This is a genomic window from Nonomuraea sp. NPDC052116 (assembly GCF_040680035.1).
Classification (GTDB): Bacteria; Actinomycetota; Actinomycetes; order Streptosporangiales; family Streptosporangiaceae; genus Nonomuraea; species Nonomuraea angiospora_A.
Map to the genome: position 1 here is coordinate 1 of NZ_JBFAWA010000048.1, position 98380 is coordinate 98380.

80 protein-coding genes are annotated in these 98380 nt (G+C 70.8%); 43 read left to right on the top strand and 37 right to left on the bottom strand.

Going from position 1 to position 98380, the window contains the following annotated elements:
* Positions 1-530 precede the first annotated feature (530 nt).
* The 4 genes from AB0L65_RS55025 (at position 531) to AB0L65_RS55040 (ending at position 3833) form a co-directional block, all read left to right on the top strand.
* Entirely contained in the window at positions 531-1061 is a 531-nt protein-coding gene (locus tag AB0L65_RS55025; RefSeq protein WP_364264353.1) for a PadR family transcriptional regulator, read from the top strand.
* Positions 1062-1156: 95 nt separating this feature from the next.
* Positions 1157-2173 carry an alpha/beta hydrolase gene (locus AB0L65_RS55030; RefSeq protein WP_364264356.1) on the top strand — a complete coding sequence of 339 codons (1017 nt, stop codon included), beginning with the start codon at positions 1157-1159 and terminating at the stop codon, positions 2171-2173.
* Positions 2170-2679 (top strand): nitroreductase family deazaflavin-dependent oxidoreductase, encoded by a 510-nt coding sequence (locus AB0L65_RS55035; RefSeq protein ID WP_364264359.1) that lies wholly within the window; start codon positions 2170-2172, stop codon positions 2677-2679. Before AB0L65_RS55030 ends, AB0L65_RS55035 begins: the two co-directional genes overlap by 4 nt.
* Before the next feature lie 251 nt (positions 2680-2930).
* Entirely contained in the window at positions 2931-3833 is a 903-nt protein-coding gene (locus AB0L65_RS55040; RefSeq protein WP_364264362.1) for an aminoglycoside phosphotransferase family protein, read from the top strand.
* 339 nt (positions 3834-4172) lie between these two features.
* Here AB0L65_RS55040 and AB0L65_RS55045 read toward each other — a convergent pair whose 3' ends face one another.
* The 5 genes from AB0L65_RS55045 to AB0L65_RS55065 form a co-directional block, all read right to left on the bottom strand.
* Positions 4173-5531 carry a S8 family serine peptidase gene (locus AB0L65_RS55045; RefSeq protein WP_364264365.1) on the bottom strand — a complete coding sequence of 453 codons (1359 nt, stop codon included), beginning with the start codon at positions 5529-5531 and terminating at the stop codon, positions 4173-4175.
* A 205-nt stretch (positions 5532-5736) separates the two neighbouring features.
* Positions 5737-7101, bottom strand: a complete 1365-nt coding sequence (locus AB0L65_RS55050) for a S8 family serine peptidase (protein ID WP_364264368.1) — start codon at positions 7099-7101, stop codon at positions 5737-5739.
* Positions 7102-7241: 140 nt separating this feature from the next.
* Positions 7242-9041 carry a S8 family serine peptidase gene (locus AB0L65_RS55055; RefSeq protein ID WP_364264370.1) on the bottom strand — a complete coding sequence of 600 codons (1800 nt, stop codon included), beginning with the start codon at positions 9039-9041 and terminating at the stop codon, positions 7242-7244.
* A 199-nt stretch (positions 9042-9240) separates the two neighbouring features.
* Positions 9241-11403 carry a 1,4-alpha-glucan branching protein GlgB gene (gene glgB, locus AB0L65_RS55060; protein WP_364264491.1) on the bottom strand — a complete coding sequence of 721 codons (2163 nt, stop codon included), beginning with the start codon at positions 11401-11403 and terminating at the stop codon, positions 9241-9243.
* Between the two features lie 103 nt (positions 11404-11506).
* Positions 11507-14602 carry a BTAD domain-containing putative transcriptional regulator gene (locus AB0L65_RS55065; RefSeq protein WP_364264372.1) on the bottom strand — a complete coding sequence of 1032 codons (3096 nt, stop codon included), beginning with the start codon at positions 14600-14602 and terminating at the stop codon, positions 11507-11509.
* A 104-nt stretch (positions 14603-14706) separates the two neighbouring features.
* Between AB0L65_RS55065 and AB0L65_RS55070 the strand changes: the two genes are divergently transcribed.
* Positions 14707-15540 (top strand): NAD(P)-binding domain-containing protein, encoded by an 834-nt coding sequence (locus AB0L65_RS55070; protein ID WP_364264374.1) that lies wholly within the window; start codon positions 14707-14709, stop codon positions 15538-15540.
* A 44-nt stretch (positions 15541-15584) separates the two neighbouring features.
* Here AB0L65_RS55070 and AB0L65_RS55075 read toward each other — a convergent pair whose 3' ends face one another.
* From AB0L65_RS55075 to AB0L65_RS55085, 3 genes are all read right to left on the bottom strand, one after another.
* Positions 15585-16910 carry an aminoglycoside phosphotransferase gene (locus AB0L65_RS55075; RefSeq protein WP_364264375.1) on the bottom strand — a complete coding sequence of 442 codons (1326 nt, stop codon included), beginning with the start codon at positions 16908-16910 and terminating at the stop codon, positions 15585-15587.
* Positions 16911-16913: 3 nt separating this feature from the next.
* A complete protein-coding gene (gene treS / locus AB0L65_RS55080) occupies positions 16914-18617 on the bottom strand; it encodes a maltose alpha-D-glucosyltransferase (RefSeq protein WP_364264377.1) in 1704 nt (567 codons plus the stop codon).
* 72 nt (positions 18618-18689) lie between these two features.
* Positions 18690-20789, bottom strand: coding sequence for an alpha-1,4-glucan--maltose-1-phosphate maltosyltransferase (locus AB0L65_RS55085; protein ID WP_364264379.1), 2100 nt, complete (start codon positions 20787-20789; stop codon positions 18690-18692).
* Between the two features lie 293 nt (positions 20790-21082).
* On the opposite strand from AB0L65_RS55085, the gene glgP reads away from it, so the two are divergent.
* The gene (glgP, locus tag AB0L65_RS55090; RefSeq protein ID WP_364264380.1) at positions 21083-23665 is read left to right on the top strand and encodes an alpha-glucan family phosphorylase; all 2583 of its coding nucleotides are present in this window, start codon (positions 21083-21085) and stop codon (positions 23663-23665) included.
* Positions 23666-23718: 53 nt separating this feature from the next.
* Complete coding sequence (locus AB0L65_RS55095) at positions 23719-24615, top strand: MurR/RpiR family transcriptional regulator (protein WP_350729495.1); 897 nt, start codon at positions 23719-23721, stop codon at positions 24613-24615.
* Here the strand turns inward: AB0L65_RS55095 and AB0L65_RS55100 are convergent.
* Together AB0L65_RS55100 and AB0L65_RS55105 are read right to left on the bottom strand one after the other, a co-directional pair.
* Positions 24578-26497, bottom strand: coding sequence for an N-acetylmuramoyl-L-alanine amidase (locus AB0L65_RS55100; protein WP_364264382.1), 1920 nt, complete (start codon positions 26495-26497; stop codon positions 24578-24580). The two genes, AB0L65_RS55095 and AB0L65_RS55100, sit on opposite strands and share 38 nt — an antisense overlap.
* Positions 26498-26601: 104 nt before the next feature.
* On the bottom strand, positions 26602-27540 hold the full coding sequence (locus AB0L65_RS55105) for an LD-carboxypeptidase (RefSeq protein WP_364264384.1): 939 nt from the start codon (positions 27538-27540) through the stop codon (positions 26602-26604).
* Positions 27541-27608: 68 nt separating this feature from the next.
* Here AB0L65_RS55105 and AB0L65_RS55110 point away from each other — a divergent pair, with 68 nt between their 5' ends.
* Positions 27609-28376, top strand: coding sequence for a methyltransferase domain-containing protein (locus AB0L65_RS55110; RefSeq protein ID WP_364264386.1), 768 nt, complete (start codon positions 27609-27611; stop codon positions 28374-28376).
* On the opposite strand, the gene AB0L65_RS55115 is transcribed toward AB0L65_RS55110, so the two are convergent.
* The 4 genes from AB0L65_RS55115 to AB0L65_RS55130 form a co-directional block, all read right to left on the bottom strand.
* A complete protein-coding gene (locus tag AB0L65_RS55115) occupies positions 28366-29337 on the bottom strand; it encodes a zinc-binding dehydrogenase (RefSeq protein WP_364264387.1) in 972 nt (323 codons plus the stop codon). The two genes, AB0L65_RS55110 and AB0L65_RS55115, sit on opposite strands and share 11 nt — an antisense overlap.
* Before the next feature lie 72 nt (positions 29338-29409).
* Complete coding sequence (locus tag AB0L65_RS55120; protein ID WP_355205390.1) at positions 29410-30192, bottom strand: SDR family NAD(P)-dependent oxidoreductase; 783 nt, start codon at positions 30190-30192, stop codon at positions 29410-29412.
* Positions 30189-31463 (bottom strand): beta-ketoacyl-[acyl-carrier-protein] synthase family protein, encoded by a 1275-nt coding sequence (locus AB0L65_RS55125; RefSeq protein WP_364264389.1) that lies wholly within the window; start codon positions 31461-31463, stop codon positions 30189-30191. The genes AB0L65_RS55120 and AB0L65_RS55125 overlap by 4 nt, the downstream gene beginning before the upstream one ends.
* Before the next feature lie 289 nt (positions 31464-31752).
* Positions 31753-32781, bottom strand: coding sequence for a 3-oxoacyl-[acyl-carrier-protein] synthase III C-terminal domain-containing protein (locus AB0L65_RS55130; RefSeq protein ID WP_364264391.1), 1029 nt, complete (start codon positions 32779-32781; stop codon positions 31753-31755).
* A 177-nt stretch (positions 32782-32958) separates the two neighbouring features.
* Between AB0L65_RS55130 and AB0L65_RS55135 the strand changes: the two genes are divergently transcribed.
* On the top strand, positions 32959-33207 hold the full coding sequence (locus tag AB0L65_RS55135) for a phosphopantetheine-binding protein (RefSeq protein ID WP_364264393.1): 249 nt from the start codon (positions 32959-32961) through the stop codon (positions 33205-33207).
* 312 nt (positions 33208-33519) lie between these two features.
* Positions 33520-33780 carry a hypothetical protein gene (locus AB0L65_RS55140; protein WP_364264395.1) on the top strand — a complete coding sequence of 87 codons (261 nt, stop codon included), beginning with the start codon at positions 33520-33522 and terminating at the stop codon, positions 33778-33780.
* A 362-nt stretch (positions 33781-34142) separates the two neighbouring features.
* On the opposite strand, the gene AB0L65_RS55145 is transcribed toward AB0L65_RS55140, so the two are convergent.
* Positions 34143-34856 (bottom strand): helix-turn-helix domain-containing protein, encoded by a 714-nt coding sequence (locus tag AB0L65_RS55145; protein ID WP_364264397.1) that lies wholly within the window; start codon positions 34854-34856, stop codon positions 34143-34145.
* A gap of 499 nt (positions 34857-35355) precedes the next feature.
* Between AB0L65_RS55145 and AB0L65_RS55150 the strand changes: the two genes are divergently transcribed.
* Complete coding sequence (locus tag AB0L65_RS55150) at positions 35356-36486, top strand: DUF418 domain-containing protein (RefSeq protein ID WP_364264399.1); 1131 nt, start codon at positions 35356-35358, stop codon at positions 36484-36486.
* A 105-nt stretch (positions 36487-36591) separates the two neighbouring features.
* Positions 36592-37467, top strand: a complete 876-nt coding sequence (locus AB0L65_RS55155; protein ID WP_364264401.1) for an oxidoreductase — start codon at positions 36592-36594, stop codon at positions 37465-37467.
* Between the two features lie 23 nt (positions 37468-37490).
* On the opposite strand, the gene AB0L65_RS55160 is transcribed toward AB0L65_RS55155, so the two are convergent.
* Positions 37491-39521 carry a CehA/McbA family metallohydrolase gene (locus AB0L65_RS55160; protein ID WP_364264403.1) on the bottom strand — a complete coding sequence of 677 codons (2031 nt, stop codon included), beginning with the start codon at positions 39519-39521 and terminating at the stop codon, positions 37491-37493.
* A gap of 68 nt (positions 39522-39589) precedes the next feature.
* Here AB0L65_RS55160 and AB0L65_RS55165 point away from each other — a divergent pair, with 68 nt between their 5' ends.
* Positions 39590-40279, top strand: coding sequence for a rhodanese-like domain-containing protein (locus tag AB0L65_RS55165; protein ID WP_364264405.1), 690 nt, complete (start codon positions 39590-39592; stop codon positions 40277-40279).
* Between the two features lie 6 nt (positions 40280-40285).
* On the opposite strand, the gene AB0L65_RS55170 is transcribed toward AB0L65_RS55165, so the two are convergent.
* Entirely contained in the window at positions 40286-40570 is a 285-nt protein-coding gene (locus AB0L65_RS55170; RefSeq protein ID WP_357743722.1) for a Fe-S cluster assembly protein HesB, read from the bottom strand.
* Between the two features lie 94 nt (positions 40571-40664).
* Here AB0L65_RS55170 and AB0L65_RS55175 point away from each other — a divergent pair, with 94 nt between their 5' ends.
* The 12 genes from AB0L65_RS55175 (at position 40665) to AB0L65_RS55230 (ending at position 53939) form a co-directional block, all read left to right on the top strand.
* On the top strand, positions 40665-41318 hold the full coding sequence (locus tag AB0L65_RS55175; protein ID WP_364264407.1) for an endonuclease: 654 nt from the start codon (positions 40665-40667) through the stop codon (positions 41316-41318).
* Positions 41319-41364: 46 nt separating this feature from the next.
* A complete protein-coding gene (locus tag AB0L65_RS55180; protein WP_364264409.1) occupies positions 41365-42138 on the top strand; it encodes an enoyl-CoA hydratase-related protein in 774 nt (257 codons plus the stop codon).
* Positions 42139-42207: 69 nt separating this feature from the next.
* A complete protein-coding gene (locus tag AB0L65_RS55185; RefSeq protein ID WP_364264411.1) occupies positions 42208-42573 on the top strand; it encodes a hypothetical protein in 366 nt (121 codons plus the stop codon).
* A complete protein-coding gene (locus AB0L65_RS55190) occupies positions 42564-43769 on the top strand; it encodes a DUF6395 domain-containing protein (protein ID WP_350729532.1) in 1206 nt (401 codons plus the stop codon). Before AB0L65_RS55185 ends, AB0L65_RS55190 begins: the two co-directional genes overlap by 10 nt.
* Positions 43770-43785: 16 nt before the next feature.
* On the top strand, positions 43786-44628 hold the full coding sequence (locus AB0L65_RS55195; protein ID WP_364264413.1) for a M55 family metallopeptidase: 843 nt from the start codon (positions 43786-43788) through the stop codon (positions 44626-44628).
* A gap of 54 nt (positions 44629-44682) precedes the next feature.
* Positions 44683-46233 (top strand): FAD-dependent oxidoreductase, encoded by a 1551-nt coding sequence (locus AB0L65_RS55200; protein WP_364264415.1) that lies wholly within the window; start codon positions 44683-44685, stop codon positions 46231-46233.
* 70 nt (positions 46234-46303) lie between these two features.
* On the top strand, positions 46304-46822 hold the full coding sequence (locus AB0L65_RS55205; protein WP_364264417.1) for a YbaK/EbsC family protein: 519 nt from the start codon (positions 46304-46306) through the stop codon (positions 46820-46822).
* A gap of 132 nt (positions 46823-46954) precedes the next feature.
* Entirely contained in the window at positions 46955-48910 is a 1956-nt protein-coding gene (locus tag AB0L65_RS55210; protein ID WP_364264419.1) for a serine/threonine-protein kinase, read from the top strand.
* A gap of 16 nt (positions 48911-48926) precedes the next feature.
* Positions 48927-50750 (top strand): serine/threonine-protein kinase, encoded by a 1824-nt coding sequence (locus AB0L65_RS55215; RefSeq protein ID WP_364264420.1) that lies wholly within the window; start codon positions 48927-48929, stop codon positions 50748-50750.
* A gap of 35 nt (positions 50751-50785) precedes the next feature.
* Positions 50786-51991 (top strand): serine/threonine-protein kinase, encoded by a 1206-nt coding sequence (locus AB0L65_RS55220; RefSeq protein ID WP_364264422.1) that lies wholly within the window; start codon positions 50786-50788, stop codon positions 51989-51991.
* 195 nt (positions 51992-52186) lie between these two features.
* Positions 52187-52966: an electron transfer flavoprotein subunit beta/FixA family protein gene (locus AB0L65_RS55225; RefSeq protein ID WP_350729545.1), complete on the top strand. Its 780-nt coding sequence runs from the start codon at positions 52187-52189 to the stop codon at positions 52964-52966.
* Positions 52967-52985: 19 nt separating this feature from the next.
* A complete protein-coding gene (locus AB0L65_RS55230; RefSeq protein WP_364264424.1) occupies positions 52986-53939 on the top strand; it encodes an electron transfer flavoprotein subunit alpha/FixB family protein in 954 nt (317 codons plus the stop codon).
* Between the two features lie 299 nt (positions 53940-54238).
* Here AB0L65_RS55230 and AB0L65_RS55235 read toward each other — a convergent pair whose 3' ends face one another.
* On the bottom strand, positions 54239-54832 hold the full coding sequence (locus AB0L65_RS55235; protein ID WP_364264426.1) for a TetR family transcriptional regulator C-terminal domain-containing protein: 594 nt from the start codon (positions 54830-54832) through the stop codon (positions 54239-54241).
* Between the two features lie 116 nt (positions 54833-54948).
* Here AB0L65_RS55235 and AB0L65_RS55240 point away from each other — a divergent pair, with 116 nt between their 5' ends.
* On the top strand, positions 54949-55329 hold the full coding sequence (locus AB0L65_RS55240; protein ID WP_364264428.1) for a hypothetical protein: 381 nt from the start codon (positions 54949-54951) through the stop codon (positions 55327-55329).
* Positions 55330-55538: 209 nt separating this feature from the next.
* Here the strand turns inward: AB0L65_RS55240 and AB0L65_RS55245 are convergent, their stop codons facing one another.
* The 11 genes from AB0L65_RS55245 to AB0L65_RS55295 form a co-directional block, all read right to left on the bottom strand.
* The gene (locus tag AB0L65_RS55245; protein ID WP_364264430.1) at positions 55539-55961 is read right to left on the bottom strand and encodes a transposase; all 423 of its coding nucleotides are present in this window, start codon (positions 55959-55961) and stop codon (positions 55539-55541) included.
* Positions 55962-56456: 495 nt separating this feature from the next.
* Complete coding sequence (locus tag AB0L65_RS55250) at positions 56457-57026, bottom strand: S1 RNA-binding domain-containing protein (RefSeq protein ID WP_364264432.1); 570 nt, start codon at positions 57024-57026, stop codon at positions 56457-56459.
* Between the two features lie 37 nt (positions 57027-57063).
* Positions 57064-57378: a hypothetical protein gene (locus AB0L65_RS55255; RefSeq protein WP_364264434.1), complete on the bottom strand. Its 315-nt coding sequence runs from the start codon at positions 57376-57378 to the stop codon at positions 57064-57066.
* Between the two features lie 370 nt (positions 57379-57748).
* The gene (locus AB0L65_RS55260) at positions 57749-58108 is read right to left on the bottom strand and encodes a hypothetical protein (RefSeq protein ID WP_364264436.1); all 360 of its coding nucleotides are present in this window, start codon (positions 58106-58108) and stop codon (positions 57749-57751) included.
* 62 nt (positions 58109-58170) lie between these two features.
* The gene (locus AB0L65_RS55265) at positions 58171-58992 is read right to left on the bottom strand and encodes an AraC family transcriptional regulator (RefSeq protein ID WP_364264438.1); all 822 of its coding nucleotides are present in this window, start codon (positions 58990-58992) and stop codon (positions 58171-58173) included.
* 31 nt (positions 58993-59023) lie between these two features.
* On the bottom strand, positions 59024-60460 hold the full coding sequence (locus AB0L65_RS55270; RefSeq protein ID WP_364264440.1) for a HAMP domain-containing sensor histidine kinase: 1437 nt from the start codon (positions 60458-60460) through the stop codon (positions 59024-59026).
* Positions 60457-61158, bottom strand: coding sequence for a response regulator transcription factor (locus AB0L65_RS55275; RefSeq protein ID WP_364264442.1), 702 nt, complete (start codon positions 61156-61158; stop codon positions 60457-60459). The genes AB0L65_RS55270 and AB0L65_RS55275 overlap by 4 nt, the downstream gene beginning before the upstream one ends.
* Positions 61159-61185: 27 nt before the next feature.
* Positions 61186-61950, bottom strand: coding sequence for a hypothetical protein (locus AB0L65_RS55280; protein WP_364264444.1), 765 nt, complete (start codon positions 61948-61950; stop codon positions 61186-61188).
* The gene (locus tag AB0L65_RS55285; protein WP_364264446.1) at positions 61947-62846 is read right to left on the bottom strand and encodes an ATP-binding cassette domain-containing protein; all 900 of its coding nucleotides are present in this window, start codon (positions 62844-62846) and stop codon (positions 61947-61949) included. Before AB0L65_RS55285 ends, AB0L65_RS55280 begins: the two co-directional genes overlap by 4 nt.
* Before the next feature lie 189 nt (positions 62847-63035).
* A complete protein-coding gene (locus AB0L65_RS55290; protein ID WP_364264448.1) occupies positions 63036-64232 on the bottom strand; it encodes an MFS transporter in 1197 nt (398 codons plus the stop codon).
* A 385-nt stretch (positions 64233-64617) separates the two neighbouring features.
* Positions 64618-65130 carry a TetR/AcrR family transcriptional regulator gene (locus tag AB0L65_RS55295; protein ID WP_350729567.1) on the bottom strand — a complete coding sequence of 171 codons (513 nt, stop codon included), beginning with the start codon at positions 65128-65130 and terminating at the stop codon, positions 64618-64620.
* Positions 65131-65184: 54 nt separating this feature from the next.
* Here AB0L65_RS55295 and AB0L65_RS55300 point away from each other — a divergent pair, with 54 nt between their 5' ends.
* Complete coding sequence (locus AB0L65_RS55300; protein ID WP_364264450.1) at positions 65185-66348, top strand: cysteine desulfurase family protein; 1164 nt, start codon at positions 65185-65187, stop codon at positions 66346-66348.
* Between the two features lie 19 nt (positions 66349-66367).
* On the opposite strand, the gene AB0L65_RS55305 is transcribed toward AB0L65_RS55300, so the two are convergent.
* Positions 66368-67411: a DUF695 domain-containing protein gene (locus tag AB0L65_RS55305; RefSeq protein ID WP_364264452.1), complete on the bottom strand. Its 1044-nt coding sequence runs from the start codon at positions 67409-67411 to the stop codon at positions 66368-66370.
* A gap of 67 nt (positions 67412-67478) precedes the next feature.
* On the opposite strand from AB0L65_RS55305, the gene mnmA reads away from it, so the two are divergent.
* On the top strand, positions 67479-68537 hold the full coding sequence (gene mnmA, locus AB0L65_RS55310) for a tRNA 2-thiouridine(34) synthase MnmA (RefSeq protein WP_364264454.1): 1059 nt from the start codon (positions 67479-67481) through the stop codon (positions 68535-68537).
* Here mnmA and AB0L65_RS55315 read toward each other — a convergent pair.
* Entirely contained in the window at positions 68530-69162 is a 633-nt protein-coding gene (locus tag AB0L65_RS55315) for an MBL fold metallo-hydrolase (RefSeq protein ID WP_364264456.1), read from the bottom strand. The two genes, mnmA and AB0L65_RS55315, sit on opposite strands and share 8 nt — an antisense overlap.
* Before the next feature lie 24 nt (positions 69163-69186).
* On the opposite strand from AB0L65_RS55315, the gene AB0L65_RS55320 reads away from it, so the two are divergent.
* The 3 genes from AB0L65_RS55320 (at position 69187) to AB0L65_RS55330 (ending at position 74804) form a co-directional block, all read left to right on the top strand.
* On the top strand, positions 69187-70179 hold the full coding sequence (locus AB0L65_RS55320; RefSeq protein ID WP_364264458.1) for a methionine synthase: 993 nt from the start codon (positions 69187-69189) through the stop codon (positions 70177-70179).
* Positions 70180-70261: 82 nt separating this feature from the next.
* Positions 70262-72451: an NAD-dependent DNA ligase LigA gene (gene ligA, locus AB0L65_RS55325; protein WP_364264459.1), complete on the top strand. Its 2190-nt coding sequence runs from the start codon at positions 70262-70264 to the stop codon at positions 72449-72451.
* A 280-nt stretch (positions 72452-72731) separates the two neighbouring features.
* The gene (locus AB0L65_RS55330; protein ID WP_364264461.1) at positions 72732-74804 is read left to right on the top strand and encodes an EAL domain-containing protein; all 2073 of its coding nucleotides are present in this window, start codon (positions 72732-72734) and stop codon (positions 74802-74804) included.
* On the opposite strand, the gene AB0L65_RS55335 is transcribed toward AB0L65_RS55330, so the two are convergent.
* On the bottom strand, positions 74796-75296 hold the full coding sequence (locus tag AB0L65_RS55335; RefSeq protein ID WP_364264463.1) for a hypothetical protein: 501 nt from the start codon (positions 75294-75296) through the stop codon (positions 74796-74798). The genes AB0L65_RS55330 and AB0L65_RS55335 overlap by 9 nt on opposite strands.
* A 146-nt stretch (positions 75297-75442) precedes the next feature.
* On the opposite strand from AB0L65_RS55335, the gene gatC reads away from it, so the two are divergent.
* The 4 genes from gatC to AB0L65_RS55355 all read left to right on the top strand — a co-directional run bounded on the left by gatC (position 75443) and on the right by AB0L65_RS55355 (position 80220).
* Entirely contained in the window at positions 75443-75742 is a 300-nt protein-coding gene (gatC, locus tag AB0L65_RS55340) for an Asp-tRNA(Asn)/Glu-tRNA(Gln) amidotransferase subunit GatC (RefSeq protein ID WP_185068184.1), read from the top strand.
* On the top strand, positions 75739-77229 hold the full coding sequence (gene gatA, locus AB0L65_RS55345) for an Asp-tRNA(Asn)/Glu-tRNA(Gln) amidotransferase subunit GatA (RefSeq protein WP_364264465.1): 1491 nt from the start codon (positions 75739-75741) through the stop codon (positions 77227-77229). The genes gatC and gatA overlap by 4 nt, the downstream gene beginning before the upstream one ends.
* 2 nt (positions 77230-77231) lie before the next feature.
* Entirely contained in the window at positions 77232-78719 is a 1488-nt protein-coding gene (gatB, locus tag AB0L65_RS55350) for an Asp-tRNA(Asn)/Glu-tRNA(Gln) amidotransferase subunit GatB (RefSeq protein WP_364264493.1), read from the top strand.
* A gap of 139 nt (positions 78720-78858) precedes the next feature.
* Positions 78859-80220 (top strand): MFS transporter, encoded by a 1362-nt coding sequence (locus tag AB0L65_RS55355; RefSeq protein WP_364264467.1) that lies wholly within the window; start codon positions 78859-78861, stop codon positions 80218-80220.
* On the opposite strand, the gene AB0L65_RS55360 is transcribed toward AB0L65_RS55355, so the two are convergent.
* Genes AB0L65_RS55360 through AB0L65_RS55370 form a run of 3 tightly spaced genes read right to left on the bottom strand, consistent with a single transcriptional unit; the run spans position 80204 to position 83169 of the window.
* A complete protein-coding gene (locus AB0L65_RS55360) occupies positions 80204-81712 on the bottom strand; it encodes a tripartite tricarboxylate transporter permease (protein WP_364264469.1) in 1509 nt (502 codons plus the stop codon). The genes AB0L65_RS55355 and AB0L65_RS55360 overlap by 17 nt on opposite strands.
* Positions 81713-82198, bottom strand: coding sequence for a tripartite tricarboxylate transporter TctB family protein (locus tag AB0L65_RS55365; RefSeq protein WP_364264471.1), 486 nt, complete (start codon positions 82196-82198; stop codon positions 81713-81715).
* Positions 82198-83169 carry a tripartite tricarboxylate transporter substrate binding protein gene (locus AB0L65_RS55370; protein WP_364264473.1) on the bottom strand — a complete coding sequence of 324 codons (972 nt, stop codon included), beginning with the start codon at positions 83167-83169 and terminating at the stop codon, positions 82198-82200. The genes AB0L65_RS55365 and AB0L65_RS55370 overlap by 1 nt, the downstream gene beginning before the upstream one ends.
* A gap of 183 nt (positions 83170-83352) precedes the next feature.
* Between AB0L65_RS55370 and AB0L65_RS55375 the strand changes: the two genes are divergently transcribed.
* The 3 genes from AB0L65_RS55375 (at position 83353) to AB0L65_RS55385 (ending at position 87801) form a co-directional block, all read left to right on the top strand.
* The gene (locus AB0L65_RS55375; protein ID WP_364264475.1) at positions 83353-84945 is read left to right on the top strand and encodes a sensor histidine kinase; all 1593 of its coding nucleotides are present in this window, start codon (positions 83353-83355) and stop codon (positions 84943-84945) included.
* Positions 84946-85060: 115 nt separating this feature from the next.
* The gene (locus AB0L65_RS55380) at positions 85061-85723 is read left to right on the top strand and encodes a response regulator (protein WP_364264477.1); all 663 of its coding nucleotides are present in this window, start codon (positions 85061-85063) and stop codon (positions 85721-85723) included.
* A gap of 92 nt (positions 85724-85815) precedes the next feature.
* Positions 85816-87801 carry a VanW family protein gene (locus tag AB0L65_RS55385; RefSeq protein ID WP_364264479.1) on the top strand — a complete coding sequence of 662 codons (1986 nt, stop codon included), beginning with the start codon at positions 85816-85818 and terminating at the stop codon, positions 87799-87801.
* A 457-nt stretch (positions 87802-88258) separates the two neighbouring features.
* Here the strand turns inward: AB0L65_RS55385 and AB0L65_RS55390 are convergent, their stop codons facing one another.
* Positions 88259-89317 (bottom strand): PQQ-dependent sugar dehydrogenase, encoded by a 1059-nt coding sequence (locus AB0L65_RS55390; RefSeq protein ID WP_364264481.1) that lies wholly within the window; start codon positions 89315-89317, stop codon positions 88259-88261.
* A 128-nt stretch (positions 89318-89445) separates the two neighbouring features.
* Here AB0L65_RS55390 and AB0L65_RS55395 point away from each other — a divergent pair, with 128 nt between their 5' ends.
* The 5 genes from AB0L65_RS55395 to ilvC all read left to right on the top strand — a co-directional run bounded on the left by AB0L65_RS55395 (position 89446) and on the right by ilvC (position 96595).
* Entirely contained in the window at positions 89446-90264 is an 819-nt protein-coding gene (locus tag AB0L65_RS55395; RefSeq protein ID WP_364264483.1) for a 2-hydroxyacid dehydrogenase, read from the top strand.
* 260 nt (positions 90265-90524) lie between these two features.
* The gene (locus AB0L65_RS55400) at positions 90525-93128 is read left to right on the top strand and encodes a sensor domain-containing phosphodiesterase (RefSeq protein WP_364264485.1); all 2604 of its coding nucleotides are present in this window, start codon (positions 90525-90527) and stop codon (positions 93126-93128) included.
* Positions 93129-93332: 204 nt separating this feature from the next.
* Complete coding sequence (locus AB0L65_RS55405; RefSeq protein ID WP_364264487.1) at positions 93333-95072, top strand: acetolactate synthase large subunit; 1740 nt, start codon at positions 93333-93335, stop codon at positions 95070-95072.
* Positions 95065-95589 (top strand): acetolactate synthase small subunit, encoded by a 525-nt coding sequence (ilvN, locus tag AB0L65_RS55410; RefSeq protein WP_349450824.1) that lies wholly within the window; start codon positions 95065-95067, stop codon positions 95587-95589. Before AB0L65_RS55405 ends, ilvN begins: the two co-directional genes overlap by 8 nt.
* 22 nt (positions 95590-95611) lie before the next feature.
* Positions 95612-96595 (top strand): ketol-acid reductoisomerase, encoded by a 984-nt coding sequence (gene ilvC, locus AB0L65_RS55415; protein ID WP_350729809.1) that lies wholly within the window; start codon positions 95612-95614, stop codon positions 96593-96595.
* 102 nt (positions 96596-96697) lie between these two features.
* On the opposite strand, the gene AB0L65_RS55420 is transcribed toward ilvC, so the two are convergent.
* Positions 96698-98380: LamG domain-containing protein (locus tag AB0L65_RS55420; protein ID WP_364264489.1), on the bottom strand; the 1683-nt coding region annotated here is incomplete at its 5' end.

Genomic DNA, 98380 nt, shown 5'->3' on the forward strand with positions numbered 1-98380 from the left:
ACGCTGTCTCACCAGCCAGGTCATACCGCGATGACGATCACCACAGCAACCTGGCGATCTTCAAACAACCTCACGTGCGGAAAACGGGGCTAGCGTCTTCGGTTCTCTGTGTTTACCCAAGTAAAACGGACATCGGCGTAGCCTCGTCGCCTGCTGGCCGAGCCGGGCAGCGATTCGGTGGAAGCCGACGCCGCGTCTGTCCGGCAAGCCGGTCAGACCGTGGTGGAGAACCGCGTTATCGGGGCCTGACTTCGCATTCCCGGGTGGAGTGCGGCTCTTGGGCCACCGCCCCGCCGGACGCTGTCCTGTTGGTGCGGACACCAAGAGGGGCGGGGACCGGGCGCCAGTCGGGCGCCCGGCGGTTACTGAACATTACCGTTCGATTACCTTACGTCGCAACCCGATCGGGAGAGAATTCGGATCACAGTTCCACCGGTAACCACAGGCTCGCATAGCGAGCTCCGGCGACAGTCCATACCCTGTTCGGCAGGGCTTTGGCGGGTGCGGGGCCCCGGCGAGTGAGGGAGACGATGTCGGCGACGCGACTGCTGGTCCTTGGCGTGGTGCGGCTGCACGGTCAGGCACACGGCTATCTGGTGGGCTCCGAACTGGAGTCGTGGGAGGCCGGGCAATGGGCAGGGCTCAGGTCCGGCTCGATCTACCACGCGCTGCGTCAGCTGGCCAAGGAAGGTCTTCTGGACACCAGCGAGGTGCACGAATGGCCGGGCCGCGTCGATTACGCCATCAACGAGAAGGGCGAGGCGGAGTTCCTCGGGCTGCTCAGAAGCGCCCTCAGGGTTCCCGATCGGCGTCCGGAGCTGCTCAACGCAGCCCTTGTGCTGCTACCCGCGCTGCCCGAGGAGGAAGTGATCGCGCTGCTCAACGAGCGGGTGCACGCTCTGGAGGGCGATCGGGAGCAGATCGTGGCCTCGGCCCAGGAGGGAAAGCGCCCAAGGAACGTGAGAGAGCTGTTCACCCTGCGTGCGGCGCAGGCAGCGGGTGAGGCGGCGTGGATCCGTGACCTGATCGGGCGGCTGGAACGCGGTGAGGAGCCGGCCTGATCGGCCGGAGACCGGTTTGACGGCAGGAGGGTGGATCAGCCATAGTTCGATACCCAAATTTGGTTAACCAAATTTGGGTACCTCGAAGGAGTTTCATGCGCATCACGACAGCGGTACTTCTGGCGCTCGTCTCGATCCCCGCAACCGTGATCCCGGCAGCGGCGAACGCCGCCTCCGCCTGCCGGACGGTCAGCGCCGAGGTGGCGATGACCTCCAGCGGCCCCGCCGACCAGCGCGTCGCGGGCACCCTGTGCCTGCCGCGCGGCCGTGCCGCCACCGTTCAGCTGCTCATTCCCGGCGGCTTCTACGGCCAGGCCTACTGGCGGATGCGCGGCGACCGGCAGCGCCCCTCGTACGTGGAGACGATGACCGCCGCCGGGTACGCCACGCTGGCCATCGACCGTCTCGGCACCGGGGCGAGCTCCTACCCGCCGAGCGCCCGCTTCGGGCAGGACACCCACCAGATCGTCATCCGCCAGCTCATCCGGCAGTTGCGCGAGGGTCGTCTGGGCGGTGGCCGGTTCGCCAAGGTCGTTCTGGTCGGCCACTCGCTGGGCTCGACCCTCGCCCGCACCGTGGCCGCCGCACATCCGGCGGAGGTGGACGGCGTCATCCTGACCGGCGAATCGAGCGTGCCGAACGAGGCCGCGTTCGAGCAGATGGGCGCGGGAATCTATCGCGCCGCCGACGACCCCCGCTTCGCCGATCGCGGGCTCGACGACGGCTACCTCACCACCCGGCCCGGCCTGCGGGCCACCTGGTTCTACCACCGGCCCAACGCCGACCCCAAGGTCATCGCCGCCGACGAGGCCACCAAGACGACGGACGTCTTCCCTCCCGGCGACTCCTACACCCCGCCCTCGATCAACAAGCAGATCCAGGCCCCCGTACTGATCGTCAACGGCGAGCATGACAAGCTGCTGGCCGGAGCCCGCTCCTCCTCCGCCGCGCTGCACGCCCAGGAGGCCCCCTTCTACGGTCCCCGTGCCAAACTGGAGACCGTCCTGGTCCCCGGCACCGGGCACGTGCTCAATGGCCACCGCACCGCGCCCCACTGGTTCGCCCAGGCACGCGAGTGGGCCGACCGCCGCGTGGGCGGAGCGGCGCGATGAGCCAAGAGCCGATCGACAGCCCGACCGGGTGGGTGGCCAGGCACGTCAAGAGCTACGCCGAGTCCGGCGGCGCTCGCGGTCACCTCTTCCACGGCGCCCCCACGCTGCTGATCACGACGATCGGCCGCCGTTCAGGACTTCCCCGGCGCACCGCCCTCATCTACGGCCGCGACGGCGACCGCTACCTCGTGGTCGCCTCCAACGGCGGCGCCGCCGACCATCCGCTCTGGTTCCACAATCTGCTCGCTCAGCCGCAGGTCAAGGTGCAGGTCGGGGCCGAGGTGTTCGATGCGGTGGCCCGCCCGGCGGCCGAGGAAGAGCGGCTCCGCCTGTGGGAGACGATGACCGGGGTATGGCCGCGCTACATCGGCTACCAGCGAGAGACGCCAAGGCGGATCCCGATCGTGATCATCGAGCGGGCGGCGATGCCGGACCTCGGCAGCGATGCTCCTGCGCATCTCGTTGACCGCACGCACGACGTCGGACATGACCTTGGCCAGTTCTGAGATCGCTTTCTATGTCTCAAATCCCAACTTTCACGATCATCGGGCTGGACCCCCACCCGGCGTTTCACAAGTGGTCATCATCTTGAGCCGCTGATCGTTGCATGGCCTATGACCTGGGTGGCCTCGTTGGAGACAGTGTCCACAACGAGGCCGTGGTGGTCGGGGACCACCGATCAGCAGGGACCGATCGTTGCCGGAGAGCCCGGAGAGCGAGAGCCGCTCCGCCTGCCGCCTCAGTACTGTGACTTCGCATGACCGACACCGAGATCGAGATCACCGCAGACCTGGTCCGCGACCTGCTGCAGGAGCAACATCCAGACCTTGCAGGGCTGGCCATCCGCGAGGTGGTGGGCGGCTGGGGCAACCAAATGTGGCGCCTCGGGGACGAGTTGGCCGTGCGGATGCAGCGCATGGACCCTACGCCGGAGCTCCAGCTCAAGGAGCGGCGGTGGCTACCTGTGCTGGCCCCGCGCCTGCCGCTCCCGGTGCCGACCCCGGTGCGGTTCGGCGAACCGTCCGAGCGCTTTCCCAAGCACTGGACCGTGATGACGTGGGTTCCCGGCCAGCCGCTGGACCACGGTTCGATCAGCCGCGGCGCCCACGCGGCCGACACGCTGGCGGGCTTCCTCAGGGCGCTCCATGTGGAGGCGCCCGCCGAGGCCCCGGCCAGTTCGGACTTCGGCGCTCACCCCAAGAGGTGCACGGGCGGCTTCGAGCAGTTCTTGCAGGCCATTGACCCCGACGCCGTCGGCGATGTCCGTGCCGTCCGGGCCGTATGGGCCGATGCCGTCGCGGCCCCCGAGTGGGAGGGCCCGCCGATGTGGCTGCACGGTGACCTCCATCCCGCGAATGTCGTCGTCTCGGACGGGACGCTCTCGGGCGTGATCGATTTCGGTGCCTTGTTCGCCGGCGATCCGGCGTGGGACCTCGGCGCCGCGTGGGTGCTGCTCCCCGCGGGCGCGGCCGCACGGTTCTTCGACGCGTACGCGCACGCGGACGAGGCAACGATCAGGCGCGCCCGCGGGCTGGCCGCTATGAAGAGCCTCTTCCTGATGCTCATGGGGCAGAACGGAGATCGGGGCCTTCCCGGCGGCAAGCCGAACTGGGGACCTGCAGGCCGGGCGGCACTTGATCGTGTTCTGAAGGGCGTTTGATGCACGCTTCTTGAACTTGTTCTCGATCTTGGTTGAGGGCCGCGCGGCAGCCCACCTTGTCCGGTGAGGGTCGGCGCTCGTGCAGGTAGTCCACGATCAGATCGCGGACCGGTCGGCATTGAATCTGGTAGCGGTCCGCCAGTTCCTCGATGCTCAGCTGGCCCAGGGCGAGCCCGAACGGCCCCGCGGCCAACGGGGTCCGAAAGGCGTCCGGTCCGGGGTGGGCGTCGGTCGGCCCACCGCTTCGCCGGTCAACGGGTGGAGTGCATGGCGAGCGGGGGGTTCGGGGCGGGGTCCAGCAGGCTGACCACCCAGTAGGGCAGCGGGTGGGTGGGCCGTCTAGTAGTGGGTGCGCAGGGCTGCGTACACGTCGATGCGGGGTGTTGTGACCTCGGTCTCCGCGCTCGTGTACGTGATCGGCTTGCCCGTGCGCTTCAAAGCGTTCACCATGCTGTCCACCCCGGCGCGTGGCCGCTTCTGGTGGAGGAGGGCCAGGGAGCCGGCCACGTGTGGCGCGGCCATGGAGGTGCCGTTCAGCGTCGCGTACGTGTTCCCCGCGATCGCACCCTTGATCGACACTCCGGGCGCGAACACGTCCAGGAGCGTCCCACGGTTCGAGAAGGCGGCCACCGCGTCCTGCTTGTCCGTGGCGCCGACCGCGACCGTGTTGGAGACGCACGCGGGCCACGACACCGCGGACTCGAAGCCGTTGTTGCCTGAGGCGACCACCGTGGCGGTGCCCTTGGCGAGGAGCTTGTCGACCTCGGTCTTGAAGTCGGCCCCGTCGCCCGTGTCGCAGGCCTCGGTGTACTGGCCGCCGCCCAGGCTCAGGTTGACGGAGGCGATGTTGTACTGGTCCGCCAGCAGGTCCGCGTACGCCATGCCGGTCAGGACCGACGAGTCGTACGCCAGGATGCAGACGGGGCGGCCGGCGCAGTACGGGGAGTCGTCGAAGCGGCTGAACACCTGCACCGGCACGATCTGGGCCTTGGGTGCGACGCCGCTGGCCGGGAAGTCGGCGGTGGCCTGGCCGGCGGCGATGCCGGCGACGTGCGTGCCGTGGTAGCACAGGCCGTACTGCGGCTGCGGGGCGCCCGTCATGCAGGCGGCCGTCTCGGCGTTGGCGGCGCCGTCGCCGATCTGGAACTGGCTGCCGTTCGGGCACAGCGGCGTGGAGTTGTCGGCCGGGTCGGTGGCCGAGAAGCAGGCCTGGGCGACGATGCGATTGCCGAAGGCGGGGTGGTCGTTGTCGATGCCGCTGTCGATGATCGCGACGGCCGTGCCCTTGCCGGTGACGCCCTTCTGGTGTGCCCGGTCCGCGCCGATCAGCGGGATGCTCTCGACGAGCGAGGGCTCGTTGAGCTTGTCCTTGCGGATCGAGACCACGTCGGACTGCTCGGCGATCTGCTCGAGCTCCGCCCGGGTGCCCCGGTAGACGAAGAAGTCCAGTTTGCCGGCCACCTCGGAGGGCGGCTCCGCGTAGACGTTCTTCTTGTCCCGCTTGACCTCCTCCGCGCTGGACCGGACGGACCGCACCTGCGCGGGCTGCTGCACGCGGACGATGGCGCGGTGCTCGCCGGTCGCGGTGATCGCTGGGTCGATCTTGGACTCGGGGTCGGCCAGGGCGGGTGTGGCGACCAGCGCGGCCGAGGTGGCGGCCAGTGCGATGGCGCCGGCCAGCAGAGACGAGAGTCTCAACTGTTCCTCCGGGGGTTGAGGGAGCGAGGGGGTTGAGGAGGGTGAAGGGGGTGAAGAGGGTGAGGGGGTGTTTGTCGTTAAGAGTAACGATTGGTGTAATCACGCAGCGAAAAGGGCCGGATCCCGCCGATCCGGCCCTTGTGGCCGGCCCCCCGCCGTCCGGCCCTCGCAGCCGGACCCCGCCGTCCGGCCTTCCCCGCGCCGATCAGGCGCGGGCGCCCGCGGTGGCGCGCTCGGCGTCGATCCGCGTGGTGGTCACTGAGGTGCCCGCCGCGTCGTAGCGGATGGGCGTGCCCGTCTCCTGCAGCCGCTGCAGGCTCTGCGCGACCGTGAAGGCCGGGTACGCCTGCTTCATCAGCGCGAACATCCCCGCCACGTGCGGCGCGGCCATCGAGGTCCCGCTCTTCTCCGCGTACGTGTTGTTCGGCACGGAGGAGTTGATGTTCACCCCCGGCGCGAACAGGTCGAGCAGCGGCCCTCGGTTGGTGAAGGAGGCCAGCGCGTCGGAGTCGTCGGTGGCGCCCACCGTGACGGCGGTGGAGATGCAGGCGGGAGTGGCGACGCCGTTCGGGAAGCTGTTGTTGCCCGCCGCCACCACGGGGGCCACGCCCAGGCCCACCAGCGTGTCGAACTCGGGCTTGACCGCCGCGGCGGACGCGTCCGTGTCACAGGCCTGGGCGTACGGGCCGCCCCCGCCGAGGCTCATGTTCACCGAGGCGATGTTGTGCGTCTTGGCCACCCGCGCGATGTATTCGAGCGCCAGCTTCTGGTCGGAGGTGTAGCTGAGGAAGCACGGTGCGGAAACGCCGCCGATCAGGCAGGTCATCGGGTTGTCCACGCGGCTGAAGACCTGGACCGGGAGGATGCCCGCCTCGGGGGCGACGCCGTTGGACGGCGCCCCCGTGGCCAGCCGGCCGGCCGCGATGCCGGCCACGTGCGTGCCGTGGGAGCAGGCGTTCGCACCCCTGATGACGCACTGGGCGGTCTCGGCGTCCGCCGCGCCGGGACCGGTCTGGCTGGGCTGGTTGTTCGGGCAGAGCGAGACGGCGCCGTCGCTGGCGTCGGAGGAGGAGAAGCACGCCTCGTCCACGATCCGGCCGGTGAAGAACGGGTGGTCCCGGTCGATCCCCGTGTCCAGGACGGCGACGGTGGCGCCGCGGCCGGTCCAGCCGGCCTGGTTCGCCCGGTTCGAGCGGATGAGGGCGGTGCTGACGTCAAGGGTGGGCATGCGCAGCTCGTCCTTGTAGACGGACTGGACGCGGTTGTCCTTCTTGAGCTTGGCCAGCGTGGGGCCGTCCACCTCGGCCACGAAGAAGTGCGGTGACTGCGCGGACTCCAGGACCCGGCTGCCGTCGGACGCCTTCTCGATGTCGCGCGCGACGGCCTCGACGCTCTGCCCGGGCTTGAGCTGGATGATGGAGCGCACCCTGGACTTCGCCTCGACCTCCGCGGCCAGCGACGGGCTGATGATCGGATCGCCCGAGTCGGCGTGCAGCGCCGGGCCCGTACAGAGCCCGGCGACTGTTGCGGCCAGCGCCGCGGCGCCGGCCAACAGAGTTCGTAGCCTCACTTGTTCCTCCGAGAGCTCCTGGCTCGCTTACAGCCGCATACATCCCCACCTGCGACAACTGTGATGTCGGTGGTCTATGTAGCCCAGAGAAACGTTGGAGGCTTTTTTGCCTTCCTGCGGCCCTAGCCGCCTAGCACTGGTTATTTGACGGTTTTCGCCGCCTTCCGCAATGCCGCCGCGGTCGACTTGCCGTTCAGCCGCACCTTCTCGGCGGTGGTCAGCTTCTTGGTGCCGTTCGTGCCGTGCGCCCAGTTCAGCCAGGACGTGAGCAGCGCGCTGTCCAGCTTGGCCTTGCCTGCCTTGGTGCTCTTCAGCACCCGGTACGCCTTGCCGAGCGAGGACGCCTTCGTGACCTCGGGGAACACCTTGCTCGACTTGCCGATCAGCCTGAGGTAGCAGGTGAGCGTGGCGTCCGGGATCGTGCCGCTGCTGCGGTGGATCTCCACGGCCCACTGCTTGGCCGACAGCTTGGTGGCGTTCGTGCCCCGTGTGCAGACCTGCGCGGTGGTCTTCGGGGTCGGCGTGATCGTCACCGTGACGGTGACCGTGGGCAGCGGGACCGGCGAGGTGGAGGTCGAGGGCTGGGGAGTGGGGTCGGCCTGGTCGTCGGGCTCGGGGCTGGGGCCGCTGCTGTCCGACGGGTCGGGCTCGGGTGCGGGGTCCTCGGTCGGCACGCCCGGGGACTGCGTGATGGTCGGCTGCGGCGAGGCGCCGGCCAGGGCCGCCGCCAGGTCCAGGCGCGGCGTGCTGACCTGCTGGCCGTTGGCCTGATACGAGTACGGCCTGCCGGTCGTCTTCAGCGTGTTGATCAGGTCGGCCATCGGCGTCTGCGGCGACGCCTGCTTCATCAGCGCCAGCGCGCCGGCCACGTGCGGGGTCGCCATCGAGGTGCCGCTGAAGACGGCCGTCCGGTTGTCCGGCACGGACGACTCGATGTCCACGCCCGGCGCGAACAGGTCCACGATGGCCCCGCGGTTGGAGAAGTCCGCGATGACGTCGTTGTTGTCGTTCGCCCCGACGGCCACCGCCGAGGAGATGCAGGCCGGGTACGACGCCCCCTCGTAGAACTCGTTGCCCGCGGCGACCACGGTCGCGATGCCCTTGGCCAGCAGGGCGTCGATCTTCGGTTTGAAGATCAGCCCTTCCTCGCTGGAGTCGCAGTCGGTCTCGGACAGCTCGCCGCCCAGGCTCAGGTTCACGGCGGCGACCGGCTCGGTCAGGCCCGCCACGTAGTCCATGGCCTGCCGCAGCGACGACTCGAACGCCAGCAGGCACGACGGCTCGCCGCAGATGTCCTCGTCGTTGACCCGGCTGAAGACCTGCACCGCCACGATGTTCGCGCCCGGCGCGACGCCGCCGGTGCCGGCCGCGATGCCCGCGACGTGGCTGCCGTGCTCGCACAGGTTCGCGCCGTCGGCCAGGCACTTGGCAGTCGTGGCGTCCGCCGCGCCCGCCCCGGTCTGTGACGTCTGCCCGTTCGGGCAGAGCGACTCGACGCCGGCCTCCACGGCGGAGAAGCAAGCCTCGGCCACGATCCTGTTCCCGAACCACGGGTGATCGCGGTCGATGCCGGTGTCCAGCACGGCCACCGCCTGCCCGGTGCCGGTGTAGTTCTTGGCGTGCGCCTGGTCGGCCCCGATCAGCTTGAGGTTGGGGCTCACGTCCACCGGCGCGTACGTCCTGTCCCGGTGGATGGACGTGACCCGCGGGTCGTCGGCCAGCTTGGCCAGCTCCTCCGCGGTCCCCTCCACGACCATGAACGACTGGTTCTGCGGCTGCATCACCACGTCCACGCTCTCGGCGGCCGCCTGGCTCGCGACGGGCGCGTTCTGCGCCGGGTCGGTGAGCTCGACGATGGCCCGCACGGAGCCGCCGTCGACGCCTAACCCCTCCTCCACCTTGGCGGGGGGATCGCCGGGGGTGGAGGTTGTCTCTTCCACGACGCTCGGACTGGGAGTCGGATCCTCCGCGTAGGCCGGCGCCGATAACGGCAGCAGGGCCAACACGATCGAGCTCACGATCAGGGGGCGAAGTCGCACGCGTCCTCCGAGAGGGGGATGATCTCGGAGTTTAGGGTGATTTTCCGGATAGAGACAGGTCTCGGGGCCGGTTTCTCACCTAACTCTCAGCGGGCGCACCTCAAACGTTCAGCGTGTTCCCCTCGTGCGTGAGCCACACCGCGCCGAGCGGCGGCACCCTCAGCGTGGTCGAATGCGGCAGCCCGTGCCACGGCTCGTCGTCGGCCTCGACCACGCCCATGTTGCCCACGCCGCTGCCCCAGTAGTCGTAGGCGTCGGTGTTGACGATCTCCGACCACTGGCCGGAGTAGGGGAGGCCGAGCCGGTAGCTCTCGTGCGGCGCGCCGCTGAAGTTGATGACGCACGCCAGCGCGGACCCGTCGTCGGCGTAGCGGACGAACGAGAACGTGTTACCGGAGGCGTCGTCGGCGTCGATCCACCGGAACCCCTCGGGCTTGGAGTCCTGCTGCCACAGCGCCGGTGTCTCCTTGTAGATCCGGTTCAGGTCGCGGACCAGCCGCTGCACGCCCTGGTGCCCGTCGAACTCCAGCACCCACCAGTCGAGCCCGCGCTCCTCCGACCACTCCGAGCCCTGGCCGAACTCGCCGCCCATGAACAGCAGCTGCTTGCCCGGATGCGCCCACATGAACGCCAGCAGCGCCCGCAGTTGCGCGAACCGCTGCCACTCGTCCCCGGGCATCTTCCCGAGCAGCGACCCCTTGCCGTGCACGACCTCGTCGTGGGACAGCGGCAGCACGTAGTTCTCGGAGTACGCGTACAGCAGCGAGAACGTCAGCTGATGGTGGTGGTACTGGCGGAAGATCGGCTCGTGGCGCAGGTATTCGAGCGTGTCGTGCATCCACCCCATGTTCCACTTGAACCCGAACCCGAGCCCGCCCAGGTGCACCGGGCGCGAGACCCCCGGCCAGGCCGTCGACTCCTCGGCGACGGTCGAGATGCCGGGCGTCTCCCGGTAGACGACGGAGTTCATCTCCTTGAGGAACTCGACCGCGTCGAGGTTCTCCCTGCCGCCGTAGACGTTGGGCGTCCACTCGCCCTCGCGCCGCGAGTAGTCGAGGTAGAGCATCGACGCCACCGCGTCCACCCGCAGCCCGTCGATGTGGAACTCCTTGAGCCAGTAGAGCGCGTTGGCCACCAGGAAGTTGCGCACCTCCCTGCGGCCGAAGTCGAACACGTACGTGCCCCAGTCGGGATGCTCGCCCCTGGCCGGGTCGGCGTGCTCGTAGAGGGGGGTGCCGTCGAAGCGCGCCAGCGCCCAGTCGTCCATCGGGAAGTGCGCCGGCACCCAGTCCAGCAGCACACCGACGCCGCGCCGGTGCATCAGGTCCACGAAGTGGCGGAACTCGTCGGGCGTGCCGAACCTGGCCGTCGGCGCGTAGTAGGACGTCACCTGGTAGCCCCACGACCCGCCGAACGGGTGCTCGGCCACCGGCAGCAGCTCCACGTGGGTGAACCCCATGTCGACCACGTACGCGGACAGCTGCTCGGCCAGCTCCAGGTACGACAGGCCCGGCCGCCAGGACCCCAGGTGCACCTCGTAGATGCTCATCGGCCCGTCCTGCGGATGGCTCTCGGCCCGGTCCGCCACCCACTGGTCGTCCGCCCAGGCGTAGACGGACCTGTCGACCACGGAGGCGGTCAGCGGCGGCACCTCGGTGCGCCTGGCCATCGGGTCGGCCTTGTCACGCCACACGCCGTCGGCGCCCAGGATCTGGAACTTGTACCGCTCGCCCGCGCCGACGTCCGGGACGAACAGCTCCCACACCCCGGAGCGGCCCAGCGACCGCATCGGGTAGGCGGTGCCGTCCCAGTGGTTGAAGTCGCCGACGACCCGGATGCCGCGCGCGTTGGGCGCCCAGACGGCGAACGCCGTGCCCTCGACGTCCTCGTGCTCCATCACGCGGGCGCCGAGCGCCTCCCACAGCCGCTCGTGCCGCCCCTCGCCGATGAGGTGCAGGTCCACTTCGCCGAGCGTGGGCCAGTGCCGGTAGGGGTCGCGGACCTCGTACGGGTCGTGGTCGGCGTACTTGACGCTCAGCGCGTAGCCCGGCACCTTGTCCAGGCCGGGGACGGTGACCTCGAACACCCCGTGGGCCTGGTGTTTCATGTCGTGGGCCGTACCGTCCTCCAGCACCACCCGCACCTGCTCGGCCAGCGGGCGCAGCGTGCGGAAGACCACCCCGCCGGATACGGGATGCGCTCCCAGCACGGAGTGCGGATCGTGGTGTGCCCCACCCGCGAGGCGGTCGAGCTCTGTCCTCATCGGCATGCTCCCAACCTTGCCCTATGATGACCGTCCATCTCAGGCACTGCCCGCTTTCACCGAGACAATCACCGAAAGTGCGAAATCCTGGGTTTAACCTGCCTCACACCAGGCTTGGATCCAGCCTCTCCGGCTCCGACTCCGCGCCGCGTGCCAGTGCAGCGTCGAGCGCCTCCTGGCCCAGGGCCGCCCGCACCGCGGCGGTGATCCGGTCGACGTCGCCCCGTTCCCCGGCGGGGAGCGGCGCGCCCGAGGCCGCCCGCAGCGCCGCCGCCCGGCCCAGCAGCAGCGCCGCCTCCTCGTGGCGTCCGCCCAGGACACGCGCGCCCGCCAGCCCTTCCAGCGCGAGCGCGGTGGCCCGCGGATCGCCGACCCTGCGGGCCGCTCTGAGCCCTTCCAGCTGCAGCTCCAGGGCGGCGGCCGCGTCGCCCCGCTGCTCGGCCGCGAACCCCAGCTCGGCCAGGATCAGCGCCGCCCCCGGCTCGCCGGCCACCTCCCTGACCCAGCCCAGCCAGGCCCGCAGCCGCCGCTCGGCCTCGTCAAGGCGGCCCTGCCGCCGCGCCGCGAGCGCCAGGCCCAGCTCCGCGAACTCCTCGGCCGGACGGTTCGACTGCTCCACGGCCAGCCGCCTGGCCCGCTCGTGATAGTCGTCGGCCCGCGCATGGTCCCCCGTCAGCAGGGCGATCCGCCCCAACCGGGACAGCGCGTCGGACACCGAGCTCCACAGCCCGAGCTCCTCCGCCATCCGCAGGCCGTCCGCGCGCAGCTCGGTGGCCCGCTCGTAGTCGCCGGTGATCTCGGCGAGCGTGCCGAGGTTCTCGGCGGCCCGCAGCTCGCCCCACCGGTCGCCGAGCTCCCTGAACAGCGCCAGCCCCCGCTCGCCGTCCCGCCGCAGCGCCGCCAGGTCGCCGCGGGTGGCGGCGTAGCGGGCCAGCACGTTCAGCGCCGCGCCGGTGCCCCACTTGTCGTCCAGCTCCTGGAACGTCTCCAGCGCCCGCTCGATCAGGGCCCGGCTGGCCGAAAGATCGTCGTAGCCGAACATCGCGTACCCGATGAACCACCGCGCCCTGGCCCGCGCCGACCGCCCTTCGATGGCCTCGAACACCTCGTCGTCCGGCGGCCGCAGCCACCCCGCCAGCATCCGGAGCCCGGCCAGCCACACCCTCGCCTGCGCGGCGCCGGACCCGGCCACGCCCGGGACGGACAGCGCGGCCTCCAGCGCCCGCTGTCCCTCGCCGAGCCTGCCGCGCAGCACCCAGTACCAGGCCATGGCGTTCACCAGCCGCACCGCCTCGCCGGGCCGGGCCAGCCGCACCGCCGTCTCCAGCGCCGCCCGCAGGTTGGCGCTCTCGGCGTCGAGCAGCGCGAGCGCGTCCCGCTGCCCGTGCCCCCGCAGGTACGGCTCCGCCCGTTCGGCGAGCGCCGTGTAGTACGCGGCGTGCCTGAGCCGCACCTCGTCCAGCTCGCCGGCCTCCTCCAGCCGTTCCAGGCAGTAGGCCGAGACCGACTCCAGCAGCCGGTACCGCGGCTCGGCCCCGGGCGCCCGCACGCGGACGACCAGCGAGCGGTCCACCAGCCTGGCCAGCACGTCGAGGACGTCCACGCCGGGGTCGGCGGACACCTCCTCGGCGGCCTCCAGCGTGCTGCCGTCGGCGTGCGCGGCCAGCCGCCTCAGCACGACGCGTTCGGGGCCGGTCAGCAGCTCCCAGCTCCAGTCGATCATCGCCCGCAGCGTCCGCTGCCTGGCCGGAGCCCCGCGCAGACCCGACGCGAGCAGCCTGAACCGGTCGTCCAGCCGGTCGGCGAGCTGGCGCGGGGTCAGCGCCCGCATCCTGGACGCGGCCAGCTCCAGCGCCAGCGGCAGGCCGTCCAGGCGGGCACAGATCTCCGCCACGTCGGCGTCGGGCTCCACCCCGGCCCGCGCCGCGAACAGCTCCACCGCCGCCCCGCGCGTCAGCGGCGGCACGCTCCACAGAGCCTCGCCCCCGATCCGCAGCGACTCCTGGCTGGTGGCGAGGATCCGCAACCCGGGTGCGGCCTGGAGCAGCCGCCCGGCCAGCGCGGCGACCTGCTCGACGACGTGCTCGCAGTTGTCCAGCACGAGCAGCGTCTCCCTGCCCGCCAGCGCGCCCGCGATCCGCTCGACCGCGCCCTCGTGCGGAGCGCCCGGCCCGGCCGCGTCGTCGCGCAGGCCGAGCACGGCCGCGATCGCCTCGGCCACCTCGACCTCCGCCACCTCGACCTCCGCTGGCCGCTGCCGCAGCGCGGCCAGCTCGACCAGCCACACGTCCCCGCCGCCCGTACCCGAGGCGGCGGCCAGGGCCAGGCGGGTCTTGCCGACGCCGCCGGGGCCGGTGAGCGTCACCAGGCGGCCGGCCCGCAGCAGCGAGCGGACCTCGGCCACCGCCTCGTCCCGGCCCACCAGGCTCGTCAAGGGCACGGGGAGGTTGCCGCGGGAGCGCGCGACCGGGCCCAGGGACGGGTCCTGCCGCAGGATCGCCTGGTGCAGGGCCGCCAGCTCCGGCCCGGGGTCCAGGCCCAGCTCCTCCGACAGGCGCCGCCGCAGCTCCGCGTAGCCGGTCAGCGCCTCGCTCTGCCGCCCGGCCAGGTAGAGGGCCCGTACGTGCGCGGCGCGCAGCCGTTCGCGCAGCGGATGCTCGGCCACCAGGGAGGCCAGCTCGGCCGCGAGCAGGACGTGCTCACCGAGCCCGAGCCGCGCCTCGGCCAGCTCCTCCAGGGCCGCCAGCCGCTGCTCGCCCAGCCGGGCCACGGCCGCCAGGGCGAACGGCTCGTCGGCGAACTCGGCATAGGCGTCCCCGCGCCACAGCCCGAGCGCCTCGCGCAGCAGCGCGGCCCGCTCCTCCGGGCCGGAGGCCCGCTGCGCGCGCCCGATCAACGTCTCGAACAGCCCCGCGTCCACGGAGGACGGCTCCACGTGCAGCACGTACCCGGGCGCCCGGTACGCGACCAGCCCGCCGACCGCCCGGCGCAGTTGCGACACCTTCACCCGGAGGGCGCCGGACGCGTTCGCCGGGGGACGGTCGCCCCAGAGGTCCTCGATCAGCCGGTCCGCGGAGACGGGACGGCCGGCGTGGATCAGCAGGTCGGCGAGGAGCGCCCGGACCTTGACCTCCGGCACCTTGACCGGCTCCCCGTCCGCGGTCCACACCGCGAGCGGGCCCAGCACCCCGAACCGCATCCCACCCCCATAACCGACTCCAAATCAGACCATAACCGCGCACCTGGAGGGTGAACGCATCACTCCTACTCAGAGAGAACACTGAAATGTCGGAAAATATCTCCGTGCTCGGCCTCGGTCTCATGGGCACCGCGCTCGCGGCGAGCCTCATCGAGGCGGGCCACCGCGTCACCGTGTGGAACCGTACGCCGGCCAAGGCCGATCCCCTCGTCGCCAAGGGCGCGACCCGGGCGGTCACCCCGGCGCAGGCCGTCGAGGCGAGCCCGCTGGTGATCGTCTGCCTGCTTGACTACCCCTCCGTCCTGGAGACGCTCAGGGACGTCCCGCTGGAGGGCCACGTCGTCGCCAACCTCACCACCGGCCGCCCCGCCGAGGCCCGCGAGATGGCGGCCTGGGTGGGCGAGCGCGGCGGCGACTACCTGGACGGGGGCATCATGGCGGTGCCCCAGATGATCGCCAAGCCGGGCGCGCTCATCCTCTACAGCGGCTCGCAGCCGGCGTTCGAGCGCTATGAGCAGGCGTTCGGAGCCATGGCCGGGGCCCGCTACACCGGCGACGACCCCGGTATGGCCCCGCTGCTCGACCTGGCCATGCTGACCGGCATGTACGGCCAGATGGCCGGCTCCCTGGAGGCCCTCGCCCTGGTGAGGTCGGCGAAATACCCGTTGACGGAATTCACGGCGGAACTGCTGGTCCCGTGGCTCAACGCGATGGGCTCGATGCTGCCCCGCTGGGCGGCGGAGATCGAGGCGGGCGACTACCGGACGGAGGTGTCCAACCTGGAGATCAACAGGGCGGGCATGGAGAACCTCGTCCGCGCCTTCGAGGAGCAGGGCGTCAAGCCGGACCTGCTCCTGCCCATGAAGACCGTCATCGACCGGCGCGTGGCCCGCGGTCTCAGCCACGAGGGCCTGTCGGGGCTGGTGGAGGAGCTCTAGCGTGGAGGAGCTCTAACGCGGAGGGACTCTGGCGGGGAAAGGCTCTAGCGGGGGCGGAAGGCGGCCAGGGGGATGGAGATCCACGACGGGCGGTTACGGGCCTCGTAGACGACCTCGTACACCGCCTTGGACAGCTCGAACGCCCGCAGCAGCGCCGCGTCGCTGCGCGAGATCACGCCGCCGCCCTCGGCGTAGCCCTCCAGGAACGCCGCCCGGTTGCGGTCCGCCCACTCCTGGGCCCGCGGCTCCAGCCGCTCGGCCTGGGAGTGACCGGCCAGCAGGTGCCTGGCCGCGTAGTCGAACGAGCGCAGCATCCCCGCCACGTCCCGCAGCGGCGAGTACAGCGCCCTGCGCTCGGCCAGCGGCTGCCCGGGCTCGCCCTCGAAGTCCAGCACCACCCAGTCCGTGGGCGTGCGCATGACCTGGCCCAGATGGAAGTCGCCGTGAACCCGCTGCACGGGCACCTCGTGGGTGAGCAGCTCCACCTGGTGGTAGGCGTCCTCGATGGCGGTCACATGCTGGCGCAGCTCGGGCACCTCCGCGGCGGCCCGGCCCAGTTTCCGCCGGAACGCCTCGGCCATGCGCTTGACCTCGTGCGACTCGATGACGTCCGTGGGGAAGGCCGCGGCCAGCTCGTGGTGCACCCGCGCGCTGGCGCTGCCGAGCCGCAGCGACTCGGCCGCGAAGTCGCCGCCCGCGTCGGACGCCGGCAGCTCGGGCAGCGACGCGTACAGGTCGCGGACGCTGGCCAGGGCGAGGTCCCAGCCGTCGTTGGCGTTGGACAGGAACTCCTGCATGAAGCCGAGCGTGGTGTCGGTGCCGTCGAGGTCCGTCTCGATCCACCCGTACGGCTGCGCGACGTGCGGCGCGCCCCTGGCCGCCAGCGCCGTGACGATCTCCAGTTCGGGGTTGACGCCGGGGATGAGGCGGCGGAAAAGCTTGCAGATGTACGCGTCCCCGTACACGAGCGAGGTGTTGGACTGCTCGGCCCCCAGCACCAGGCTGCGCTGGGAGGTGTCGATGGCGGCCTCCGGCACGTGGCGCAGGCGCAGGCCGTTGCCGCTCACGTCGTGGGCCATGCCTTCGAGGAGCCAGCTCATGCGCTCGGAGTCGTGGACGGCGTCGTAGAGGTAGGTGTCGCCGATGGTGCCGATGAGGGCGTGGGACAGGCGGTCGGGGAGCTCTGCCCGCTCGCCGAGCAGGATCTGGTAGCGGTCGCGCGAGCCTTCCTGCCACACGGCGACGATCAGATGTCTGAGCCCGGACGTCAGTTCGACGTCCGATTCGATCGACAACTCGTCGATCACCCGCCCCTTGCCGCCGAACCAACGCTGACGACCGATCCATGCGGCAAGGGGCTCGCTCAGCACGTCCTACTCCTCCTGGGTGATAGCCGGCGGGAGTGTGAACCAGTAGAACCCATGCCCAGGAAGCGTCAAAAGATACGGAAGTTCGCCAATTGCCGGGAATGGGACCCCACCCATAGTCTCCACGGGGGAGACGCCGACGAATCGCCGCAGGTCAAGCTCGACCGGCTGGGGGAAGCGTGACAGGTTGTTCACGCAGAGCATCCGGTCGTCTCCCAGCTCCCTGACGAACGCGAGCACGCTGGGGTTGGAGGAGTTGAGCTCCGCGTAACCGCCCAGCCCGAACACCGGGTGCCGTTTGCGGATCTCGATCATGCGCTTGGTCCAGTGCAGCAGCGAGCCGGCGTTGCGCTGCTGGGCCTCGACGTTGAGCCCCTGGTAGCCGTAGATCGGGTCCATGATGACCGGCAGGTAGAGCCGGCCGGGGTCGCAGTCGGAGAAGCCGGCGTTGCGGTCGGGGTCCCACTGCATGGGCGTGCGCACGCCGTCGCGGTCGCCGAGCCAGATGTTGTCGCCCATGCCGATCTCGTCGCCGTAGTAGAGCACGGGGGAGCCGGGCAGCGACAGGAGCAGCGCGGTGAACAGCTCGATCTGGTTGCGGTCGTTCTCCAGCAGGGGCGCCAGGCGGCGGCGGATGCCGACGTTCGCCCGCATGCGGGGGTCCTTGGCGTACTCGGCGTACATGTAGTCGCGCTCCTCGTCCGTGACCATCTCGAGCGTCAGCTCGTCGTGGTTACGGAGGAAGATCCCCCACTGGCAGTGCTCCGGAATTTTCGGCGTTTGCGCCAAGATTTCGGAAATGGGGTAGCGAGACTCCCGGCGTACGGCCATGAAGATGCGCGGCATCAGCGGGAAGTGGAAGGCCATGTGGCACTCGTCCCCGCCGCCCACCGGGTCGCCGAAGTACTCCACCACGTCCGACGGCCACTGGTTGGCCTCGGCGAGCAGCACCCGGTCGGGGTAGATCCGGTCGATCTCGGCCCTGATCCGCTTGAGGTACTCGTGGGTCCTCGGCAGGTTCTCGCAGTTGGTGCCCTCCTCCTCGAAGAGGTACGGCACCGCGTCCAGCCGGAACCCGTCGATGCCCAGGTCCAGCCAGAAGCGCAGGACCTCCAGCATGGCCTCCTGCACGTCCGGGTTCTCGTAGTTGAGGTCCGGCTGGTGGTGGAAGAAGCGGTGCCAGTAGTACTGGCCGCGCACCGGGTCGTAGGTCCAGTTGGACGTCTCGGTGTCGATGAAGATGATCCGGGCGTCCTGGTACTTCTCATCGCTGTCGGACCAGACGTAGAAGTCGCCGAACGGCCCCTCGGGGTCGTGGCGCGAGGCCTGGAACCACGGGTGGGCGTCGCTGGTGTGGTTCATGACGAGGTCGGCGATGACGCGCATGCCGCGTTTGTGTGCCTCGTCCACGAGCTTCACGAAGTCTCCCAGATCCCCGAACTCGGGCAGGATCTTCATGAAGTCCGCGATGTCGTAGCCGCCGTCGCGCAGGGGCGACTCGAAGAGCGGCAGCAGCCAGAGGCAGTCGACCCCGAGCCACTGGAGGTAGTCGAGCTTGTCGATGAGACCTCTGATGTCGCCCGTGCCGTCGCCGTTGGAGTCGGCGAAACCCCGGATCAGGACCTCATAGAAAACCGCGCGTTTGTACCAGTACGGATCGCGCGGCTTTTCCTCGTCAAAGGTGTTGGGAATGGGTGTGGTTGAGCTCATGAGCCACTCCGGGAGTGGCTCATGACGGAGGCGCTTTCACACACGTTGAAGACTCCCCGCTGAATTCAGTTCTTACCGTGGAGCGGCTCGGACGGTGAGAATATGGGCAGGCTGGATGTGGGGATCGAGGCGCACGTAGTTGCTCTGCCGCCAGCGGTACGACTCGCCCGAGAGTTCGTCGTCCACGACGAACTCGGCGTTCCAGTCGAGTCCGATGGCAGGAAGGTCAAGTTCTACGGTCGCCTCGTGGGTATGGTGCGGATCCAGGTTGACGACCGCCAGCACCACGTCGCCCGGCCCGTGCCTACGCGTGGCCGGATCATAGGCGCCGGGAAGCCGCTTCGAGAAGCAGACGATGTCCGGCTGGTCGACCCTGTGGATCCGTAGATTACGCAATTCCTGCAGTGCGGGATGCGCTCTTCGGAACAAATTCAGGTGGGTGATGAAGGGCGCCAGGCTCCACCCCTCGCGTTCGGCGGTAACCCAATCGCGAGGTTTGTACTGATATTTCTCGCTATCGAGGTATTCCTCGCTGCCGGGTCGTACCGGAATATTCTCTATAAGCTCATATCCGGAGTAAACCCCCCAACTTGGCGAGCCGAGCGCGGCCAGCACCGCCCTGATCTTGAAGGCGGGGATGCCGCCGTGCTGCAGGTATTCGTGCAGGATGTCCGGCGTGTTCACGAAGAGGTTGGGGCGCACGTAGGTGGGAGTCTCGTGGGAGAGCTCCATGAGGTACGACTCCACCTCGGGCTTGGTGTTGCGCCAGGTGAAGTACGTGTAGGACTGGTGGAAGCCGACCTTGCCCAGCATGCGCAGCATCGGGGGCCTGGTGAACGCCTCCGACAGGAAGATCACGTCGGGGTCGGTGGTGTGCACGTCGGCCAGCAGCCGCTCCCAGAACCCGACCGGCTTCGTGTGCGGGTTGTCCACCCGGAAGATCCGCACGCCGTGGGCCATCCAGCGCATCAGCACCCGCTTGACCTCGGCGTAGATGCCCTCGGGGTCCTTGTCGAAGTTGATCGGGTAGATGTCCTGATACTTCTTCGGCGGGTTCTCGGCGTAGGCGATGGAGCCGTCGGCCCTGATCGTGAACCACTCGGGGTGCTCCTTCACCCACGGGTGGTCGGGCGAGCACTGGAGCGCGAGGTCGAGCGCGATCTCCATGCCCAGCTCTTTGGCGCGGCCGACGAACACGTCGAAGTCCTCGAACGTGCCCAGGTCGGGATGGATGGCGTCGTGGCCGCCGTCCTCGGAGCCGATGGCCCAGGGGGAGCCGGGCTCGTCGGGCTCGGGGCTGAGCGTGTTGTTGCGGCCCTTGCGGAACGTCGCGCCGATGGGGTGGATCGGCGGCAGGTAGACGACGTCGAAGCCCATCTTGGCGATGGCGGGGAGGCGCTTGGCAGCAGTCTGGAAATTTCCGGACTTGGAGATGCCGAGCTCGTTGACGACCGCGCCTTCCGACCTGGGGAAGAACTCGTACCAGGAGCTGTACAGCGCCCGGCGCCGGTCCACCCTGATCTTGTTCGACTTGGACCTGGTCACCAGCTCCCGGAACGGGTGCGACTCCAGCAGCGCGGCCGTCTCCGGCAGTTGCGCGATCGACAGCCGGGCCCTGGGGTCCAGGTCCTCGTCGCGCAGCGTGGCGGAGACCGACAGCAGGGCGGCACGGTGCCCGCAGGCGCTGTCGCCGTTGCCGTTCCCCTTGGAGCGGCCGTTCGAGCCGCCGTTGGAGCCGTTCGAGCCGTTCTTGGGCTTGCCGTTGGGGCAGTCGGCCGTGCGCACGGCCTTCGCCGCCCGCTCGAACAGCCGGGCGCCCTCCTCGCACATCAGATCGACGTCCATGCCGCGCGGGATCTTGATCTCGGCGTCGTGCAGCCATGTGCTGATCGGGTCGCTCCAGGCTTCTACCCGGAACAGCCAGTCACCCTCGGCGGGAAGGGAGACCTCAACGCCCCAGCGGTCGGTGCCGGGGGCGAGCTCGCGCATCCGTCTCAGACGGGCACGCTGCCCATCGGGCGAGGTGAGCACCACGCCCGCGGCCACGGCGTCGTGGCCCTCTCTGAACACGGTCGCCGAGACCTCGAAGGTCTCGCCGGCGACCGCCTTGGCGGGCCACTGCCCGCAGTCGACGACGGGGGAGATGTCCGTGATGGGAATTCGTCCGATCATCGCATTCAAGGGTTGGCGACGGCGCGCTCGGTGCCGCCGGAGGCTTTCCGTGGGTGCAGACTCCGCGTCCCGGCGGTGGACCGCTGGAAGCGAACCACCGTGGTCGGAACGATCCTTGCATGTAAATTGTGGACAGCAGCGGATAGACCTCCCGAGTGTGTCCGCGGGAGTGCCAACATTCAGGAAAGTTGCCCCAATCGTCCGTCTTCATGCTTGTTCCCGGAAGTGGTTTGAACGGCCTTCATGGGGGTGAAGGACTGAGAGGTCCCTCCTAGCCCGTAGGGTGCAGAAACGTGAGAGCAATCCGCCGGTTTACCGTCCGCACCGTCCTGCCCGCGGAGCTGGCCGCCCTCGGCGAGCTCGTCCATAATCTCCGCTGGTCCTGGCACCCGGAGACGCTGGACCTCTTCGCGGAGGTGGACGCCGCGCTCTGGGAGCAGGTCGGGCACGACCCCGTGGCCCTGCTCGGCGCCGTCACCCCCGCCCGGCTCAGCGAGCTGGCCGCAGATCGCCGCTTCCTGCGCCGCCTCGCCGACGCGGCCGACGACCTACGCGAATACATGACCTCCCCGCGCTGGTACCAGACGCTTCCCGACGGGGCGCGGGCCATCGCGTACTTCTCCCCTGAATACGGCATCGCCGCCGCCCTCCCGCAGTATTCGGGCGGCCTCGGCATCCTGGCCGGAGACCACCTCAAAGCCGCCAGCGACCTGGGCGTGCCGATCCTCGCGGTCGGCCTGCTCTACCGCCACGGCTACTTCACGCAGTCGCTGTCGCCGGAGGGCTGGCAGCTGGAGCACTATCCGTCGCTCGACGCGGGCGGCCTGCCGCTCAGCCTGCTGAAGGACGCCGCCGGCGAGACGGTCAAGATCCGCCTCGCCCTGCCGGGCGAGCGCGAGCTGCACGCGCAGGTGTGGGTGGCGCAGGTCGGACGGGTGCCGCTGCTGCTGCTCGACTCCGACGTGGCCGAGAACGACACGGCCGCCCGCGACATCACCGACCGCCTCTACGGCGGGGGCACCGACCACCGGCTCATGCAGGAGCTGCTGCTGGGCGTGGGCGGCGTACGCGCCATCAGGGCGTACTGCAAGATCACCGGGCACGCCGATCCCGAGGTGTTCCACACGAACGAGGGGCACGCCGGCTTCCTCGGCCTGGAGCGCATCCGCGAGCTCACCGAGGCGCGGCTCTCGTTCGACGAGGCGCTGGAGGCGGTGCGGGCGGGCACGGTGTTCACCACGCACACGCCCGTCCCCGCGGGCATCGACAGGTTCCCCGTGGACATGATCGAGCGCCACTTCGGCGGCGCGAACGCCTGGCCGACCGTGCCCGTCGAGCGGATCCTGGCGCTGGGCGCCGAGGCCGATCCCACCCGGTTCAACATGGCCGTCATGGGCATGCGGTTGGCCCAGCGGGTCAACGGCGTCTCCGTGCTGCACGGCCAGGTCAGCCGGGAGATGTTCAAGGATCTCTGGCCCGGATTCGACGTGGCCGAGGTGCCGATCGGGTCGATCACCAACGGCGTGCACGCGCCCACCTGGGTCGGCAGGGAGTTCATGGAGCTGGCCGAGCGCGAGCTGCCCTCGCTGCTGGAGCGGGCCCGCGGCTGGGAGGGCATCCAGAAGATCTCCGACGCCGACCTCTGGGAGATCAGGGGCACGCTGCGGCAGCGGCTCGTCGAGGGTGCCCGGGTGCGCCTGCGCAGGTCGTGGCGCGAGCGCGGCGCCTCGGACGCCGAGCTCGGGTGGATCGACGACGCGCTCGACCCCGACGTGCTGACCATCGGCTTCGCCCGGCGGGTGCCGTCGTACAAGCGGCTGACGCTGATGCTGCGCGATCCCCGGCGGCTCACCGAGCTGCTGCTCGACCCGGACAAGCCGGTCCAGATCGTGATCGCCGGCAAGGCGCACCCCGCGGACGAGGGCGGGAAGAAGCTGATCCAGCAGATCGTCAAGTTCGCCGATCAGGCCAATGTGCGCCACCGCATCGTCTTCCTGCCCGACTACGACATGGCGCTCGGCCAGCTCATGGTCCAGGGCTGCGACGTCTGGCTGAACAACCCGCTGCGCCCGCTGGAGGCGTCCGGCACCTCAGGGATGAAGTCCGCGCTGAACGGCGGCCTCAACCTGTCGATCCGCGACGGCTGGTGGGACGAGTGGTACGACGGCACCAACGGCTGGGCGATCCCGACCGCCGACGGCGTGATGGACACCGACCGGCGCGACGAGCTGGAGGCCGCCGCCCTCTACGACCTGATCGAGCACGAGGTGTCCGACCGGTTCTACGACCGTCCCGTGGACGGGCTGCCGCGGCGCTGGCTGGAGATGGTCAAGCACACGCTCACCTCGCTGGGCCACAAGGTGCTGGCCGGGCGCATGCTGCGGGACTACGTGGTCGACCTGTACAACCCGGCCGCCGCCGCGGCCAACGCGCTGTCGGCCGACTCGTACGCGCCCGCGAAGGCGTTCGCGGCCTGGCGGGTCCGGGTCACCAGGGCCTGGCCCGGGGTGCGCGTCGAGCACGTCGAGGCCTCGGGCGTGGGGGACACGCCGGAGGTGGGCGCCTCCATCGAGCTGCACGCCACGATCGCGCTCGGCGACCTGGAGCCTGACGACGTGCTGGTCGAGGCCGCCTACGGCAAGGTCGGGCCGCACGACGAGCTGATGCGCCCGACGTACGCGAAGCTGACCGTCGCGTCGGCGGGCGACGACGGCCGGGCCCACTACACGGGCACGGTGCCGCTCGACCGGACGGGAGCGTTCGGCTACACCGTGCGCGTCGTTCCCTTCCACCCGCTCGTGGCCACCCCCGCCGAGCTCGGCCTGATCGCCGTGCCGGAGGAGCCGGTGGGCATGACAAATGGCACATTGCGTTAATCAGGGGCACCCGCGAACGGCATATCGCGTTAAACGGACGGCATAATCAGGACGTGGACGACAGCGGGAACGGCATGCGGGCCGACACTCTGGTGGCCACGGTCCGCGGTGTGCTGCCGTCCCTGACGCCGGCCGCGCAGACCGTCGCCCGGCTCATCCTGGAGGACCCCGCGACGGTGGCCAGGAGCACCATCACGGAGCTCTCCGCCGCCTCGGGCACCAGCGAGGCCACGATCGTGCGCACGGCGAGGCTGCTCGGGTTCGCGGGATATCCGCAGCTCCGGCTGGCCTTAGCCGCTGCCGCCGCGCAGCCCGACCGGCTCGTGCCCGGCGACCTGGCACCGGACGACCCGTTGTCGGAGGTCATCCAGAAGGTCGCGCGGGCCGAGTCGGAGGCGATCAACGACACCGTGGCCCAGCTGACCTCCGAGCGGCTGGGCCTGGTCGTGGACGCCATCGTGGGTGCCCGGCGGATCGACGCGTACGGCGTGGGCGCCTCCGGGCTGGTGGCCGAGGACGTCGCGCAGAAGCTGCTGCGCATCGGGCTGTCCAGCCACGCCTTCCAGGACGCGCACCTGGCGCTGACCAGCGCGGTGCTGCTCAGGGAGGGCGACGTCGCGATCGGCATCAGCACGTCGGGGGAGACGCCCGACGTGATCGAGCCGCTGACCCGGGCCAAGGAGGCCGGGGCCACCACGGTCGCCATCACGAACAACCCGCGCTCGTCCATCGCGGAGCTGGCCGAACACGTGCTGATCTCCGCCGGGCGCGAGACGGAGTTCCGTCCCGGCGCCCTGGCCAGCCGGATCAGCCAGCTCCTCGTCGTCGACTGCGTGTTCGTCGGCGTCGCCCAGCGCACGTACGACTCCTCTCAGGAGGCGCTCGCGAGCACCAGGCGCGCCGTCAAGGAGTTCACCCGGAGAACGTCACCTGCACGTCGTCAGCCTTGACGAACATGACGCGGTGGCCGAACTGGATCTGCAGGTACTTCGTCTTGCCCCGGACCACCTTGTGGTCCTGGTCCATGGTGAAGGTGACCGCCCGGTAGTACTCCGCGGGCGCCGCCCCGGCCAGGGTGTACTTCTCGCCTGCCGAGAACGTGTACTGCAGCGGGGTCACCGCCTGGTACGGGATGTCCGCCGGGTACGCCTCCTGCTCCGGGTACGCCCTGCCGAACACCGGGACGGTGGCCTTGCCCGGCTTCGGGGTGACCACGAGGCCGGCCGACGGGACGGCGGTCGGCGCGCTCGCCGGGTTGAGGAACCACGCCTTCTGACCCAGGTACCAGATGGCCGTCCAGTCGCCCTGGCGCTCGGCCACGGCGAAGCGCTGGCCGGTGGTGGCGCGGGCGCTGTGGTCGTACACGCTGTAGAGGGACTCGCCCGTGGGGTGCTTGCCGATGTCCTTGACCAGCGGCGCGTCCGCCCTCGGCTCGGTGCGCAGCCAGACCGTGCTGGCGGGGAGCGGCGGGCAGGCGTTCTCCGGGTTCTTGCGGTCACACCCGTAGAAGTACGGCTTGTTCGTCGCGAAGTCCGGCTTGATCATGACCGAGCCGGAGTTGGGCCCGCCGAACCGGTGCAACGGGGCGCCCATCAGCTGGAAGTAGTGCGCCCAGTCCCAGAACGGGCCCGGGTCCTCGTGCATCTGCTTCACGGTCGTGGGCAGCGTGCCGGGGACGTTGTCGTGGCCCAGGATGTGGGCGCGGTCGAGCGGGATGCCGTACCTGAACGCCAGGTAGCGGACCAGCCGGGCGCTCGAGCGGTACATCGCCTCGGTGTACCAGGTGCTGCCCTCGGCCAGGAAGCCCTCGTGCTCGATGCCGATGGACTTGGCGTTGACGTACCAGTTGCCGGCCTGCCAGGCGACGTCCTTGCCCTTGATGTGCTGGGCGATGTGGCCGTCGCTGGAGCGCACCGAGTACTGCCAGCTCGCGCCGTACTTGGGGTTCTCGTTCAGGTCGATGGAGGAGTCGAAGTAGCCCTCCATGTCATGAATGATGATGTATTCGATCTTCTGGCTGAACGGCCGGTTCGCCAGGTCGTAGTGCCCGTAGTTGTTCGGGGGCAGCTCCTGGTAGGCGGCCGGGATCCACTCGCAGGAGACGGTGATCGGGCACTCCACGCCGTCCTTCCTGGACGGGCGCAGACCGAGCTTCTCCAGCCACTTCTCGATCTTCTCCAGGTCCGGCACGGCCGGGAGCGCGACCCGCTGGCCGTCGTCCGTGGTGCGCGCTTCGCCGTCCTTGATCGTCGCGAACACCTCGTCGGCGAAGAACTTCGCCGCCCCGTCCTCCTGGGCTCCGGAGTACTTGGCGACGGCGCCGTACCACTCGCCGGGGTTGTCGCTCAGCGGCGCGCCGAGCGCCTTCTGGTAGTCGGCGAGCAGCGCGGCGCCGCCCCGGATGTTGGCGGCGTCGTCCGTACGCAGCCGCTCGTGGGTCTCGCCGGTGAGTTGCGCGGCCTTCTCCATGGTGCGGAGGGAGGCGGGGATCGCGACGGAGGACTGCTGGGGTTCGGGGGCGGGCAGGGGCCGGTTCTCGTCGCCCCGGGCATCCTCCTCGCCGTCGCTGTGATGGTTGGAGGCGGTGTACGCGGCGGCGTCGGTGAGATGCATGGGCCCGAACCCGGCGTCGTTGGACGGCTGCCCGGCATGGGCCTCCCACCGCGACTCCAGGTAGGACACGCCGAGCAGGACGCTCTCGGGGACCTTGAACTCCTGCGCGGCGGCCGCGAAGGCCTGCTGCCGATCAACGGGATCCTGGGCGTGAGCTGGGACGATGCCAGAAGTTAAGGGCAGCGCGGCGACCGCGGAGATCGCCAATAGGCGGCGCATGAACCACTCCTTGGGGCTGGGGGCACCTGGTGCAGATCAGCGTCTCAACATTTTCCTTCGTAAGCGAGATCTTTGCGAAGAGATTCTTCATCGCTTAACGCGGATCACCTGACGGCGGCCTGCACGGTCAGGGTGCCCGCGGCCGTGTCGATCGCGGCCTCCGTGCCGATGGGGATGGTCGGCGGGTTGTCGCCGTGCCCGGCCGGCAGGCCGCCGAGGATCGGGACGCCGAGCCGGTCGAGGTGGTCGCGCAGCACGTCCACGACGCCCCAGCCGCCCAGCGTCGGGTCCCCGTCGTCCTGCTCGAACCCCCGGAACTGTCCGAGCGCGATGCCCCGTACGCCGTCGAGCGCTCCCGAGCGGGACAGTTGCGTCAGGGAGCGGTCGACCTCGCCCAGACCCGTGCCGCGGTTGTCCTCCAGGAAGAGGATCGCTCCCTCCAGGCTGGGCAGCCCGGCGCCGACCTGCGTGCGGACCGCGCTCAGGTTGCCGCCGATCAGCGTGCCCGTGGCGCTGCCCGCCGTGCCGACCTGCGCGGTGACCTCGGACGGGTCGCGGTGGACGGTGACGGGGTCGGTGGTCATCAGCGCGCGGCGCAGCGCCTCGGCCGACGCCGGTCCCGTGACGGACGCGTTCCAGTTGACGAAGGGGCCGTGCAGGCCGGCCAGGCGGCAGTGCCGCCAGACGGCCAGGTGGAGGTGGGTGATGTCGCTGAAGCCGATCACGGGCTTGGGGTCCCGCGCGAGCGCGTCGAAGTCCAGGTCGTCCACGATCCGGTACGCGCCCTTGCCGCCCCTCGTCGCGAACACGGCTCGCACGCCCGGATCCCGGAAGGCGTCGTTCAGGTCGGCGGCGCGCTCCTCGTCGCGGCCCGCCATGTAGCCCCACTGGTCGAAGACGTGCTCGGCCAGCTCGACCCGGAGCCCCCATGAGGTGAGGAGCTCGACGCCGGCGGCGACCAGGTCGGGGTTGGGCGGGGAGGCGGGGGAGACGACCCGGACGCGATCGCCGGACATCAGGCGGGGAGCTCGTAAGGTGTCCATCGCCTGGCACCTTATTGGGTGGACTTTATTGGGTGGACCGGCTGCGGTGATCGTGCGAGGCTCGCTTCGTGTCGGACTACTACCGTGACCTGGCCGTCGACTACCACTGGATCCTCGCCGACGAGGTCGTGAATCCCCCGGGCGTGATCGGCGGCACGTCCGTCTCCAGGCGGGAGTTCATCCAAGCCGTGGTCGACACCCTGCCGCCAGGCGCCCCCGTGCTCGACTGCGCCTGCGGCATCGGGGCGGACGCCATGGCGCTGGCGCACGCCGGGTTCCGGGTGACCGCCACCGACGGCAGCCCGCAGATGGTCGCGGAGGCGCGCCGCCGCGTGCCCGCCGGCGTGGAGCTGCTCACCTCCCGGTGGGAGGACCTGCCCGCCGCCGTGACCGGGCCGTACGAGCTGGTGCTGTGCCTGGGCAACTCCCTCGTCCACACGGGGTCGCGCGAGGCCATGGTGGCGGCGCTGTCGGGGATGCGGCAGGTGCTGTCCCCGACCGGCACGCTGATCGTCGACTCCCGCAACTGGGAGCTGCTCTATCGCGAGCGCCGGCGGATCGTGGTCGGCGACCGGGTGCGCGAGCGGGACGGCGTACGGTCCACCTGCGTCTACGTCTGGACGTTCCCCGAGAGCTTCGACGAGCCGTGCCTGGCCGAGATCCTGTTCGTCCAGGAGCACCCCGACGGCACGCTCAGCCACCACCGGCACACCATCGACTTCCTGCCGTTCACCCCCGCCGACCTGGAGGCGCGGCTGGCCGAGGCCGGGTTCACCGTCGTCGGCTCGTCCTACCGCCCCGAGAACCCGCAGTACGCCATCGCGGCTAGGGGATGAGGACGACCTTGCCCGTCGTACGCCTGCTTTCGAGCGCGGCGTGGGCGGCCGCCGCCTCCGCGAGCGGGAACGTCTGCACGGCAGGCGTCAGCGTGCCGTCGGCGAGCGCCGCCAGTGCCCTGACCTCGTAGTCCGGCCGCGTGTTCGGCTCGCCGAGCAGCAGCATCAGGGCGTTGGTCACGGTGAGGCCGCGCTCCTCCACCGTCCGGGGGTCCGGCTGGAACTCCTGCCGGGAGGCGTTGCCGATGGTGACGTAGCGGCCGCCGTCGGCCAGCAGCCCGAACGCGGCCCGCGCCTTGTCGCCGCCGACCCCGTCGAGCAGGGCGGTGACCGCGCGGCCGCCCAGCCCCTTGGCGACGGTCTCCTCCCAGCCCGGCTGGTCGTAGTCGACGGCGAGGTCCGCCCCGAGGTCGCGTACGGCCGCCGCCTTCGCGGCCCCGCCCGCCGCGCCGACGACCCTGGCGCCGAGGCCGCCGGCGTACTGGACGATCAGGCGCCCGATGCCGCCGGCCGCCGAGGTCACCAGCACGACGTCGTCAGGGGTCAGCTTGGCCACGTCCAGGAACTGCAGCGCCGTCACCCCGGTGACGACCATGGCCACGGCCGTCTCGTAGCCGGAGGCGATCGGGTGCACGGACGTCACGTCCGCGACCGCCAGCTCCGCGTAGCCGCCGGGGCGGCTGTACGCGGTCACCACATCACGTCCGATCCAGGACGTATCCACCCCGGGACCCACCTGGTCCACGCGTCCGGCCACCTCGCCGCCGAAGATCGCCGGGAGCTCCGGCAGCGGCGGCGTCATGCCACCGGTCGCCCCTGACCGCATGGTCGTCTCGATCAGGTGCACCCCGGCCGCCTTGACGGCGATGCGAACCTGGCCGGGCCCCGGCTCGGGGTCGGGCACGCTCTCGTAGCGGAGGTTCTCGGCGGGGCCGAAGGTGTGCAGGACGACGGCATGCATGGCGCACTCCCGGAGACAGCGGTCAACTCGTCTTCCGAGCCTGCAACCTCAACCTTGCTTGATGTCAACCGGTCACAGGAAGCCGCGACCGGCGGCGGCGCGGGCGTACCCCTCGACCCCCATGAGGCGCTGCACCCGCGCCCCGGCCCCGGGCCACACGCTCGCCAGCCCGGCAGCGACGCGGACGGGCAGCGGCGCGACGTCGATCTCGGCGGCGTCGGTCAGGATGGCCCGGCACACCGCCCGCGCCACGTGCAGCGGGCTGCGCGTCATCCATGGGGGCACGGTCAGCGAGGTACGGGTGAGCATCCCGGCGTCGCGCACCAGCCCCGGGCAGATGACGGAGACGCCGACGCCGTAGGGCGCCAGGTCCATCCTGGCCGCATGCCCGAACCCCCGCAGGCCATGCTTGGTCGCGTTATAGACGGCCAGATGCGGATGCGCCATCTTCCCGCCGATCGAGCTCATGAACACCAGGTGGCCGCGCCCGTTGGCCACCATCCGCTCGGCGGCCAGGCGGGCCATCACGAGCGGCACGCGCAGGTTGAGCTCCAGGTAGTGGTCGATCTCGTCGAGATCGTGATCGGTCATCCGCGCGGGAGCGATGACCCCGGCGTTGGCCACCAGGATGTCGACCGGTCCGGCCTGCTTCATCATCTTCGCGATGGCTTTGCGGCCCGTCAGGTCGGCGGGGACGGCCCGCCCGCCCACCTCCGTGGCCAGCGTCTCCAGCACGCCGGCGTCGCGGCCGGTCAGGACCAGGTGCACGCCGTGCCGCGCGAGCGCGCGGGCCGTGGCCTGGCCGATGCCGCCGCTGGCGCCCGTGACCAGGGCGGTCGTGCCCGCCAGTTTCATCGGTCCTCCCGGAACGGGGTGAAGACGAGGGTCGCGTTGTGCCCCCCGAAGGCGAACGAGTTGGACAGCACCGGGCCGGGAACGACGGGGCGCGGCGCGGTCACGACGTCGACGGGGCAGGCCGGGTCCCGGCGGTCGAGGTTCGCGGTGGGGTGGACGGTGCGCTCGCTCAGGGTCAGCACGCTGATCACGGCCTCGATGGCGCCCGAGGCCCCCAGGGCGTGGCCGATCACGCTCTTGCTCCCCGTGACGGGCACCGCGTACTCGCCGAACAGCCGTGCGATGGCCCGCGCCTCGATCTCGTCGTTGAGGCGGGTGGAGGTGGCGTGCGCGTTGACGTGGACGACGTCGGCCGCCGCGACCCCGGCGTCGGCCAGCGCGTGACGCATGCAGCGGTACGCGCCGCCGCCCTCCGGGTCGGGGGCCGTGAGGTGATGGCCGTCGGACGTCCGGCCGTACCCACTCAGCTCGGCGTACACGTGGGCGCCCCGGCGCAGCGCGGCCTCCAGCCGTTCCAGCACGAGGAACGCCGCTCCCTCACCCAGCACGAACCCGTCGCGGTCGGCGTCGAAGGGCCGGCTGGCACGTTCGGGCTCCGACGCGCGGCGCGACAGCGCCCCCACCCGCCCGAACCCCACCAGCGCGCTGGCCTGCACCCCCGCCTCCATGCCGCCCGCCAGCACCACGTCGGCCGTCCCGTCGCGGACCAGCCGCATGCCCTCACCTATGGCGTGGCTGCCGGAGGCGCACGCGGTCGCCACCGACATGCTCGGGCCGAGGAACGCGTGCCGGATGCTGATCTCGGCGGCGGCGGCGTTGTGCATGCTCATGGGGATGTGCAGGGGGCCCGGCCAGGCGCGTCCGCGCTCGTCCAGGGTGCCGAAGGCGACCTCCTGGGTGGCCACACCGCCGTACCCGGTCCCGGTCACGACGGCCCGCCGCTCGGGCGCCGCCGCCGTCTGGCCCGCATCGGCGAGGGCATCGGTCGCGGCACAGAACGCCAGCCGCGTGACCCGGTCCATCCGGCGGGCGTCCCTGGGCTTCACATAGCCGTCGAGGTCGAGGTCGGGGACCTGGCAGGCGAAGTCCACCGGCAGGCCCTCGGCGTCGAACGAGGTGATCGTACGCGCCGTCGACCGGCCGGCCAGCAGGGTGTCCCACAGCTCTTTGGGATGGGCGCCCGCGGGGGTACGCACGCCCATGCCGGTGACGGCCACCCGGGCGTGCACCGGACCTCCGCTGGATCGCATGTCCCACATGGAAACGATCATCGCACGCATTGTCACGAAAAGTAGCGTGACAACTCCGTAGTGTCGCGGCCGTTCATCCCACCCAGCCCCGCCACCCTCCAGTCTTCAACGTTGCTCACCCTCACCAGGAACCTCTCGCCCTCAGCGCCCGTCAGCGTCCCCGGAAGCCTCCAGCCCTTCTGCGGGGGTCGCCGTCCCCGGGAGCCCCCAGCCCCTCGACACCCGTTCCCGGGGAACCCCCAGCCCTTCGACGCCGGCCACCGTTCCCCGAGAACCTCCAGCCCCTCGATGCCGGGAGTCTTGGAGGCCGTCACCAGCGCAGCAGCACGGTCCCTGCGCTGACCCCGCTGGCCACCCCCACCAGCGCGACCAGATCGCCCCGCTGCACCCGGCCCGACTCGACCGCCTGGTGCAACTGCACGGGGATCGTGGAGGCGACGAGATTGCCGTGCTCGGCGATGGTCACCACCACCTTCCCCAGTGGGATCCCGGCCGCCTCGCAGAAGGTGTGCAAGGACGACAGGGACGCCTGATGCACGCAGATCGCCGCCATGTCGTCCCAGTCGAGCCCCCGTTCGGCCAGTGGCGCCCGCAGCACGGACCGGTCGAGCTTGTGCACCCCGACGGCCAGCCCCACGGGATCCACGGTGAACGCGCCCACCTGGTAACCGGCCGAGATGGAACGCGTGACCGGCAGGACGGCGGCATCCCAGTGCGCCGAGCTGGCGCAGAACCGGTGCCCCAGCACCCCGGGCACCGCGCTGGCCTCCAGCAGCATGGCCGTCCCCGAGTCGGAGACGGTGTAGGAGGGCCCGGCGGCGACGAAGTCCGCGTCCGACTCGACCTGCCAGCGGATGGCCGGAGTGGCGACCTCCCCGCACACGATGAGGACCGTGCGGTAGCGGCCGGCCGTGATGAGCGTGTCGGCCAGCTCGACCGCGTTCAGAACGCTGTTGCATGCATTGCGTACATCGAATACCGGGCAGGTCGCCCCCAGCTCGGCGGCCACCATGTGCGCGGTGGCGGGCTCGACGGCATCGACGGTCACCCCCGCATAGATGATCAGGTCTATGACGGGCGGGACATGCCCGGTCTGCTCGAGCAGGGTACGGGCGGCGGCCGCGGCCATCCCGGCGGCCGTCTGACCGGGAGCGGCCACGTGCCGCCGCTCCACGCCACTGGCTTGCTCGATGACGCCGCGAGGGATGTGCGTGCCCGGATTGCGGGCGGCCAGTAGCTTTTCCAGCTCCGGCGTGGTCAGGCTCTCCTCAGGCAGGTGCACCGCCACCCCGGCCACGTGGGCGTACCGCCTCGGGTACAGCTCGGACTGCGCGGCCACGCCCATCCCCCCTCAAGATCAGGTGCTGCTCAGGATAGGTACGCAGTCCCACGGGCGCCCGTCACGACCCTCGAAACTTGATCAACTCCTTAACGGCGGGTTCCGCGTCACGAGTGCCCATTTATCGGGCGACCGGCCACGCTAAGTGACACGACCGCTACGAGGAAAGGGCTCGGTGTGAGCGACGAGGAGATCTTGACCGTGGTGCGCGACCGCTGCGTCAGCATCCTGAAGGTCCACCCGAGCCGGGTCACGCTGGACGCGCGGCTCCGCGAGGACCTGGAGGCCGACAGCCTGGACCTCGCCGAACTCCACGTCGCCATGGAGGACACGTGGGGCCCGATGCCCCGCGAAACCCTCGTCGGCGTACGCACGATCGCCGACGTACTCACCCGAGCCCGCCTCTTGGCCGTGGCACGTACGTGAAGCACGCTCCCGTTGCCCGCCCCTGGCTGGGAGTGTGTGGAAGGCGCTCGCGCGCGGTCCCGCCCCCTGGCTGGGGGTGTGTGGAAAGCGTTCGCGCGGTCCCGCCCCCTGGCTGGGGGTGCGTGAAAGGCGCTCGCGCGGCCTCGCCCTCTGGCTGGGTGGGTTCTCGCACTTGCCCGCGGTCCGCCCGGGGCGTGCGGGCTCGCGCTGGGGTGCCCTCTCGTTGACGCGCGGGCGCGGGCGTGACGAGCGTCGGCGCCTCAGCGGCGACAACGCGACTTTGATCTTCTCGTCAGCTACGAAGGAAGCAACATGTACAAGCACGCTCTGACCGCGACCACCATCGGCGTCGCCCTGTTCTCAGGCCCGGCCGCCACCGCCGACACCCTGCCGAAAGTCTGCGTGAAAATTCCGGTAACGGCCATCGCCCAGTCCTTCATGGACTTCGTCACTACGGGCGAACTGGCCATTCCCATGGAAAAAATTGCGAAGGGAGACCAGATTTCCCCTTCTGACTTCTTCCGCGGCAAGCTGCTGAAAGACGTGACCGTCCTGGAAAGAACGTGGTGTTAATTTGCCCGCCGCCTGCCGCTGTACCGGCTGAAGCGTCCTTGCGCCGGTCGCCCTCTGCGCCAAGAACAGGCGCTCAGGATTGCACGCCAGGAGAGCGGTTCGCGCCGCGATAGGGTTCGCGGCCCTCGCCTCACCGCCATCACGGGTCAGAGCTGCCCCTCGCATCGGTCCTACGGGAGCGGGTGAGCGGTTGCTTGCCGCAGGTCAGGCGACGGCACCGGCAACCCGAATCGGGCAGCCTCATCCAGGCTGAGTCCAGCATCTCAGGCGCCGGCGTCGAGTTCGTGCGGATGGCGCATGGCGTGACCGCGTTCAGCCGCTGCATAGGCGACCGTGGCGGAGTGGCCGCGGATCGCGTTGAATTACTCAGGGTTGTCGCGTGCTTGTGGGATCAAAAGGTGCTGCCAGCGTTCGGCTGTCTGGAGTATGTCCTCGCCGGTGCGTCGAAGAAATTCGCCCACGAATTCACAGCGCGCGCCGGCGGGTGTCGTGGCGCCCAGGATGCGTGCCCCGTCGCGGGCGGTCTCGGCCAGCAAGAAGTTCCGCTGAGCACTCGCCAGAAACGACCGGTACCAAAGAGCGTTGTCGACGCTGTACAACTCGCGACGGCTCCGCGGGTCGCGGTCGCGCCTGATCAGCTCCTGTTCCTCCAGGTAGGCGACGGCGGTGGAGATCGAGGCCGGGCTGACCTGGAGGCGCTGGGCGAGATCCTTGGCCGTGAGCGCGCCGGTGTCGGTGATGTAGAGGCAGGCCAGGACCCTCGATGCCATCCGCTGCACACCCGTCTGCACCAGGGTCTCGACGAGGCGCTCCGCGAATTCGCGCATCTCTTCGGGGTCGCGGCCGTACGCCGTGTTGGCGGTCGGGGGTGCTGATCGCGGGGTCTGCTGGCGGCGGCGGGCGCGTCGTTCGGTCGCCTGGTGCGCACGCTCGGCCCGGTACGCTCCGGGGCCGCCGTTGCGGCTGACCTCCCGGCTGACGGTGGAGGTCGGCCTGGACAGGCGCCGGGCGATCTCGGCGTAGCCGAGCCCGTTCGCCAGGCCTGCGGCGATGTCCCGGCGGTCCTGTTGGGTCAACCTGCCTCCCGGCATCGGCGCTCGCCTCCTGGTGCTCCCGTCCTGTGCTCTGGCGATCCAGTATTGCCTTCGATCGCACCCCATTGCAATAGAGGCAAGCTGGAGAGTTGCATTCAGCTTCAGGTCCATTGCAATTATTGTCACTGTCTAGCTGCATGAATAGCGAATTCTCGGCGCAGCGCTGATTGACAATAATTTGAACGCAACGTAGCTTTTGACTTCGAGTGAACGCGTACTATCGCGAATTGCGGAGTGATGAAAGCCCATCTTCATGCGGGTGCCGGGCCGGGGAAGCCTTTGCCGACGTCGCGACCGGTCGCAAGCGTGGGGCCGCTGACGCCGCTGACGGTCGAGCACGGCAGCCGGTCCAACGCCCAGCGCCGTTGCTCACGGCAGATCTCCGTCGAAGCGGCTCCCGGCGAGCCGTGGCCCCCCAGGACATAGCAGCACCGTCAGGCCACAGCAGCGGCCCGGCACGCGGAACCGGAAGGAAACCGACATGACCCTCACTGCGCCCACCGGCGTGACAGCGAGAGCGCTGGCGCCGGATCTGGCACGCGGCTTCATGCTGCTGCTGATCGCCCTGTCACACGCGCCGGCGTTCGTCGGCGACTGGGACGCGGGGCCCGCCGCGCTGAACACCGCGGCGAAGTTCGTCAAGTCGCTGCTCGCCGACAACCAGGCCCGCGACATGTTCGTGTTCCTGTTCGGCTACGGGCTCGGGCAGTTAGCCCACAGCCGGCAGGCCAGGGGCGGCGACTGGGCCTCGATCCGCAGCTTGCTGCGACGCCGGGCGCTCTGGCTGATCGTCATCGGCTTCCTGAACACGGTGGTGCTCGTGCCCATCGACATCATCGCGGTGTACGGGCTGACCCTGCTGGTGCTCGCTCCCCTTGTGCGAGCGCGGGATTCGGTGCTGTGGTGGACGGGCCTGCTGACGCTCGTCCCCGCGACCCTCCTGCTGGCCTGGCAGAGCGTGGCGGCCCAGGCGAAGCCGGTGAACATGGCGGAGTTCATGGAGCCCACGTTCGCCGCGCACCTCGTCGCCGCCATTCCGTCCTGGCCGGTGGAGACCGCGATCTCCACCATCATGGTGGTGCCGGGCATGATGCTGGGCATCTGGGCCGCCAGGCGCCGGTTCCTCGACGAGCCCGAGCGGCACCTGCCGCTGCTGCGCCGCGTCACCGTGATCCTCATCGGCGTGGCAGTGGCGGGCAGGCTGCCCGCGGCGCTGCTCGCGGCCGGCGTGTGGACGACCACCTCGGTCCCCGTCAGCTGGGCGGTCGCCGTGGCGCACGACCTGACCGGATACGCGGGCGGCATCGGCATGGCCGCCGCCGTCGGACTCGTCGCGGTCAAGGTCCGGCGTGGCCGGATCGCCACGGCCCTGGCGGCGCTGGGGCAGCGGTCGTTGACGTTCTACCTGTTCCAAGCCGTGGTCTGGGTGGTGCTCTTCTACCCGTTCACGCTGGGCCTGCGCGACGGCGTGAGCTTCGCCGTCACCTGCGGGATCGCCGTCGGGGTCTGGCTGCTGTCGATCGTGCTGGCCGAGTGGCTGCGCGCCGTCGGCCACCGGGGCCCGGCGGAGGTGTTCCTCCGGCGGATGTCGTACGGCCGCCCCAAGCGATGAGACGCGGAAGGCGACCAAGGCGAGGTACGGCCGGCCCCTGCGACCCTGGAACAGCGGGTACTCCCACCTGGAGCAGCAGAGTGTCCACGGAGAGGAAAACATGAAATGTCGGACAACGACCTGATGCTTGCGGACGATCTCACCCTCAACCGCATGGGCTACGGCGCCATGCAGCTGGCCGGCCCCGGCGTCTTCGGTCCGCCCCAAGACCGCGACCAGGCCATCGCCGTGCTTCGCGAAGCCCTCGAACTGGGGATCAACCACATCGACACCAGCGACTTCTATGGCCCTGTAGTCGTCAACGAGCTCATCAAGGAGGCCCTGCACCCGTACCCGGCGGACCTGCGCATCGTCACCAAGGTCGGCGCGCGCCGCGGCCCCCAGGGGGAGTGGATGCCCGCTCAGGACCCCGCGGACCTCAAGGTCGCGGTGCACGAGAACCTCCGGCACCTCGGCCTGGACGTCCTCGACGTCGTCAACCTGCGCGTGGTCACGCACGAAGGCACCACCGACGAGTCGCTCGCGGAGCAGTTCGAGGCCCTGGCGGAGCTGCGCGAGGAGGGGCTGATCCGCCACCTCGGCCTCAGCGCCGTCTCCACGGCCCAGCTCACCGAGGCGCAGTCCATCGCGCCCGTCGTCACCGTGCAGAACCTCTACAACGTGGCCAACCGGCAGGACGACGCCCTCGTCGAGCGGTGCGCCGCCGAGAACATCGCCTACGCGCCGTTCTTCCCCCTGGGCGGCTTCACCCCGCTCCAGTCGCAGACGCTCCGGAACGTGGCCGCCCGCCTGGGCGTCTCACCCCAGCAGGTCGCCCTGGCCTGGCTGCTGCAGCGCTCGGCCACCATCGTCCTCATCCCGGGGACCTCGTCGCCGGCCCATCTCCGCGAGAACGTCGCCGCCGCCGACCTGGCCCTGCCCCCGGACGCGGTCGCGGAGCTGGACGCCATCGGCGCGGGGCTAAAGGACGAGCTTCAGTGAGGGCCGCTGGTCGGGCAGGCCGATCAGCTCGCTAGGGAAGTCGGGCCCTGGGGAAGTCGGGCGCGGTAGACGGCCCTGGCGCGCTCGTACAGCTCCAGGTGGTCGTCCAGCTGCGCGGGCGTCTCGAACGTGCCGTACCGCCGCAGCAGGACCTCCAGCCGGTCCAGCCACGCCAGGCACCAGCGCACGTCCGCCTCCCTGGCCACGTGCCCGCCCGCGACGTCCACGTACACCGGGCTGGTGTGCGCGTACGCCCCCGACCGGTGCACGGTGCGCGGGTGGGGCCCGCCCGAGGCCACCGCGACCACGTACGTCGGCTCGCCCGCCGTCATCGACGCGACCAGCCGCCCCGGCGGCCCCTGCGCCAGGACGCCCTCGGCGGTGCGGATCTCCAGCGACTCGACCTCGGGCCCGATCGAGGAGACCACGATCTCGACCCGCTGCCCGGGTGCCAGCTCCAGCGTGTCGCCCGGCCCGTGCCCGTTCACGGTCAGCTCCAGCCACGGCCCGGTGGTGGCGAACGTGCGGCCGAGCAGGATCGCCTCGGCGTAGGACTCGGCGGTGAGCGGGCCCGCGACGTTCGCGTACACCCGCTCCCACCCCGGCGGGCTGGACGCGGTGCCGCGGCGGCAGAAGGACAGCACGGCGTCGGTGCCCGCGGTGACCGTGAGCCTGTTGCCCGCGCCGATCAGGCGGCGGTAGACGGTGGCGGTGGCTGCGATCGAGGAGTGGTTGAGCACGTCGAGGGTGTCGATCAGGCCGAGCGCGGCGTCCGCGACGATCTCCCTGGCCGCGCAGTTGCGGCCGGTGTTGAGGATCACGTCCGGCGGGTCGTCGTCGGAGAACACCGTGTGGAACGGGTGCCCGTACCCCGTCACCCCGCCGAGCGCCCGCAGCTCCTCCAGTGCGACCGAGTTCGGCGGCCAGTCGACCGTGCCCTCGAACCCCGCGTGATAGCGGCTCGGCGGCTCCCGCAGCCCGAACGCGGTCAGGTGGCCGACGACGTCGTTGCGGTACTCGACGCCGAGCCTGGCCAGATGCCTGTCGTCGGACCAGGGCAGGTCCTTGCCCACCCAGTGCTCCAGCGCCTCGACGTCGTAGACGCGCCCGCTCGCGACGTTGCCCGCCACGAGGTTGAGCACGTGCAGGTCCTCGCCGTGCTGCGCGGCCGCGGCCAGCTCGGGCGCGGCCGGCTCCTCGCCCATCCAGTTGAGGTGCACGTGCAGGTCGCCGCCGTACCAGCCGCGGGCCGCCGCGTCGTACAGGCGCTCGGGGGCCAGCTCGACCAGCGTCTCCGCGCCCGCCTCGGGGGTGATCACGACCTCGGACGCCGTGTACTCCATGCCCCTGGCCACCGCCACCGTGACCGGCTCGGCGGGCACGGCGATCACGAGGTCGTCGCCGTGGAAGAACGGCCTGCGGTGGACGTCCACCTTGGGCGGGGCGCCCTCGGGGTACCAGCCCTGCCCGTCGGCTCCCGTCACGCTCCACCGGCACGGGAACCCCGCCCGCACCCTGATCGTGGCCGCCTCCGCCCGCCTGCGCAGCGGCGACAGGTCCACGGGCTCCCCGTCCACGCTGACGTCCCGCTCCAGGCCGGCCACCAGGGCGCCATGGGCAGGCACCTCGTACGGCGTGCCGTCCACGACGACCGTGACCGGCTCGTCCACGCTGGAGTCGAGGAGCAGCGACGTGCGGAAGGGCCGGTCGTCCAGCACCACCCGGGTGACGGCCTCCAGCGCGAACCCCTCGGGGGTCAGGCGCAGCGCGGCCAGGTTGTCCGGCACGTCGCCCGCCAGCGCGTCCCGCACCGCCCGCTCCGGATCCACCTCGTCGAGATGGTCCTCGGCCTCCTCCGGGGGATAGCGCCCGGCGAGCTGGCGCAGCCCCGCGGCCCAGTAGTTGTACCGGCGGTCGAGGAAGACGGTGGCCCAGGCCTGGACGACGTACGGGATGGGCGGCTCGCCCCAGCAGGGGCCGTGTGTGTCCCGCAGCTCACGGTAGTCGGCCAGCGCGCGGGCCACGGAGGCGGGCAGCAGCGGATCGTCACACATCGGGCACTCCCTGAATAGGACGCCTCGTCATCGTGACACGAATCGCCGTCTGAGGGCAGGGGGACGCCATGACGAACATCATCGATCGCGAAGCCGTGCGGGACCTGGTCGCCAACCGGCGGGCCCAGCTCGTGGAGGTGCTGCCGGAGAAGGAATACGCGTGGGCGCACCTGCCCGGGGCCGTGCACCTGCCGCTCGCCGCGATGCGCACGTCCGCCGGCGAGCTGGATCCGGGGCGGCCGGTCGTCGTCTACTGCCACGACTGGCTCTGCGACCTGAGCCCGCGGGCCGCCCACCGGCTCGACCACCTCGGGTTCGAGCACGTGTACGACTACCGGCAGGGCAAGATGGACTGGCTCTCCGCGGACCTGCCCTACGAGGGCACGGCCACGCTGGTGTCGCGGTACCTGCGCCGCGACCCCGTGAGGGCCGCCCTCGGCGACCCTCTGGACGAGATCACCGAGCGCATCATCGCCGATCCGGCCGGGCTGGCGGTCGTCGTGGACGACGACGACGTGGTCCAGGGCGTCATCGGCTCGCGCGAGCTCAAGGGCGCCGATCTGAACGGCGTCGCCGAGCGGGCCATGCGGGTCGGCGTGACCGCCGTACGGCCGAGCGAGGAGCTCGAACCGCTGGTCCGGCGCATGGACCGGGCCAAGGTGGACCACGTCGTCGTCACCCGGGTGGACGGGACGCTGGTGGGCCTGTTCGGGCTGGGCGACGTGCGCCCGCCCGAGACCGGACCCGATCTCGGCTGAGCCCTGTCAGGCCCGCCGACCCAGCCGGAACATCGGCTGCCCCGGCGCGCCCGGCTGCGCGTCGAGCGCCTTGTCGTCGAGGATCTCGACCACGTCCTCGGCGACGAAGACGCGGACGTTCTCCTTCTCGACGACCTGGTCACTCGCTTCCGGTGTGCTCGTCAGCGAGAGCTCCAGCGTTCCCGCCTCGTCGGGCTTCGGGGAGATGCGCAGGCCCGCCTCGGCGGGTACGTCCTCTCCGACCATCAGATCGCGGATCGCCTCGACGGCGTTGTCAGTCAAGGTCAGCACGGCTAGCTCCTTCGCAGTCGCCAACCCTCCGCCTCCCCAGCGACCTCCACCCCAAACCCGGCATGTCACGACACGGCCCGGGTAGCGGGCGGGCATGGGCAAGACCGAGAAAGCCGTCGTGGACGTGCTGCTCGACCGATACGGCCGGACGTTCGCCCGCGAGGCCGGCATCAAACTCGCCGACCAGCCCAAGCCCCTCTACCAGCTGCTCGTCCTGGCCACGCTGCTCAGCGCGCGCATCTCGGCCGGGGTCGCCGTCGCGGGCGCCAGAGAGCTGTTCGAGGCCGGGTACGGCACGCCGAAGGCCATGCGGGAGGCGAGCCGGCAGGACCGGGTGGACGCGCTGGACCGCGGCCACTACGTCCGCTACGACGAACGCACCTCGACGATGCTGGGCATGGGCGCCGAACTGCTCCTCGACCGCTGGAAGGGCGATCTGCGGCGCCTGCGCGAGGAGGCCGGCGGCGACGACCGCAGGATCGCGGCGCTGCTGACGGAGTTCCCGGGCATCGGCCCGACGGGGGCCGACATCTTCCTGCGCGAGGTCCAGGCCGTGTGGCCCCAGGTCGCGCCGCACCTGGACCAGCGGGTGCTGGAGGGTGCGGGCAAGCTCGGGCTGCCCCGCCAGGCGCGCCCGCTGGCCGCGCTGGCCCACTCCGGCGACGAGCTGGCCCGGCTGTCGGCGGCGCTCGTCCGCGCCTCCCGCAGCAGGAAGACGGTGGACGAGGTGATCTCCGCCGCCCACTGACCGTGGCTGCCATGGACGAACGCGATCACTCTGTTAGGTTCGGCTCATGGGTGAGTTTGTAAGCGTCGAGGTGGCCGACCAGATCGCCACGATCCGTCTTGACCGTCCGAAGATGAACGCCCTCAACATGCAGGTCCAGCGGGAGATCGTCGAGGCGGCCCGCGAGGTGGACGCCGACCCGCAGGTGCAGGCCGTGATCGTCTACGGCGGCGAGAAGGTCTTCGCCGCTGGCGTGGACATCAAGGAAATGGCCGACATGTCCTACTCCGACATGGCCGCCCACTCCCGTACGCTCCAGGCCTGCTTCACCGAGGTCGCGCGGATCGGCAAGCCGGTCATCGCCGCCGTCACCGGCTACGCGCTGGGCGGCGGCTGCGAGCTCGCCCTTTGCGCCGACTTCAGGGTCGCGGGGGAGTCGGCCAAGCTGGGCCAGCCGGAGATCCTGCTCGGCCTCATCCCCGGCGCGGGCGGCACCCAGCGCCTGCCCCGCCTGATCGGCCCGGCGCGGGCGAAGGACCTGATCTTCACGGGCCGCCACGTGCCCGCCGCCGAGGCCCTCGACCTGGGCCTGGTGGACCGGGTCGTGCCCGACGAGCAGGTCTACACGGCCGCCCTGGAGTGGGCCGCCACGTTCGTCGGCGGCCCCTCGGTCGCGCTCCGCGCCGCCAAGCAAGCGGTCGATCAGGGCCTGGAGGCCGACCTCGACACGGGGCTCGAGATCGAGCGCCTGCAGTTCTCCGGACTGTTCGCCACGGACGACGCCAAGATCGGCATGCGGGCCTTCTCGGAGAAGGCCAAGCCCAAGTTCACCGGCCGCTGAAAAGGGAAAGTCGACCCATTCGAACGGCTCGTCCTATCGGGCGCGGGTTTGCCAGTATGGTGGCGTTTCATGATGCGCGTCCTGGTCCCTGCGCGGCTCCGGAAGGCCGTGCGTACGTGGTTCGACTCCCGCTACATCTCCATTTCCGACCACCGTCAGGACATCAGGGACGCGCTCTGGGAGGTCCAGACGGTCCGGCGGGAGATGGCCACCCTCCAGAGCGAGGTGGAGCGGCTCAGGAACGCCCGCCCGACCGGCGGCTCCGGGATCAGCAGGGCCGACAAGGCGAAGCTCGACGACACCCACCGGCTCGCCCAGGAGACGGCGAAGGCGCTGGACGGCGTGCTCCAGAACGAGGTCCTGGTCTGGCAGGCCATCGACGACCTCCGCTCCGGACACGCTTCCGGGCAACAGGGGGAGCAGCCGTGCGCGTGACCTGGACCGGCACGAGCCTGACCTTCCGCCTCGACGCGGAGGACGAGATCACGGGCAAGGCCTCCGACGAGCACCCCATCAAGCTGGCCATCAACTCCTGCTCCATCGGCGGCGTCCCCGGCGACGCCCACCCGGACCTCTTCGCCGTCGCCGCCTGGACGGTCGTGGCGCCGTGGACGAGGAAGCGCATCTCCTTCGACCGCGCCATCTCGGCCGACCTCGCCGACGCCCTGCACTCCGGGTGGGGCGTCGAGGCCGGGCCAGTGGGGGCCGAACCCCGCCGTCCGGGGGCCCGGCTCGCGATCTCGTACAGCGGCGGCGCGGACTCCGTGGCGGCGGCCACCGTCTACCCGCAGGCGCCGTTCGTGCATTTCCGCCGGGTGCCGCACCCGCGCGTCCCCAACCGCTGGTCCCACTACCGGTCGGACGTCCTGGCCAAGCTCGCCGCCAAGACCGGGCGCGAGCTGAGCACGGTCACCTCCGACCTGGAGTTCACCCTGGCCGAGCCGCGTCCCGGCTACCCGGAGCACCACGCGGTCGCGGCCGGCGCGCTCTTGCTCGCCGACCAGCTGGACCTCGGCGGGCTGGGCTTCGGCTACGAGCTCGGCTCGCGCTGGCTCGGCGGGGGCCGTTACCTGTGGCGCTACACGCCCGACAACCCTATGTGGTCGCCGCACGGCAGGTGGGGCCGGCTGTTCGCGGCCGCCGGCGTGCACATCGTGCTGCCCGTCGGCGGGGTGAGCGAGGCGACCACGATGCGCCTGGCGCTGGGGTCCGACCTCAAGGACTACGTGCGCTGGTGCCTGCGCGGCACCGACGGTCCGTGCCGTACCTGCGGGAAGTGCCTCTACAAGGAGCTCATCCAGGCGGCCGTCGAGCGCCGCCCCCTCGACACCCCCATCACCGCCGACCGCCCCGTCGCGCAGAAGTACCTCAAGAAGCCGCCGTACGGGGGGCAGGAGATGATCGAGTACGGGTTCGCCCGCGTCCCCGGAATCGAGAACACGCTCTTCGCCAAGGCGCTCGACTACTTCGACGTCTCGGAGGAGTCGACGGCCTGGCTGGACCGCTGCTACCCGCGAGCCCTGGCCGAGATCCCGGACCGGTGGCGCGAGGAGGCCACGGCGTTCGTCGAGAAGCACGTGGGGCTCATGACGGAGGACGAGGTCCGGCGGGTGGAGACATGGGGCGCCTGATGAGGAGTGGGAACGCGTGAAGGTTTATCTGTCCGTCGACATGGAGGGCGTCACGGGGCTGACCGACCCCGAGGAGATGCACGCCGGCAAACGTGGGTACGAGCGCGGCTGCGAGCTGATGACGGCCGACGCGAACGCCGCCATCGAGGGGGCCTTCGCCGCCGGGGCGGCCGGCGTCCTGGTCAACGACGCCCACGGCTCCACCAAGAACCTCCGGATCGACCTGCTCGACCCGCGCGCCAGCCTCATCCGCGGCCCGGGCAAGGCGCAGCGGATGGCCCAGGGGCTCGACGGCTCGTTCCAGGCGGCGTGCTTCGTCGGCTACCACGCCCGCGCGGGCGTGCCGCACGGCGTGCTCAACCACACCTGGATGGGCAAGGAGATCCAGAACGTCTACCTGAACGGCGAGCTGTGCGGCGAGACCAGGCTCGTGGCGGCGTGCGCCGGGTTCCACGGGGTGCCGGTCGTGCTGGTGGCCGGGGACGAGGCCGTCGGGGAAGAGGCGCGCGAGCTGCTCGGCGACGTCGAGACGGTCGCGGTGAAGAAGGGGATCGACAAGTTCTCCGCCGAGTTGCTGCCGCCGAGCGTCGCCCAGGCCAGGATCCGTGAGGCGACGGCTCGTGCGCTCAACCGGTTGAGCGACTTCACGCCTTATACGGTGGCTGCGCCGTACACGCTCGGGGTGGAGTGGAACTCCACCGCCATCGCGGCGGCCGTGGCGCTGATCCCGGGCGTGAAGTCGGTGGGGCCGCGGCACATCGAGTTCACGACGGACGACTTCGCCCAGGTCATGGCCCTGTTCGGCATCTTCGCCACCATCGGCGGCCAGATCGCCTGCGGCAGCGGCCCGTACGGCTGACTCCGGGCGTATGGTGCGGAGCGGTTTTGCAGAGCGCGGAGGGGAGGCGGCGGCGTGGAGGGTGCGGCGCTGACCCGGCGGGGGCTGCTCGTCGGGATCGGGGCGGTGGGCGGCGCGGGCGCCATGTACGCCGCCATGGGCGCCCTCGGACTGGCGCCGTCCGAGCAGGACAAGCAGTTCGCCGCCCCCAGGCCGGGCGACTTCAGCCTGAGCGGCAAGGGGGCGGCGAAGGTCGTGATCCTCGGCGCCGGGGTGGCGGGGCTGACGGCCGCATACGAGCTGGGCAAGGCCGGGTACGACTGCACGCTCCTCGAGGCCAGGGAGAAGCCGGGCGGGCGGAACCTCACGTTGCGCGGCGGCGACCGGCTGGCCGAGCTGAACGGGCCCGCCCAGGACGTGAAGTTCGGCGAGGGCGTCTACTTCAACGCGGGCCCCGGCCGGATCGCCCCCTGGATGGTGACCCTCGACTACTGCCGTGAGCTGGGCATCCCCATCGAGGCCTTCGTCAACAACAATGCCGCCGCCTACGTGCACACCAACAGCCGCACGATGCGGGCGCGCACGGCCCGAGCCGACATGTACGGCTATATCGCGGAATTACTGGCTAAAGCGACAAATGTCGGTGCGCTGGACAAAACCGTCAGCAAGGCCGACCAGGAGACGCTGCTCGACTTCCTCCGGAGATTCGGCGACCTGGGCCCGAAGCACGAATACGAAGGGTCAATGCGCCGCGGTTTCACGAAATATCCGGCAATAGACGTCGGCACTCCTCTCGACGCCCCGGGCACCCTCCACCAGGTCCTCGCCGCCGGCACCGGCCGGGCCATCACCAACGACTTCGGCTACGAACAGGCCACCCCCATGTTCCAGCCCGTCGGCGGCATGGACGCCATCGTCACCAAGCTGACGGAGGCGGTCGGCCGCGACCGGATCAGGACCGGCGCGAAGGTCACCAAGATCACCGGCCTGGCGGACGGCGTCGAGGTCGCCTGGGAGGGCGGCGGCATCAAGGCCGACTACTGCATCGCCGCCCTGCCGCCCCACATCCTCGCCAAGATCCCGCACAACCTCGGCGCCCAGGTCACCACCGCGCTCAGCACCCCGGTCCCGGTCGCCGCCGGCAAGATCGGCTTAGAGTACGGCCGGCGCTGGTGGGAGCTGGAGGACCGCATCTACGGCGGCGTGACCGAGACCGACCTGGACATCACCCACATCTGGTACCCCTCCCACGGCTACCACTCCGAGCACGGCCTCCTCGTCGGCTACTACAACACCGAGCGGAACGCCGAGCTGTACGCGGCCCTCACCCCCGAGGACAGAAGGCGCAGAGCGCTCACCCAGGGCAAGAAGATCCACGGCGACAAATACCGCCAGAACCTCCTGTCCAGCGTCTCCATCGCCTGGGACCGCCAGCCGCACATCCAGGGAGGCTGGGTGCGCTGGCCCGACTTTGATTCGTCCTTCACTTTTCTGCAACGCCCCGCCGGAAGGGTTTACTTCGCGGGCGACTGGCTCACCCATCTGATCGCATGGCAGGCGGGGGCCATGGAGTCCGCCCGCAGCGTCGTCACCCAGCTGCACCAGCGAGTGCTGCAGTCCGCCTGACGCCGCACGCCACCCCCGCGGCCACCGTAGGCTCCTGGGAGAAGCGACCTGCGGAGCTAAAATCGAGGAGATGGGGATGGCGTTGCACTGGGTGCCCGCCAACGACCGGACCGACCTGCTGGCCGACCCGGTCGCGCTCGCCGTGCCGGAGTTGGAGGGCGTCGAAGTGGCCGAGATCGATCCTGAGCTGGCCGACACGGCGGCGTTCTGCGAGCGGTATGGCGTGACGCTCGACGAGTCGGCCAACTGCGTTGTCGTCGCGGCCAAGCGCGGCGGCGAGACGCGCTACGTGGCCTGCATGGTGCTCGCGACGATGCGCGTGGACGTCAACGGAGTCGTCCGCCGCCACCTCGACGCCCGGAAGGCGAGCTTCGCGTCGATGGCCGACGCGGTCGAGCTGACCGGGATGGAGTACGGCGGCATCACCCCGCTGGGCCTGCCCGCCGACTGGCCCATCCTGGTGGACACGCACGTCGCCGAGCATCCCAGAGTGGTGATCGGGAGCGGCGTGCGCAGGTCGAAACTGGCCGTGTCCGGTGCCGCGCTGGCCGGGCTGAAAGGCGCCGAGGTTCTGCCGCTGGCCGGTTGAGGGGAAACTGAAGCCGATTCGAGACCGTTGGATGGGAAACCGATGGCCCCTTTCTGGACGTTGTACGAGTGGGAATGTGGCCTCATGGTTCATCTCGTGGGCGGGGATTAAGCCGGTATGGTGCTTCATGCCATGAACGATGACCGACTAGGCCCTTACCGGCTGCTCAGGCGGCTCGGTGAAGGCGGGATGGGCGTTGTCCACCTCGCTGTCGACCCCCAGGGGCGGCAGGTGGCGGTCAAGGTCCTGCGCGGAGAGGTCGCCGGCGACGAGGTCGCCAGGCGGCGGCTTTCGCGCGAGGTCGAGACGATGCGGCGCGTGCGGAGCAAATACATCGCCGAGGTGCTCGACGCCGATGTCACCGGTCATCGCCCGTACATCGTCACCCGTTACGTCCCCGGTCGTCCTCTCGACGAGATCGTGAAGGACGACGGGCCCCTCGACCTGCCCTCGCTGGTCAAGCTCGCGCACGGGGTGGCCGCCGCGCTGGCCTCCGTGCACTCGGTGGGCGTGATCCACCGCGACCTCAAGCCCGGAAACGTGCTGATCCTCGACGGCGAGCCCGTCCTGATCGACTTCGGCATCGCCCAGGCGGTCGACGCGACCCGGCTGACGCAGACCGGCATGTTCATCGGCACGCCCGGCTACCTCGCGCCCGAGATCATCGAGGGCCAGGAGGCGGGGCCGGAGGTCGACGTGCACGCGTGGGCGGGCACGCTGCTGTTCGCGTCCACCGGCCAGCCGCCCTTCGGCAAGGGCACGCTGGAGATGATCTTCTACAACATCACCGCGGGCAAGGCCGACGTGAGCGCCGCTCCGGCGACGTTGCAGCCGCTGCTGAAGGCCGCGTTCCAGCGCAACCCGAACAAGCGCCCCAAGGCGGCCGACCTGGCCGAGCAGACCGCCCGGATGCTCCAGAAGACGCCGAGCAACTCGCCCGACGAGATCTCGACCGTTCCCCGGCCGACCGAGCCCCCGCGCGTGCAGGACAAGCCGTCGTACGACATCTCCACGCCGCCGGTGACGCCCAAGAGCCTGCTGGAGTCCCAGGAGCAGGCCGCCGCGCCGCCCCAGGACCAGCAGTACGTCTCGCTCCTGCCCAACCAGCCGGACCCGTGGCCGACCCGCAGGGTGACGCCGGAGGAGCTGCGGCGCATCCAGCGCGAGAGCGGCCTGACCCCGCCGCCCTGGCAGCCGCAGCAGCCCGTCAACAACCACGGCCTCGCGGCCCCGCCGGGTGAGGGCGACGTGCCCACCCGACGGGTTCGCCCCGACTCGGCCGACTACGGGCGGATCCACACGCCGGTCCCGAACGCCCAGGCGCCTCATGCCCAGGTGCCGAGCGCGGGTCCCGACGTGCCCGACTACGCCCGGCCCGGGCCGAGCCCGCTCCAGCCGCCCCCGTACATCCCGTCGCAGTACCCGCAGCCCGACCCGAGCACCAAGCGGGAGCCGTACATCCCGTCGGTCGCGCCGGGCAAGATGCTGCAGCGGTCGAGGGCGTACGGCGTGGCCGGCGCGATGCTGCTCATCGTGATGATCGTGGCGGCCGTGATCGCGCCCGTGCTGGTCGCGGTCGTGGCGATCCCGGCCGCGATCCTGCTGCGCGCGGCCGACCTGGCCCAGCCCCAGCTGACCTCCCGCAGGGCCGCGGGGGCCGCGGCGCTCGACGTGGTCAGGGTGTTCGCCTTCCCGCAGGCGCTGGCCAAGTCGGTGGGCATCACGCTGGCACTCATGCTGTACGCGCTCATCCTGGGCCTGCCGGTGACGCTGCTGCTCACCGTGGTGGCCAGGATGGACCCGTCCAACGCCCTGGCCTGGGGCGCCGCGGTCGCGTTGTGGACCGTCTGCGCGGGCCCGGGAGTGGAGGGTCCTGGCAAACAAATGCGCAGAACGCTCTCATCGCTCGTACCCTCGAGGACAGCGGCGATGGTGATGGCGGGGGCTCTCGCGGCGGCCGCCGCGCTCTCGCTGATCCTCGCCGCCGGCACGTTCGGGGACAAGCCAAGGGGGGCCGTATGGACTCCGCTGAACGTCAATCCAGTGGTCAGACAGCTAGACGGGCTAAGGGGGAATCCCGGGGGATGACGCGGGGAAGGTGGCGATGAGCACCCAAGCACCAGAACGCCTGGGCCCGTACCGGCTGGTCAGGAAGATCGGCGAAGGTGGCATGGGGGTCGTCCACCTCGGTCTCGACGGAGAGGGCCGCGAAGTCGCCATCAAGGTCCTCCACCCGCACGTGGCCGCCGACCTCAAGGCGCGCGACCGGCTGACCCGCGAGGTCGAGACCATGCGCCGGGTGCGCAGCCCGCACGTCGCCGAGGTGATCGACGCCGAGCTCGTGGGCGGCCAGCCGTACGTCGTGACCCGCTTCGCCCCTGGCCGCACGCTGGAGGACACCGTCCTGGCCGACGGCCCGCTGGAGGCGCGCGAGGTCATCAGGCTCACCCAGGGCCTCTGCCAGGCGCTGGTGGCCATCCACACCGCCGACGTGATCCACCGCGACTTCAAGCCGTCCAACGTCATGCTGGTCAACGGCGAGCCGCTGGTCATCGACTTCGGCATCGCCCACCTGGTGAACGCGACCAGGCTGACCCAGACGGGCATGTTCGTCGGCACGCCGGGCTATCTGGCGCCTGAGATCATCCGTGACTCCGAGATCACCCAGGCGGCCGACGTGCACGCGCTGGCCTCGACGGTGTTCTTCGCCGCGACGGGGGCGCCGCCGTTCGGCACGGGAACGTTCGAGGCGGTCTGCTTCAACATCATGGAAGGGCGGGCGCAGATCGACAAGGCGCCCGCGTGGCTGCGCGGCTGGCTCGGCAGGGCGCTGCAGGTCGACCCCGCGTCCCGGCCCAGCGCGCACGAGCTGCTGCGGATGGCCAGGGCGCTCGACCCGGCCGTGACCACCTTCAACGAGACGTCCTTCGACGGGCCGACCGGCACCAAGCGCATGGGCGGCGGCACGCGGACCATGGACACGTTCTCCGACCTGCTGCCGCCGGTCGAGTACGGCAAGACCGCGCCACCCCCGGCCAGGGAGGAGCGTCCGCCCACGCGCAGGGAGGAACGGCCGCCTCCTCGCCGGGAGGAGCGACCGCACTGGGAGGAGCGGCCGCCGCCGTACGTGCCCGCGCCGGTCGCGGCCAGGCCGATGGCCCGCACCGACCAGCGGGTCGCGGGCTACCCGGCGCCGCCGCCCACCTCGCCGTCGCAGGTCAGGCCGTATACCCCGCCGTCTCAGTACACCCCGCCGTCCGAGCGGAAGAGGTACCTGTTCGGCAGCCAGGTCGTGGGCCTGCTCCTGCTGGTCACGCTGGTGGCGCTGACCGTCATGATGCCGGTCATGGTCGGCGCGATCGCCGTCGCGCTCGCGCTGGTGCTGCGGCTCGGCGAATACCTCTTCGGCGACCTGGTCAAGCGGCGCCAGATGCGCGGCAGCAGCTCGGCCGACCCGCTGCTGGCGGTCGTCGGCACGCCCTGGGCGCTGGTCAAGTCCGCGCTCGTGACGGCGGTGCACGTGCCGCTGGCGCTGCTGTTCGGCCTGTGCGTCTGGGGCCTGCTCCATTGGGCGGGCGGGATGAGCGTCAACGAGGCGGCCTCGTTCGCGGCGGGCGCCTTCGCGGCCGGCCTGTTCGTGCTGCCGGGCGGCGGCGCGCCGCGCCAGGCCGTCACCCGCACGCTCACCGGCGTGCTGCGCAGCCCCGGCGCGGCGCTGGTCGCGGTCGTGCTGGTGGGCACGGCGGCGCTGTTCGCGGTGATGTTCGCGCTGGGGCAGGACGCGTCGTGGTACCCGTGGCAGGCGCCGGAGACGGTCATCGACGAGCTGGCGAACAACGCCCAGCAGAGCACGATCGGCCTGATCACCGGGCTGATCGACAGCCTGCTCAGCGACCTCGGGCTGGGGTTCCTGACTCCCTGGTCCTGAGTGTCCCCATCGGCTCTCGGGGGGAGAGATGAGGTATGAGCGAGTACCTCGGCCCATATGAGCTTCTTTCCAAGCTCGGGGCGGGCGGGTTCGGCGAGGTGCATCTCGCCCTCGACGCCGAGGGACGTACGGTCGCGGTCAAGGTGCTCCATCCCCACGTCATCGCCGACGGCGGGGCGCTGGCCCGGCTGGCGCGCGAGGTGGAGACCATGCGGCGGGTCGGCGGGTCGCACGTGGCGGAGGTGCTCGACGCCTCGCTGGAGGGCGCCCGGCCCTACCTCGTGACCCGCTACGTCCAGGGCCGCCCGCTCAGCGCCGCGCCCGTGCCCGTGGCCGACCTGCGCAGGCTGGCCGCCGGGCTGGCCGACGCGCTGCTCGCCATGCACGAGTCCGGCGTGGTCCACCGCGATCTCAAACCGGCCAACGTGATGATGACCGAGGGCGAGCCCGTCGTCATCGACTTCGGCATCGCCAGCGCGCTCGACTCGCTGTCGGTCACGGCCTCCGGCGCCGTGGTGGGCACGCCCGGCTACCTGGCCCCCGAGGTGCTGGAGGGCAAGAGCGCGGGGATGGAGGCCGACGTGTTCTCCTTCGGGGCGACGCTGGCCTACGCGGCGACCGGGCGGCAGCCGTACGGGCAGGGGCCCGCCTCCGCGGTGGCCTACCGGGTCGTGCACCATTCGCCTGACCTGGAGGGCGTCCCCGAGTGGCTGGCGCCGCTGTTACGCGAGTGCCTGTCCACCGACCCCGCCGCGCGGCCGACTGCCGCGCAGCTCTGCGCCAGGCTGGGGGTCGAGCCGGTCTCCCACGTACGCCACGTCCAGCCCCGGGCGATGAGCCTCGCCGACGACCTGGCCACGAGGGAGTGGCGGCCGGGCAAGGGACGGCCGCGCAGATCGGTGGAGGAGTCCAGGGCCAGGCACCGGGAGAAGGTGCGCAGGCGCTGGCTGATCGGCTCGGGACTGTTCGTGTCGCTGCTGGCCGCCGCCGCCCGCGGGCCGCTGCCCGAGGTGGCGCTGTTCCTGCTGGCGGCGTACGCGCTGGCCGTGGTGGCCGACGCCGGGGTGGCGCTGTTCTCGAAACGCCTGTTCCGGCGCAGCCGCATGATCACGGATCTGGTCAGCGTGGCGGGGGCCGTGGGACTGTGTTTCGGGCTGGCGACGGTGTTCAGCACGTTCACGCTGGCGCTGTTCGCGGGTACGGCACTGGTCGTGGGGGTCGTGTTCCTGCTGTCGGCCTAGACCGAACAAAGTTCTGTATAGTGGATGGCTGCGGGTTTGCAGTTAAGCTACTCGCGGGTAACATAACTGGCGAAAGCTTGGGCAGACCCTCTGTCAGTGGCCCGGTGGGCACCTGGCAGTCTGGACAGCATTGCATTCGGCGCCCGCCGCAACGAGGCGGTGGCGCACGCGAACACGGGAGGTCGGCCACCGGCCATGAACATCGTCGTCTGCGTGAAGCAGGTCCCCGACACTGCGACCGAGCGCAAGCTGCGGTCCGATGACAAGACGCTCGACCGCGACGCCGTCGACGGCGTGGTCAACGAGCTTGACGAGTACGCGGTCGAGGAGGCGCTGCGGCTCAAGGAGGCCCACGGTGGTGAGGTGACCGTGCTCACCATGGGCCCCGGCAAGGCCACCGAGACCATCCGCAAGGCGCTGGCCATGGGCGCCGACAAGGCCGTCCACCTCAGCGACGACGCGCTGCACGGCTCCGACGCGCTGTCCACCTCGTACGCGATGGCGCAGGTGCTCAAGAAGATCGGGTTCGACCTGGTCATCCTGGGCTCCGAGTCCACCGACGCGCGCACCGGCGTGCTGGCCGCGATGCTGGCCGAGCGCCTCGGCACCCCGCAGCTCACGCTGGCCAACAAGGTCGACGTCGAAGGCTCCTCAATCGCCGTCCAGCGCATCACCGACTACGGCTTCGACAAGGTCGAGGCCACGCTGCCGGCCGTCGTCTCCGTGGTCGAGAAGATCAACGAGCCGCGCTACCCGTCGTTCAAGGGCATCATGGCCGCCAAGAAGAAGCCGGTCGAGACGCTGGCCATCGGCGACGCCTCCATCGACGCCGCCCAGGTGGGCCTGGCCGCCGCGTGGTCCTCGGTCGTCGACTTCGCCGCCGCCCCGCCGCGCGCGGCCGGCACGATCGTCAAGGACGAGGGCGACGGTGGCGCGAAGGCCGCCGACTACCTCGCGTCCAAGAAGTTCATCTGAGAACGGGAGTTTTGCTGATATGTCGGAGATTCTCGTTCTCGTCGAGCAGGTCGAAGGCGAGGTCAAGAAGGTCACGCTGGAGCTGCTGACCCTGGCCCGCTCGCTCGGCACCCCCTCCGCCGTCTGGGCGGGCCCCGGCCTCACCGCCGAGGCCAAGGCCAGGCTCGCCGAGTACGGCGCTGACAAGATCTACGTCGCCGCGTCGAGCGACATCGTCGACTACGTGGTCGCGCCCAAGGCCGAGCTGCTCGCCCAGCTCGTCGCCGCCACGTCCCCGGCCGCCGTGCTCGTGGCCGCCACGTCCGAGGGCAAGGAGGTCGCCGGGCGCCTGGCCGTCAAGACCGACTCCGGCGTCATCACCGACGCCGTGGGCCTGGGCGAGGGCTTCGTGGCCGACCAGTCCATCTTCGGCGGCGGCGTCAACGTGCAGTCCAAGGTGAGCAAGGGCACGCCGATCGTCGCCGTACGCCCCAACTCGACCGCCCCCGAGGCCGCCCCCGCCGCCGGCACCGAGGAGGAGGTGTCGGTCACCCTGTCCGACGCCGCCAAGGCGGCCCGCATCGTCGAGCGGGTCAAGCAGGAGAAGGGCGCCCGGCCGGAGCTGACGGAGGCCGCGATCGTGGTCTCGGGCGGGCGCGGCGTCGGCTCCGCCGACAACTTCTCGATCATCGAGGGCCTGGCCGACTCCCTCGGCGCCGCCGTCGGCGCCTCCCGCGCCGCCACGGACGCCGGCTGGTACCCGCACCAGTTCCAGGTGGGGCAGACGGGCAAGACGGTGTCGCCGCAGCTGTACATCGCGGCGGGCATCTCGGGCGCCATCCAGCACCGGGCCGGCATGCAGACGGCCAAGACGATCGTCGCGATCAACAAGGACCCGGAGGCCCCGATCTTCGAGCTGGCCGACTACGGCGTGGTGGGCGACCTCCACCAGGTCGTGCCGCAGCTCACCGAGGAGATCAACAAGCGCAAGTAGCCGCAGGGGAAGGGCACGGTCTTCGCGCTATAGCGCTCAGGCTGTGACTTTGGGGGGGCGCAGCCCCCCAAACCCCCGCTTAAAACCCGCTTCGCCGATTCGTCAGCCGATTACGTTCGTGAGGGCCATGCGAAGAGGAGAAGCCGTATGCGCTCTTGGCCAGAAGCCTAGAGATGCCTCGTGAGTGCCCAGAAAGCGCGCAACAAGGTGCGGCGCGTTGAGTCCCGCGAGGAGATCGAAGTTCTCCGGGATCGGACCAGCCCTCTACGGTCCCAGGCCCACGAGCACTTAAGCCTCTGTCAGCAGGCTCTCAGTGAGTCCAGGTGGGTGGCCAGGACCCCGGTGGCCCAGCCGGGGTCGGTCGCGGGCGGCTCGTAGACGAGGTGGGCGGCCAGCCCGTCGAGGAGCGCGTGCAGGCGCCGGGCCTCCAGCTCCAGGTCGCGGCCCGGTGACAGGTCGACGCCGTTGTCCAGCTGGCCGATCATCCAGCGGCAGGCGTCGCGCAATGCCTGGTGGGCCTCGGTCCGCGGGCCCTTGAGGGACTTCTCGGCGTTGGCGGCGCTGAACAGTGCCAGCCAGACCTCCATCTCCGCGCGCCGCCCGGCGTCCAGCGGCAGCAGCTCGCGGGCCACGGCCTCGACGGCCTGCCGGATGGTCGGACGCGGCGGCAACGCGGCGATCCGGGCGCGTACGCGGGTGAGCACGAACTGCATGGCGAACACCAGCAGCTCCTCCTGAGTCGGGAACACGTGGCGCAGCGACCCTGCGGACATGGCCGCCTCGGCGGCGACCGCGCGCACCGAGACGTGCCCGACACCGTCCCGCATGATCACCCGCCAGGCCGCCTCGGCTAGCTCCTGGCGGCGCTGTTGGTGATCTATGAGCTTGGGCACGAGCTTGATGTTAGCTCAATCGTGCTAACATCAACCCTGTGGTAGCACGGTCGTACCAACAAAAGACTGTCCCTCTTCCTCTCCGTCTGCTCACTCCCGCGCTGATCGTCCTGCTGATGCTCTACGTGGCCTTGCCCGTCGCGATGGCCATGAACCGCGGCTCCACCGGCGCCTCGATCATGCGTAACAACCCCAGCCTCGACCCAGCCGACCTCGGCTTCGCCGTCGATGCCGCCCTCGTCTACACCTTCGTGCTGCACGCCGTCAGCGCCGCACTCGCCATCTGGTTCACCGTCAAAGCCCTCAAAGGCCGCCGCTGGGCCCGTGTCGCCCTCACCGGCTATCTGCTACTGGCCGCTTTGGGCAGTTTCACGTCCGCGGCGGCCGGCGCCGAGTACTACTGGGCCGTCATCCCCACCGACGCCATCCACCTCGTCATGATCGCCGTCCTCTGGCTCCCCCGCTCGGCTCGCCGCTTCTTCGCCGTCCCGGCATGATGTGATCTGTGGATATTGCTCGATCGCCGTCCTCAACCCGGAAGGTGATCTGCTTACCGAGTTCGTGTGGGGTCCAGCCGTGATCCAGCGCATTGCGGACGATCTCTGCCACCAACCCGGGCGTGATGATCGTGCCGTGTTCCACCCACGTGACCATCCGCTGGCCAGACCCTTCGGCCTGCTCAACTACAATCGCCAGACCTGGCTCGTCATCTGGGGCGACAACCCAGCGAAAGCTCGCGCCATCTACGACGATGGTCCTTGTTCCCTTCCTCGCCAGAGCCATGCGATCGATATTGCCACTGTGCCGATCGCTCCGAGCGATTCACTCGACGATGCGCTGTTCGCATGATCATGTGACCGGATCGCGCAGCCAGATTCGAATCGCGACCTTGCTTGAGCCGGTTGGCTCGCTGGTCTTTCTTGATCGGGATGACCGCCTGGATGCCGCGCCGACGCAGATACGCGCGGTTGGCGCGGGAGGAGTACGCCTTATCAGCCAGCACCCGAGCGGGACGCTTCCGAGGGCGGCCCAGGCCGCGGCGTTGGATGCGCACACCTTCCAGCACGCGTCGGAAGTACGGGCTGTCGCCTTCGCCGTTTCGCCGGCCGATTACGTTCGTGAGGGCCATGTGAAGAGGGAGAAACCGTTCACGCCCGTGGCCAGAAGCCTAGAGTTGCAGCGTGAGTGCCCAGGAACCGCGCAACAACACCGCTGAGGTGCTGCGGTAGGCCGCGATTGCGGCCGACGGCGCGGGGATCGCGGCCTTGATGCGGGAGCTCGCTTGCGCCCGATCGGCCGGCAGTAGCGACGGGTCGATGCCAAGCGCGGCCGCGATCGACTCCGCGACTCCATCGCTTGCTCCACGTTGGATTTTCCATAGCGTCCCGACATGGATGGCGGCCGGCTGCTGCGGTAAGGAGGGTGACGCTCCGGGACAGGCGATGCGCCGACCTAACCCCGCTGTGGGGGCCGAAGGCATTGCGGCCTCATGGCAGGTCCGCCCAGAGTGACGTGACGATCCCCACTAATGCTTTGACTGGGTTGGGGGGTATGCCTCCCTTTTGTCGAGCAGGCGCTCAGGAACCCTGACGCAAGGGAACCGTCACGGGACGCGGAGGAATCATCACTGGTCGGATAGGCCTTGTCGTCGGGAGAGGGCCAGCCTGCGTCGTTCTCGGTCGATTTCGGTGACGACGACCGTGATCTCATCGCCGACCTGGACGACATCTGACGGAGCCTCCACGGGCGTCCAGGCGAGCTCTCGCAGGTGGACCAGTCCCTCGAGTCCGTCGGCGGTCTGGACGAAGACGCCGAACGGGACCAGCTTGGTAACCCGTCCGTACAGCTTCTGCCCCACAACGATGCCGTCGACGAGTGCCTGGAAAGGATCCGGCTGAGTCGCCCGCAAGGACAACCTGGCTTCCAGATTCCATGTGTCGAACTGGAGGAATTCGCATGAGACGCGCTGTCCGACCTGCACGACGTCGGAGGCCGCTTCGAAGCGCCGCCAGGACAGTTCGGGAATGGTGATGAATCCGACACCGGGGAAGACCGGGTGGTCGGGGCCGTCGTCCAACGACACGAACACGCCGAACCGTTCGATCCCTGTGACGGTGCCGGAAAGGATTTCGCCGGAGTGCAGTGATTCCAGGAACGCCCAGAGTTCTGGGTTCTCAGACGGTCCGCCCATCATGCTCCCAGCCTTTCACGAGGAGTTGCGCGTCAGAGGGCTACTTCTCGTGCAGGCTCTCGATTTCGGCGGTCAGCACGGCCATGTCGCGCACGTGCGTGTAGTACTTGGTCGCGTACTCGTCGTCGATCGCCGGGAGGACCCTCTCGAACACCGACGTCAGCCGCGTCAGGCCTGCACGGTGCTGTTCGCTGAGCGGGCCTTTGCCTACGCCTGCGGCGTAGCCGTAGGCGTCCGCATCGAGCATCACCATGTCCTGGCCCTCGATGTCCAGGCCGCGAAAGCCAGGTGGGAACGGCATGGCCATGTGCTCGGCCATCATCCGCGAGAGCGCGTCGAGCTTCTCTTCGAACATGCGGGAGATCCTGCCAGTCCCCAAGCGCGGTTCGGACGTCTCGGCACCAAACGCGTGCCCAACCCCGGTGAAGAGATGTCGCCTTCGTCGATGCGCTCGCCGCGCCCGGCGGCCTCGCGCGCCTCGTACTCGGCATCGAGGTCGAGGCGTAGGGCGTCGGCGTTGTCCCGGCCTTGGGCGACGACGGCGCCGACGAGGGCGGAAAGGGTGTGGTGGGGGATTTCAGTCGGCCCACGCCGCCCGGTACCGGTCGTCGCGGATGATGGTCCCTCCGACGTCGAAGGCGGAGGTCAGCACACGCCGAGCCTACGAGGCACCCATCATTCGACGCCCTGCCGACCGGGCTCAGGCCGCGGTGCGATCAACGAGTTCACTGCAGGAACGTGTGCGTGAGCACGTCGAAGTGCAGGACGCGGGGGTCGGAGTCCAGCAGTGTCGCGCGGGCGGACGGGGTGACGCGTTCGTGGGTGTGATCCGCGCCCGCGAACATCCTGACCGTGTCCAGGGAGTCGAACAACGTGATGGTCGTCAGCTCCATGGTTTCCACATCATGGCGGGCCAGGAGGCACGCACCGCGGAAGCCGGGCAGCCCGCGCAGGTCGTGGATCACCTCCGACTCGAACACCTGCTGATATCTGCCGGTCGCCGCGGTGCCGGTGGTCCTGGCGCGCCATACTCGGGCGATCATGATCGGCTCGTTCTCCTTCGCCGTACGGGGATCGGACGTCACCGAGTCTTGACTCCGTCGTACGGTCGCCGCTTGAAGATTCTTGCCCGAACGGGGGCACGTCGTCAGCGCGGCGGCACCGCGAGCAGGCGGCGTACGGCCACCGGTGGCATGCCGCATTCCTCGCGGACCGTGCGCGTCAGATGGGCATGATCGGCGAAGCCGAGGTCGGCGGCGAGGGAGGCCAGATCGTCGTGGCCCGCCTCGATGGCCTGGAGCGCGCGCATGGTGCGGAGGCGATTGCGGTACGCCGTCAGGGTCATCCCCGTCTCCTGGTGGAAGGCGCGGCTCAGGCGATAGGGCGACCAGGCGACGCTCTGGGCCAGTTCGCGCAGGGAGGCGGTCAGATCGTCGGCGATGAGCGCGCGTACCGACTCGACCATGGCCCTCCGCCGCGCCAGTGTGGCCGCCCGGCCGCGGGCCTGGGTCTGGTGCGTGCCGGCCTGGGCCGTGAGCAGGTCGCCCACGAGGCCGATCACCAGCTCGGCGAGTTCTGGGGACTCCGCGCCCTGCCCGGCTCGTGACACCAGCAGCCGATGTGCGAGGGCGAGCCTGCCGTTGACCGGCAACGCGGTGGCGTTCGGCGGCTCGTCACCCGTCAGCTCGCGCATCAGGCCGGGTGAGCAGGTCACGGTCGTGCAACTGTCGTCGATCCCGGGACGGTGGGCGATGCTCAGCTCCTGGCCCGCGCCGCCGAGGTAGGCCAGCGCGGGATCGGCCAGCAGGAGCTGATCGTCCACCCGGGCCCGGAAGGTGCCACTTCGCACCAGCACCACCCGGTACGCCGCCGTCACCTCGGGCGGTGACCACGCCGCGCTCTCGGCCCGGATCTTGACCCGCTCCAGTGAGAACCCGTCTCCTGCCGCGATGTGCGTCACCGTCCGCATGCCACAACGCTACTCGCGGCTCAGCCGGGCATCAGCTGGAGTCGGCGGCCGGGAGTCGGACCTGGAAGGCCGCGCCCCTGCCCGGCGAGGAGCGGACCTCCACCCGGCCCCCGTGGGCCGTGACGATGGAGCGGACGATCGCCAGGCCGAGCCCGGCACCCCCCGTCGTCCGGGTACGGGAGCCGTCCGCCCGGTAGAACCGGTCGAACACCCTGGCCGCCTCCTCGGCATCGAGTCCCGGCCCCTCGTCCTCGATCACGAGCACCGCCTCCGCCCCCTCCGTTCCGACACCGATGCGTACCGGCGTGCTCGGCGGAGTGTGGGTGATGGCGTTGCCGACGAGGTTGCTGACCACCTGGCGCAGGCGGGCCTCGTCCCCCAGCACGGGCGCGGACGCCGCCGGGCCGCCGGAAGGGCCGGTGAAGGTGACGGGCCTGGACGGGGCGAGCGCGGCGAAGTCGTGGCGGGCGTCGGCGGCCAGCGTACGCAGGTCCATGGGGGTGAGGTCGAGTCCGGGCCCGTCGCTCTCGTCGAGACCGGCGAGCAGCAGCAGATCCTCCACCAGCCGGGCCAGGCGGCCCGACTCGCTCTCGATGCGGGCCAGCGCGGGCCCCGCCTCGGTGCCGCCCATGCGGTAGAGCTCCGAGAAGCCCTTGATGCCGAACAGCGGGGTGCGCAGCTCGTGGCTGACGTCCGCCACGAACGTGCGCATCCTGGCCTCCGACTCCACCTTCGCCGCGACGCCCTGCTCGATCTGGGCCAGCATCTTGTTCAGCGAACGGGCCAGCCTGCCCACCTCGGTGGACCGGCCGGCCGGTTCGGGCACGCGCCTGGTCAGGTCGCCGTCGGCGATGGCCGCCGCCGTCTCCTCCACCCGGCGCAGCGGCGACAGCCCGGCCCTGATGGCGACCCCGCCCACGAGCGCGAGCACGCCGAGCAGGACGGCGCCGGTGAGGAGGCAGGCCACCCGGAGACGGTCGATCGTGGACCGCATCTCGTCGAGCGAGACCGCCGCCACGATCGCGGTGTGTTCGGCCGGGCCGAGGCCGTTCGTGCCGACGCGGGGGAGCGCCACCGCCCGCCACTCCTCGCCGTTCGTGCCGCTCACCGTGAACGGCTGCCCGGCGCGGGTCGCCACCACGGCGCCGTCGAGCCTGGGTAGCGCGGGCCCGGCGAGGTCCCCGAGTTCGCGCAGGACGGACCCGTCCGCCGCCAGGTAGGCCACGAACCCCTTCCCCATCAGGTCGAACTGCCCGGCCGGGATCGGGGCGCGCGACAGCTTGACGACCAGGTCCGGCGGGATGGCGGACGCCGCCTTGCCCATCGGCTCCAGCTGGGCGTCGATGCGCGTCATGAGCTGGGTCTCCAACTGTTGCAGCACCACCGAGCTGATCACCACCAGGCCGACCACCAGCAGCGCGACCGCGATGGCCAGCAGCCGGGCGGCGAGCGACAGCCGGCCGATCATCGCTTGGGCTTGCGCAGGACGTAGCCGACGCCGTGGACGGTGTGGATCAGCTTGGGTTCGCCGGCGTCGAGCTTGCGCCGCAGGTAGCTCACGTACGTGTCCACGATGCTCGTGTCGCCGGCGAAGTCGTAGCGCCACACGTGCTCCAGGATCTGGGTCTTGGGCAGCACCCGCCCGGCGTTGAGCACCAGGTGGAGCAGGAGGCGGAACTCCGTGGGCGACAGCCGTACCGGACGTCCCGCCCTGGTGACCTGGTGGCCGTCGGGATCGACCTCGAGGTCCCCGACCACCAGCGTGGAATCGTCGGGGGCCGCGCCCGTGCGGCGGAGGATGGCCCTGATACGGGCCAGCAGCTCCTCCAGGTCGAACGGCTTGGTCACGTAGTCGTCGCCGCCCAGCCGCAGCCCGTTGATCTTGTCGGCCGTGGCGTCCCGCGCCGTGAGGAACAGCACGGGTACCGGACCGGGCCGCCCGCCGCCCCTGGGCAGGCTCCGCAGCCGGCGGATCACCTCGAACCCATCGAGATCGGGCAGCATGACATCGAGCAGGACCAGGTCCGGCGGGTCGCGCCGGGCCGACTCCAGCGCCTGCGCGCCGTTCTCCGCCGAGCTCACCGTGAAACCGGCGAACCTCAGCGTCGCGGAGAGCAGCTCCTTGACGGTGGGCTCGTCGTCGACCACGAGCAGCCGTTCTCCCACGAGAGGCACCTCCCCGATCCAGCGTAGTCAGGCGTCGCGGTTCTTGAGCTGGACGTACGCGCCTGTCAGCAGGACCGTCACGAACCCGGCCAGCAGCCCGAACCCCACCGCCTCCGGCAGCTCGGACTTCCCGGAGACGGCCTGGAGCGCGGCCATGCTCGGCCAGTAGACGCCGATGAGATCGCGCAGGAAGCCTGGCGAGGCCCCGGCCATGACGGGAAGCAGGAGGAAGGCGGTGCTGACGTTCACGGCGGGGGCGGTGCCGCGCAGGAGGACGCCCAGCGACAGGCCGAACAGCGCCAGGAGCGTCAGCACGAGCGGCCCGAGCAACAGCAGCCGCAGCGCGGCGGGATCGGCCGGCATGACGGACGGCGCCCCGTTCGCGGACAGCGTCAGCTGGCTCGTCACGAACATCAGCCACACCGCGGCCACGCTCACCGGCAGCGCGGCCAGCGCGGTCATCCCGCACTTGGCCGCCAGCAGCCGGCCGCGGCCGCTCACGGCGGCCAGGCTGGCCCGCATCGTGCCGGAGCCGTACTCGGAGGAGGCCACCAGCACGCCCAGCGCCGCCACCAGGAGCTGCACGATGAACATTCCGCGCATGCCCAGGTCCAGCGGCTGGAAGTCCAGCCGCTCCTGCGCCGTGGCCGTGGCGTACTCCTTGGCGGCCGTGCTGCTGAACAGCCACCCCAGCAGCGCCGCGACGCCGGCGGTCGCCAGTGACAGCACCATGGTGGACCGGATGCTGCTGAACTTGGTCCACTCCGCCCTCAGCACCCCCGCGTCGATCATCGCGCCACCCCGTACTCGACGCTCTCCCGGGTGAGCTCCATGAACGTCTCCTCCAGTGACGCACGGCGCGGGGCCAGCTCGAACAGCGGCACGCCCTCGGCCGCCGCCAGCCGCCCGACGTCGGGCGCCGTCATGCCGGTGACCAGCAGCTCGTCGCCGCCGCCGGGCTGGACGTAGGCCCCGGACAGCTCCAGGCGCCGGGCGAAGGAGGCGGCGTCAGGCGTGCGTACGACCACCGCCGCCCCGCCCTCGGTGAAGTCGCCGATGTCGCCCTCCGCGATGAGCCGGCCCTTGCCGATCACCACGAGGCGGTCCGCCGTCAGCGCCATCTCGCTCATCAGGTGGCTGGACACCAACACCGTGCGCCCTTCCGCGGCCAGCCCGCGGATGAGCGTGCGAATCCACAGGACGCCTTCGGGGTCCAGCCCGTTGACCGGCTCGTCGAGCATCAGCACCGGCGGATCCCCGAGCAGCGCCGCGGCGATGCCCAGCCGCTGCCCCATGCCCAGCGAGAACTCGCCCGCCTTCCTGCCCGCCACCGCCGTGAGCCCGACCAGGTCCAGCACCTCGGCGACGCGGGTGTCGGGGATGGCGTTCGTCTGGGCGAGGTAGAGCAGGTGTTTGTACGCGCTGCGCCTCGGGTGCACGGCCTGCGCCTCCAGCATCGAGCCGACCTCGCGCAGCGGGTGGCGGAGCTCGTGGTGGGCGCGGCCGTTGATCGTGGCGGTGCCGGAGGTGGGCAGGTCGAGGCCGAGGATCATGCGCATCGTGGTGGTCTTGCCGGCGCCGTTCGGGCCCAGGAAGCCCGTGACGAGGCCCGGCCGTACCGTGAAGGTGAGATCGTCCACGGCGAGCACGTCGCCGTGGCGTTTGGTCAGTCCGTCGAGCTGGATCATGGGTCCAGCGTGGGGGCGGCGGTTGGGGGAGTTCTGAGGAGTCTGTGAGTTGCCTGTGAGCCGGGGCGCCCCCACGTGGGCGGTGGAGGCGCCGCCGGCCGCCGATCCACAGAGAACTCTTAGGACGTCACGCGGGCTTCGTACGCCTGGACGGCGACGGCGGCGTACAGGGTGAGCCGGCACAAATGTTCAGGCCGCGACCTCGACGGTCTCACGGTCGGCGAGCGTGACCGCCGGGGTGATCGCCGACGGCTCGCGGCGGGGGAGGAGGCGGGAGGCGGCGGCGATCAGCACGCCCAGGACGACCCCGATGCCGAGCGCGGTACGCAGCGTCGTGGCGTCCGAGATGAAGCCGATCACGACGGGTCCGAGCAGCAGGCCGGCGTACCCCATGGCGCCCGCCTGGGCGATCGCCGGTCCCGGGGAGTCCGTCGCGGTGCCCGCCAGCGACAGGGTCAGCGGCGAGATCGTCGCCACGCCGAGCCCGACGAAGAACATCGCGAACACCGCCACCAGCGCCGCCGGCGCCATCAGCACCACCGCGAAGAACCCGGCCGTCGCCACCCCGGAGACGGTCAGCATGCCCCGCACGCCGAACCTGGCCCGCAGCCGGTCACCCGTGAGCCTGGCGATCAGCATGCCCAGCTCGAACACCGGGTAGCCGAGGGCGGCCAGCGCCTCGGGGGCGCCCAGCTCGTTCCGCATGTAGAGGCCGTTCCAGTCGGCGACCGTGCCCTCGACCATGAACGCGAAGAACATGATCGCGCCCAGCAGGTAGACGATCGGCGGCATGCGCCGGCGGGCCGCCGTCGCGGTCTCGGCCGCCGGGGGCTCAGGCAGGTACGTACGGCCGATCACGACCATGACGGGCAGCGAGACCAGGCCGATCAGCGCCACGTTGGCGGTGAACGGCAGCCCCACGGCGATCGCCACGCTGCCCAGCGCGCCCGCCGAGATGGCGCCCACGCACCAGCCCGCGTGCATGCCGTTCATCAGCGGCCGCCCGTACGCCTGCTCGACCGTGGAGCCCTGGGCGTTCATGGCCACGTCCACGGTGCCGAACGCCATGCCGAAGAGCGCCACGGCCACCATGAGCAACGGGAGGTTCGGGGCGAAGGCCACGGCCACGAGTCCCAGCGCGGTGAGCGGCCCGCCGATCCGCAGCACCGCCCGGCTGCCCGCACGGGCCATGATCCGGCGCATGGACTGCATCGTCACCAGCGCGCCCAGGCCCCACACGAGGAGGACGGCGCCGACCGTCGACTCGGACAGGCCGAGCTTGTCGGTCAGCGCCGGGATGCGCACCGTCATGGTGCCGACCATCAGTCCGCCCAGCACAAACGTCAGAACCGCCCCGTAACGGGCATTCCTCAGGGAACGGGTCATCGTTTAACACCTCACAAGAATTCGCACTATTTCGCCATATTTAGGTCTCTGGGCCCGCCCGCACTGCGGCATCCGGGCGTCGCGCCGGGGTGGCCGGGCGAGCTCGGGCCGGGGTGGGGGAGGGGTTCGGCTGGACGGTTGTGGCCCGAGAGGTTCCGCCTGCCCGCTCTCACGGGCCGAGCGCCCAGGTCGGGCGGTCGGGTCGGCGACGGGTGTACGGGCGAGCGGCGGCCCCGTGTCCGGGACGCGGTCCGGGCATCGGCTCGATCGTGGCCTCCGCCTTGGGGCAGGCTGCGCGCCAGTCGGGGCGGCGCCGTACCGGCCGTCGTCCGAGGACATCGACGGGCCCGCGTCCCCACGGTGGGGAGGCGGGCGGGTCAGGGGCTCAGGAAGGGGGTTTGAGCAGCGCTTTCATCCGGGTCTCAAGCGCTTGGAGATCGTCCTCCGTGTTCAGCTCCGGGTCGTGGCTGGCCACGTCCCAGAGCCCTTCACACGCCAGCCGTACGATCTGCGACGCCCGCGGATCCGGCTCCTCGCCCAACCCCTCGCGATGCCAGCGGGCCATCGCCTCGCGTAGCGGCGCGAGCAGGAAGAGGTTGCCCGAGGCGCCCGTGACCACGGCCCATCGTCGCAGCCGTCCGGAGCGGACGGCGGCCAGCGTGGCGTGCAGGTAGCGCTCGGTGTAGGTCTCCCCGGGCTGTGCGACCATGAGCTGGTCGAAGTCCTCGATCAGACGCTCCACCATGCCCTTGATCAGGGCTTCTTTGGTGCCGTAGTGATAGAGGAGGCCGCCCTTGCTGACGCCTGCCCGGTCCGCCACGGCGGCCAGGGTGAGTGCGGACGAGCCCTGATCGCAGAGCAGGTCCTCTGCCGCGTCCAAAAGCTCGTCCCTTCGCATGGGCTCTACTGTACCGTCCGGACGGTACAGTAGCAAACGAGATACCCTGATCGGGTGACCAGACCGTCGGCCTATCTTGATCATGCGGCTACCACACCCATGCTGCCCGAGGCGATCGAGGCCATGACGGAGCAGCTCAAATGCGTCGGCAACGCCTCCTCGCTGCACGCGGCGGGCCGCCGGACGCGCAGGGTGGTCGAGGAGGCGCGCGAGACGATCGCCGACGCGCTCGGCGCCCGGCCCAGCGAGGTCGTGTTCACCTCGGGCGGCACCGAGGCCGACAATCTCGCGATCAAGGGCCTCTACTGGTCGCGCCGTCCGAGGCGGCGCGTGCTGATCAGCTCCGTGGAGCACCACGCCGCGCTCGACCCCGCCCACTGGCTGGCCGACAGCCAGGGCGCCGAGGTCGAGCTGCTCGGCGTGGACGCGTACGGCCGGGTCCACCCCGAGACGCTGCGCGAGGCCATCGAGCGCGACCCCGACGACGTGGCCATGATCAGCGTCATGTGGGCCAACAACGAGGTCGGCACGGTCCAGCCCGTCCACGTGCTGGCGGCCATCGCCCATGACCACGGCATCCCGTTCCACACCGACGCGGTGCAGGCGGTGGGGCAGTTGCCCGTGTCGTTCTCGGCCTCGGGGGTCGACGCGCTCACGCTGACCGGCCACAAGGTCGGCGGCCCGATGGGGGCAGGTGCGCTGCTGCTGGCCCGAGGGCTGACGCCGGTCTCCGTCCAGCACGGCGGAGGCCAGGAGCGCGACGTGCGCTCGGGCACGCTCGACGCGCCCGCCATCGCCGGGCTGGCCGCCGCCGTCAGCGCCGCCGTCAAGGAGCAGGAGGCCCTGGCCCGCCGCCTGAGGTCGCTGCGCGACGAGCTCATCCAGCGCGTACGCCAGGCCGTCCCCGACGTGGTGCTCAACGGCGACCCCGCCGACCGGTTGCCCGGCAACGCCCACTTCTCCTTCCCCGGCTGCGAGGGAGACGCGCTGCTCATGCTGCTCGACGCCAAGGGCGTGGAGTGCTCGACGGGCTCGGCGTGTTCGGCGGGCGTGGCGCAGCCGTCCCATGTGCTGCTGGCCATGGGGGCGGAGTCGGCGGCGGCGCGGGGCTCGCTCAGGTTCACGCTGGGCCACACCTCGACCCGCGACGACGTCGACCGCCTGATCGAGGTGCTCCCCGCCGCCGTCGAACGCGCCCGCCGAGCCGGCCTCAGCTGAGACCCGGGCAGCCGAGGGCTCAGGTCAGGAAGGACACCACGGCGGACCAGGACGGATCGGCGGCCACGTCCACCCGGGGCTCGCCCTCCTCCCAGCTCACGATCAGCTCTTTCGCGTGGATCGCCGCGTCGCCGGTCGGGTCGGCGTACACGTGGATGATCCGATGCCCCTCGGCGCTCATGTGCGCCGCCAGCACCGCGTCGTCGCGCAGCTTGAGCAGCCGCGCGGCCAGCCGCTCCTCGAAGTCGCGCAGCGCCGTCAGCGAGTCGCCGACCGGCAGGCCGTTCTCGTCGCGGTGGGTGTAGGGCAGCGTGATCGCGATGTGCTGGTCGAACAGCGGATAGTCCACCGGCCGCAGCGGGTGGCGGGCCGTGGCGACCAGCGGCGCGCCGCTGCCGGTCTGCCCTTCGAGCAGCACCCACTCCTCCTCGGTGTAGCCCGAGGCCACGTCGGCGACCACGGCGGGCAGGTGAACGGCGGCCACGGAGTCGATCGGCTGGAACGTGGCCGGCGTGATCTCCCCGACCCATCTGGCCACGTCGTCCTCGCCGAGCAGCCAGTCGAGGGCCAGCAGGGTGGCCTCCATCCTGGTGTCCTCGTCCAGCTCGCCGAAGATCGGGTGGTACGCGGACACGTCGACCCGCGGCTGGTCCCTCGGCACCCGCAGCCCCAGCATCAGCTTGTCGAGCGCGAACTCGAAGCCGCCGACGTCCAGCGTCAGCTCCATGGCCTGCGGGTTGGCCTGCCGCGACGGGTGGTACTCCCACAGCATGTCGGACGGCGGCGCCGCCTTGGCCCAGCGGTGCGCGAGCGAGCGCAGCTCGGGGTCGCCGGCCGCGGTCACCACCAGGGCGTGCGCGGCCTCCTTGCCGGGAGCCACCTCCCAGACCAGGCCCGGGTGGATCGCGGCGACCGCCGGGGCCAGCCGCTCCTCAAGCCCTTCGACGTCGCCGTTCGCGACCAGGGAGTCGAGCCCCGGCCTGGACTCCTGCCACCACGCCCAGAACTCGGCGATCCCGTCGCCGGTCTCTTCCTCTGCGCCCTTGCGCCCGAACAGTCGCATGGCCTGAATACTCGCAGACCCCGCCCATGGTCGCGCACTCCCGCGCGGACAGTACGCTGGAACGGTCATGGGACTGCGTGTGCTTGCCGCCATGTCGGGCGGCGTCGACTCCGCCGTGGCCGCCGCTCGGATCGCCGAGGCCGGTCACGACGTCACTGGTGTGCACCTCGCTCTGTCGGCCAACCCCCAATCCCACCGCACGGGCGCGCGGGGCTGCTGCACGATCGAGGACTCGCGCGACGCGCGACGCGCCGCCGACGTGATCGGCATCCCCTTCTACATCTGGGACATGGCCGAGCGCTTCCAACGCGACGTGGTCGAGGACTTCGTGTCCGAGTACGCCGCGGGCCGCACGCCCAACCCGTGCCTGCGGTGCAACGAGAAGATCAAGTTCTCGGCGGTGCTCGACCGGGCGCTGGCGCTGGGCTTCGACGCGGTCGCCACCGGCCACCACGCCAAGCTGGTCGACGGCGTGCTGTCCAGGAGCCCCGACCAGGGCAAGGACCAGTCGTACGTGCTCGGGGTGCTCACCCGCGAGCAGCTCAGCCACGCGATCTTCCCGCTGGGCGACTCGACCAAGGCCCAGGTGCGCGAGGAGGCCGCCAGGCGCGGCCTGACCGTCGCCGACAAGCCCGACAGCCACGACATCTGCTTCATCGCCGACGGCGACACCCGCGGCTTCCTGGCCGAGCGCCTCGGCTCGGCCGAGGGCCCCATCGTCGACCAGAGCGGTGAGGTCGTCGGCAGCCACCAGGGCGCCCACGGCTTCACGATCGGGCAGCGCAAGGGCCTGCACATCGACCGCCCGGCGGCCGACGGCCGGCCCCGCTACGTGCTGTCGATCGAGCCGGTGTCCAACACCGTCACGGTCGGCCCCCGCGCCGCGCTCGAGGTCACCTCGATCACGTGCGGCAGCCCGGTGTGGAACGGCCCGTCCACGTTCGAGGACCTGACCGTGCAGCTGCGGGCGCACGGAGAGGTGTACGCGTGCCGTTTCGAGGAGGCCGGCGGCGGTCTCCGCGTCGACCTCGACCGCCCGGCCACCGGGGTCGCGGCGGGCCAGGCGGCGGTGCTCTACTCCGGCGACACCGTGATCGGGTCGGCGACGATCGTCTTCGCTAGCTGAGCGTGGCCGACTCGCCGACCGCCAGGCGGCGGATGTCGGCGCTCTGGTGCTCCGCCTCCATCTTCAGCCAGCTGTCCACCAGGCCGAGGCCGATGTCGTTGTACAGGCCGTCATGGGTGGAGAACGCCCTCGCCGGGCGGATCTCGCGGAGATATCCGATCATGTCGCCGAGCTTCAGCCACGGCCCGCCGGTCGGCACCAGCAGGGTGGGCACGTCCACCCCCGGGACCGTCAAGGCGTCACCCGGGTAAAAGATCTCGTCGTCCACGAGGAACCCGACGTTCTGGACGACGGGCACGTCGGGATGGTTCTTGGCGTGCCACTCGCCGAAGGCCCGCACGCGGAAACCGGCCGCCTCGAACGCGTCGCCGTGCCGTACCACCTGGACCTTCTGCGGAACATCCGCCAGATCCGCCGCGACACCCTCGCAGGTGTAGATCTCCAGGGTGGGCGGCGCGGCCTTCAACTTGTCGACGTCCACATGGTCCCAGTGCTCGTGGGTGATCAGGACCGCGTCGGCCCCGTCGAGCACGGGTCCCTTGCTGAACGTCCCGGGGTCGATGATCAGGACCTTGCCGTTCTTCTCCACGCGTACACAGGCGTGCTCGTGTTTCGTCAGCTCCATTCCGCAGAGCCTACGCTTGTGCCCATGTCAACGTGGGAAGCCACCGGAGTCGGCTCGCATCCGGGCGAGGATCATCTCGAGGCGATCAGGGTCGTGTTCGGTGAGGTGCCCGGACTGCCGTACCTGCCCGAGCTGCCGGCCAGGGGCGTCGGCGCCGACATGATCGGCAGGACAGCCGGGCTGCTCGTCGAGCTGCCCGTCGAGGTGCAGCCCTCCGGGTGGCGGCTGACCGATCGGCCGGGGCGCGACCACCAGCGGGCCGTCGATCATCTGCGGCGGGACCTCGACGGGCTGGAGGAGGTCGGCCACGACTACTCCGGGCCGCTCAAGCTGCAGGTCTGCGGCCCGTGGACGCTGGCCGGGTCGATCGAGCTGAAACACGGCGACAAGATGCTCTCCGACGCGGGGGCCGTCCGCGATCTGACCGAATCGCTGGCGCAGGGGGTCGCCGACCACTGCGCCGACGTGCGGCGGCGGCTGCCCGGGGTGACGGAGATCGTGCTGCAGCTCGACGAGCCGGGGCTGCCCGGCGTGCTGGCGGGGACGGTGCCGACGGCGTCGGGGTTCGGGCGGCTGGCGGCCGTCGAGGAGTGGCGGGTGGAGGAGTCCATGCGCTCCTTCGACGCCCCGATCGTGCACTGCTGCGCGCCGTCCGTGCCCTTCGACGTGCTGCGCAGGGCCGGGGTGCGCGGGGTGTCGGTGGACGCCGCGCTGCTGCGGCGCAGGGACGAGGACTCCGTCGGGGAGGCCGTCGAGGCGGGTCTGCGGTTCTTGCTGGGGGTCGTGCCCGGCCGGGACACCCGGCTGCCGGGCGTCGGGGTGGTCGCCAAACCGGCGCTGGAGCTGTGGCGGCGGCTCGGGTTCGCGCCCGACCGGCTGGCCGAGCAGGTCGTGCTGACCCCGGCGTGCGGGCTGGCCGGGGCGTCACCCGCGTACGCCCGCGCGGCCCTGGCGGCCTGCCGGAAGGCGGCCCAGGTGCTCAGGGAGGACCCGGAGGCCGGGTCGCAACGGGGGTGAGCGCTGAACGTCAGTGCTCAGCGGTAGCGTTTGCACAGGTTGACGTACGGGTTCGGGTTCGGGTTCGGAAGGGGAGCAGACGGTGAGTGAGCCAGGCGCCGAGGTGGCGGGTGTGCCCGTGGCCGCGCTCAAGCGGCATGCCGAGCTGAGCGAGCTGGTCGACGACGCCCGCTGGCGCTACTACGTGCTCGACCAGCCGACGGTCAGCGACGCCCAGTTCGACGGGTGGTTCAAGGAACTGCTCGCGCTGGAGGAGTCGCATCCGTCGCTCCAGACCCCCGACTCGCCGACGCAGAAGGTCGGCGCCCCCGTGTCGGGCGACTTCGCCAAGGTCCAGCACCTCAACCGGATGGAGAGCCTCGACAACGCCTTCAACGAAGCCGACATGGCCGCCTGGATGCAGCGGGCCGAGCGGCTGGCCGAGGGCGATCCGGGGCCCTACCTCTGCGAGCTCAAGATCGACGGGCTGGCGATCGCGCTGGTCTACCGCGACGGCAAGCTGGAGCGCGGGGCGACCCGCGGCGACGGGCGCACCGGCGACGACGTGACGGCCAACGTCCGCACGATCAAGGGCGTCCCCCACCGGCTCACGGGCGACGACGTCCCCAGCCTGGTCGAGGTGCGCGGCGAGGTCTACATCCCGGTCGAGGACTTCAAGCAGCTCAACGAGCAGCTCATTGAGCAGGGCAAGCCGCCGTTCGCCAACCCGCGCAACTCCGCGGCCGGCACGCTGCGGCAGAAGGACCCGCGCGTCACGGCCCAGCGGCCGCTGCGGATGCTCGTGCACGGCATCGGCATCTGGGAGGGCTCGGCCGTGCCACGGGCACAGTCGGACGTGTACGACCGGCTGCGGGAGTTCGGACTGCCGGTCAGCGATCTCTACCAGGTCGTGCCGGGGCTCACCGAGGTCAACGAGTTCATCGAGAATTACCGCGTGCACCGGCACGATCCCCCGTACGAGATCGACGGGGTGGTCGTGAAGGTCGACGACTTCCGTACGCAGCGGGAGCTGGGCTCCACGTCGCGGGCGCCACGGTGGGCGATGGCGTACAAATACCCGCCGGAGGAGGTCAACACCAAGCTGCTCGACATCGAGGTGGGCGTCGGCCGCACGGGGCGGGTCACGCCGTACGCGGTGATGGAGCCGGTGACGGTGTCGGGCTCGACCGTCGAGCGGGCCACGCTCCACAACGCCGCCATCGTGGTCAAGAAGGGCGTGCTCATCGGCGACACCGTGGTGCTGCGCAAGGCGGGTGACGTCATCCCCGAGATCGTCGGGCCGGTGACGGCGCTGCGCGACGGGTCGGAGCGCGAGTTCGTCATGCCGACCCACTGCCCGGAGTGCGGCACCGAGCTGGCGTACGAGAAGGAGGGCGACGCCGACCTGCGCTGCCCCAACGCGCGCGGCTGCCCCGCCCAGATCCGCGAGCGCATCTACTTCGCGGCCGGACGGCGCGCGCTCGACATCGACGGGCTCGGTTACGTCGCGGCCACCGCGCTCACCCAGCCGCTGCCGCCCCAGCAGCCCGTGGTGCGCACCGAGGCCGACCTGTTCGACCTGACGCTGGAGCAGCTGCTGCCCATCATGTCGGTCGTCCGCGACCAGGACTTCGGCCTGCCCAAGATCGACCCCAAGACCGGTGAGGACAAGGTCGTCACCTTCTTCTCCAACATCGACGGCGAGGCCAGCCAGAACGCGCTGCAGCTCATCGAGGAGCTGGAGCGGGCCAAGCAGACGCCGCTCGCGAACCTGCTGGTCGCCCTGTCGATCCGGCACATCGGCCCGCCGACCGCCCGCGCGCTGGCCGACGAGATGCGCTCGATCGACCGCATCATGAACGCCTCGGAGGAGGAACTGGCCGCCGTCGAGGGCATCGGGCCCCGGGTGGCGGCCACGATCCGGGGGTGGTTCGCGGTCGACTGGCACCGGGAGATCATCGACCGGTGGCGAGCCGCGGGGGTGCGGATGGAGGACGAGCCCGCGCCGGAGAAGGGGCCGCAGACGCTCGAGGGGCTGACGTTCGTGGTGACGGGGACGCTGGAGGGCTACACCCGCGACTCGGCGGCCGACGCGATCACCAGCCGGGGCGGGAAGGTGTCGGGGTCGGTGTCGAAGAAGACGTCGTTCCTGGTGGTGGGGGAGAACGCGGGGTCGAAGTACGACAAGGCGGTGAGCCTCGGGGTGCCGATCCTGGACGGGGCCGGGTTCGAGGTCCTGCTGAAGGACGGCCCGGAAGCGGCCGCGGCCGCGGCGGTGCCCACGGAGGCTTAGCACCATCCGACGGGACGGCTGGGCGCTGGTGTGCGGTGCCCGGCCGCTGTGGGGTGCGGCGCTGGGTGGGCGGTGCGGGCTGGGCGGCGTTGGGGTGGGGCCGCCGTCGGTGGTGGGGCCGAGAGGGTCGGTTGTGTGGGGAGGGTAGGCGGCTTGCTACCGAGGGTGGTTTTTGGGTATATGTCGGAAAGGAGAAGTGACGGAACGTACGCGCTTGGTTTCGCGAAGTGGGGTGAAGGTCGTACCCTCCCATAGTGACCTAATGGGGGTTCTGTTACCGATGACTGACCCAACCGACACCCGCGACACCGGACCACGCGTCGGCTCGCCGCTCTGGGCGTTCCTCGCGGGCGTAACCGTGATCGGCTTCACCGCGCTCGTGGTGGCCATGCTGAGGCTGGACGCCGTCGGGCTGGTGGAGCTAGCCCGCACGCCGCTGTTCTGGGCGCTGTCGGTGCTGGTGATCCTGGGCGAGCTGAGGCCCGTGATGGTGTCGTCCGCCGCCTCTGTGGGTGGCACGTACCCCTCCACCATGTTCACCTTCGCCGTGCTCCTGCACTTCGGGCTGCCCGTCGCGGTGCTCATGCAGGCCGTCGCCGTCGCCATGAACGGGGTGGTGACGCGTAAGGCGTGGCATCGGGTCATGTTCAACATCGCGCAGTCGACGCTCGCGCTCACGGCGGCGGCCGTGGTGATGGGGGTGTTCGGGATCGCGCCGAGCCCGGCCGTGCCGTGGGTGCCGGACGGGTCGGACCTGCCGGCGATCGCGCTGGCCGGGGTCGCGTACTTCGCCACCAGGGCCGCTCTCGTGTGCGGCGCGGTCGCGTTGCACGAGCGGCGCTCGATCATGCGGGTGTTCAGGGTCACGGTCGTCCCGCAGAGCCTCGTGTACGTCGGGCTGCTCGGCCTGGCGCCCCTGGTCGTCGTGGCCATGGAGCACTCGCCCGGCATGGTGCCCCTTTTCGTCGCCCCGCTGGCCGCCGTCTACTTCACCGCCACGCTCTCGATGCGCCGTGACCATCAGGCCCTGCACGACGAACTGACCGGCCTGCCCAACCGCAAGATGCTCATCGTCAGCACGGAGGAGGCGCTGGCCGAGGCCCGGCACGACGAGCGGGTGGGCCTGTTCCTCCTCGACCTCGACCGGTTCAAGGAGGTCAACGACACGATGGGGCATCCGGTGGGCGACCGGCTGCTGCAGACGGTGGCGCACCGGCTCACCCATTCCGTACGCCCCGGCGACGTCGTGGCGCGGCTGGGCGGTGACGAGTTCGCCGTGCTGCTGCCCTCGATCAGGGACGCCCACGCGGCCAGGGAGGTCGCGGCCCGGCTGCGGGCGGCGCTGACCGAGCCGGTCCGGCTGGAGGGCATGACCTTCGACGTGGACGGTTCCGTCGGGATCGCGCTCTATCCGGACCACGCCCCCGATTTCGAGCTGCTGCTGCAGCGGGCCGACGTGGCCATGTACCTGGCGAAGGAGGCGCGGACCGGGGTCGAGCTCTACCAGCCCGACAAGGACCGCAACTCTCCCGAACGCCTCAATCTCCTCGGCGACCTGCGCCGTGCCATCGACAGCCGCGAGCTGCGGCTGCACTTCCAGCCCAAGGTCAGCCTCGGCACCGGCGCCGTCCAGGGCGTCGAGGCGCTGCTGCGGTGGCGTCATCCGGTGCACGGGATGATCCCGCCGTCGGAGTTCGTGCCGTTGGCGGAGCAGTCGTACCTGATGCGGCCCCTCACGGCGTACGTCATCGAGGCGGCGCTGGAGCAGGCGGCCCGCTGGTGGCACACGGGGCTGCAGGTGCAGATCTCCGTCAACATCTCGGCCCGCGACCTGCTCGACTCGGCCCTGCCGGAGCAGCTGGAGGTCGGCCTGGCCGCCTCCGGGCTCCCGCCGGGGGCCATCCAGCTGGAGGTGACCGAGCGCATCCTGACGGGTGACCAGGCCTACACCCACGAGACCATCAAGGCGCTGGCCGCGCTGGGCGTGCCGCTGGCGCTCGACGACTTCGGCACGGGTTACTCGTCGCTGATCCGGCTCCAGCGCCTGGCGGTGTCCGAGGTCAAGATCGACGCCTCGTTCGTACGCCGGATCGCCGAGTCGGAGGACGACTACCGGATCGTCCGCTCGATCGTGGACCTGGTCCGCTCGCTCGGCCTGCGTTCGGTCGCGGAGGGTGTGGAGTCGGACGAGGTCGCGATGCGGCTGGACGAGATGGGGTGCGACATGGGGCAGGGGTGGCTGTTCGGGCGGCCCATGGCCGCCGCCGACGCCACGGTCTGGCTCAGGGAGCACACCGGCGCGGGGCCCGGGATCGAGTACGGCTACCAGCCCGAGGTCAGCCGCTCAGCCTGACCCTGGCGGCAACGGCGAGCGCGGTTCCGCGGCCGGCCGATCGGCCTGATCCGGCGGGCGCTTCCGCAGGACGCGCCGGAGCAGGTAGGCGGGCAGGAGCAGGGTGGCGAGCGAGAGGGCCGACAGCAGCAGCACGCCGGGCCAGTCGTAGGAGCCCGGACGGAACACCTTGACGTCGTGGCCCGCGTCCAGGGCGGGCACGCGGTCGCCCTCGGACAGGTCGAGGGGCTCGTATCCGTAGATCCAGGCGTCCTGCCGGATCCGTACGGAGGACTCGAAGACGCCCTCCCAGCGGCAGGGGCCGCGGCCCGAGCAGTCCAGGTCCGTCGCCGTGAAGGTGCCCATCGTGCCCTCGCCGTGCGCGGCGCGGTACTCCAGCTGGGCGGCGGACACGGTGGCGACCGCCAGCAGCACTCCGGCGACGAGCACCAGAGGCATCGTCAGGACGATGAGCACCACCAGGCATCCCGCGCCGCAGCCGTTCCGCTCCACAGCCGACCCCCTGTCCCCAAGCGGATAACGAGCGGGAGCGGGGTGAGGTTCGTTTCGGGGCGGTTAATCGGTTCGGGGCTGCCACGTCAAGCCCCCTAGGATGGCATTGTCCAAAGACTCCATCCACGAAACGGGTTACACGACTCATGTCCGCCATAACCCGCGACGAGGTCGCACACCTGGCCCGGTTGTCCAGGCTGGCGCTCACCGACGACGAGCTCGACCACTACGCCACCCAGCTCGATGCCATCATCGAAGCGGTTGCGAAGGTCGCCGAGGTCGCCGCCGAGGACGTGCCGCCATCGTCGCACGCGCTTCCGCTGACCAATGTCTTCCGTGCCGACGAGGTACGACAGTGCCTGACGCCCGAGCAGGCGCTCTCCGGCGCGCCCGCCGTCGAGGACGACCGCTTCCGGGTGCCGCGCATCCTCGGGGAGGAGGCATGAGTCTTATCCGTAAGACCGCCGCCGAGCTGGGATCGATGATCGCCGGTGGCGAGGTGTCGGCCGTCGAGGTGGCCGAGGCGCACCTCGACCGCATGGCCGAGGTCGAGCCCAAGGTTCAGGCGTTCCTCCACGTCGATCGCGAGACGACGCTGGAGCAGGCGCGGGCCGTCGACGCCAGGCTGAGGGCGGGCGAGAAGCTCGGCCCGCTGGCCGGCGTGCCGATCGCGCACAAGGACATCTTCGCCACGCGCGACATGCCGACCACGGCCGCGTCCAAGATCCTCGAGGGCTGGCGCCCGCCGTACGACGCGACCGTCACCGCGCGGCTGCGCGAGGCGGGGCTGGTCTTCCTGGGCAAGACCAACCTGGACGAGTTCGCCATGGGCTCCTCCACGGAAAACTCGGCGTACCAGGTCACCCACAACCCGTGGGACCTGACGAAGGTGCCGGGCGGCTCGTCGGGCGGCTCCAGCGCCGCCGTGGCCGCGTACGAGGCGCCGCTGTCCACGGGCACCGACACGGGCGGCTCCATCCGGCAGCCGGCCTCGGTGACCGGCATCGTGGGCATGAAGCCCACCTATGGTGGCTCGTCCCGTTACGGGCTCATCGCGTTCGCCAGCTCGCTCGACACGCCGGGCCCGTTCGCCCGCAACGTGCTCGACGCGGCGCTGCTGCACGAGGCGTTCTCCGGGCACGACCCGATGGACTCCACCTCGATCGACGCGGCCGTGCCGAGCGTGGTCGAGGCCGCGAAGAACCCCGACATCGCCGGCATGCGGATCGGCGTCGTCAAGGAGTTCGCCGGCGAGGGCTACCAGGCCGGCGTGCTGGCCCGCTACCACGAGGCCGTGCAGCTCCTGGAGTCGCTCGGGGCCAAGGTCGTCGAGGTCTCCTGCCCGTCGTTCACGACCGCGCTGCCCGCCTACTACCTGATCGCGCCGTCGGAGTGCTCGTCCAACCTGGCGCGCTTCGACGCCATGCGCTACGGCCTGCGCGTCGGCGACGACGGCACCCGCAGCGCCGAGGAGGTCATGGCGCTGACCAGGGCCGCCGGGTTCGGCGCCGAGGTCAAGCGGCGCATCATGCTCGGCACGTACGCGCTGTCGAGCGGCTACTACGACGCCTACTACGGCCAGGCGCAGAAGGTGCGGACGGTCATCTCCCGCGAGTTCGAGGCCGCCTACCAGCAGGTCGACGTGCTGGTGTCGCCGACCACGCCGACCACGGCGTTCGGGATCGGCGAGCGCGCCGACGACCCGATCGCGATGTACCTCGCCGACCTGTGCACCATCCCGTCCAACCTGGCGGGCAACGCGGCCATGTCGGTGCCGGTCGGCCTGGCCGACGAGGACAACCTACCGGTCGGCCTGCAGATCATGGCACCGGTCCTGGCCGACGACCGCTGCTACCGCGTCGGTGCGGCCGTCGAGAAGGCCCTGGAGAGCCGCTGGGGCGGCCCGCTGCTGAAGGAGGCCCCGTCGCTATGACCATGGTCTATGACGAAGCGCTCGACCGGTTCGAGCCGGTGCTGGGCCTGGAGACGCACGTCGAGCTGGGCACCAGGTCGAAGATGTTCTGCGGCTGCAAGACCGCCTTCGGCGCCCCGCCCAACACGCAGGTCTGCCCGACCTGCCTGGCGCTCCCCGGGTCGCTGCCGGTGGCCAACGCCGCGGCCATCGAGTCGACCATCCGCATCGGCCTGGCGCTGAACTGCTCGATCGCCGAGTGGTGCCGCTTCGCCCGGAAGAACTACTTCTATCCGGACATGCCGAAGAACTACCAGATCTCGCAGTACGACGAGCCGCTCTGCTTCGACGGCTACGTCGACGTCGAGGTCGAGGGGCAGATCGTGCGGATCGAGATCGAGCGGGTGCACCTGGAGGAGGACACCGGCAAGTCCACCCACGTGGGCGGCGCGACCGGGCGCATCCAAGGGGCCGACTACTCGATCGTCGACTACAACCGCGCCGGCATCCCGCTGGTCGAGATCGTGACCAAGCCCATCCCGGGCACCGACCGGCTCGCGCCCGAGGTGGCCAAGGCGTACGTCACCGAGCTGCGCGAGATCATGCGCTCCCTCGGCGTCTCCGACGTGCGCATGGAGGAGGGCTCGCTGCGGTGCGACGTCAACGTGTCGCTCATGCCGCGCGGCTCCTCCGAGTGGGGCACCCGTACGGAGACCAAGAACGTCAACTCGCTGCGCAGCGTCGAGCGGTCCGTGCGGAGCGAGATCGAGCGTCAGGCGGCCGTCCTGGCCGACGGCGGGAAGATCATTCAGGAGACCCGGCACTTCCACGAGGACACCGGCACCACCACGTCCGGCAGGTCCAAGGAGGAGGCGCAGGACTACCGCTACTTCCCCGAGCCCGACCTGGTGCCGATCGCGCCCGACACCGCCTGGGTGGCGGAGCTGAAGGCGGCCCTGCCCGAGCTGCCGTCGGTCAGGCGCAAGCGGCTGCAGGCCGAGTGGGGGCTGTCCGACCTCGACATGCAGGCCATGCACAACGCCGACGCGTTCGACCTGGTCGAGGCCACGGTCGCGGCGGGCGCCCCGGCGGCGGACGCGCGCAAGTGGTGGATGGGCGAGCTGGCCAGGCGCGCCAACGAGACCGGCGCCGCGCTGGCCGACCTGCCCATCACCCCGGCGCAGATCGCCAGGGTGACCGAGCTGGTGGCCTCCGGCGCGCTCAACGACAAGCTGGCGCGCGAGGTGCTCGAAGGCGTGCTGGCCGGTGAGGGCACGCCGGACGAGGTGGTCGAGAAGCGCGGCCTGCAGATCGTCAGCGACGAGGGCGAGCTGCTGGCCATCATCGACCAGGTGCTGGCCGCCAACGCCGACGCGGCCGAGAAGGTCAGGTCCGGCAAGATCGCCGCGGCCGGCGCCCTGGTGGGCGGCGTCATGAAGGCGAGCAGGGGCAAGGCCGACGCGGCCCGCGCCCGCCAGCTGATCCTGGAGAAGCTGGGCGTCTCCGAATAACGCAGGCAGAACGATGAGGGCCTCGCCGTTCCGACGGCGGGGCCCTCGGCCTTGGCGCCGGGTCCTAGGCCCAATTGCCGGGGCCGGCTAGGACCGGGGCTGGAGGCGCCGGGAGGCGGGTCTCCGTAGCGTTCGGGGCATGAAGAGAAAAGCGTTGACGGCGGGCCTGGTGGCGATGGTGTCACTGGTGGCCTTCGAGTACATGGCGGTCGCGATCGCCATGCCGGTCGTGGCCAAGGAGCTCGGCGGGCTGGAGCTCTACGGTCTGGCGTTCAGCGGGGCGATGGCGGCCAGCGTGGTGGGCACCGTGCTCGGAGGCCGGTGGGCGGACGTACGCGGCCCCCTGGCGCCCCTGTGGACCGGGGTGGCGGGGTTTGTCGGCGGTCTGACGGTGGCAGGGCTGGCGCCGAGCATGGAGGTGCTGATCGCGGGTCGGTTCCTGCAGGGGTTCGGCGGCGCGCTGGTCAGCGTGGCGCTCTATGTCGTGGTGGCCCGGGTCTATCCCGAGGAGTTGCATCCGCGGATCTTCTCCCTCTTCGCGACCGCGTGGGTGGTGCCCTCGATGGCGGGGCCGGCGATCGTGGGGGTGGTGACCGAGACGCTCGGGTGGCGCTGGGTGTTCCTGCTGGTGCCGATGCTGACCGTGGCGGGGGGTCTGGTGCTGCTGCGCGGGCTGGCGGGTCAGCCTTTGGCCGGTGGGCAGAGCGAGTCCGAGCCGGGCCTGCCGGGGAAGATCGGCTGGGCGGTCGTGACGGCCGTGGGCGCCGGGCTCATGCAGTACGGCAGCGACGGGCGGCTCGTGCTGCTGGTCGCGGGCCTGGCGGTGCTGCTCGTGGCGCTGCCCAGGCTGCTTCCCGCCGGTACGCTGCGCGCCGCCCGCGGGCTGCCGTCCGTGGTCGGGCTGCGCGGCCTGGCCTCCGGCGCGTTCTTCGCGGCCGAGGTGATCGTGCCGCTCATGCTGATCCAGGCGCGCGGCCTGTCGACGCTGGCCGCCGGCCTCGTGCTCATGGGAGGCTCTCTGACCTGGTCGTTCGCCTCGTGGCTGCAGGGCCGCGAGACCTTCAGCCAGGTGACGAACCTGCGGCTGGGCTCGGCCATGCTGGCGCTGGGCATCCTGCTCATGGGCACGGTGACGTTCACCGCGGTGCCGGTGGCGCTGGCCTTCCCGGCGTGGATCATCACCGGCTTCGGGATCGGCCTGCTCTACCCGACGCTGTCGGTGCTGACGCTGGAGCTGTCGGCGCCCGGCGAGCAGGGCAGGAACAGCTCGGCGCTGCAGGTGGGCGAGTCGGTGTTCTCGGTGGTGGCGGTGGCCGTCACCAGCGCGCTGTTCACGGCGGCCCACTCGGGCTACTGGACGGTGTACGCGGCCACGCTGGTCATGGCGCTGGCCGGGCTGGCGATCGCGCCCCGGTCTTTCGGGCGCCGGGCCGCGAGCGGTTCCGCCGATGCGGTGGCACCGGCGGAACCAGCTCGTGAGCCCGTCAATCGACCGGCGTGACCGTACGCCGCCGGGCCGACAGCGTCCTGAACACCGGCGCGAGCAGCGCCAGGGCGGCCAGGACCAGCAGCACCACGGCGACCGGGCTGCGCACGAGGACCGTCACGTCGCCCGCCCCGATCGCCAGGGCCCGGCGGAGCTGGATCTCCGCCATCGGGCCAAGGATCATGCCGATCACCGCGGGGGCGACCGGCAGACCAAAGCGGCGCATGGCGTAGCCCAGGAGACCCAGGACGTACAGGACCACGAGGTCCACGACGGTGCCGTTCAGGGCGTAGACGCCGAGGGCGGCGAACAGGACGATCCCGGCGTACAGGTACGGGCGGGGGATCCGCAGGACGCGGGCCCACAGGGGCGCGAGAGGCAGGTTCAGCACCAGCAGCATCGTGTTGCCGATGAACAGCGACGCGATCATGCCCCACACCAGCGCCGGGTTGTGGTCGAACAGCTGCGGCCCGGGCTGGAGCCCGTACTGCTGGAAGGCGGCCAGCAGGATCGCGGCCGTCGCCGACGTGGGCAGGCCCAGCGTGAGCAGCGGGACCAGGGTGCCCGCCGCGGAGGCGTTGTTGGCCGCCTCGGGCCCGGCCACACCCTCGATGGCCCCCTTGCCGAACTCCTCGCGGGCCTGTCCGCGCGCCAGCCGCTTCTCGGCCGCGTACGACAGGAAGGTGGGGATCTCCGCCCCGCCGCCGGGCAGCGCACCGAACGGGAAGCCCAGCGCCGTGCCGCGCAGCCACGGGAACCAGGAGCGCCGCCAGTCCGCGCGCCCCATCCACGCCCGTCCGACGGGCACCACCTCGGGCGTGTCATGGCGCAGCCGCGAGGCAACATAGAGAGCCTCGCCGAGCGCGAAGAGCCCCACCGCGACGATCACGACGTCGATGCCGTCGAGCAACTGCGGGATGCCCATGGTGAGCCGGGCCTGGCCGGTCTGCTGGTCGATGCCGACGAGCCCGATCACGAGCCCGAGGCCCAGGGAGGCCAGGCCGCGCACGACCGAGCGGGACAGCACCGACGACACGGCGGTGAAGGCCAGGATCGCCAGCGCGAAGTAGTCCTCGGGGCCGAACGAGATGGCGAAGCTCACCACGGCGGGCGCGGCCACGACCAGCAGCGCCGTGGCGATCGTCCCGGCCACGAACGAGCCGATGGCCGCCGTGGCCAGCGCCTGCGCCGCCCGGCCGCGCCGGGCCATCTTGTTGCCCTCCAGAGCGGTGATCATCGACGAGGACTCGCCGGGCGTGTTGAGCAGGATGGAGGTGGTCGAACCGCCGTACATGCCGCCGTAGTAGATGCCCGCGAACATGATGAACGCGCTGGCCGGCGGCACCGTGAACGTGATCGGCAGGAGCAGCGCCACGGTCATCGCGGGCCCGATGCCGGGCAGCACGCCGACCAGGGTGCCGAGCGTGACGCCGACGAGCGCGTACAGGAGGTTGACGGGGGTGAGCGCGGCGGCGAAGCCGTCGAGCAGAAGCTGGAGCGACTCCACCTAGATCACCCCCGCCAGCAGCCCGCCCGGCAGCGACACGCCGAGGCCCTTGACGAACAGCAGGTACGTGGCGAGCCCGACGACCACCGAGATCACGGCCGTGCGCGCCTTGTGCTCGGCCCCGAGCGCCAGCGACAGCCCGAAGAACAGCAGGCTCGCGCCGATGATCCAGCCGAGCACGTTGAGGAGCGCCGTGAACGCCAGGAAGATCCCGCTGACCAGCCCGACGCTGCGCCAGTCCGTGGGCGCCTCCACGTCCACGTCCTCGCTCTCCTCAGGGTCGCCGTGGCCGCCGCGGATGACGTCGGCCACGTAGAACAGGCCGATGAGCACCATGGCGCCGCCCACCAGCATGGGGAAGAAACGGGGCCCGATGCCGAGCTGGGAGGCCGCCGCGGAGACGTCCAGCGTCCCGATCACGACGAGCACGCCCAGGCCCAGCACCACGACCGCCAGCCCGAGCTCGGGCCGCCACCAGCGAGCCATCAGGAAACGAGCCCCATCTCGGCGATGATGCCCTTGACCCGGGTCTGCTCGGAGCTCAGGAAGTCGGTGAACTGCTGCCCGGTCTGGAACGAGTCGATCCAGCCGTTCTTGCTCACCGCGTCCTTCCACGGCTGCGAGTCGTGCATCTTGGTGACCAGGTCGGTCAGCGCCTTCTTGTCGGCGTCGGACAGGCCGCCGGGGGCGACGAAGCCGCGCCAGTTGGCCAGCGAGACGTCCAGGCCGCCCTCCTTCAGCGTGGGCGCGTCCAGGCCGGGGATCCGCTCGGCGGAGGTCACGCCGAGAGCGCGCAGCTTGCCGGACTTCACGTGCTCCGCGAACTCGGCCACGCCCGAGATGCCCGCGCTGACCTTGTTGCCGAGCAGCTCGTTGAGCGCCTCGCCGCCGCCGGAGTGGGCGATGTAGTTGACCTGCTTGGGGTCCACGCCCGCGGCCTTGGCCATCAGGCCCGCCACGATGTGGTCGGTGCCGCCGGCGGACCCGCCCGAGATCGACACCTTCTTCGGGTCGGCCTTCCAGGCCGCCACCATGTCGGCGAGCGACTTGTACGGCGACTCGGCCGGGACGACGACGATCTCGTACTCCTCCGTCAGCTTGGCGATCGGAGTGGTCTCGGCCAGGGTGACCTTGGACTTGTTCTGCTCGATGGCGCCGACCATGACCAGGCCCATGGTCATCAGCAGGTTGCCGTTGCCCTTCTCGCCCGCGAGCTGCGCCAGGCCGATCGTGCCGCCCGCGCCGGGCACGTTGTACACCTCGACCTTGCGCTTGGAGTCGGCGGCCTTGATCGCCTGCTCCGCGATGCGGGAGGTCTGGTCCCAGCCGCCGCCGGGGGAGGCCGGAGCCATGATCCGCAGGGAGCCGCTGGCGGACGTGCCGGTGCCTGAATCGCCGCAGCCGGTCAGCGCGGCGAGGGAGAATGCCGCGAGGGCGGCGAATACGCGCAAGCGCATGATCACTCCAGGGGGTGTTTCACGGTTGTAAAACTGGGATCGTGAAGCCCCCGCTCGCCTACGTCGAGGCTTTGCGTGCTTGCCGTCGTAGTGGTCGTATTGGTCGCAACCTGGCCGTGACCTGCGTTTGTTTCCATGTGCAACGTGCGTGCTGTTTGGCCGAGCTCCGCTCGGCGGACTGCGATGGATGTCCTCGCTTCGCTGCGGATCCATCGCAGAGTCCGTGACGCCTCCCTCGGGACCCAGCTGTTCGTGCTCCAGATGGTGATCGTGATCCTCGCCGTCGGGGGCACCGCAGGGGTGTGGGCCGAGCACACGCGCGACCAGCTCGACGCGCTGCACCAGCAGCGGGCGCTGGCCATCGCGCAGTCCGTGGCAGGGCTCCCACAGGTCAGGGAAGCGTTCAAACTGAAGAATCCGGAGACGGTCCTGCAGCCGCTGGCCATGAGCGTGCAGCACGAGACCGGCGCCGACTATGTCGTGATCGCCAACGCCGAGCAGAAGCGCTACGCCCATCCCAACACCCTGCTGATCGGCAAGCAGCTGTCCACCGACGGCACCACCGTGCTCAAGACGGGCAGGAGCTGGGTCGGCACCGAGACCGGCACGATCGGCACCACGGTCAGGGGCAAGGCCCCCATCCGCGACGAATACGGCAGCGTGATCGGCCTGGTCTCGGTCGGCGTGCTGGAGACCACGGTCGTCGGCCAGCTCGGCGCCGCGCTCCCGCCGCTGGTCTGGACGGCGCTGGCCGTGCTGCTGGCGGGGCTCACGCTGGCCGCGGTGATCACCGCGCGGGTGCGCAGGCAGACGTTCGGGCTGGAGCCGCGCGAGATCGCCGCGCTGCTGGAGCAGCGCGAGGGCGTGCTGCACGGCGTCAAGGAGGGCGTGCTCGCGCTCGACCTCAACGGCCGCGTCACGCTGGTCAACGACGCCGCCCGCGAGCTCCTGGGCAACGTCGGCGAGGACCTGACGCAGATGCCGGTCTCCGAGCGCATGCGCGACGTGCTCGGGGGCGCCGACCCCGGCGAGGACCGCGTCGTGCTGCACGGCGAGCGCGTGCTGGTGCTCAACCGCACCCCGGTCTCGGTACGCGGCCAGCACCGCGGCTGGGTCGTCACCCTGCGGGACCGCACCGAGCTGACCCGGCTGGCCCGCGAGCTCCACGACACCAGCAGCGCGACGGACGCGTTGCGGGCGCAGGCGCACGAGTTCGCCAACCGCATGCACACCATCGTCGGCCTGCTGGAGCTGGGCGAGCACGAGGCGGCCATCAACTTCATCACCCGCAGCACCGGCGGCACCTACGTCACCGACCTGCGCGAACGCGTCCAGGACCCCACCCTGGCCGCCCTGCTGCTGGCCAAGTCCGCCGAGGCGGCCGAGCGGGGCGCCCGGCTCGTGCTGTCGGACGACTCCGCCGTGCCCGAGGGCCTGCTCGGCGACCCGCAGGACGCGGTCCTCGTGGTCGGCAACCTGGTCGCCAACGCCATCGACGCGCTCGACGGCGCCGAGGGCACGATCGAGGTGTCGGTGCAGGCCGACGCCGACGGGCTGCGCGTACGGGTGGGCGACTCCGGGCCGGGCATCGCGCCCGACCTGGTGGAAGAGGTGTTCAGGGAGGGGTTCACCACCAAGGCCGCCCGGTCGGGGCCGCGCGGGCTCGGGCTGGCGCTGACCCGGCAGGCGTGTCTGCGCCGGGGCGGCTGGGTACGTGTACGGAACTCGGGCGGCGCGGTCTTCACGGCCCTGCTCCCGGCGAAGGCCCGCACGTGATCCCGGTGCCGGGACCCGTGGCAGTGGTGCGCGTGCCGGGACCCGTGGCAGTGGTGCGCGTGCCGGGACCCGCGGCAGTGGTGCGCGTGCCCGGGCTCCTGGCGGAGGTGCGGTCATGAGTGACATCCGGGTGCTGGTGGTGGACGACGACTTCATGGTCGCCCGCATCCACAGCGGCTACGTGGCGCGCGTACCCGGATTCCGGGTCGTGTCCGTCGCGCACAGCGGGGCCGACGTGCTCACCGCGGCGGCCGAGCTGCGGCCGGACCTCGTGCTGCTCGACATCTACCTGCCCGACATGTCGGGACTTGAGGTGCTCAAGCAGCTCCACGGCGTGGACGTCCTCATGATCAGCGCCGCCCGCGACGTGCCCACGGTCAGGGAGGCCATGCGCGGCGGCGCCGTCAACTACCTCATCAAGCCCTTCACCGCCGCCGCGCTGACCGACCGGCTCCAGCAGTACGCCGACACCCGCAGGCGCCTGACCGCCATCGGCCCCGAGGCGCGGCAGGACGACGTGGACCGGCTCTTCGGGAGCCCCAAGACATCCGCGCCGATGCCGAAGGGGCTGTCGGCGGCCACGTGCGAACTGGTCGCGGACACCCTCCGGGAGGCGGGCCGCGACCTTTCGGCGACCGAGACGGCCGAGCTCACGGGCCTGTCGAGGGTGAGCGTCCGCCGCTATCTCGAATACCTGTGCGTGGCCGGGCAGGCCGAGTTCCGGCCCCGTTACGGCACCGCCGGCCGACCGGAACATCGCTACCGGTGGCTAGGTTGACACACTTCCGTAGCCATTTCCCGTGACATATGCGGATCCGCGTGCCTTACTGTTGCCTGAGACTTGGCTGCGGACCGGGAGGAGATTGAGGCGTGCGTAACGCCGGACCGATCGAATCACCGACCGACCCGTTCGCCTCGGTGCCGTTACCCGCGTCGGGGGTCTCCAAGAAGCCGCGGATCGAAGGGCTGCCCCCGGGTGTCTCCCGGGACATCTTCGGCCCCACGGACAGGCAGGAACCCCGGCCGGCCCAAGGCCCGAGCGCCCCGGGCGGTCCCTCGGGCGGTGCGCTGCCCCCTGTGGCGCCGCCGGCGCAGCCATGGCCGGTGAACGGCAAGCAGCCGCCGACCCCGCCCGCGCCCGTGTTCGGCTCCCCCTCGGAGCGGCCGACCTCGTACGAGCCCGAGCCGCCACGCAAGCGCCGCCTCCTGCCGGGCCTGCTGGTGTGCATCGTGCTGCTCGCGGCGCTGGCGTACGTGGTGCCCGCCGTGCTCATGTCGGGCTCCGTCCTGCGCGGCACCCAGGTCTCGGGCGTCGACATCGGCGGGCTGACCGTCACCCAGGCGGCCGACAAGCTCCGCAACGAGCTCGCCACCCGGCTGAGCCGCCCGGTCGTGGTCGACATCGCCGGTCGCAAGGAGACCATCCAGTCCGACGAGGCCGGTCTCGAACTCGACGTGGTCGGCACGATCGGCCAGGCGCCCAGCGGGTTCCCCAGCCCGCAGGAGGTGTGGCGGGGCCTCACCGGCAAGACCGAGCTCCAGCCGAAGGTGAACCTCGACTCCTCGCAGCTGGCCAGGACCGTCGAGGGCATGGCCGAGGCCGCCGACAAGAAGCCCCATGAGGGCCGGGTGACCTTCACCGGGCTGGAGCCGAAGGCCCGCCAGCCCGAGGACGGCGTGCTGCTCGACCGGGAGGACGCCGCGCGCCGGATCGGCGACGCCTTCCTGCAGGGCGGCGGCAACGTCGTGCTCACCCTCAGGCCGGCCAAGTCCGTCACCACCGCCGACGCCGTCGCGACCGCCCTCACCAAGGCGAAGCAGGCCGTCTCCGGGCCCGTCACGCTGACGGTCGGCGACAAGCAGGCGCAGATCCTCCCGGCCATGATCGCCGCCAACCTGACCTACAACTCCGACGGCTCCGGCGGGCTCGTGCCCCAGTTCGACACCACGGCGGCGCTGGCCGCCCTGGAGAGCCGGCTGGTGGACGCGGCCCAGCAGCCGCGCGACGCCACGTACGACATCGTGAACGGCAAGCCGGTCCTGGTGCCCGCTCGCACGGGGCGGGGCGTGAACGACAAGCTGCTGGCCAGGGACGCCGAGCGGCTGTTCGACGAGGGCGGCAGCCGGACGATCCCGGTCCGGCTGGGCGCCGTCACCCCCGCCGTCACGACGGAGCAGGTACGCGACCTCGGGGTCAAGGAGGCCGTGGGCACGTTCACCACGTCGTTCGACGCCGGCCAGCCTCGCGTCAAGAACATCCAGCGCATGGCGCAGGAGCTCGACGGGCAGTTGGTGAAGCCCGGGCAGACGTTCTCGATCAACGAGGTCGTGGGCGAGCGCACCGTCGAGGACGGGTACGTCGAGGCGGGGCAGATCGTCGGCGGGCGGATGGTGAGCATCGTCGGCGGTGGGGTCTCCCAGTTCGCCACGACCATGTACAACGCGGCCTTCTTCGGCGGGTTCGACCTGGTCGAGCACCAGCCGATGGACTTCTACGCCCCTCGCTACCCGCCCGGGCGGGACGTGGCGCTGCTCTATCCGGACACGGACCTGAAGTGGCGCAACGACTCCGACTTCGGCGTGCTGATCAAGACGGCCTTCACGGAGACTTCGGTGACGGTCACCTTGTGGAGCACCGAGCGGTACGACGAGGTGGAGGCGGTGGCGTCCGAGAAGCGGGACATCCGGCCGTTCCGGACCGAGAGCAGCTCGGCGCCCGGGTGCTTGCCGACGGTGGGGGAGCAGGGGTTCACGATCGACGTGACCCGGGTCTTCCACCAGGACGGCAAGGTGGTCAAGAAGGACAAGAAGCTGACCACCAAGTACCGGCCCCAGACGCAGACGACCTGCAGCTGACCCCCGCTCGTCCCGGGGCCGTCCCCGGCCCACGCCCTTCCCCGGCCCGGACCCTCGCACGGTCCGGGCCCGCGCCTTTCGCGGCCGGGCCCTCCCACGGCCCGGCCCGCCGCTTTCCACGCCAAGCCCCTCCCACCTGACGGCCCCCAAAACGCGGCCGCGCGCCCCCATCCCCGTCCCGGGCGCGGGGTCACGGGGTAGGCCGGAGCTGGCGTTTCTCCTACCGCCGCCCGCCTACCGCCGCCCAGCCCTCCGCCGAAGCCGGGGAACGCCGAGAAGCGCCTACGGCGTGGGTCCGTGCCTCAGCAGCCGAGCCGGCGGCATCGCCCGCGTGCTGCATGGGCGCCGCGGACGGTGTGTGGCGTGTGGGCGGGGCCGGGCTTCGGTCCGGGTACCCCGGGGGCCCCGGGGGCGTTTGCCCGGGTCTGGGGCACGTCTGGGGGCCTCTGGGGCGGGGTTACGAGAGCGGGACCGAGACGATGCGGTCGTCGCCCGGCCGTGGGGAGCCGCGCCCGTCCTTGTTGCTGGTGCCGACCCACAGCGTCCCGTCCGGGGCCGCGGTGACGGCGCGGAGGCGGCCGTAGCGGCCGGTGAAGTGGGCGACGGGCGTGCCCGCCGACCCGTCCGCCGCCAGCGGGACCTGCCACAGCCGGGTCCCGCGCAGCGCCCCCACCCACAGCGAGCCGTTCGCGTACGCCATCCCCGACGGCGAGGCCTCGTCGGTGGACCAGGTGACGATGGGGTTCACGTAGCGCGAGTCGTCGCTGCGCCCCTCGACCTCCGGCCACCCGTAGTTGCCTCCCGCCTTGATGAGGTTCACCTCGTCATAGGTGTTCTGACCGAACTCCGACGCGTACAGGCGGCCGGACGGGTCCCAGGCCAGCCCCTGGACGTTGCGGTGGCCGTAGCTGTAGACGAGCGTCCCGAACGGGTTGCCGGGCGCGGGCGCCCCGTCCACGGTCATGCGGAGGATCTTGCCGCCCAGCGAGTCGCGCTGCTGGGCCAGCTGGTCGTCGCCGGTCTCGCCGGTGGAGGCGTACAGGAACCCGTCGGGTCCGAACGCGAGCCGTCCCCCGTTGTGGATCCCGCCCTTGGGGATGCCCCGCACCAGGACCCGCTCGTCGCCGAGGCGGTCGTCGGTGAGCTGGTAGCGGACGATCCGGTTGTCCTGTTCCGCGGTGTAGTAAAGGAAAATTTGCTGGTCCTTTGCCGCCACCCCCATCAGCCCGCCCTCGCCGGCCGCGCTCACCCCCGGGATCGTGCCCAGCGAGGTCACCTTCCCGTCCCGGGTCACGCGAAGCAGCCTGGCCGTGTCACGCTCCGTGACCAGCGCGTCGCCTCCGGGCAGGAACGTGATCGCCCACGGCGCCGCCAGTCCCGTCACCACGTCCCTGGGCTCTCCCGGCCCGGCCCCGGCCGGCGCGGTGGCCGTCGGCGTCACCTCCCCGCCGCCGGCCAGACCGCTGGAACAGGCGGTGAGCACGGCCATGAGCATGAGCGTCCAGAGCTTCCTCATGTGTTCCATACTTCCCTTGGAGTCATAAGGTTCTCGGCATGAAGACCTGGGTTCCGTCCGATTCGGTGGCTGATGTTCTGTCCGACCTGCCTGGGGTTGTATGTGCTGTTTACGATGGCACGGCCCCGATGCCGGAAGGGATCGACGAGGTAGAGGTCTGGATCCCGCCGCTCGTCACCGTGCCGGACGTCCCGGGCACGCTGGCCAGGATGAGCTCCCTGCGGCTGGTGCAGACCGTCACCGCGGGTGTGGAGCCGTACCGGCCGCACCTGCCGGACGGCGCGGTGCTGTGCAACGCCCGCGGCGTGCACGACGCCGGGACCGCCGAGTGGGCCGTCGGGGCGATGATCGCGGTGCTGCGGGAGTTCCCCGGGTTCGTGGACGCGCAGCGCAGGGGCGAGTGGACCTACCACCACACCGACGTGCTGGCCGACTCCACCGTGCTCATCGTCGGCTACGGCTCCATCGGCGCCGCGCTGGAGAGTCGGCTGGAGGGGTTCGAGGTCGAGGTCGTACGCGTGGCGAGGAGCGCCCGCGACGGCGTGCACGCCATGGACGAGTTGCCCGCCCTGCTGCCGGAGGCGGACGTCGTGGTGCTGCTCGTGCCCGCCACGGCCGACACCGCGGGCATGGTCGACGCGGCTTTCCTGGCGCGGATGAAGGACGGCGCCGTGCTGGTCAACGCCGCCAGGGGCGGGATCGTCGACACGGACGCGCTGATCGCGGAGCTCAAAAACGGTAGGCTACGCGCCGCGCTGGATGTGACCGCGCCCGAGCCGCTGCCCGAGGGCCACCCCCTCTGGAGCGCTCCGGGCCTCCTGATCACTCCGCACGTCGCGGGCAGCACCCCCGCGTCCGGGCGGCGCATGCTGCGCCTGATCCGCGCCCAGCTGCTGCGCTATCTCGCAGACGAACCGCTGGTCAACGTCATCACCGACTCGTACTGAGAGGATCCCGGAAAGTGGCTGGTCCGTGACCTTCGGTGCGTACGGTGGCCTTTGCGAGGAGGTCCTGACTCGCTGTCAAGGATCTCTTGGCGGAAATTGGTCTGTGTGGTTATCAGATCGGTGACGACATCGGCGTTGTCACCACCCGCGCACCCACGAGCGCACACACTGGCGAAGTGATCGACCGGGCTTCGGCGGTCGCAGGTGCAGGGTTCGAGACGGGATGGGCAACGACTGTGATCCGCTGGCGTGATCCACGGGTGCCGCTGACCGCCGCGGCGGCGGCAGGCGCGGTGGCCTTCGCCGCCGCGCTCGGCATACGCGGTGAGGCCTTGCTCACCGGCGCTGTCGCCGGCGGGCTGGCGGCGCTGATCGCGGCCGGTTCGCTGCTGTTCGCCTCGGTGAAGTCGGCCGGGCACCGGCCTACGGCGCTGGGCGCGCGCTGGATGGGCGGCGGAGCCGTCATCTGGGCCGCCGGCGTGGCGTTGCGCCCGTTCGCAGAAAGCTTCCTGGTCAGCTTCGCCGATCTGTTCGTGCTGCTCGGCACCGTGGTGACGGCGGGGGGCGCGCTGATCGCCGCCGACCGCAGATTCCCGGCCAGGGTCGTTTTACGGCATGTCACCGACGCCTACCTGTGCGCCGCCTCGCTCTTCCTGATCGGCTGGGTGGCCGCGCTGCGGCACGTCTACGACGACGCGGCGGACCCGGCGGCGTTCACGCTGGTCATGCTGCCGCCGATGATCGCGCTGCTGGTGACGTGCGCCGTGATCCCGTCGGTGCTGACGAGCCGGGCCTCCTCCTGGCCGCTCGGCCTGGCGGGCGTCGGCGTGCTCGCCACCATGACCGTGGCGGGCCTGGCGGCCGGCGTCGCCAGGCTCGACGGCGGCGATCCGCAGATCTGGACCGTCATGCTCGCGCCTGTCGCGTTCCTGCTGCTCGCCGCCATCCCGTGGGGGCCGAGTCCGGGCGCGGCGGGCAGGTCCGCCGTGGGAGGTGTGGTCGCGCTGGTGCCGATGGGGCTGGTCGCCGTGGCCGCCTGCACGCTGCTCGCCCACCTGGTGGGCGGCGGGGCCGAGCGGCCCGTGACCGGCGTCGTGGTGGTCGCGGTCTCCGTGGTGCTGCTCCTGATCGTCCGACTGTTCTTCGTCTCGGCGACCAACATGCGCCTGCGCGGTCTGGTCAAGCTCGGTGAGCGGCAGCTCAGGGAGCTCGCCCAGAGCACCGGCGACGTGGTGTTCCTCTGCGACTACGAGGGCCTGGTGCGCGAGATCGACGCCGGGGTCGAGGTCACGTACGGCTACCGCCCCGAAGACGTGGTCGGCGGGTCGATCTTCGACTACATCCACCCGGAGGACGTCCCCGGCATCCAGGTCGCGCTGCGCGCCATGCACCTCGACGAGGACGACGCCGCGCCCGGCGCCTGCCTGATCGCCTGCCGGGTGCGCGCGGCCGACGGCACGTGGCGGCCCACCGAGTCGGTCGCCACCCGCCACGTCGGCGGCGACGAGGTGCTGCTGGTGACCACCAGGGACGTCAGCGACGAGGAGGCGCTGCGCAACCAGGTCGCCCACCTGACCTTCCACGACGGCGTCACCGGGCTGCCCAACCGCGCCTACTTCGAGGAGCGCACCCGCGAGGTGCTCTCGGGGCGCACCTCCGGCACCGGAGCGGCCAACGTCGCGGTCATCTTCCTCGACCTCGACGGGTTCACCTCGGTCAACGACTCGGTGGGCCACGCCAGCGGCGACTACCTGCTCGGGCAGGCCGCGCGCAGGCTGCGGAGCGCCGTACGCGCCGACGACACGCTCGCCCGGTGGGGCGGCGACGAGTTCGCGGTGCTCGTGGAGACGGGCGGTGACGCGCAGGTCGCGGTCGATCTGGCCGAGCGGCTCGTAGGCGCGGTCTCGCAGGAGCCGTTCCGCGTCGCCGACCGCGACGTGGCGCTGACCGCGAGCGTGGGCGTGGCCTTCACCGAGGACGACATGCCGGCCGGCGACCTCATCCGTAACGCGGATGTCGCGATGGCGCGCTCCAAAGAGCTGGGCGGGCGGCGGGTCGAGGTGTTCGCCGCGCAGATGCACGCCGACGTGGTGCGCCGGCTGGAGCTGGCGGCCGACCTGCAGCGGGCGCTGATCGAGCAGCAGTTCGCGATCGAGTACCAGCCGATCGTCGATCTGGCCACCTCGCGGGTGACCTCGGTCGAGGCGCTGGTGCGGTGGTGGCGCGGGTCGGTGTTCGTGCCGCCCGAGCAGTTCCTGGGCCCGGCCGAGGACACCGGGCTGATCGTGCCGCTGGGGGAGTGGATCCTGCGCGAGGCGTGCCGCGAGGTGGCCGCCTGGCGGGCCTCGTCCTGGGACATCGGCCTGTCGCTCAACCTCTCGGCCCGGCAGATCACCGCGCCGCGGTTCGTCGAGACGGTCGAGGAGGCGCTGGCCGAGAGCGGGCTGCCGGCCTCCGCGCTCACCCTTGAGGTGATCGAGGAGATGCTGGTCGAGGACGCCGAGGAGACGATCAAGCGGCTGTCGGAGCTGCGGGCGCTCGGGGTGCGGCTGGCCATCGACGACTTCGGCACGGGTTACGCGTCGCTCGCGTTCCTGCGGCAGCTCCCGGTCGACATGATCAAGATCGATCCGTCGTTCGTGTCGGGGCTGGGCAATGACGACACGCTGACCCTGCTCACCCGTACCATCGTCCGGCTCGGCCACGACCTCGGGCTTATCGTGGTGGCAGAGGGGATAGAGCGTCCCGAACAGCTCGATCTGCTCAAGCGGATGGGGTGCACGAAGGGTCAGGGCTTCCTGGTCGCACGGCCGATGGCGGCGCGCGGAGTCGACTCGTTGATGCGTACGAGTCTCACTGTTTGAGACATGTGTCCACGAAGTTGGCACCAGGGCATTCAGTGCGGCTATGGTGTAGGTCATGCTTCGCAGTGAGATTCTCGTAGTACTTCGCCGGCGCGCAGGCCGATAGCGAAGCACGACGACCTGCGCGCCGCCCCAGTCCCGCCGTCCGGTGGGAAGGGGCATTTTTTATGTCCTTAAGCGAGTAGCCACGCAAGGAACGAGCCGATGACCGAACGGATGACAGGTGCACAGGCCCTGGTGAGGGCGCTGGAGCACGTTGGAGTCGACACAGTGTTCGGGATCCCGGGCGGTGCCATTCTGCCGGCCTACGATCCTCTCTACGACTCGACCAAAGTCCGGCACGTGCTCGTACGCCACGAGCAGGGCGCCGGTCACGCGGCCGAGGGCTACGCGCAGGCGACCGGCAAGGTCGGGGTGTGCATGGCCACCAGCGGTCCCGGTGCCACCAACCTGGTGACGCCGATTGCCGACGCGTACATGGACTCGGTGCCGATCGTGGCGATCACCGGCCAGGTGGCCAGCGCGGCCATCGGCACGGACGCGTTCCAGGAAGCCGACATCTGCGGCATCACCATGCCGATCACGAAGCACAACTTCCTGATCACGGACCCCGCGGACATCCCCCGCACGATCATGGAGGCCTTCCACATCGCCTCCACCGGCCGTCCCGGCCCGGTTCTCGTGGACATCTCCAAGGACGCGCTGCAGGCCGACACCACCTTCAGCTGGCCGCCGACCATGCAGCTCCCGGGCTACCGCCCGGTCACCAGGCCGCACTCCAAGCAGATCCGCGAGGCCGCCAAGCTGATCGCCGAGTCCAAGCGGCCGGTCCTGTACGTCGGCGGCGGCGTCCACAAGGCGCGTGCCTCCGCCGAGCTGCTGCAGCTGGCCGAGCTGACCGGCATCCCGGTCATCACCACCCTGATGGCGCGCGGCACGTTCCCCGACAGCCACCCGCAGCACATGGGCATGCCGGGCATGCACGGCAGTGTGTCGGCCGTGGGCGCGCTGCAGAAGGCCGACCTGCTCATCGGGCTGGGCGTGCGCTTCGACGACCGGGTGACCGGCGACCTGGCGTCGTTCGCCCCGTACGCCAAGGTCGTGCACGCCGACATCGACCCGGCGGAGATCTCCAAGAACCGCCACGCCGACGTGCCGATCGTGGGTGACTGCAAGGAGGTCATCGGCGACCTGGTCGCCGTGATCCAGGCGTCCGGCCAGAAGGGCGACTACACCGAGTGGTGGACGACGCTCAACGGCTACAAGCAGACGTACCCGCTGGGCTACGAGACGTACGAGGACGGCACGCTGGCGCCCCAGTACGTCATGGAGCGGCTGAGCGCGATCGCCGGGCCCGACACGTACTACGTGGCCGGGGTCGGGCAGCACCAGATGTGGGCCGCGCAGTTCATCGACTACGAGAACCCCGGCACGTTCATCAACTCCGGGGGCCTCGGCACGATGGGCTTCGCCGTCCCGGCCGCGATGGGCGCCAAGATGGGCCGCCCCGAGTCCACGGTGTGGGCCATCGACGGCGACGGCTGCTTCCAGATGACCAACCAGGAGCTGGCCACCTGCGCCCTGGAGGGCGTGCCGGTCAAGATCGCCGTCATCAACAACGGCAACCTCGGCATGGTCCGCCAGTGGCAGACGCTCTTCTACGACCAGCGCTACTCCAACACCGACCTGCAGACGGTCCGCCGCATCCCCGACTTCGTCAAGCTGGCCGAGGCCTATGGTTGTGTGGGCCTGCGATGCGAGCGTGCCGAGGACGTGGACGCCGTGATCAAGAAGGCCATGGAGATCAACGACGTGCCCGTCGTGGTCGACTTCGTCGTCCACCAGGACGCCATGGTCTGGCCCATGGTCCCGGCGGGCACCAGCAACGACGACATCAAGATCGCCCGTGACATGGCGCCCAAGTGGGAGAACGAGGATGAGTAGGCATACTCTGTCGGTGCTTGTCGAGAACAAGCCGGGCGTACTGGCTCGCGTGTCCGCGTTGTTCAGCCGAAGGGGCTTCAACATAGACTCGCTGGCAGTGGGGCCGACCGAACACGACGACATCTCGCGCATGACCATCGTGGTCAGCGTCGAGGAGCTGCCCCTTGAGCAGGTCACCAAGCAGCTCAACAAGCTGGTGAACGTACTGAAGATCGTCGAGCTCGACACGTCGCAGTCCGTCCAGCGCGAGCTGATGCTGATCAAGGTCAAGGCCGACGCCGACAGCCGTTCCCACGTGCTGGAGCTGGTCAACCTCTTCCGCGCGCGCTGCGTCGACGTGGCCGCCGACGCCGTGACCATCGAGGTCACCGGCACTCCCGACAAGCTCGAGGCGTTCGTCAAGGTCCTCGAGCCGTTCGGGATCAAAGAACTCGTCCAGTCGGGCATGGTGGCCATCGGCCGCGGCGCCCGCTCCATCACCGACCGGTCCCTCAGGGCACTGGACCGTACCGCCTGAAAGGTATTAGCAAGTGACCGAGATCTACTACGATGACCAGGCCGACCTGTCGATCATCCAGGGGCGCCACGTGGCCGTGCTGGGGTACGGCAGCCAGGGCCACGCCCACGCGCTCTCCCTGCGTGACTCCGGCGTGGACGTGCGTGTCGGCCTGCCGGAGGGCTCCAAGAGCCGCGAGAAGGCGGAGAACGACGGGCTGCGGGTCGTCACCCCGGCGGAGGCGGTGGAGGAGGCCAACCTCACCATGATCCTCGCGCCGGACCACATCCAGCGCCACCTGTACGCCGACCACGTCGCCCCCAACCTGGTCGAGGGCGACGCGCTGTTCTTCGGCCACGGCCTGAACATCCGCTACGGCCTCATCGAGGCGCCCGAGGGCGTCGACGTGTGCATGGTCGCCCCCAAGGGCCCCGGCCACCTCGTCCGCCGCCAGTTCGAGGCCGGGCGCGGCGTGCCGTGTCTCGTGGCCGTCGAGAAGGACGCCTCGGGCAAGGCGCTGGACCTGGCGCTCTCGTACGCGAAGGGCATCGGCGGCACCCGCGCCGGCGCGCTGCGCACGACGTTCACGGAGGAGACGGAGACCGACCTGTTCGGCGAGCAGGCCGTGCTGTGCGGCGGCGTGTCCGAGCTGATCAAGGCCGGCTTCGAGACCCTCATCGAGGCGGGCTACCAGCCCGAGGTCGCCTACTTCGAGTGCCTGCACGAGATGAAGCTGATCGTCGACCTCATGTACGAGGGCGGCATCTCGAAGATGTACTGGTCCGTGTCCGACACGGCCGAGTACGGCGGCTACACCCGCGGCCCGCGCGTCATCACCGACGAGACCCGTCAGGAGATGCGCCGGATCCTGGCCGAGATCCAGGACGGCACCTTCGCGCGTCAGCTCGTCGAGGAGTTCGACGGCGGCCAGAAGGAGTTCCAGCGTCACCGCGACGAGCTGGCCGAGAACCCGATCGAGAAGACGGGTGCCAAGCTGCGTCCGATGATGAGCTGGCTGAAGGCGTAACACGCCGGAGCATGACGGGTGGGTGGGCCTCGGGCCCGCCCACCCGTTGCTTTATCACCGCCGGCCGCCCTGCTCGCGGCGGCCGGCGGTGTCGAGCGGGACTTACTGGGCGGCCAGCTGAGCGATCTGCTCGGCGCTCAGCACGCCGTCATACGTGCGGACGTCGTCCACGGTCCCCGGCCAGTAGCCGGTGAAGGCGCCCGCCGCCTTGGTCCGTCCGAGCTGGAGCGGGCCGGTGGCGTTCCACGCGCTCGCGTGGGACGTGATGGTGGTGGTGGAGAGCTGGCCGTTGACGTAGATGCGCAGCTCGCCGGCCAGCGCGTCGTAGACGCCGGCGATGTGTGTCCATTCCAGGGGGTTGGGGATGGCGTCGGAGCGGGTGCGTACGAGGGCGGCGGTGTCGGTGTCGGCGGCCCTCATGCCGAGGGTCCACCGCTGTTGTTCCTTGTCGAAGCCGAGCTGGAACCCGGCCGTCCGACTGCCGGGCTGGGCCACGGCGGCGGTGTCGGTGGTGGGCAGGTAGTCGAGCTGGACCCAGGCGGCCACGGTGAAGCTGGATCTGGTGCCGACGGCGGGGCCGGTGGTCTGGGCGTAGCCGTTGACGCCGTCGAGCGCGAGCGCGCCGTCCAGCCAGCCGGCCGTCCACGAGGCCCCGCCCGACAGGGTCGCGGGCGTCCCCCTGCCCGACGAGTCGGCGGCCGTCAGGCCGGACTCCTCATCCAACGTCCAGTGGCCGACCAGCGTGGCAGCGCTGTTGACCAGGTCGGCGAGCTCATCGGCGAACATGGCGCGGCCGTAGACGCGGACCTCGTCGAGGTCGCCCGCCCAGTAATCCGCCGCCGCGCCGTTGACCTTGCCGCGGCCGATGGTGAGGGGTCCGGCCGCGTTCCACGGCGAGGTGGCGGCGACCGTGGATTCGAGCCTGCCGTTGACGTAGAGGGAGATCTGGCGGGCGGCCGAGTCGTAGACGCCGGCCAGGTGGGTCCACTCGTTCAACCGGGGCGCGGCCCCGGACAGGGCGCGCACGGTCGTCGCGTTGTCGGCGTCCGTGCCCGCCAGTACCAGCGCCCACCGGTCGTCGGTCTTGCTGTACTGCAGCGAGACCGCGCCGGTCCTGCCGCCTTCCTGGGTGAGCGCGGTGGCGGAGGCGGTCGTGCCCGTCAGGCGGGCCCAGGCGGTGACGGTGAAGTTGCGGCTGGTGTCGGTGATCGGGCCGGAGGTCTGGGCGTAGGCGTTGGCCAGCTTCAGCCCCGCGCCGGTCTTGCCGGTGGTCCACGACGTCCCGTACAGGGTGGCGGGGTGCGCGCCGGTGGCGTCGGCGGTCACGCCGCCCTGGCCCTCGTCCAGGGCCCAGTGGCCGTTCGGACCCTTGCCGCTGTTGACGTTGAAGACGTAGCTGCGGATCGGGCCGAGCTGGCCGGCGCGGTCCTTGCTGCGTACCGACAGGACGTTGGGGCCGTCGTGGCGCGGGGTGAGCGCGATCGTGGCCGTGCCGTCGGCGGCGGGCGTGATCTCGGACTTGGGCGTGGTGTCCAGTCCGTAGACGTAGGCGGCCACGTCGGTGACGCCGTTGGGATCGAACCTGAACGTGCCGGCCAGGCCGACGCCGTCGTTCCAGCCCTCTTCGGCGTACTCGGGCGAGGTCACGACCGGTTCCCGGCCGGGGGCGGTGGCGTCCACGGTGGCCTCACACCACGGGCTCCAGGCGCTGTTGGCCTTGCCGTCCTCGGCCCGGACGCGCCAGCGGATCAGCGCGCCGTCCGCGTACAGGCTGACCGGGATCGT

What these genes read in the sequence shown, in the direction of transcription:
- AB0L65_RS55040 (WP_364264362.1), top strand. Translation starts at nt 2,931, where the DNA reads ATGACCGACACCGAGATCGAGATCACCGCAGACCTGGTCCGCGACCTG.
- AB0L65_RS55175 (WP_364264407.1), top strand. Translation starts at nt 40,665, where the DNA reads ATGGGCAAGACCGAGAAAGCCGTCGTGGACGTGCTGCTCGACCGATAC.
- AB0L65_RS55240 (WP_364264428.1), top strand. Translation starts at nt 54,949, where the DNA reads ATGCTCTACGTGGCCTTGCCCGTCGCGATGGCCATGAACCGCGGCTCC.
- mnmA (WP_364264454.1), top strand. Translation starts at nt 67,479, where the DNA reads ATGGGACTGCGTGTGCTTGCCGCCATGTCGGGCGGCGTCGACTCCGCC.
- AB0L65_RS55280 (WP_364264444.1), bottom strand. Translation starts at nt 61,950, where the DNA reads ATGATCGACGCGGGGGTGCTGAGGGCGGAGTGGACCAAGTTCAGCAGC.
- AB0L65_RS55180 (WP_364264409.1), top strand. Translation starts at nt 41,365, where the DNA reads ATGGGTGAGTTTGTAAGCGTCGAGGTGGCCGACCAGATCGCCACGATC.
- AB0L65_RS55205 (WP_364264417.1), top strand. Translation starts at nt 46,304, where the DNA reads ATGGGGATGGCGTTGCACTGGGTGCCCGCCAACGACCGGACCGACCTG.
- AB0L65_RS55140 (WP_364264395.1), top strand. Translation starts at nt 33,520, where the DNA reads ATGTACAAGCACGCTCTGACCGCGACCACCATCGGCGTCGCCCTGTTC.
- AB0L65_RS55155 (WP_364264401.1), top strand. Translation starts at nt 36,592, where the DNA reads ATGTCGGACAACGACCTGATGCTTGCGGACGATCTCACCCTCAACCGC.
- AB0L65_RS55125 (WP_364264389.1), bottom strand. Translation starts at nt 31,463, where the DNA reads ATGATCGTTTCCATGTGGGACATGCGATCCAGCGGAGGTCCGGTGCAC.
- AB0L65_RS55245 (WP_364264430.1), bottom strand. Translation starts at nt 55,961, where the DNA reads ATGGCCCTCACGAACGTAATCGGCCGGCGAAACGGCGAAGGCGACAGC.
- AB0L65_RS55265 (WP_364264438.1), bottom strand. Translation starts at nt 58,992, where the DNA reads ATGCGGACGGTGACGCACATCGCGGCAGGAGACGGGTTCTCACTGGAG.
- AB0L65_RS55035 (WP_364264359.1), top strand. Translation starts at nt 2,170, where the DNA reads ATGAGCCAAGAGCCGATCGACAGCCCGACCGGGTGGGTGGCCAGGCAC.
- AB0L65_RS55220 (WP_364264422.1), top strand. Translation starts at nt 50,786, where the DNA reads ATGAGCGAGTACCTCGGCCCATATGAGCTTCTTTCCAAGCTCGGGGCG.
- AB0L65_RS55375 (WP_364264475.1), top strand. Translation starts at nt 83,353, where the DNA reads ATGGATGTCCTCGCTTCGCTGCGGATCCATCGCAGAGTCCGTGACGCC.
- AB0L65_RS55355 (WP_364264467.1), top strand. Translation starts at nt 78,859, where the DNA reads ATGAAGAGAAAAGCGTTGACGGCGGGCCTGGTGGCGATGGTGTCACTG.
- AB0L65_RS55025 (WP_364264353.1), top strand. Translation starts at nt 531, where the DNA reads ATGTCGGCGACGCGACTGCTGGTCCTTGGCGTGGTGCGGCTGCACGGT.
- AB0L65_RS55330 (WP_364264461.1), top strand. Translation starts at nt 72,732, where the DNA reads ATGACTGACCCAACCGACACCCGCGACACCGGACCACGCGTCGGCTCG.
- AB0L65_RS55380 (WP_364264477.1), top strand. Translation starts at nt 85,061, where the DNA reads ATGAGTGACATCCGGGTGCTGGTGGTGGACGACGACTTCATGGTCGCC.
- AB0L65_RS55105 (WP_364264384.1), bottom strand. Translation starts at nt 27,540, where the DNA reads ATGGACACCTTACGAGCTCCCCGCCTGATGTCCGGCGATCGCGTCCGG.
- AB0L65_RS55285 (WP_364264446.1), bottom strand. Translation starts at nt 62,846, where the DNA reads ATGATCCAGCTCGACGGACTGACCAAACGCCACGGCGACGTGCTCGCC.
- glgB (WP_364264491.1), bottom strand. Translation starts at nt 11,403, where the DNA reads ATGAGGACAGAGCTCGACCGCCTCGCGGGTGGGGCACACCACGATCCG.
- AB0L65_RS55160 (WP_364264403.1), bottom strand. Translation starts at nt 39,521, where the DNA reads ATGTGTGACGATCCGCTGCTGCCCGCCTCCGTGGCCCGCGCGCTGGCC.
- AB0L65_RS55370 (WP_364264473.1), bottom strand. Translation starts at nt 83,169, where the DNA reads ATGCGCTTGCGCGTATTCGCCGCCCTCGCGGCATTCTCCCTCGCCGCG.
- AB0L65_RS55390 (WP_364264481.1), bottom strand. Translation starts at nt 89,317, where the DNA reads ATGAGGAAGCTCTGGACGCTCATGCTCATGGCCGTGCTCACCGCCTGT.
- AB0L65_RS55210 (WP_364264419.1), top strand. Translation starts at nt 46,955, where the DNA reads ATGAACGATGACCGACTAGGCCCTTACCGGCTGCTCAGGCGGCTCGGT.
- gatA (WP_364264465.1), top strand. Translation starts at nt 75,739, where the DNA reads ATGAGTCTTATCCGTAAGACCGCCGCCGAGCTGGGATCGATGATCGCC.
- AB0L65_RS55230 (WP_364264424.1), top strand. Translation starts at nt 52,986, where the DNA reads ATGTCGGAGATTCTCGTTCTCGTCGAGCAGGTCGAAGGCGAGGTCAAG.
- AB0L65_RS55115 (WP_364264387.1), bottom strand. Translation starts at nt 29,337, where the DNA reads ATGCATGCCGTCGTCCTGCACACCTTCGGCCCCGCCGAGAACCTCCGC.
- AB0L65_RS55085 (WP_364264379.1), bottom strand. Translation starts at nt 20,789, where the DNA reads ATGATCGGACGAATTCCCATCACGGACATCTCCCCCGTCGTCGACTGC.
- treS (WP_364264377.1), bottom strand. Translation starts at nt 18,617, where the DNA reads ATGAGCTCAACCACACCCATTCCCAACACCTTTGACGAGGAAAAGCCG.
- AB0L65_RS55290 (WP_364264448.1), bottom strand. Translation starts at nt 64,232, where the DNA reads ATGACCCGTTCCCTGAGGAATGCCCGTTACGGGGCGGTTCTGACGTTT.
- AB0L65_RS55315 (WP_364264456.1), bottom strand. Translation starts at nt 69,162, where the DNA reads ATGGAGCTGACGAAACACGAGCACGCCTGTGTACGCGTGGAGAAGAAC.
- AB0L65_RS55320 (WP_364264458.1), top strand. Translation starts at nt 69,187, where the DNA reads ATGTCAACGTGGGAAGCCACCGGAGTCGGCTCGCATCCGGGCGAGGAT.
- AB0L65_RS55270 (WP_364264440.1), bottom strand. Translation starts at nt 60,460, where the DNA reads ATGATCGGCCGGCTGTCGCTCGCCGCCCGGCTGCTGGCCATCGCGGTC.
- AB0L65_RS55295 (WP_350729567.1), bottom strand. Translation starts at nt 65,130, where the DNA reads ATGCGAAGGGACGAGCTTTTGGACGCGGCAGAGGACCTGCTCTGCGAT.
- AB0L65_RS55395 (WP_364264483.1), top strand. Translation starts at nt 89,446, where the DNA reads ATGCCGGAAGGGATCGACGAGGTAGAGGTCTGGATCCCGCCGCTCGTC.
- AB0L65_RS55250 (WP_364264432.1), bottom strand. Translation starts at nt 57,026, where the DNA reads ATGATGGGCGGACCGTCTGAGAACCCAGAACTCTGGGCGTTCCTGGAA.
- AB0L65_RS55150 (WP_364264399.1), top strand. Translation starts at nt 35,356, where the DNA reads ATGACCCTCACTGCGCCCACCGGCGTGACAGCGAGAGCGCTGGCGCCG.
- gatB (WP_364264493.1), top strand. Translation starts at nt 77,232, where the DNA reads ATGGTCTATGACGAAGCGCTCGACCGGTTCGAGCCGGTGCTGGGCCTG.
- AB0L65_RS55225 (WP_350729545.1), top strand. Translation starts at nt 52,187, where the DNA reads ATGAACATCGTCGTCTGCGTGAAGCAGGTCCCCGACACTGCGACCGAG.
- AB0L65_RS55215 (WP_364264420.1), top strand. Translation starts at nt 48,927, where the DNA reads ATGAGCACCCAAGCACCAGAACGCCTGGGCCCGTACCGGCTGGTCAGG.
- AB0L65_RS55065 (WP_364264372.1), bottom strand. Translation starts at nt 14,602, where the DNA reads ATGCGGTTCGGGGTGCTGGGCCCGCTCGCGGTGTGGACCGCGGACGGG.
- AB0L65_RS55405 (WP_364264487.1), top strand. Translation starts at nt 93,333, where the DNA reads ATGACCGAACGGATGACAGGTGCACAGGCCCTGGTGAGGGCGCTGGAG.
- gatC (WP_185068184.1), top strand. Translation starts at nt 75,443, where the DNA reads ATGTCCGCCATAACCCGCGACGAGGTCGCACACCTGGCCCGGTTGTCC.
- AB0L65_RS55165 (WP_364264405.1), top strand. Translation starts at nt 39,590, where the DNA reads ATGACGAACATCATCGATCGCGAAGCCGTGCGGGACCTGGTCGCCAAC.
- AB0L65_RS55120 (WP_355205390.1), bottom strand. Translation starts at nt 30,192, where the DNA reads ATGAAACTGGCGGGCACGACCGCCCTGGTCACGGGCGCCAGCGGCGGC.
- AB0L65_RS55185 (WP_364264411.1), top strand. Translation starts at nt 42,208, where the DNA reads ATGATGCGCGTCCTGGTCCCTGCGCGGCTCCGGAAGGCCGTGCGTACG.
- ilvN (WP_349450824.1), top strand. Translation starts at nt 95,065, where the DNA reads ATGAGTAGGCATACTCTGTCGGTGCTTGTCGAGAACAAGCCGGGCGTA.
- AB0L65_RS55030 (WP_364264356.1), top strand. Translation starts at nt 1,157, where the DNA reads ATGCGCATCACGACAGCGGTACTTCTGGCGCTCGTCTCGATCCCCGCA.
- AB0L65_RS55365 (WP_364264471.1), bottom strand. Translation starts at nt 82,198, where the DNA reads ATGGCTCGCTGGTGGCGGCCCGAGCTCGGGCTGGCGGTCGTGGTGCTG.
- AB0L65_RS55305 (WP_364264452.1), bottom strand. Translation starts at nt 67,411, where the DNA reads ATGCGACTGTTCGGGCGCAAGGGCGCAGAGGAAGAGACCGGCGACGGG.
- AB0L65_RS55255 (WP_364264434.1), bottom strand. Translation starts at nt 57,378, where the DNA reads ATGTTCGAAGAGAAGCTCGACGCGCTCTCGCGGATGATGGCCGAGCAC.
- AB0L65_RS55100 (WP_364264382.1), bottom strand. Translation starts at nt 26,497, where the DNA reads ATGCGCCGCCTATTGGCGATCTCCGCGGTCGCCGCGCTGCCCTTAACT.